This is a genomic window from Lysinibacillus telephonicus (assembly GCF_039654155.1).
GTDB lineage: Bacteria > Bacillota > Bacilli > Bacillales_A > Planococcaceae > Ureibacillus > Ureibacillus telephonicus.
This window is the reverse complement of record NZ_CP155468.1, coordinates 4,115,001-4,230,343: the sequence shown is the minus strand read 5'-3', so window position 1 is coordinate 4,230,343 and position 115,343 is coordinate 4,115,001. Positions and strand designations below refer to the sequence as shown.

The window sequence follows — 115,343 nt, the reverse complement described above, 5'->3', positions numbered from 1 at the left end:
TGATCCCATTGTTCCAGCAAGTTTATTCGTTGCAACTGCTGCAGAAGGACTTAAGCCTGTAAAAAATAATGCCGGTAAAGAAATCAATCCGCCCCCACCGACGACAGAATCAATAAACGCAGCTAAAAATCCAAATAGAAATAATATTAAAATAAGCGACGGATCTAATTCTAAAAACATGAGCATCAACCTTCCAATTAAAGCCTCAACCTTGACCATAAAATAGGTAAGAATATATCAGTCAAAAAAGTGCAAACTTAGTTAATTATTCTTCGACATTATATATCTAATTGTGGCTTGCTAGATTTTCTTCCATGAATTAGATAATATACGACAATCATACAAAGAATAACAGCAGCACATAAAATATACATTCCTCTAAAATCAGTGAGTGGTATAATGAGACCGATTAAAAACGGCCCTAATCCCATTCCTCCATCCATACAAATAAAATAGGTAGAAGTTGCAAGACCTACACTCTTTCGTGGAGATACTTTGATGGCGATTGCTTGCATACATGACATAAGAGTACCAAATCCAAGGGCTAAAAAAATCGCAGCGGCTAGTAAAGTAAAGCTGTTTTTTGCTATTCCCATTAAAATTAAGCTAAATGAAAAACAAATAATGGCTGGATAGATAACTATATTATCTCCCTTTGAATCAAGCATTTTCCCCGTAATTGGCCTTGAAATGAATAACACAACCGCATATACAATAAAGAATATTGAAGCTGCTTTCGTTAAATTAATCTCAATTGCGTACGTGTTAATAAAAGAAACTATTCCAGAGTACCCCATGCCAATAATGACCATCATAAGCGAAATTGGCAAGGCAGCCTTTTCAATAAAGTCTCCTAATTTTAAGCCACCTCTCATAGCTTGTCGCTCTTCAGTAGTTAAGTCGGCTTCGCGGACTTTTGTGAAAAGAATCACTACTATTGAGAAAATAGTTAATGCGGTACAAATCATAAAAATGACATTAAAGTCGAAATGTTGGGTGATATAAAGACCTAAAAATGGACCAACAGCAGTAGCGGCAGCGGAGCTTAAAGAAAAATAACTAGTACCCTCTCCACGTCGATTGCTCGGAACTGAATCCATTACTGTAGTTGCAATGGCTGTACTTGAAATGCCAAATGAAATTCCGTGAATGAAACGAACAATAAAAAGTACTAGGAGACTATTGATAGGAAAATAGGCAACCACTGTGATGAAAGCTAAAAATAAGCTAAAGTATAATGTTTTTTTTCGGCCAAACACCTCAACATATTTGCCAGCAAATAATCTTGCGACGAGTGCACCGATAACATAAATACTTGCAGCTAATCCTGCTTCACTCTGAGAAGCGTCAAACTCATCAATTGCATATACGGCTAAAGTTGTCATTAATAAATAAAACGTTAATGCAATGAAGAAATTTGCACATAAAAAAAGGACGAAATCTTTTGTCCAAAGTTTTGTTTGTTGCAATTGTAAAACATCTCTTTTCTAAATAAAGTATAAACCTATATTAGCTCTTCAAATTTATGTATTCAAGCCTAATAAAAAATATATAAATCGGAGGAACACGTCTTTCTTTTATAACTTATTAGATTTGTGAAGAAATAATTAAAAGCACATCATTTAAATCATATTATGGCATATCATTAAGTTCTATTTTAGATATACCCATCATAAATATAAACTGAATATTATGAAAAAAGAAAGATTGCAACTGTGTGTGTGTATAAAAATAAACTATATTACCTTCAATTTCAATCTATCACTTTAACGTATTAAATTTTTAAAAAGTCATTATTACTAGAAATATAAATTAATAAAAAACTTTCCTAATAAAATATTTAAAAAAATCTTTAACTTTTAATGATTATGTTGATTCTATTTTCAGAAAACAAAGAAAAAAGAAGGGGGATTTTTATGATGAAAAGAAGTTTCTTTTTGCTACTGATGTTACTTGGCTTAACTCTCTTATTAGCAGCGTGTAATTTTGGAGGGGAGGAAGAACCAGCTACTTCAGAAGAGCCATCAACAGATGATGCTCCAGAAGAAGCTTCGGAAGGTCCAAAGGAAATAAATTTAGTCATTCCATCTGAACCACCATCTTTACATCCGCAATTAGCTACAGATACTACATCGGATGTAATTATAAGAAGTTTATTTGAAGGGTTAACAACTTTAAAGGATGGAGAGGTCATTAATGCTGCCGCTGAAAATGTCGAGGTGAGCGAGGATTTATTAACTTATACCTTCACATTAAGGGACGCACAATGGTCGAACGGTGACCCTGTAACAGCAGAGGATTTTGCTTATGCTTGGGAATTTGCATTAAACCCCGAAAATGCCTCTGAATATGCATCAATTTTATATCCTATCAAAGGAGCGCAAAGTTATAACCTTGGGGAAGGTACTGTAGAAGATTTAGGGATTGAAGTAGTTGATGAAAAAACGCTTAAGGTTACATTAGAAAACCCAACGCCATACTTCTTAGAATTAACAGCATTTAAAACATATTTCCCAATTCATAAAGCTACAGCTGAAGCAAACAAAAATTGGTATTCTGAAGCAGGCTTTATCTCAAACGGACCATTCGTTCTTTCTGATTGGCAACATGGAGGTTCGATTACATTAGATAAGAGTGAAAGTTATTGGGATAAAGATAATGTTGCTCTAGACAAGGTAAACATTTCGATGGTTGAATCCGAAACAACTGCAGCAACAATGTTCGATGCTGGGGAAATTGATTTTATAGGTAATCCATTCCAAACTGTAGGGTTAGATGTAATTAATAAATATAAACAAGAAGGCATTTTAAAGATTCAAGACCATACAGCTTTATATATGTACAAATTCAATACAACTGGTGAATTTACATCAAATGTAAATATCCGTAAAGCCTTGACGCTTGCTATTGACCGACAAACGTTAATTGACAACATTACAAAAGGTGAGCAAACTCCTGCCCTTGGTATGGTTCCACCATCAGTTGAAGGCTTTGAAGAAGACCGTGGTTACTTTAAAGATAATGATATTGAAGAAGCAAAAAAAGCTTTAGAATTAGGGATGAAAGAACTTGGTATTTCTGACCCTAGTGAAATCAAAATTAATATATCATTTAATACAAGCGAAGCACATGCAGCTATTGCTCAATTTATTCAAGAGGGATGGCGTACAAATCTTGGTATCGATGTTTCACTTGATAATTCAGAATGGCAAGTATACCTAGATAAATTAACTAATTTAGATTACGATGTTGGACGTCTTGGTTGGATAGCAGATTATAACGATGCTTATACATTCTTAGAGCAATATGACTCAGCTGAAAATGGCAACAACGACACTGGTTGGGAAAATCCGCAATATGCAGAGTTGTTAACACAATCCAATAGTGAAACAGATCCAGCTAAACGACTTGAATTACTAAAACAGGCAGAAGCTATCATAATGGCAGAATATCCTGTTGCACCAATTTACTACTATACAAATCTATCTGTTAAGAAAGATTATGTAGAAAATATTGAACCAGATGTACTTGGTAACATATATTTAAAATATACAGATATTAATAAATAAACAAATTAAGAAGAGGTTACTATTCTTAAGGCTGCTAATATCGAGTAATCGATTCTAGCAGCCTTCTATGCTTTGGAAACTAATGTCTTACTATGTGCTTTCTTAAAAAGGGAGGGATTCAACATGCTTAAATATATTTTGAAGAGAGTTATTTATATACTTATTGCATTATTTATAATCGTTACTGCTACATTCTTCTTAATGAGATTAGCACCTGGCAGCCCTTTTGCTAGCGAACGTGACTTTCCGCAGCAAATAGAAGAGCAATTGAATGCTAAATATGGATTGGATAATCCTTGGTATATTCAGTATAAGGATTATTTAATAGATACAGCGACTTTTGATTTTGGTGAATCTATGAAATATAAAGGCCGTTCAACAAACGATATTATTTCTGAAAGCTTTCCAATTTCCTTTACGTTGGGAATGGAGGCAATGCTTTTATCGATAGGTTTAGGAATATTACTTGGAGTAATATCTGCACTTTACCATAATCGATTTCCTGATTATCTTTCGTCAACTATTGCAGTTCTTGGAATATCAGTTCCTTCCTTTGTACTTGCAGGGCTAATGCAATATTTTCTTGCTTTTAAATTTAATCTATTCCCCGTAAGTGGTTGGAAGGGGTTTATCTATAGTATTCTACCAGCTTTCGCAATCGCTCTTTCACATATGGGCTTTATAGCGAAGCTTACTCGTGCAAGTATGCTTGAACAGAAAAATAGTGATTATGTAAAAATGGCACGTGCAAAAGGGCTCGGTAAGTGGACAATAGTATACAAGCATACATTACGAAATGCATTAATGCCTGTAATAACATATTTAGCTCCACTTACAGCAGGAGTTGTAACAGGCAGCTTTATTGTTGAACAAATTTTTGCAGTACCTGGCTTGGGAAAACATTTCGTAACAAGCATTACAAATCGCGATTATACCGTCATCATGGGTACAACTGTATTCTATTCAATTATTCTTCTGTTTGCAGTGTTAATTGTAGACATTTTATATGGATTGATTGATCCGCGAATTAAATTGAAAGGAGCGAGAAAATGATGATAAAAACTGAAGATAAATTAGAAAAACTACCGCCTGAAATGTTTGAGATCGTCGGTGGTCGTCATGATGAAACCGAAAAGTTAGCTGACAAATCAGTATCATTTTGGAAGGAAGTATTACTTCGTTTTTGTCAAAATAAATTGGCGGTTTTTGGAGTGGTTGCTTTAATCATCATTACATTAATGGCGATTCTCGTTCCTTTTTTATCTCCATACAGCTACCGCGAGCAGCTTGGAATTTATAATGCACCACCATCTGCAGCACATTGGTTTGGTACAGATGATTTAGGTCGTGATGTGTTTGTCCGTGTATGGCAAGGAGCTCGTATCTCTCTTTTTATAGGGATTACGGCTGCTGTTATCGATTTAATAATTGGTGTTTTATGGGGAAGTATCTCGGGTTTATTTGGCGGTCGAGTTGATAATATTATGATGCGCATCGCAGACATACTATCAGCAGTGCCGTATTTACTAGTAGTGATTATCTTGCTAGTTGTATTAGAGCCAGGCTTACTTCCGATGATTATTGCATTATCTATTACTGGTTGGATTAATATGGCGCGCATCGTGAGAGGAGAAGTGTTATCTATTAAAAACCAAGAGTATGTTTTAGCTGCTAGAACTCTTGGGGCGAGTACGTGGCATTTAATTAAAAAACATATAATACCTAATGCTTTAGGGGCTATTTTAGTAACGATGACATTAACAATACCAACTGCTATATTTACTGAGTCATTTTTAAGTTACTTAGGTTTAGGTGTCCCTGCACCAACAGCAAGTTGGGGAACAATGGCCTCAGAAGGGAATAGTGCATTAACTTCTGCACCATGGCGTTTATTCTTCCCAGCATTGTTTATATCATTAACTATCTTCTCATTTAATGCAGTTGGTGATGGCTTAAGAGATGCTCTTGATCCAAAATTACGTAAATAGAGGAAGGTGAAAATGATGAGAAAAAAATTGCTGGAAGTAAAAAATCTGAAAATCAACTTTAAAACATATGCAGGGCTAGTACAAGCAGTTCGAGGTGTTAACTTTGAATTGTTTGAAGGAGAAACATTGGCGATTGTAGGAGAATCAGGATCAGGGAAAAGTGTTACAAGCAATGCGATAATGAAGTTGATTCCTCAACCCCCGGGGATATATGAAGATGGCGAAATCTTTTTTGAAGGGCGAGATTTAATCCCTTTATCGGAGAAAGAAATGTCGTTAATTCGGGGAAATGATATCGCAATGATATTTCAGGATCCAATGACAGCTCTTAACCCAACAATGCGAGTAGGAAGGCAAATTACAGAAGTAATTTTGAAGCATAATAAAATACCTCATTCCGAGGCTAAAGCGCGTGCCATACAGTTGCTGCAACTAGTAGGTATTCCAATGCCTGAAAAACGGTTCAGACAATATCCACACGAATTTAGCGGAGGGATGCGCCAGCGTGTAGTAATTGCAATTGCGTTAGCGGCTGACCCTAAGCTGTTAATTGCCGACGAGCCTACTACAGCACTGGACGTCACAATTCAAGCCCAAATTTTAGAGTTGATGAAAGATATTCAAAAGAAACGAAATACGGCGATTATCTTTATAACACATGATTTAGGAGTAGTTGCCAATGTTGCTGACCGAGTAGCGGTTATGTATGCAGGGCAAATAATTGAGTATGGGACGGTTAATGATATTTTTTATGATCCAAGACATCCATACACGTGGGGTCTTTTAGGTTCAATGCCTGACCTAAAAAACGATGTAAAAGAAGAATTGCGTACAATACCTGGTTCACCGCCGGACCTAATTCATCCACCGATTGGGGATGCATTTGCAGCAAGAAATGAATTTGCTATGGCAATTGACTATGTAAAGGAACCGCCAATGTTTCAGGTATCGGATACACATTATGCCAAAACGTGGTTGTTGCATCCAAATGCCCCTAAAATACCTGTACCGGAATCAATTTCTCGTAGAATGGAAGGCTATTTGAAGGAGGCAAAAGGCAATGGTTAAAAAACTGCTCGAAGTAAAAAACTTAAAACTATATTTCGGTTCTCCAAGTAATCCGATTAAAGCGGTTGACGGCATTAGCTTTGATATATTTGAAGGGGAAACACTTGGTTTAGTGGGAGAGTCTGGCTGCGGTAAATCGACAACAGGGCGCTCAATTATCCGCCTTTATGATATTACTGACGGAGAGATATTATTTAAGGGGAAAAATATTCACGCTGGAAAATCTCGTAAGGAATTAATAGAGTTAAATCGTGAAATGCAAATGATTTTTCAAGACCCATACGCATCATTAAACCCTCGTATGACAGCTGGAGAGATTATAAGCGAAGGATTTAATATACATGGACTTTATAAAGATAAACTACAGAGACGTGAGAAAGTTGCGGAATTATTAGAAGCTGTTGGTTTAAATCGCGAGCATGCATATCGTTATCCACATGAATTTTCTGGTGGCCAACGCCAACGTATAGGTATTGCACGAGCTTTAAGCTTAGATCCAAGCTTTATAATTGCAGATGAACCCATATCCGCTTTAGACGTTTCGATTCAAGCGCAAGTAGTGAATTTATTAAAGAGGCTTCAAAAAGAACGCAAATTAACATATTTATTTATCGCTCATGATTTATCAATGGTAAAATATATTAGTGACCGCATTGCTGTTATGTATCAAGGAAAGATTGTAGAAATTGGAATGGCAGAAGATATCTATCATAATCCGATTCATCCATATACAAAGTCATTATTATCAGCGGTTCCACTGCCGGATCCTATGACAGAAAGAAAGCGTCAAAGAATTCCTTATGAGTATGAAGAAACGGACGAGCATGCAAAATTACAAGAGGTATTACCTAATCATTTTGTTTATGGCTCTAATAGTCAATTGAAAAAATGGATAATATAAATGATTAAGATGATAATTCCTTCAGATGAATTATCATCTTTTCTAGTGGGTATAAAAATAGAATTAGAAAGTGATTAATTTTGGAAGTATAACAGTAATTATTCTTATTAGCTATATTTATATAACTATAATTAGAGTAATAATAGGAGGTAAATAATAAAGGAGATAAAAAAGAATATAAAAATAGTGTAAACGTGTAAAAGAGACAGATAATCAAAGTTTTTATTTATTTAATAAAAGCTATTTGTTACCATAATAAATGTTAGTAAATGTATTTTCAGAAAAGTGAAAATATAAAAAGTTGGGGAGACATAATATGAAGAAAAATAATATACCACTTCTATCCCTGTTACTAGCTCTAGCTGTAATTTTAGCAGCTTGTAACTTCGGAGTATCAAAAAATGAAGCAAGTTTGAAAGAAATTAATCTAGTAATTCCATCAGAACCACCATCGTTACATCCACAATTAGCAACTGATAATGCATCAAATGCAATTCTTCAGAACGTTTTTGAAGGTTTAACAACTATAAAAGATGGCAAAGTGGTATATGCGGCTGCTAAAGATATACAAGTAAGTGAAGACTTACTTACTTATACATTCACATTACGTGATGCACAATGGTCAAATGGTGATCCAGTTACTGCAGAGGATTTTGCATATGCTTGGAAGTTCGCTTTAAACCCGGGAAATGGATCTAAGTATGCTTCAATATTTTATCCAATTAAAGGTGCAGAAAACTATAGCCTTGGAAAAGGAAGAGAAGAAGATTTAGGAATTAAAGTGATTAATGAAAAAACTCTTGAAGTTACACTAGAACACCCGACGCCGTATTTCCTAGAATTAACAGCGTTTAAAACATATTATCCTATCCATAAAGCTTCAGCAGAGAAAAATGACAAATGGTATACTGATGCAGGTGAAACATACATAACAAACGGGCCATTCACATTAGCTGACTGGCGTCATAGTAGTTCAATTACTTTAGAAAAGAATCGGAATTACTGGGATGCAGAAAATGTTGCTTTAAATAAAGTAAACATATCAATAGTTGAAAATGAAGCAACTGCTTCAATGATGTTTGATGCAGGAGAAGTGGATTTTTTAGGGGCTCCGTTCCAAACTATCGGTTTAGACAAAATTAATGAATATAAGGATGAAGGGATTTTAAATATTTCTAATTACGCTGCAATTTATGCTTATACATTCAATACAACTGGTGAATTCACTTCAAATGCTAACATTCGAAAAGCATTAACACTTGCAATTGATCGCCAGGGGTTAATTGATAATATTATAAAAGGTGAACAAACTCCCGCATTAGGGATGGTCCCATCTACGGTTCCTGGTTTTGAAGAAGACAGAGGCTACTTTACTGATAATAATATTAAAGAAGCAAAAACAGCTCTAGAAGCTGGTATGGAGGAACTGGGTATTAATAATCCAAGTGAAATTAAAATAGCCATTTCTATTAATACAAGTGAAGGACACGGAGTGATCGCTCAATATATACAAGAAGGTTGGCATAAGAACCTAGGCATCGACGTATCAATAGATAACTCCGAAGTGCAAGTATTCTTAGATAAACTAACCAATTTAGACTATGATATAGGACGAGTTGGGTGGGTAGCTGACTATAATGATGCTTACACATTTTTAGAGCCCTATGACTCAGCAAACAATGGCAACAATGTTACTGGGTGGGAAAACGCAAGTTATGCAGCCTTATTAAAAAAGTCTATTACAGAGAAGGAAGAAAAAACTCGCATCGGTTTACTAAAACAAGCAGAAGCTATTGCAATGGCTGAATTCCCAATTGCTCCAATTTATAATTACACAAACCTTTATGTAAAAAAGGATTATGTTAAAAATATGGAACCAAATGCTCTAGGCAGTATTTATCTTAAATATGTAGATGTTGATAAATAATGATCCCTTTTATTTTTCGTGAACTAATTGACACTTATAAAATGCTTGAATATACTAGAAATACTAATATGAGGAGAGGTGAAGTAGTATGGCAAACGTATCTGTAATTGTAAACAAGCGATTTGGTTTGTCTTATTTCACTCACCTCAAAGTATATTGTTAAGTACTTACCTTTATTTAAGAAGAATAAGGTGTATTCAATTTATACTCTTTGAACGTGTTGAAACCTATGACTGCCAAATCGCAGCCCATAGGTTTTTTATTTTGCAGCAGAAGAACTGTAGAAGACATATATTTCAGGAGGAAATTTAAATTGAATATAAAATCGTTAGGATTTTCATCATTTTTTGAAGATCAATTATTAGACTTGTTAAAAGATAAAAAATTTGAAAAATGCATTCCTGCTCGTGTAACTAAAGAACATAAGCATTCATACCGAGTTATTTCAGAAAATGGAGAATGGCTGGCAACGGTCGCAGGGCATTATGCGTACGAATCATTTGTCCAAGAGGATTATCCTGCAGTAGGCGACTGGGTGCTTGTCGAAAAAATGGATGGTGAGAAAAGAGCAATCATTCATAAATTATTTAAAAGGAAATCTCAATTTTCCAGGAAAATGGCTGGGCAGGAACTAGATGTACAAATCGTTGCTGCAAATGTAGACTTTGTACTACTAGTTATGAGTTTAAATGAGGATTTTAATATTCGACGATTAGAGCGTTATTTAGTAGCGGCATGGGATTCAGGTGCAACACCAGTAATCGTTTTAACGAAGGCTGATTTATGTGAGGATGTTGAGCGATATTACAATGAAGCACAAGCAATTGCATTTGGTGTAGATATTTTTGTTACGAGCTCTTATACAGGGGAAGGAATTGAAGAAATCAGTTCTTTATTAAAAGAGGGAACAACAGGAGCTTTGCTCGGTTCATCTGGAGCAGGGAAATCAACCTTAACAAATGCTTTATACAGAAATGATAAAATGAAAGTATCCGGCATTAGAGAAGATGATGCAAAAGGAAGACATACTACAACTCACCGAGAACTTGTATTATTGCCAAAAGGTGGTTGTTTAATTGATACACCAGGAATGCGAGAGCTTCAGTTATGGGATCAAAGTGAAAGCCTGAATTCTGGTTTTAAAGATATAGAAGAATTAGCACAAAACTGCCGATATCGGGATTGCAGCCATAGAAGCGAGCCAGGCTGTGCAGTCATTAATGCCGTTGATAACGGTGACCTTGAATATTCAAGATTACAAAGCTACTTTAAATTGCTAAAAGAACTTGCTTTTATTGAAAGAAAAGTGAATACACAAGCAAGGCAAGCAGAACAACGGAAATGGAAGCAGATTTCGAAAGGATTAAAGAAGAAGTATAAATAACAGAGTTTGAACATAACACTAAGTCCTTAGAAAGATAATTTATAATTAGGGGCAGTTCAGAAAGTAAGAATTTCTGGACTGTCCCTCTTTTTAATGTACTTCCCGAGCAGTAGTCGACGTTAAAACTGCATCGACAATTAATCTATTTATATTAAATATAAATCAATCTACTTTTTAATAATTTTATAAAGTTAAAGTAAAGTGGAAACCAAATTATACAAAAAATAGTCAATATTAATGTGTCAATAAGATTTTTCATTGGCATTATTTTTGATAAAGTGTATGAAGAGAAGAAAGTTTGAATACGGTTAAATATAGTAGCATAAAAATTGAAGATGATAAACTTATAAATACATAAGGAGAGAATTAATGGAAACTTGGATTACGACGATTATGGAGGATTACGGGTACCTAGGGGTATTTTTGCTTATAATGTTAGAAAACTTATTTCCCCCTATTCCTTCAGAGGTTATATTAACTTTTGGCGGATTTATGACAACCACTACAGAGTTAACGGTTTTTGGTGTGATCGTTGCATCTACGATTGGGTCGGTTGCAGGTGCTATAATACTTTATGGTATAGGAGCAATAGTAGGTATTAAACGGATTGAGAGATTTGTTGATAAGTGGGGAAGAGTATTGCGACTAACAAGCAGCGATATTTATAAAGCGAATGCTTGGTTTGAAAAGTATGATGTGTGGACTGTTTTCTTCTGTCGCTTTATTCCATTAATCCGTAGTTTAATTTCATTGCCGGCAGGGATGGCAAAAATGAACTTCTGGATTTTCCTACTGCTCACGACTTTAGGAACATTAATTTGGAATATGGTGTTAGTAAACATAGGTAAAGCAGTAGGGGATTCTTGGGAAACAATTGTTCATTATATGGATATCTATTCAAATATCGCATATGCAGCTCTAGCAATTATATTCATTGTTGTCGTTATTCGTTTTTACCGAAAAAAGATGCGAGGCTATAAATAAAAGAAAAAGGAGTAGTCCAAATTATGAACTGCTCCCCGTCAAGTAGACAGTATAAATAATAAAAAGATTTTAAGCGGCTTGAGCTCGGAATTCTAAAGGGCTTAAGCCGTTTAATTTTTTTGTGTAACGATAATGATTATAAAAATGAATATACTCATCAATCGCTTGTTTCAGTGACTCATATGTATGGTATTTCTTTAAATAATATTTCTCGCACTTTAATGTACCCCAGAATGATTCGATTGGGGCGTTATCAATACAACGTCCAACTCGAGACATACTTTGAGTCAGTTTTGCTTCGTCAATGATTTCCTTAAACTTCTTTGAAGTATATTGGAACCCACGATCACTATGTATTAATGGATGTTCACCTTCACGTAAGGTTTTTATCGCTTTTTTAATCGTCTTAAATACTAATGCATTATTGTTTGAGTGGCCAAATTCATAACTCACAATAGAACCATCATGTAAATCAATAATTGCGCTTAAATAGGCTTTTTTTCCATTCCCATATTTAAATTCTGTCACGTCAGTACACCATTTTTTATTAGGTTTATCAGCTGTAAATTCTCGGTTTAACACATTTTCTGCCACATGATGAACAGGGGATTTCTTATACTGCTTTCGTTTTCTACGGATGACAGCTTTAAGCTGATCAATTTCCATTAAACGATAAACACGTTTTTCATTAATTGGCGGTAAATTCGTTATTTTTCTGTAACGATTAATTGTGATTGTTATACGACGGTAACCAAAAGTCCCAGATACTTGTTGGTAAAGTCGTCGAATTCCTTCTAATAGCGACTGATTTAAAGTTTCTCGAGCAGTAGGTGTTCGTTTTAACCACTTATAATAAGCGGCGCGTGAAATACCTGCGATGTCGCATAATAAAATAATCGCTAATTGTTCTTCTTCATGTAGTTCTTGAATTGCTTCATAACGCTGTTGTAAACGAACTTGTGTTATCGACGCCTCCTTTCGATCTCCTCTAACTTTTTTAAAAATAAATTTTCTGCGCGTAAACGTTCATTTTCACGTTCAATTCGTTTAATTTCTAGTTTCAATTTTTCTTCTACTGTTAATTCAGCTTCTTCTTTTGTACGACCTCGACGATCATGTAACGCCTCTTCACCATTCGCTTCAAATTTCTTCACCCATTGATACACCTGTTGATAGGAAACATCGAATGTTTCCGCTGCTAATTGATAGTTTTTTTGATGCTTTAAACAGTAGTCGACAATTTGAATTCGCTCTTCAACTGTTGTTTTTCGTCCCTTTGTCATAGTTTGGCTCATTCCTTTACCCGAATCATTTAATTCACTATGACTAGTATACTTTTTTACCCAGTTCATTAAAATGGTTCTACCCGAAATTTGATGTTTTTTCATGAGCTCCAGTAATGAATAATGACCAGATAGATAATCTTCCACCACCTGGTACTTCTGTTCTTTTGTGTACTTCCGTTGCGGAAAACCATGCTCAAAAACCGCTTCACCAAATATTTCATATTTTACATACCATTCTTTCAAGGTACTTTTATGAATTTGAAATTTTTGCCCAAGTTTTTCAAATGAGTAGTCGCCTGATAAATAAAGTTGAATGATTTTTAACATAAATTCTTTTGGATACTTATAAAAGGTCATAAAAAAAGCCCCCTATTAGGTAGATGAATTTTTATTTTTTCATCTGTCTACCTAATAGGGAGCATATCATTATTTTGGGCGGCTCCTTTTTACTTGTTCGTGCTTGTCACAGTATCAAACCGCTAAAAACCATTCCAACATTCATAACAAAGTGAAAAATTATTGCAGGATAAATACTATTTGTTTTTATTACAATAAACCCATAAAACAATCCACCAATAGAAAATAGTAAACTAATTAATAAAGGTATACCGACTACTAGGTGCAGCAAACCAAAACCAATACTTGTAATGATGATTGCATTAGTTGCGGAAATATATTCTATTAAACTAGTTAGCAATAAACCTCTCCAAATAAGCTCTTCAAGTGTGGCGTTGATTATCGAGAACAATAATGCAAAAACTAAAATTGATTTTATATAACCAGGCTCTTGATCAAGCATAATAGGGGTAAAAACTAATCCTGTTATTATGACACCAATTAGCATAAAGTATGATAATTTGATTGAATGGAAAGGTAATGAAATAGAACTGTTCCAATTTGCTTTGTTGCTAAAAAAAGATATTTTCTTTTTGTGTAAAATGATAACTATACTTAATCCAATAATGATAATAATAAGTAATCCTCTATTAACAAGTATTCTTAATTCTCTTGATATTTCAAAATTATCTATGAATATATTTGTTAGTTGGTAAATAAGAAAACTGATAAGAAAGGCAATAAAAATTGAAGTTATAAAACGATAATTTACATTTACGATATAAATAATCAATAAAAAGAGAATGATAATTATTAAACCAAGGAATAGTCGATATGCAGTAAAGATAATACCGAGAAAAAATGGTATAGCAATTAAGTACAAAGATAAACTTTTGCTAGATAACATTGCAACCTCCTATGTTTGATAGGTTATTTTTACTTCCTCCTCTAAGGGAGCTTAACTAGCTCCCCTTTTATTAAGCTGTTTTTTCTACTTTATCCTTCGGCAAAAAGAATGCAACGACTAGCATGATTGGTAATACAGAGACGATTTTAATCGTATTTTCTATTCCGATATAATCAAGTAAAAAGCCTATTACTACAGCTCCTATTGCCCCCATTCCAAAAGCAAAACCTGTCGTTAGACCTGCCATTGTTCCAATTTTAGTCGGGACCAACTCCTGGGCATAAACAACGGTAACAGAGAAACTAATCATGATAAGCGTTCCGATAATGATTAAGAAAATAAGTGCAACCCATACAGACATATAAGGTAAAAGTAAACAGAATGGCAATGGTCCAACAACTGATAAAATTATCACATTTTTACGACCAATTCGGTCTGATAGAGAACCTCCGAAAAATGTTCCAATTACACCAAATGCCATAAAAATAAAAATAAAGACCTGACCCATTCTTATATTCATATCATAATGATCCATTAAGTAGAAGACATAGAAGTTTGTTATGTTTGTTGTGTAGAATGAGCGGGCAAAAATAATAACTAATAAGAGTGTAAGTGCGATTCCAACTTGTTTTTTTGTTAATGGCGGCAGAGAAGAAATAAGGATCTTTTTCTTTTGTTTCGATAATTTCTCTGCCTCTAGCTGCTGCATATACCATCTGGAAATTTTAAGTAAGATTGCAATTCCAATTGCAGTAAGCAATAATACTATAGCTGCACCGTGCTGACCGTAAACATCTAAAATAAACGCACTAATGAGTGGAGCAAGAGCTTGTCCTGAATTTCCTCCCACCTGATAAATAGATTGAGCAAGCCCACGTTTATTCCCTGCTGACATAAATGAAACACGGGATCCTTCAGGATGGAAGATAGCTGACCCAAAACCTAAAAATAAAACAGCTACAAGGATTAGCCAATATTGTTCTGTTAACACAAGCATTAATAATCCAACGAAGGAGCTCATCATTCCAATTGGCAATGCATAAGGCATCGGCTTTTTATCACTAACAAATCCAACTACTGGCTGAAGTGTAGAAGAAAACATATTTAATACAAATGAGATGATTCCAAGTTCCGTAAATGACAATCCTAAATCTCTCTCGAGTAAAGGGAACATGGCAGGAACAACTGATTGCATTGTATCATTGATTAAATGTGCTATCCCAATCGCAATCATAATAGGGTATATGGGATTATTTAGTGTGTTTTTCGTATCACTCATTTTATTTCCCGCCTTTACAATTAAACTAATATTTACCATTATAGACCTTTTAGTATTAAATAAAAATCTTTGTTTGGAGCTAAAAAAATGTTAAAAAATGGGTCGTTATCAATTACCTAACAATTGATTGGATAAATATAATTATGTTATACTAACGCTAACTTATAAGGAATGGAGGTTTTCCTAAATGGCATCAGTTAGACTACGTTTCCAAGCTTCGAACAGTTAGTTAAATACGTTCAAGGCTCTGCTTATGTTCAGAGTAAATGGGATTGGTCTAGCTATCTTTAGGAAACCTTAACTTTACGAATGTGTAAAAAAGAGGGGGGCAAATCTCCTCTCTTTTTTATTGTCTTAATGTTAAGTATGAAAATTTTACTATAAAAACATGTGAAGTTAACGAATCTTCTTTTTTCCTTTTTTGATCAGTCTATCCATTTACTTTTAAAGGTAATAGCCAGGTTTTTAATTAAAAGAATGTATTGTAATAACGGTTCTAAGTTACTTAAGAAAATCCAAATTAAAAGAAAAGGATGTTTTTTTAATGAACCAAACAGAACTTGCAATGCATCATTGGAAAAGGAATATTATCCTGTTTTTAGGCAGTCAGACAATATCGCTTTTTGGCTCCTCACTAGTTCAGTATGCAATTATGTGGTATATCACATTGACTACACAATCTGGAATTATGATGACCATTTCTATAATTTGCGGATTTGTCCCAGCATTTTTTCTATCACCATTTGCAGGGGTATGGGCAGATCGATATAATCGTAAAATGCTAATCATCTTTTCAGATTCTATGATTGCAGTCTCAACACTTATCCTAGCAATCCTATTTTTAAATGGATATAATGCAATGTGGCTTTTATTTGTAATATCTGCCATTCGTGCGGTAGGTACAGGAATTCAAACTCCTGCAGTTGGGGCAATACTACCTCAAATCGTACCAGAACAATATTTAACAAAAATAAATGGTATAAATGGGAGTATCCAAGCACTTATTATGCTTATTTCTCCTATAGCAAGTGCGGGATTGCTTTCAATGACTACTATCGAAATTATTTTCTTTGTAGATGTATTTACTGCAATTATTGGGGTGCTAACATTATTAGTGTTTTTGAAAATCCCATTACATGCTAAAGCGAAAGAACAACAATCAACAAGTTACTTTAATGATTTTAAAGAAGGCCTATTATATATAAAAAATCATAAGTTTCTTAAACAATTCTTTATGTTTTTTGCGATGTTTTTTATATTAGCTGCTCCAGCATCATTTTTAACACCATTACAAGTAACAAGAACGTTTGGTGCTAATGAATGGTATTTATCAGCAATAGAAATTGCCTTCTCAATTGGTATGATGATTGGCGGCATTATTATGGCTTCATGGGGTGGATTTAACAATAAAACACATACGATGACGCTATCGGCGTTTGGTTTTGGTATTTGTACGTTTTTACTAGGATTAGTTCCATTGTTTTGGATGTACTTAGTCTTCATGGGGATAATAGGAATAGTTATGCCAATGTTTAATACACCTGCTACAGTATTGCTGCAAGAAAAAGTAGAAGAAGATTATCTAGGTAGAGTATTTGGTGTTTTAACAATGATTTCAACTTCAATGATGCCATTAGGAATGCTGGTTTTTGGTCCAATTGCAGACATTATTGCAATTGAATGGCTATTAATTGGAACAGGCATCTTAATCTTCGCCCTTGGATTTTTCCTTCTAGGAAGCAAGGTGCTGATTGAGGTAGGAAAATCGAGTAATGAAAAAGTAAAAGAATAATAAAAAAGAAGATTTCGGCTATTACCGAAATCTTCTCAGGTTGTTGACAAAAGACCTTCAGAATGGGCTTATTCTGAAGGTCTTTTGTAATTTTAATAGATTATTGGGTATTTAACCGACTTATTTGGGGTAAAAACACTCTTCGAGTATTATATTTTAGGCCATTTCTGAAGCTTGCCACGTCCAATTAGCAAGCTTTTTTAAATTCATGGCAGCAAAAGTAAGCATCGCCTGCATAGACAATTTTTTAATTCCACGTAGGGTTGTCCATCGCATACCATGCTTTTCTTTTGCATCTGCAAAGACACGTTCAATCGTTTCTTTACGTCTAGCATATATTTGTTTGATATCACTTTGATGACGAAGATGATCCGCTTCCTCTACATGATGTGCCCAAATATGACGTTCAATGATTTTTCTGTGATCCTTACTACTTGTACATTGAGTAAGTAAAGGACAGTTTACACACTGAGTAGGGTTTGATTTATATTGGCGTTTCCCATCTTTAGTCGTTGTCGTATATTTAAGGACTTGCCCTTCCGGGCAAAGATAGCAATCATAATACTCATCATAGACATATTCATGTTTGCGTAAAAATCCATCCTTTGTTTTTGGTCGTGTATAAGGAAGTGCTGGTTGAATATCATGTTCAAATAAGAATTTAGTAATCGCAGGTGTTTTATAAGCAGCATCGGCAGCAACAGCAAGTGGCTTTTTCACTTTTTCCATTACCTTTTCAACAAGTGGTTGAAGCATATGACTATCATGAACATTACCAGGTGTCACAATTGATCCGAGTATAAATCCATAGCGGTCAGCTGCCGCATGAAATGAGTAAGCAAACTGCTTAGTTCGTTCATCTTTTACATAGTAGCCACTTTCAGGGTCTGTCGTACTTTCTTTAATTTCCTTTATCTCTTCTTTTTCAAATTTATCTGGTGGGAATGGTTTCTTCCCATGATCAATCCGATCTTGATTCAATTCTTCTTGAAGTTTAGCTTCATATGCCCGAGTCTCTTTACGTACCATCTTCTTCTCGAATTTACGTTTATTCGCACTCGCTTTAACATGCGTTGAATCGATGAAAACATGGTCAGCACTTAGTAATCCTTTATCAGCAATTTCTTTAAGTATTCGATAGAAAATCTGTTCAAAGATATCTGTGTCTTGAAAACGACGTTCATAGTTTTTACCGAAGGTTGAAAAGTGTGGTACTTCTGAATGGAAGCCAAATCCTAAAAACCATCGATACGCCATATTCGTTTCGATTTCTTTTATTGTTTGACGCATTGAACGGATTCCAAATACATATTGAACAAATGTCATTTTGATTAATACGACTGGGTCAACACTCGGGCGACCTAATTTAGAATACAGCGGTTCTACTAGTGGATAGATGAAAGAATAATCAATGGCTGATTCAAGCTTTCTAACAAGATGGTCTTTTGGTACAAGTTCTTCAATCGTAATCATCTCAATTTGATCGCGTTCATTTATTTGATTTTTCGACATCATTTCCATTCACCTCAACGTATATTTAGAAGTAGTTGATTGTAGTGTAGGCGGCGACTCCTGCGGGAAAAGCGTGACGGCCGATACCCCGCAGGAGCGTAGCGACGAGGAGGATTGGCCCACGCCCGCGGAAAGCGTCCGCCGAAACGGAAATCAACTAACTTATTCAAAAAGGGTTATTAATTTTATTTTAAAAGAAAAAAGACTGTAGGCAAACTCGAATTTTCGAGTTTGTCTACAGTCTGAGAAGATTTCGGCTATTACCGAAATCTTCTTTTTATCTTAATATGCTAATCCAAATAATGCTTTAATATGTGATAAGTAACGAACGTGGCTTGCTTCTTTCATAAGTGATGCTGGTAATCCTTTAAGTGGAATGTTGTTTTCACCAACAGTTGCAACACCATCTTTACGGCCAAGGCTAGCAAGTGTACCAGAGTTGACTGGGCTAAATGTTTCAAGTTTATGACCACGAAGTGTAGCAAATAAATTATATCCAGCAGTTTCTCCCATTTGCCAAGCGATTTGAGCTGTAGGTGCATATAATGGACGTCCGCCATCTGCTGGCAATGCAACAGAAGCATCTCCAATAACGAATACTTCAGGATGTGAAGTTGATTGAAGGAATTCGTTAATTGTTGCTTTACCGCGATCACAAGCAAGTCCTGATTCTTGAACTAAAGGAAGAGCAGCGACTCCACCAGTCCAGATGAATGTGTTTGCTTCAATAACAGTACCATCTTTAAGAGAAATTCTATTTCCTTCAACACCAGTTACAGGAAGACCAGTTAAGAATTCAACCCCACGTTTTGATAGGGACTCAGTAGCACGTTGAATTAAATCATCTGGAAGTACTGGTAAAATTTTTGGACCAGCTTCTACTAATTTAATGTTTAAATCGCGGAAGTCAACTCCATATTTTTTTGCAACTTTAGGGAAGTTGTCAACTATTTCACCAACGAGTTCAACACCAGTTAAACCGCCACCGCCGATAACGATTGTTCCATCAGCAGGGTTTTTTGATTTTGCAAATTCAGCAATTTTCTTTTCAATATGTGCATTGATGCGATTTGCATCATCTACAGATTTTAACACCATACTATTTTCTTCTAGACCAGGGATACCGAAGAAACCAGTTTGGCTTCCTAGGGCAACTACAAGGTAGTCATATTGTAATACCGATCCATCAGCAAGAAATACTTCTTTATTATTTACTGAGAAAGATTTAACTTCATTTACTACAACATTTACATCTTTCCCTTTAAATAACTTTGTTAAAGGGAATGAAATTGCAGGTTCTGAAATTGTTCCACCCGCAAGACGGTGTAATTCTGTAATAAGTTGATGGGTAGGGTATTTATTCACCACTGTAACATTAGCTTCTTCTCTACCTAAATATTCACGAAATTTTAGAGCAGTTAATAAACCGCCGTAACCTCCACCTAAGATGACGATTTCTTTTGCCATGATAATCCTCCGTCCTAACTAAGTTCTTTGAATGAATCTATACTAAGCTTTTCGTTCAGCTTGAATTTGTAAAAATGCGTTTGCGAAACGCAAAACTTTTTGAACTTCTGGGTCTTTTAATAATTTTAATACACCAAATAAACCAACAGCTTCTGTTGTCTCATCTGCACGCTCTTTTGCTTCAATTGCAGCTGAAGCAAGATTTTTTACTGAGCCAATAACAGGTTCTGCTACTTCTTTAACAGCGTTTACTGTATCGCTTTTTAATACTTCATCAGTAGCTACTAATTGTGCCAAGTCGTAAGCCTTTGTTAAAAGAGTTACAGCCTCAGTCAATTTTGGCAATTGCTCTACCAAAGTACTTAATGATTCTTGAACTTCAGGTTTTAATAATTGATCAAGTAGATCTTGTTTTTGTTGGCTTCCAGTTGACTGTGCTTGAATCAATTCTTCTGACATATCCAATTCTCCTTTACATTGCATTTCTGCTTATTATTTAGATAAGTTTGATAATTATTTCACATATAGCCACTCAATCCAATTAAATCCAATTAATCTTTTTGCTAGATGTGAATTATCTATACAAAAAATTGGTACGTAATTCATGATAATATAAATAATCTCTAAAACAAATAGACTTTTTATAAAAAGATTAGTTGGAAATGCAACAAAAATAAATTAGCAAAATTCAGAAATGGTGGTTTTGTATAAAAATGTTGCAAATTATTGAACATTATGTGCTGTATAGTTTGAATTATACGACTTATCTTTTGAAATTTCTAATAAATATTATTTTTTATTTTTAACTTAATAATAAAGTACGAACATTTAAAAATAACTTTCGTTTACTGCAGCATTAAATCCGAGGAGTTGGTGTTCAAAAGTAATTGTCGAGTAGACACGCAATGTGTCGCCCTTGCTGATGAAGGATATACCTTAGTGCTTATATCAAATTAAATCAAGTTTATTGATTATGATTATTATGAAGTGGCGTCGACAATTTCTTTTTAAACTCCTTTGTATAATTTGTTGCTTCCATCAGTGCTTTTTCTTCGAGTGGAATCCTAACAGACAGCATAAGTATATTGAGTATAGTAAAGCAAAAAGCAGTTATATAAGCTTGAAACATTAATGGAATTAGTAAAATTTCAATACTCACAATTGTATAATTAGGATGTCTTATAAAAAGATACGGCCCCTTTTTAACAACATGGCTTCCTGGAAGAATGATAATTTTCGTATTCCAAAAAGAGCCTAAAGAAACTAAACACCATATTCGCAATGCTTGAACAATTAAAAATAGTATAAAGAGCCATAAAAAAAGAGGGGAGATTCCTCGATTAAATAAAACTACCTCAGCAATTAAACAAAGGAAAAAACTTATATGCATCGCAATCATATATGGATAGTGAGATGCTCCAACTTCATATGCTCCTTTTAACAGCATTTTCTTTTCATTACGTTTCGCAATAATTACTTCTATAATTCTTTGCAATATCACAAGTATAACAAATATAAAAAAGTACATTTTAATCCCTCCATTGAAGTAATACAGCTTCTCCACTGAATCCAGGCCCAAGTGCGACCAATAATCCATATGCATCTAGTGGATTTTCTTTCAACATAAATTGTTCAAGTACATAAAGCACAGTAGGTGAAGACATATTGCCATGCTGTTTCAAAACTTTACGAGATAGGGCTGTATGTTGTTCCGTCAGGTTTAATGTATCTTCATACGCTTTCAGGACTTTCTTGCCACCAGGGTGAGCGATTAAATTATGGAGTTGTTCTTTTGAAATGTGTTGTTCGTTTAGAAAATCGTCGATGAACGGACCTAACCACTTAGAAATAATGGAGGGAATGTCTCTTGAAAAAATAACATGAAAACCATCGTCTTTTATATCCCAACCCATTACATCTTCAGAGTTTGGCAACCATTTTGAAGCGGTGCTTATTATACGTGGGACAAGCCTTTTATTATCCAGATGAACATTATCTCCACATATTAAAATACATGCTACACCGTCAGAAAAAAGAGAGGCTCCAACAAGATTGCTTTTTGAATAGTCATTTTGTTGAAAAGTCAGGCTGCAAAGTTCAATACAAACAACAAGTACTTTTTCATTCGGATGAGCTAAGCAATAATCGAAAGCTCTGCTAACACCTGAAGCTCCGCCTGCACATCCGAGACCCCATAGAGGTATTCGTTTAATGCGATCCGAAAAGGTCAGTTTATTCATAACTCTTGCATCAATACTAGGAGTTGAAATGCCTGTACTCGAAACAAAAATAATTGCGTCAATTTCCTCAGTGGATAAGGGATGTAATAAAAAATTTGTATTTTGGAGACAAGATTTAATGACCTTAACGCTATAGCTTACTGCCAGTTCAATATATAAATTATTCCGTTCCTCAAAGGTATGGTTGACCTTATGCCAGTCAAGGGGAACGCAAAACTGGCGCTGCTCAATTTCACCATTTTCAAATACTTTTAACAACCTTTCTAACTGAGGGATTTTGTTTGTAAAAAGTTCTTTTGTCAATTGTTCTATATTGGATTGTTTTAATACGTGAGGAGGATTATATGTACTAACTGAAGCGATTTTAGGCATGTAAAATCTCCTTTTTTAAAGTTAGTTTTTCCAAGTAGTTTCTAAATATGCAAAGTGAGCTAGCTAAACTAAAAGATCACAAAATTTAGATAGAGAAAATTAAAAGGAGCGGTGATAGTTGAATATCAATGCTCCTTTTTAATCCTATCTAATAATTTTTTGTCATCATTTAGTGTAATTGTTTTTAGCATTAACTCTAAGTATAGTAAAAAATAATCGATACAATCTTTTATTAATTCCGTATATACATAAAAATCAGGGGATTTCTGGTAGTGTAAATAGTCGCTTTTTAGGACTTCCAATAATTTTTTAGAGAATAGATGGATGTTTGTTGCATGAAATTGCTCTAAACATGAAGTTAGGCTACAAAAAAGAATTTCATCCTCCGATTCGGGATGCTCTAAAATGGCGATATCTTTCAGTAAGATTTCAAGCGACTTTATTAAACCGAAAAATGCAATATCGTGATATCCTAGTATTTCCGAATTAATTGATTGTGCATAAAGTTTTTGGAACGTATTCGATGCATTTTTTATTAAGGAATTTTCGTTAAAACCATACTTCGGAATGGATATAAGGTATTTATCATTTGAAATTACTGCATCACCAAAGTCATTAAAGATAAAGTAATGCTTTTTACATGAGGGACAAGATAAAGATATTACACCAATTTTAAAGCTGTCGTTTTCTAAATAATGACTGCGCTCAGGATTTGGATGAATATCTAAATTACAATGAGGGACTTATTAATAACTATGTATTCCTGATTATCATATTCATAATGAATTTTTTTTAATTTTGTTTCATGTTTTTGCATCGGTAAATTGTCTCCTTTAATCTTTTATGAGCCTTGATATATCCATTCTTTGATAAAGCATGAAAGGGCAGTATTATTGTTTATATGATTGCCAAAATTACTATGAAAAATTCGATGATATGTAAAAAATAGGATAATAAAGTATTACAAAATTCCAGTATAGTTTTCTTTATATAAACATCCTTTTAGTACCTTCTGCTTCGCTTTCAGAAAAGATAAATTGGATTGTTGGCTTTGCCTTTCGTCGCAGAAAGGGGACGTCTCATAATTTTATGAGACGTCCCCTCAGGTTGTTGACAAAAGACCTTCAGAATGGGCTTATTCTGAAGGTCTTTTGTAATTTTAATAGATTATTGGGTATTTAACCGACTTATTTGGGGTAAAAACACTCTTCGAGTATTATATTTTAGGCCATTTCTGAAGCTTGCCACGTCCAATTAGCAAGCTTTTTTAAATTCATGGCAGCAAAAGTAAGCATCGCCTGCATAGACAATTTTTTAATTCCACGTAGGGTTGTCCATCGCATACCATGCTTTTCTTTTGCATCTGCAAAGACACGTTCAATCGTTTCTTTACGTCTAGCATATATTTGTTTGATATCACTTTGATGACGAAGATGATCCGCTTCCTCTACATGATGTGCCCAAATATGACGTTCAATGATTTTTCTGTGATCCTTACTACTTGTACATTGAGTAAGTAAAGGACAGTTTACACACTGAGTAGGGTTTGATTTATATTGGCGTTTCCCATCTTTAGTCGTTGTCGCATATTTAAGGACTTGCCCTTCCGGGCAAAGATAGCAATCATAATACTCATCATAGACATATTCATGTTTGCGTAAAAATCCATCCTTTGTTTTTGGTCGTGTATAAGGAAGTGCTGGTTGAATATCATGTTCAAATAAGAATTTAGTAATCGCAGGTGTTTTATAAGCAGCATCGGCAGCAACAGCAAGTGGCTTTTTCACTTTTTCCATTACCTTTTCAACAAGTGGTTGAAGCATATGACTATCATGAACATTACCAGGTGTCACAATTGATCCGAGTATAAATCCATAGCGGTCAGCTGCCGCATGAAATGAGTAAGCAAACTGCTTAGTTCGTTCATCTTTTACATAGTAGCCACTTTCAGGGTCTGTCGTACTTTCTTTAATTTCCTTTATCTCTTCTTTTTCAAATTTATCTGGTGGGAATGGTTTCTTCCCATGATCAATCCGATCTTGATTCAATTCTTCTTGAAGTTTAGCTTCATATGCCCGAGTCTCTTTACGTACCATCTTCTTCTCGAATTTACGTTTATTCGCACTCGCTTTAACATGCGTTGAATCGATGAAAACATGGTCAGCACTTAGTAATCCTTTATCAGCAATTTCTTTAAGTATTCGATAGAAAATCTGTTCAAAGATATCTGTGTCTTGAAAACGACGTTCATAGTTTTTACCGAAGGTTGAAAAGTGTGGTACTTCTGAATGGAAGCCAAATCCTAAAAACCATCGATACGCCATATTCGTTTCGATTTCTTTTATTGTTTGACGCATTGAACGGATTCCAAATACATATTGAACAAATGTCATTTTGATTAATACGACTGGGTCAACACTCGGGCGACCTAATTTAGAATACAGCGGTTCTACTAGTGGATAGATGAAAGAAAAATCAATGGCTGATTCAAGCTTTCTAACAAGATGGTCTTTTGGTACAAGTTCTTCAATCGTAATCATCTCAATTTGATCGCGTTCATTTATTTGATTTTTCGACATCATTTCCATTCACCTCAACGTATATTTAGAAGTAGTTGATTGTAGTGTAGGCGGCGACTCCTGCGGGAAAAGCGTGACGGCCGATACCCCGCAGGAGCGTAGCGACGAGGAGGATTGGCCCACGCCCGCGGAAAGCGTCCGCCGAAACGGAAATCAACTAACTTATTCAAAAAGGGTTATTAATTTTATTTTAAAAGAAAAAAGACTGTAGGCAAACTCGAATTTTCGAGTTTGTCTACAGTCTGAGGGGACGTCTCATAATTTTATGAGACGTCCCCTTTTTTGTGAATTGATAAACAGAAGTTAGTTTTCTTTCAAGAAAATTAAAATAGCATCTCTTAAAAACTCAGTTCCACCTTCAACTGCTTTATCGTAATATGCTTTAAAGCGTTCATCTGCAACATACATTTCCGCTAATCCTGCATGTCCTTCTTTTGTATAGGATGGCCAAGAATACATTAGCCACTCTTTATGTTTTTTGGCTAATTCTTGTGCTAAGGGTGAAGCGGGATCACCCGAATCATAGGCTTTTGGCAAGAGATTAAGAATTTCCTCCCCAAGTTTCTCAAGCCCTTCATAATCTTCCTTGGACATCCCCTGTAGTTTAACGTTTGAATCATTTACTGCTTGATTTCCATACTTTTCTCTTATTTCCTTGCCATACTTCTCTTCGTTTTCTGCTATTAATTTATCTTTAAATGCTTCAAATTTTTCATCATTTTGCATAAAGATTTCTCCTTCCTGATGAGCGATTGTTTTTTCAACCGTCTCGATTAATTTATCTAGGCGGGTACGTTTTTGTATAAGCTTTTTGTAGTGTTGTTGCAAAGCTTGTTTTTGGTCGAAGCTTGGATTGTTCATAATCGAGATAATCGTTTCTAAATCGACGTCTAGTTCACGGAAAAATAAAATTTGTTGTAAACGATCGACCTCATTTTGACCATAAATACGATAACCAGAGCTATTAATTCTTGCTGGTTTTAGTAAATTGATTTCATCGTAATAGCGTAATGTTCGCGCGCTAACATTCGCTAATTTTGCCAACTTGCTAATTGTATATTCCAACGTAACCCCTCCTGATTTTTATCATAAAGATTAACGTAGCGTGAATGTCAATAAATTAATTGAAAAAATTTTTTGAGAATGTTAGAATTTGGATTAAGTTAGTTAGTTGAATAACTAAAAGGGGGTAATACTATGGCAAAACCAAATGTTATTAGTAAAAGTACTCTTATTAATAGCGCCAAAGAATGTATAGTTGAGAACGGCATTGAAAATTTCACTCTGCGATCAGTTGCAGATAAAGCCGAAGTAACTCAAGGAACAATCTATTATCATTTTCGAACGAAAGAACAGCTGCTTGTAGAAATTGTTCAAGGTATTTGTGAATCAGCATGGGATGAACTGTCAAAAAAGGATGAAATAATTGTAAAAGAAGCTTTGCAATCTGCTAAAAGCCGTTGCACCTATGACTCATTTTTTCATAAACTGTTTTTTTCCTTAGTTGCTGCAAGTTTTAATAATGTAAAAATTCGTGAACAATTAGGACAGATATTATCATTAGAAAATGAATCATTGGTTAAAAAAATTACTAGTGCTTGGACACAATCCCCAATAAATGGAGTGGATAATGAAGCTTGGGGTATAATCTTCAACGCCATAATTGATGGAATTGCATTACAAGCAATTTTACAAAAGGATTTCCCGATTGATAAAGTATACGATCAATTAGAGAACTTGATTTTAGGATTAAATTCTTTAAGTATGGGGGATTTGAAAAAATGAACAGCTATTTAAAAACTTCATTATTTGGATTTATTGTTTGGCTTTTTGCAACACTATTTTTTGTTCTGTTTGGGGAGTATGTACTTTATGCACCGGGATCAAAGGGCTTTTTAGTTAGCTTAACTTTATTATTGTTAAGTACTGGTGCTTTGCTATACTTCGCTACAAGAATCTACATGCTCTTCGATAAAACAAAACACGCACCATTAAAATTTGGATTAGTAGGTACTATCATTGGACTCACATTAGATATGTTTTCAATTTCGAATTACAAGACTGTTTTTCCCAGCTTAGAACCATCGCAGGTTATTTCTTTCACAGCATGGATGAGTTTTGCGTATGCACTTTACCTTATTATTCCCATAATGATGGAAATGAAGACTTTAAAAACAAATGAAATTAAAATTTAAAAATGTTTATTATAAATTATTAATCGGATAATATTAATCATGACATACATGCATTTGAAAGGTAGCAGCAATGATGGAAAATAAAAACATTCAAGTAAAGCAGCCCAAGTATCAAAAAATAGCTGCTGATATCGCGTCAAAAATTGTAGAAAAAAAGTATTTGGTCGGGGAAAAAATCTACGCAAGATCTTCCTTGGCAAGCCAGTATGGGGTATCCTCTGAAACAGCAAGAAGGGCAATTGCTGTTCTTCAAGACCTAGAAATAGTAGAGGCTACTAAAGGCAGTGGGGTTATGATTAAATCCTATGAAAAGGCTGCCCAATTTGTTCATCAATTTTTAGAAGTGCAATCGATTTATCAAGTACAGTTAGAGATGCTTGAAAGTATAAAGAGACAAAGGGAAGAGTTGAATGTTTTACAGGAAACGACAGAACGTCTTGTAAGCCGTACAGAAAGATTTAAATCAGTGAATCCTTTTGTACCTTTCCAAGTTGAAATTCTTGAAAACTCTCCATTTATTTCACAATCCATTGGAACAATTAATTTTTGGCAAAATACAATGGCGACAATTGTTGGAATTCGGCGAGGGGATGAACTATTAATCTCACCTGGACCTTATGCAACTTTCCAAGAGCATGACATTATTTACTTCATAGGAAACGATGAATGTTTAGAGCGAGTACAAAAATTTTTATATCCAAATTAACGAAGGAATAGCTGAATATTGATTTCTACAAATTTCATTAATCTGCTCAATCTACTTATTAGTATTGAGCAGATTTTTATTTGTTTAGTTTGAATGAAGGCAACTTCTTTAAAATACATTGTATTTTTAGTTGTGGTGAGTTCAAAAAGATTAATTTTAATCTGTAAGAATCGACGTCCTGATGCTTTGCATCTGCCAAAAAACTTGGAACAAAATTTAATATAGAAAAATCGCAATTCACAATTATGTAGAATTGCAATTTTTTCTTTCAAACTCTTTATAGGAATTTATTTTCTAGAAGATACATATATTGGATATTTGACACAAGTAACAACCTTTTGTTACGATTAGGTTGTCACTTTGTTGTAATCTTATTGATATATCTATGAAAATAATTGGAAAGGAGTATGGTATGGAGAAAATTAGAGTAGAACATGTTACGAAAATTTTCGGTAAGCATATTGGCAATGCCTTGAAGCTTGTCGAGCAAAAACAAAGTAAAACTGAAATATTAAAACAAACAGGTGCTACGATAGGCGTTTATGATGCAAGCTTCACAGTTAATGAAGGTGAAATATTTGTTATTATGGGTCTTTCAGGCAGTGGTAAGTCAACATTGGTTAGATTATTAAATCACCTCATCGAACCTACTAGTGGCAGTATCTACATAGATAACGAAAACATCTCCAAAATGAACAAACAACAGCTCAGAAAAATTAGACGTGAAAAAATGAGCATGGTGTTTCAAAACTTCGGTTTATTTCCACAGCGAACAGTATTAGCAAATACCGAATATGGATTAGAGGTACGCGGCATCTCAAAAGAAGAACGACGATTGAAAGCAGAAAAGGCTTTAGAAAATGCGGGATTATTACCATATAAGGATCAATATCCGAACCAGCTTTCAGGTGGTATGCAGCAACGTGTTGGTTTAGCAAGAGCATTAGCAAATGACCCTGATATTTTGTTAATGGATGAAGCTTTTTCTGCGCTCGATCCATTAATACGAAAAGACATGCAAGATGAACTATTAGATTTACAACAAAAACTTAAAAAGACAATTATTTTCATAACGCATGATCTAAATGAAGCTTTACGTATTGGAGACCGCATCGCACTAATGAAAGATGGGAAAATCATCCAAGTTGGAACAGGGGAAGAAATTTTAACTAATCCCGCGAATGATTATGTTAAGACTTTCCTTGAAGATGTTGACCGTTCAAAAGTGCTAACAGTGGAAAATGCAATGATACGCCCAATCTCAGTAAATATTGAGATGGATGGACCGAAAGTGGCTTTGCAACGTATGCGTGAAGAAGAGGTAAGTGTATTGCTTGCCGTTGACAAAAAGAGAGAGTTTAAAGGTTATATTACTGCGGATGATGCACTGGAGGCATCAAAACGCGGTGAAAAAAGCGTGGTCGGTTTCTTAAAAACAGATATGCCAACAGTACCACCAGATATGCTTATTCAAGATGTATTAGGTCTCATTTCCGAATCACCGACACCTATTGCAGTTGTAAATGAAAATAAACTTGCTGGGGTATTAATAAGAGGCGTTGTTATCCAATCACTTGCTTCTAATTCTGAGGGGGTGAATAAGGATGAGTAAGATGCTGGATAGTATTCCTAGCTTACCTGTTGCAGATGCAGTTGAGAGCTTTATGGACTTGTTAACTGGAAATTTTTCATCGCTATTTGAATTTGTTCAAAGTGGCGGCAAAACAGCAATGGAGTTTATTACAGATATACTCATTGCTGTTCCACCGGTTGTATTTATTATTCTTATAGCGCTTATAGCGTTTTTTGCAACGAGAAAGAAATTTGGATTAGCAGTATTCTCAATAATAGGGTTGTTATTTATATATAACCAAGGTTTATGGGAAGAGTTAATGAATACGATAACGCTTGTCATATTTGCAAGTATTATCGCAATTATTATAGGTATTCCTTTTGGTATTTTAATGTCGAAAAGTTCAATTGCAGAAGCAATTGTCAAACCTATATTAGATTTCATGCAAACAATGCCTGGTTTTGTATATTTAATACCGGCTGTTGCTTTTTTTGGTATTGGAGTTGTACCTGGTGTTTTTGCGTCAGTTATTTTCGCTTTGCCACCGACAGTTCGTTTTACTAACTTAGGAATACGACAAGTACCAAGAGAATTAGTAGAAGCTGCTGATTCTTATGGTAGTACTGGATGGCAAAAACTTATAAAAGTTGAATTGCCACTAGCAAAATCTACAATTATGGCAGGTATTAACCAAACCGTACTGTTATCTTTATCGATGGTAGTTATTGCTTCAATGATTGGTGCTCCTGGTTTAGGTCGAGAAGTATTATCTGCTTTGCAACGTGCTCAAGTAGGCAATGGTTTTGTTGCGGGACTTAGTCTAGTAATCTTTGCTATTATTGTTGATCGTTTAACGCAAAGCTTGAATAAAAAGAAATAAAAATAGAAAGGGAGATTGGATGAACTTAAAAAAATTAAAAATGATGGGCTTAGTGCTTGGTATGGGTGCAATATTAGCAGCATGCGGTGGTGCTAATGAAGGTGAAAATGCTTCTGAATCAACAGGTGATTCGAATGGAGCAGCAAAAGAAGAATCTAAGGAAATTAACTTAGCATATGTTGAATGGGATACTGAAGTAGCTTCGACACATGTTGTAGGGAAAGTATTAGAAGATTTAGGCTATGATGTTACATTAACTCCATTAGATAACGCAATTATGTGGGAAGCAGTTGCTAATGGTGAGGCAGATGCAATGGTGGCTGGCTGGCTGCCAAATACACATGCTGCACAATATAAACAATATAAAGACAGTCTAGTTGAGCTAGGCGAAAATTTAACAGGTGCTAAAATTGGCTTAGTAGTGCCTTCTTATATGGATGTCGATTCAATTGAAGATTTAACAGATGAAGCAAACAAGGCAATTACAGGTATTGAACCTGGTGCAGGTGTTATGGCTGCAACAGAACAAGCCTTAGAAGAATATGAAAACTTAGCGGATTGGGAATTGCTACCATCTTCTTCTGGTGCAATGACTGTTGCATTAGGGCAAGCAATTGAAAATGAAGAAGAAGTAATTGTTACAGGCTGGTCTCCACACTGGAAATTCTCATCTTATGATTTGAAATATTTAGAAGATCCTAAAGGTGTATTTGGTGGAGAAGAAACAATTAATACATTTGCTCGCCAAGGATTAGAGGAAGAAATGCCTGAAGCTTATAAAGTATTAGATGCATTCCACTGGACAACAGAAGATATTGAAGCTGTAATGCTTGAAATAAACGGCGGCACTGACCCAGAAGAAGCAGCTGCAAAATGGGTACAAGAAAACCCAGATAAAGTAGCTGAATGGACAGAAAGTGTAGAATAAGCTAGGTTTGAATCATTAATTTCTAATAAGAATTCTATATTAATGGATGTTAAGAATATTAACATTGCTAAAAAATAAAAGGAGTTATCTAAATTTTAGATAACTCCTTAAATTTTAAGGAGATAGAAAATTGAGGAAATTAAAATTACTGAAAACAATGCTTGGTTTATCTGTCGCTTTACTATTAACTGGCTGTGGTAGCGAAGCAGGATCGAAAAATGTACAGGGTAGTGGGAATGCCGAAGGGGATCCTGCGAATTTAGGTGAACAATTAAATTATACGATTACAGGAATAGAACCTGGAGCAGGAACGACGGAGCTTGCTAGAAACACTTTAGAGGAATATGAAAATCTAAAGGGCTGGGAACTTATAGAAAGCTCCACTGCAGGAATGTTATCTTCTCTGGATAAAGCGATAAATAATGAGGAACCAATTATTATAACAGGTTGGACTCCACACTGGATGTTTGTTAATTATGATTTAAAATATTTAGAAGATCCAAAAGGTACATTTGGAGGAATTGAAAATATCAACACAATTGTAAGAAAAGGTTTCGAAGAGGACATGCCAGATGCATATAAAATTGTTGATCGATTTTATTGGGAACCGAAAGATATGGAAGAAGTGATGTTTGCCGCACAAGATATTTCTTTTGAAGAGGCAGCAAAAAATTGGGTAGAAAAAAATCAAGATAAAGTTGCTGAATGGACAGAAGGCACGGAAAAGGTAGATGGAAAAGAGATTGAATTAGTATCAACACCTTGGGATACTGAACGTGCTTCCGGTAATGTGATGAAAACAATATTAGAGCAACAAGGCTATAAGGTAACATTAACACCAGTCGATCCAGTGATTATGTTCCAGGCAATTGCTTCGGGTGAAGGTGATGTATCGGTTGCTCCATGGTTGCCTGCAACACATGCTTCTTTCTATGAACAATATAAGGATGACATTATCGATTTAGGTGAAAACTTAATAGGTGCCAAGATTGGCATGGTAGTTCCAAAATATATGGATATCGATTCAATCGAGGATATACCTCCTATAGAGTAACTTGTGTTAATTAGTATTTTAAAAGGAGAATTCCGTAGTGGAGTTCTCCTTTTAAAATTTTAATAATAGGCTATTTATCTAATTGATCGTAACCAATTACTGTCCAAATCCCTGTTGGATCCTGTCTGATTAAACGTTTCAAATAGACAATGTTGATTGGTGTATCCTCATCATTCACTTCTACGACAGCAATTTCATCTGTACTATACAGTAATTTTAAATTGCCAATCTCGATAGGATAGTCTCCTTCTATACCACCAGGCGAAACCTGCAAACTAACAAATACTTGAGTTGTCATAAGAGGATCTAATCTCCAAGGAGAATGTCCTTCATCTACACTTTTTTGTGCATTCTTTTCTTTTGTTATGTCATACGGTACCTCTACTTGTGGATCGATATCGTATTCCTTTGCTTGAACAGGAAAGATGATATTGTTATAAACATCAAGGCTTTCTAGTTCATAAATCAGCTCATTCGATTCAAGAAATGCAGGAATTGCTTTTTCTTCAATGATATCCACAGTAAAAACCTCCGTCTTCTATAGGTGTGTGAAAGACTATCGTTATTATTTACATTATATCTATTTTTATGAATTATATTTGTTAAGAACTTTATTAATGGTACGATTTAATTCCTCAATATTAATTTTATTTACTTTTGAGTTATCGATTTTATATTTTTCTTTTAATTGAAGAATTCGTGTTACACTTTCATCAATTCTTTCTTCTGATATTTCTCCGCTTTCTACAGCTTTTTTTAATGCTTGAAAACTAGAAATGACATTATGATAATCGTGAGCGATTAAGATAATATCACTGCCCGCTTTTACAGAGTTAACAGCAGCTGCTGTAATATCATAGTTATTTGTAATTGCCTTCATTGTTAAATCATCTGTAATGACTACTCCATCAAAATTAAGTTGTTCTCTTAAAATTCCCGTAATTATCTCTTTAGACATAGATGATGGGAATGTTGAATCAATTTTTGGAAGAAGAATATGGGCAACCATTACAACATCGGTTCCTTCGGCAAAAGCCTTTTTAAAAGGAATAAGCTCAAGTTTCTTAAGTTGGTCTAATGATTTATTTACTACAGGCAAGTCTAAATGTGAATCTACGGCAGTATCTCCGTGTCCAGGGAAATGTTTTACAACAGAAATAATATTCTGTGACTGCAATCCTTTCATAACCTCTATACCAAAGGAACTAACTATATCAGGGTTGTCTCCAAATGACCGATCACCAATTACAGGATTTTTCGGATTACTATTTACATCTAATACTGGTGCAAAGTTTAAATTAAAACCAAAAGCAGATAATTCTTTTCCAAGTATTTTGCCAATATCATGGGCAAAAAATACGTCATTCGACTCACTTATTTTTTTACTTGAAGGGATGCCAATCAATTCTTTAGGCAGTCTTGAAATGCGCCCACCTTCTTCATCAATGCCTAAAAATAAAGGGAAATCATTTTTTTCATTAACTGATTTAATTTCATTTAGTAAATTAAGTGTTTGATTTGTTGATACTAAATTCCCTTTAAAAAAAATAATGCCTCCAACTTTATATTCATTAATTAACGACAAATCATTTTCATTGAGGGTCTTTCCTGAGATGCCTGTAAAAATCATTTGACCTATTTTTTCTTCTAAAGTCATCTTTGAAATTTTATTTTGTATTTGTTGTATCATTAAATTATTTTGGGATAAAACAGAAATATGATGTACTTTTGGATTTGGTTCACTTTCTGTTGGACGCGGCAATATCCATTTTAATTGGTATGTTAAACTAACATTGTAAATTAGTATGATTTGATCATTATTTTTATCTTGGTAATATGTTATTTTATCCGGCTTGCCGGCAAAAGCTTCGATATCCTTTAAACGAATTGTATTTAAATCAGATTTATAAGAACGAACATCAACTACAACTGAATTGACCGAACCGATTGTTGCTTCGTATGAAATATAATCTGAATAATCCCCAACTGAAGTATTGTCAATCACATTTGGATTACCCCACAATTCAATTACTTCCTCTAAATTCGTTTTTCCTGCGATAAATGGTGCGTTCAGGATTTTTCCCTGTTTCGATTGAGTAAAGATATCTTCAAGAAGGACAGGTGAATAGTCCTCAACTTTAGTTTCAGACTCATTAGCTATTTGTGAATCACTCTTTTCAGCATTTTTATATAAAAACATAGAACAGCCTAAAATGATAACGATAGTAAGAAGGACAAAAAACATTTTCTTATTCATTTAAATACACCTCAATTGTAAATAAACTGTATTCTTATTAGCTAATTAACAGTTTGTAAAGAACATAATCAGCGTTGAATCAAGGTGATTTCCCAGGAAATGACCTATATATCAATCATTCGTTTTTATTCGACTGAATACCTTCTTAAAATAGGTAGAGACCAAAATAATATGTCTAATACTGAATAGTTTTGCTACAATTAAAAATAATGGAAAATGAATGAGGGTGAGACAGATGGCAATTTCAATTTTATTTATTGCAATTATTATTGGAATCTTATTTTTGTTTGCATTATATATGTATGAGAATAGCCCGTTTAGCAAAACGACAGGGTATACGTTTATTGATCTGTGGACGGATAAAAAAATAAAATCCTTATATAAAATTGTCCGGGCTTTGCCAAAAGAAAGTGACAATTATAAGATTTTATTTAACTTAGTTCTCCCTAATAACAGAAATGTTGATATGGTAATACTCCACGAAGCCGGTATATTCGTAACAGATATAAAGAATCTTGGAGGCTGGATTTTTGGAAGGGAACAAGATTCCTTATGGGCACAAGCTTTACATAAAGATAAATTAATTAAGTTTAATAATCCAATTATTGATACTAAACTTGCAATTTTGGATTTAAAGGAAGTACTTCCAAACTTAGCAAGGGGTCATTTCCAGTCCTTAATTGTTTTTAACGACAACTGTTCCTTTAATAAGATCGAAATCCATTCACAAAATGTTGATGTTGTTAAAGTAAAAGAATTAAAAAATTATTGGAAAAATGATTTGGATAAAAAAATAACAACGGAAGAAATTAATAAAATTTATAATGCATTAGAAAAATACGTGAGTTTTAAAGAAAATAAAAAGCAGCCTTCTATTAACAATATAACTGCTAATTAAATAAAGTATAACTAGTTTAATTTCGTGTAGGAGATTGAGACTGTTGGATTTACATCTAAAGGCATAATTTTTGTTTACTATAAAAACTTAAAATCTTTCTTCCTAATTATACCGGGCCTTATAGACTCGGTTTTTTATGTGTGCCAGGCATGGCAACTATCTAGGTGGTGAAAGTCCACTGTGGAGGTACACATCGACCAACCACTAAGGAAGCGCAAGGTACTTATCGCGAGATAAGGGCTGGAGGAAGCGTGGAATAAAATCTTGGCTCGACGAACAGAAATCTGATACCAAGGCTCTACAAAGGGATAAGACTCCATAACAAGTTAAAGTCCAAAAGATGTGCGTAACTTTGCAGAGTAAATCAGGCGAGTAAAAGAGGAAAGATAGTTGTCTTACCCTGGGAGGTCTTGCGGATGTACATAGTTACAGTCGAAAACGGTTAGTCGCAAGAAGTCAGCAGAAGCCATAGTAATGACCTTTGGTCATGAAGGGCTGAACAATTTATAGTGTTTCAACGCCACAAATGCGTAAGTAACGGACTCCGAATGTGTTAATGGTGAAAGTATGAGCGTATCTCAAATGATAACCAAAATGGAGATATTACTTACTACGTAAGAGGAAAGGAGAAACGAGTGTGCAACTATTAGAAAAGATTCTAAGCAATCAAAATATGAATGAAGCCTACTTACGTGTCTATAAAAATAAAGGTGCAGGTGGAGTCGACGGAATAACGGTTGATGAACTTAAAAAGTATCTGAAAGAGAACAAGGATGAGCTACGTCAGCGCATCAGAACCAAAAAATACCAACCACAAGCTGCCTTACGAGTGGAAATCCCAAAAGAAAATGGAAAGATGCGCAAACTGGGAATACCAACAGTAGTGGATAGGGTAGTTCAACAGGCAATTCATCAAGTACTCAGTCCGATATTTGAAAAAGAGTTCAGTGAATACAGTTACGGTTTTAGACCAAATAGAAGTTGTGAGATGGCAATCATAAAAAGCCTCGAATTTCTGAACGATGGATATGATTGGATAGTGGACATTGACCTTGAAAGATTTTTCGACACAGTCAACCATGATAAACTCATGCGAATTATATCCAAAACAATCGATGATGGAGATGTCATTTCTTTAATAAGAAAATACTTGGTCAGTGGGGTCATGGTAAAGGGGAAATATGAAGAAACACCGATTGGAACCCCACAAGGAGGAAACCTTAGCCCACTGCTAAGTAACATAATGTTGAATGAACTGGACAAGGAACTAGAAAATAGAGGACTCCAATTCGTGAGATATGCGGATGACGTTCTTATCTTTGTGAAGAGTGAGAAAGCTGCAAACAGAGTAATGGAATCAGTCGTGAAATTTATAGAAAAGAAATTAGGGTTGATTGTCAATACAGAAAAGAGTAAAATCGCTCGTCCAAAAGACTTGAAATTTTTGGGGTTTGGATATTACTACGATTCAAAAGATAAGAAATATCAAGTCCGACCACATCCAATTTCAGTACAGAAATTTAAAAGGAAACTTCGACAACTAACAAAACGAAACTGGAGCATTCCGTTAGACTACCGAATACTGAAACTAAAACAAGTAATATTTGGTTGGGTAAATTATTTTAGAACTGCAAACATGAAAACGGCTATGCGTAAAATTGATAAGAAACTACGCTCAAGAATAAGGGTAATCATTTGGAAACAATGGAAGGTACCAAGAAGACAGATAAGGTCGCTAATCCAATTAGGTATACCCGAAGAAGAAGCCAAAGGCTTAACATTCTGTAGGAAAGGTTATCGATTTATCGGATTATCGAAAGTTGTTCATAGAGCAATCTCTAATAAAAGACTAAAGCAGAGGGGAATACCCTCTGCTTTAGAACGTTACTTAGAAGTTCACACTGTGATATAAATTGAAACGCCGTATACGAGACCCGTACGTACGGTGTTGTGAGAGGGGCGAAAATAAGTCAACTTATTTTTCCTCTACTCGATTATTAATAAGGATAAATTTGTTGAAAATTGTTTAGCTCCAACACCCAACTTTTTAAGTCGAGTGCTACCCTCCTATTGATAATTAATTGTGCTTACAAAAAACGGGTCATGGATGCAAGTGTTTAAACTGATGCAGGGAATCTTTAAGCTATGTGCCTTTCTTCTGAAATTTCAATGAATTAATAAATATAGTTCATGTACAATAGAGAAAAACAAATTTTAAGGTGGATAAATGAGAAAAATACATTTTAGCTGGGTAATTTTATCAATTACTTTTATTACTATTATCGTTGCAGGGATTATTCGTTCTTCCTCGGGAATTTTTATTGATCCTTTTGAAACAGAGTTTGGTTGGGATCGCCCAACGATTTCTTTCTCTTTCGCTTTATGTTTATTTTTATATGGGTTTTCGGGGCCGTTTATGGCGGCATTTGTTGATGTATTTGGTTTGAAAAGAATGATGCTTTATTCAATGTCCATCTTATCAATTGGACTTGGGTTTACCTTTATTATGAAAAGTGAATGGCAGCTGATTTTAATTTGGGGTGTCATGCTTGGTGTTGGTTCTGGTTTGTTTTTAACTGTATTAAGTACACAAGTTGCAAATCGGTGGTTTGTTAAAAGAAGAGGGTTGGCTGTTGGTATTTTAACAGCGGCAACAGCAACTGGACAATTAATTCTACTTCCTGTACTAGCAAGCTTTGTCGAAAATTATTCTTGGCGTACGGCAATTGCATTAATTTTTGTTTTGAGTATTGCCATGCTTATACTTATTGCAATGTTTATGAAAAGTTGGCCAAAAGATATCGGCATTATGCCATATGGCCAAGAAGAGATTGCTGTAGAAGAACCAAAGATAGTTAAGCAACAAAACCCTTTTAAAATGGCAATTGCCTCTTTATTTGAAGGACTAAAGGTGAAGGAGTTTTGGCTGCTTGCAGGAAGTTTTTTTATTTGTGGATTATCGACGAGCGGTCTAATAGGAACACATTTTATTTCATATTGTATAAGCTTTGGAATACCGTTAGTAACCGCAGCATCTATGTTATCTTTTATGGGCGTATTTGACTTAATTGGGACAACGATTTCGGGTTGGTTATCAGATCGTTTTGATAATCGTTGGCTGTTATTTTGGTATTATTCCTTAAGAGGTGTATCTCTATTATTTTTGCCATTTGCATTGGCGCAAGGCTCCTATACTTGGCTTGTCATCTTCTCAATATTTTACGGTCTAGATTGGATTGCTACAGTACCGCCAACAATTGGATTGACAAGACAAAAATTTGGTATTGAAAAAAGTGCTATGATGTATGGTTGGATAACTGCAGCCCACCAGGTTGGAGCAGGGGTAGCTGCGTTTTCAGGGGGTATTATTTATAAAGTTTTTAATTCTTACATGTGGGCTTTTTTATTAGCTGGCGGATTTTGTTTAATAGCAAGTCTATTTGTCATTTTAATTAAAAAACAACCATCTAAAGAATTTGTTTAGTTTTTCATTATTTGTTAATGAATGATATGATACTAACAGAAAATAAAAAGGAGTATTCTTCGTGGGGAAAGTTTCAAAAAGAACTGCAAGCATTTTATATATGAAAGAGCAACAATCACTTTTCTCCTGTCCAATCTGTAAAAGCAGCATGAATGTCGGAGATGATGGCCACATTGTTTGTGCCAAAAAACATTCGTTTGATATTGCGAAACAAGGCTATGTGAATTTTATGATTAAGCCTTCACCTTCAATGTATAGTAAAAGTTTATTTCAATCGCGTCAGGAAATTATAACAAGTGGATTATATGAACCAATACAAAAAGCAATCGCAAACCTTATTGGGAAACAAGCTGATGCAATACTAGATACTGGCTGCGGAGAGGGCTCACATTTAGAAAAAATATGCAGCTTATTAAATCGTCAAATACTTGCTGTGGGTATTGATATATCAAAAGAAGGAATACAAGCTGCAGCAAAATATTATGAAGATAAAATATGGTGTGTAGGAGATTTAGCAAACAGCCCTTATCAAGAACAATCATTTGATATTATACTAAACATATTATCTCCAGCTAATTATGATGAATTTAGCCGATTATTAAAGCCGAATGGGAAAGTAATTAAGGTTGTGCCCCAATCCGGCTACTTAAAAGAATTAAGAAAAGAAGCCTTTGCAAGCTCTGAAAAGGAAAATTATTCAAATGAGCAAACGGTTGAAAGATTTAAAGAGCATTTTGCAAATGTTGAGCAAGAGCGGATAACGTACACAATGGAGCTGGAGCCGCATCTAGTTCCAAAGCTTCTTGAAATGACTCCATTAGGATGGCATTTGCAAAAGGAAGTTTCTCTGAATGACATTACCATTGATCTTGAAATTTTAGTTGGCAAGCTTTCTAATTAAATTGATGGGCTAAGCATTTTGAAATAGAATAAACATATCGACTAAAAAAGATGAAAAATGACGTATTAATAGTAAAATAAAAGGTAGGAATGTAGCAGTGTTATATAATTTTGGAGCAAGACTGATCGGTATTCTTTTATGGTTGAACGGTGCAAAAGCAAAGGTTTATGGAAAACAAAATTTGCCTAAAGAAGGCGGCTATATTATTGCTTGTACACATAATGGCTATGTCGATATTTTTAATTTAGGTGTATCGTTAATGCCGCGGCAAATTCATTTTATGGCTAAGAAGCAATTATTTGATATAACAGTGTTGGGTCCATTGATTAAAAGGTTAAATGCTTTCCCTGTTGACCGTGATAATCCAGGTCCGAGTGTAATAAAAATACCACGTCAATTGATTAAAGAGGGGAAAGTGGTTGGTATTTTTCCTAGTGGTACTCGTTCAACGGAAAATGTAGAGTTAAAACAAGGTGCCATCACAATTGCACAGCTTTCAAAAGCACAAATAGTTCCAGCAGCATATGTTGGGCCTCGAAATTTAGGAGAGGTATTTAAGCGTCAAAAGGGCTATTTAATTTATGGCAAACCTTTTACGGTTGCTGGTGGTAAAGAAGCACGTGATGAGTCTACTGATTATCTAGAACAAGAGCTATCACGTTTAACAGAAGAGTTGAAATTAAAAATTACAAAATAATGTAAAGCACTTTCCGATTATGGAGAGTGCTTTAATTCTGGAGGATTAATATATGATTCGTGTGCTTTTTGTTTGCTTAGGGAATATTTGTCGTTCTCCGATGGCAGAAGCAGTTATGCGGGACTTAATCGAGAAAAGAGGGCTTGCTGATGCAATCAAAGTTGATTCAGCAGGGACAAGCTCCTGGCATGTTGGAGAACCTCCACATAGAAAAACACAGTTAAAGTTAAAGGAATACGGTATTTCAACAAGTGGCATGAAGAGCCGCCAACTAAAGAATGATGATTTTGAAGCCTTTGATTACATCGTGGGGATGGATAGCAGCAATGTAAATAATATTCGAGAAATGCTTGGTCAGCCTGAACATCCAAAAATTTTTCGCCTATTAGATTTAACATCCCACAAAAAAGATATTCCAGATCCATATTATACTGGGGATTTCCAAGAAACCTATGATTTAGTTTCAGAAGGATGCGAAGCTTTGCTGAAGAAAATTATAGAAGCAATGTAGCGTTACGTTTAAATACAATCCATTTTTAAGTAATTCCAAAAATAGGATAAGGAATATCCGACCTTTTTCTTTCTGTTCATATTGGTGTATAATATTACAGTCTCATTTACTTTATTTAACTAAGTTAATACGATGCCTCAATTAATATATTAAAAAATTGAAAGAGAGTGAATCCAATGGGTCGTAAATGGAATAACATTAAAGATAAAAAGGCAGAGAAGGATAAAAATACTAGTCGCATTTATGCTAAGTTTGGTACTGAAATTTATGTAGCTGCCAAAAAAGGTGAACCAGATCCAGAGTCAAATGCAGCATTAAAAGCAGTTTTAGAACGTGCTAAAACATACAATGTTCCAAAACATATTATTGATAAAGCTATAGATAAAGCAAAAGGTGCTGGCGGCGAAGACTATGATGAGCTACGCTATGAAGGCTTTGGTGTAGGCGGCACGATGGTTATTGTTGATGCACTTACTAATAACGTAAATCGTACAGCCTCTGACGTTCGTGCTGCTTTCGGTAAAAACGGCGGCAACATGGGTGTAAGTGGTTCTGTAACATACATGTTTGATTCAACTGCAGTGTTTGGTATTGAAGGGAAATCTGCTGATGAAATTTTAGAAATCTTATTAGAAGCAGATGTTGATGCAAGAGATGTATTTGAAGAAGATGATGTAACAATTGTTTATGCTGAGCCGGATCAATTCCATACTGCTCAGGAAGCATTTAAAGCAGCAGGAATTGAGGAATTTACAGTTGCTGAACTGACAATGCTGCCACAAACAGAAGTAGCATTATCTGGTGAAGATAAAGCGAAGTTCGAAAAAATGATCGATGCATTAGAAGATTTAGATGACGTTCAACGTGTATATCATAACGCGGATTTAGGAGAGTAAATCTTATATTGAAATTGTAAATAACACCCAGTAGTCGTTGGACTACTGGGTGTTTTTATATTTAAAATACCCTTGGAGAAGTCGTTAAATGCTACAATTTTCACCTAAGTTGTCCTTCACAAATTAATTATTAAAAAGTTACTTTTTGAGAAAAACGTTTTCAAACAGAAATTTAGTATAAAAATCTACTAATACAGCATTGTTAAAAATGAAAAATATGTATAATATTAGTAGAAAATAATATAAATAAATTGGTCTCTTAGGGGTGGAGAAATGAAGCAATCAATTAAGGGGAAATTACTAGTTTTTTCGTTTTTACTTTTTTTAGTACCTAGCTTAACCATTGGAATCATTAGCTATTTTCAGGCAAAAAATAGTATGGATGAATTAGGGGAAACGATTATTAAAAATAGTGTGGAGTCCTCGTTGCAGCTGATAGAGTCAGTAAATCAGGAAGTTGAAAATGGTACTCTTACACTAGAAGAAGCACAAGAACAAGTGAAAACGACTCTTATAGGAGAAATGGAGAAGGATGGGACTCGCAAAATTGCCTACCCAGGTGATTTAGGAGAGAATGGCTATATTTATATTTTAGGACATGATGGCACATTGCTTGGACATCCAACGAGAGAAGGAGATAATCTTTGGAATGACCAAGACACCTCAGGTCAGTATTTCATTCGCGAAGTAAAGGACCGTGCAATTGAGGGTGGGGGTTTTACCTATTATGAATTTGAACTTCCAGGACAAGACACTGTTGCGCCAAAATTAATATATTCAAAATTAGATCCAAATTGGAACTGGATCATCGCTTCAGGTACATATAATCAAGACTTTAATGCAGCAGCCAATCAACTATTAACAGTTATATTAATAACAATCGGTGTATCAATTATTATAGGCGGTCTTGCTACGATTCTGTTCTCACGTCATTTAGCACGTCCATTAATGAAGCTATCAAAAAGAGTAAGAGAAGTGGCGAAAGGAAATTTAACAGTTGAGCTGCAGGATCTAAATCGAAAAGATGAAATTGGAGCATTAAACAATGGCTTTAACAATATGGTACAGCAGCTAAAAAATTTAATTTCAGGTGTAGAGTCTACAATTGTTGAAATTCAAACGACATCAGCTAATCTTTCCTCTGTAGCAGAAGAAACAATTGTTCATGGAGAGGATATTGTAAAAGCAGTAACTGAAGTGGCAGATGGAGCAACACAACAAGCTTCGGACACGGAGGAAACAAACCGAACTTCAATTGAATTCGCAAAACAAATAGAGGTGCTTCATGAGAAAAATGAATCCATGTTAGAATCATCGAAAATTATGAGAAGCTCGAATGAACAAGGATTGAAAAATTTAATTATCTTAAAAGAACGTTCTCATGAATCATATGAGTTAATTATAAAGGTGCAAAATGTAATTGATAGTTTAATCTTAAAAGTAAAAGAAATTGAAGGAATTGTAGGTACAATAACTGAAATTTCAAATCAAACAAACTTACTCGCATTAAATGCTTCCATAGAGGCTGCTCGTGCTGGGGAAAATGGAAAAGGTTTTGCCGTTGTTGCTGAAGAAGTACGGAAATTAGCTGACCAAACAAGTGAAGCAACCGAGTTGGTACGCAATACGCTGCGCGGTATTGTTAGTGAGACAGATGTAGTAACAAAGGAAATGTCTAAAACGAACTCCATTGTACAAGATCAAAATAAATCAGTAACTGAAACAGAAAACTCATTTACTTACATTGAAGCTGCAGTTAAAAATATTATACTTACAATTGAAGATGTATCATCAAGTGTAAATCAATTAAATGAATCTAAAAATATTATGACTCGTGCAATTGAAAACATCGCTGTAATTAGTGAAAAGAATGCTGCGACAGCTGAGGAGGTTACTGCATCAGTGGAAGAACAGCAAAAAGCAATTCAACTTGTAACAGAATCCTCTAAAGACTTATCGCTGGAATTATCTGCCTTACAAGAATCCATACAACAATTTACTGTACGCTAAGTAAGCTCAAGCAGTTCTAAGGGAAACTGCTTGAGCTCTTTATATTAAACTACAAGCGGATTATCAGAATAATTGCGCTTTAAAATAATATCATGAATAATAATTATTAAAGTTTCGGATTCGAAAAATGAAAGAGGTGTCATGGATGGTTGTTTTTAAAGATTATGAGTACAGACGTCCAAATTTGGAGGAGATGAAGAAGAAGGCAGGAGTATTATTAGAGCAATTTAAACAAGCTGATACTGTTGATTCTCAAAGTAAAGTAATTGAACAAATTAATGCATTACGCAATGATTTCTCCACCCAGGCAAATTTAGTTTATATCCGCGCTTCTATTGATACGAACGATGAATTCTACCAAGTTGAACGTGATTATTTAGACGACATTACGCCGCAAGTAGAAGAAATAGTTTTTAATTATTACAAAGAGCTCGTTAAATCTCCATTTAGAAAGCAATTAGAGGAGAAATGGGGGACACAGCTTTTTGCATTAGCTGAAAATCAGATAAAAGGCTTTTCACCAAAAGTAATTGAACTAATGCAAAAAGAAAACAAACTTATTTCCGAATATAGCAAATTAGTTGCATCGGCACAAATTGAATTTGACGGGAAGATACTAACTCTTGCTCAACTTACACCATATACAGAATCAACTGATAGGGAAGTTCGTAAGCAAGCGATGGAGGCTCGTTTTAATTTCTTTAGCGAAAATACTGAAAAATTCGATGAAATCTTTGATCAGCTTGTTCAATTGCGCCATAAAATTGCGGTAACATTAGGTTACAAAGATTACGTAGAACTCGGTTATATAAACATGAACCGTATTGATTACGATGCAGAAATGGTAGCAAATTACCGTGATCAAGTTCACAAATTGATCGTTCCAATCGCAACAAAACTATATGAGCGGCAAGCGAAAAGAATTGGTATAAGCGACTTTAAGTTTTATGATGAAGGCTTAAATTTCTTATCCGGAAACGCAAAGCCTCAAGGTGAGCCATCGTGGATTGTTGAAAACGGCAAAAAAATGTACGAGGAGCTATCCACTGAAACAGGTGAGTTCTTCAACTATATGATTGATCATGAATTGATGGATTTAGAGGCGAAGAAAGGGAAAGAAAGTGGAGGATACTGCACATTTATTGAAAACTATGAATCACCTTTCATTTTCTCGAATTTTAATGGAACTTCAGGAGATATTGATGTGCTGACACATGAAGCAGGGCATGCTTTTCAGGTGTACTCCAGTCGACATATTGGGATTCCGGAATATTTATGGCCTACTTATGAATCAGCAGAAATTCATTCAATGAGTATGGAGTTTTTCACATGGCCGTGGATGGAGCTATTTTTTAAGGAAGAAACGGAAAAATATAAATTTGCCCATCTAAGTGGAGCATTATTATTTTTACCATATGGTGTTGCAGTTGATGAATTCCAACATATTGTTTACCAAAATCCAGCTATGTCACCAGCACAGCGTAAAAAAGCCTGGAAGGAAATTGAAGAAAAATATTTGCCTCATCGTGATTATGATGGCTATGAATATTTAGAAGCTGGTGGTTTTTGGCAGCGTCAAGCACATATTTATGCGAATCCATTCTATTATATAGATTACACACTTGCACAGGTTTGTGCATTGCAATTTTGGAAACGGTCTAGAGAAGACTTTGAGTCGGCATGGAAAGACTATATTCATCTTTGCAAATTAGGTGGTTCTTTGCCATTTACAAAGCTAGTGAAAGAAGCAGGCTTAATCTCTCCGTTTGACAATGGATGTATACAATCTGTTATCGAAGCAATTGAAAACTACTTAAATTCTATTGATGATACAAGTTTATAAAATATTAGAGAGTAATCTAAAAGTAGCAGTGTCATAATTATTTAAAAAGAATTTGCCCATTTATTGGAAATGGGCATTTTTTAGTTTAGAAAATACACGATAACTGCAGTAGAGTGCTTCGAATGCAACGGCTCGAGCAGCTTCGCTTTCGTCTCTAAAAAATGTGACCAGAATCGACTTATCTCGAAATGAAAATTAATATAAAACGTAAATAGTTATATAATGGGTGAATAGGAAAGTTGCATATATGGTACAATGTGGAAAGGAGTGAATATATTATATGACAAAAAAAGTATGGTTCCAGGTAGGAATGGGTGTATTAATTGCCCTTTTAATTATTAAATATGTTATTGAAGTTCGATGGATTTTGAATCCAATTTTTATCATTATTAAAACGATATTTATTCCAATGTTATTAGGCGGCGTTCTTTATTATATATCAGAACCGTTACAGCGATTTATGGAGAAAAAAGGAGCTCCTAGGTGGGCAAGTATTTCAACGATTTTGCTGTTATTGGCAGGCATCGTAACAGGGCTGCTTTTAATGATTGGTAATCCTATTACAGAACAAGTTAATAATTTAGTAAAAAATGCACCATATATTGAGGATAAGATTATGGATGTAGCAGACATCGTTTTAGAAAATAAGGATAATCTTCCACCGCAAGTAGAAAAGTTTATTGATTCGATATCAAGTTCGATTCAGGATATTGCAATGGCAGGAAGTAAGTATGTTGTGACCATTGTGAGTGGTACTGTTTCTGCGACTTTTACATTAATTTTAGTACCATTTTTCTTTATATACATGTTAAAGGATCATGAAAAATTTGCACCAAATATATATAAAATTTTTTCAGGCGAAAGACGAACATGGGTAAAAGAAACATTAGCTGATATTGATCATGTATTAAGAAACTATGTACAAGGACAAGTACTAATCAGTCTTATCCTTGCATTAATGACTTTTATAGGGTACTTATTGATTGGTCTTGAGTATTCATTATTACTTGCGATATTCGCCTTTTTTATGAATATGATTCCTTTTATAGGGCCGTGGATTGCTCTTGCGCCAGCAATTGTTGTCGCGCTTATACAAGACCCTATTTTGGTTATTTGGGTTTGTGTAGTTACACTCGTTGCACAGCAATTAGAAAGCAACTTAATTACACCAAATATTATGGGTAAATCATTAGATGTGCATCCATTAACGGTTATTACGATTGTGCTTGCAGCAGGCAATATTGGAGGATTTATTGCGATTATTATTGCGATCCCAACTTATGCTGTGTTAAAAGCTATTGTTAAAAACATTTATGAAGAAAGAAAAAAAATCAAAGAAGCTGCAACAAAGTCAGTTTGATAAGTGCATAACGCAGTATACCAAAAAAGGGTGTACTGTGTTTCTTTTTAGTGTAAAGTGTATTTGTATATTGAATTGAAAAGGAGTTCATCCATGCTATCATTTGAACAAAAGCAAGATATTATTGAATCGTTTCCAGAGCTAACTAAAAAAGAGATTTCGTTAAACCGATTAAACTATCATTTCGAGAATAGTTTACATGAAAAAACAATTGTTATTGAAAAATTACATCCAAACGGCAATGGGTTTGTGTATGTAGGAGATTTATTGAAATATGAGAAGGAAGCAAATGAAAAAGGGCTAGTGAATATTCGTGAATACGATGAGCAAGCGTTAAGAGAAATTATTCGAGATGCGATAGACTATATGTCTGAAGATATGGAAACACCGATTGTAGAAAATTGGACTTCTAGAGAAGGTGTATTATTAGAGCTAGTTCATGAAAAGCGAAATTGGAATATTTATTTCCGAAATAATTTAGAAGAATCCTTTGGTACTCGTGAAGCAGCGGTAGAATATTTATTTGAAGAAGGCTTTAAGCCCAAAAAATAAAGGGGAAGAGTTAAAATGAATGGGAAAAAGGCTGCAATTACATTAATAGGAATTATACTTTTAGTCAGTTTATTAGTTGTAATAGCCATTAAAGTATTTTTTGCAACATATGAACCAAAACAGGTAGAAGATACGGTTACATTTGCGCAGATTTCATCACAATTTTTAACTTCATATAAAAGTTGAAATTTAAAAAGGGGTCTGACCAGAAAGGGATATTTCTGGTTAGACCCATTTAATTAAATCTTAAGATCCCTATTTACCATGCAAAATCTAGAAGAATAAGTTTAGTATAGAGTAAATAATAGCGGCCATTAGAGCTGAAATAGGCATTGTAATAATCCATGTCAGTACAATTTTACGAGCAACGCCCCATTTTACTCCTTTAACACGCTGTGCTGAACCTACACCCATAATAGCTGAGGAAATAACATGAGTTGTTGAAACCGGTAAATGGATTAATGTAGCCCCAAAAATTACGGAAGCGGACGCTAAATCTGCTGCTGCTCCGTTTACTGGACGGATTTTCATAATTTTACCGCCCACAGTTTTAATAATTTTGTAACCACCGACTGATGTACCAAGTCCCATCGCAATTGCACAGGCAATTCGAACCCATTCTTGAACTTCATCGCCTGTTTGTAATCCCGCAGCGATTAACGCCATTGTTATAATTCCCATTGCTTTTTGAGCATCGTTAGTACCATGTGTAAAGGATTGCAATGCTGCAGTGAAAACTTGTAGTGTTCGAAAGCCCTTATTTGTTCGATAAAGGTTTAAATTTTTAAATAAGCCTTTAAATATGGACATGTATAAAAATCCTATTGCCAAAGCAATAAATGGCGATGCAATTAAACCTATTAAAATACTGGAAAATCCACCATAATTTAAAATACCAAAGCCAGCAGCGGCAATTGCAGCACCTGCAATTGAACCAATTAATGTATGAGATGAACTTGACGGAATACCGAAGTACCATGTAAGCAAGTTCCAAGTAATTGCGGAAATTAAAGCTGCTAGAATAACGATAGTACCAGTAGTATCATCTGGACCAGCATTTAAAGCAAATGGGTCAACGATATCCTTTGCAATTGCTTTCGCCACTCCTACAAATGTGATTGCTCCAAGGAAGTTCATTATAGCAGCCATTAATACAGCAACTCGCGGAGGTAATGCACGTGTAGATACGGAAGTAGCGATAGCGTTGGCAGTATCATGGAAACCGTTAATAAAGTCGAAAGCTAAAGCAAAGATTACGACTAATATTGTGATAAATAAAATAGTGTCCATTTAAAAATCTCCTGATCTTATGCGTTGCGCATAATAATTGTTTCTAATGTATTTGCTACATCTTGGCATGAGTCGGCAATTTCCTCTAGTTGATCATAAATGTCTCTCATTTTAATTAAACGAATTGGATCTTTTTCTTTTAAGAATAACTGTTTAATAGAAGAACGGGAAATTTCATCGCATTCGCGTTCATAATCTTTAATTAGAATGATGTGTTTACGCATTTCCAGTAGATGTTTTTTATTTAACAGGTCTGTTGCTGCGACTATTTCATCTGCACTTTTCGAAATGAAGTCTAAAAACTTTTCCATTGACTCATCTATGTCTATAAAAGAGAACATTTCAAAGTGTGCGATACAATGTTCTGCACCGTCTAGTACATCGTCCATTTTGTTTGCTAACGCTAAAATATCCTCACGTTCAATTGGTGTCATAAAAGATTTATTAAGCATGACGATTAGTTCATGAATTAATTTATCTCCATCAGTTTCATATTTTTTCATTTTTACGCTAAGTTCTTTTAAGTCTGCTATTGATTCTATTCGGAAATCTCTAGCATAATGAATACCTTCTCTCATATTTTCAGCTATCTTATGTAAAGATAGGAAAAATGGATCTGATTTTTTTGAACTAAACATGGAATTGCCCCCTGGTATACGTGTAATTTTAACTAAAATTTAAAACTGAAACATAGAATATCATAACAAAATAATTAAAAAATCTACATAAAATATCTATTGAAATATACAAAATTTACATTGCTGTAATATACATAATGTTCAAAAAATAATATCTGAATATAAAAAAGACAAATATATAAAAGGTATATTGCTCCTATACTTATATATTTGCCTAATAAAATTTATTTATTACGGTTTTTGTTTAGAGATATTCACGAAGTTCATTTTGCAAAAATGGCTTCGCAGATAAAAATTCTATGAATGAATTATAGCGTGTACGCTGCTCGCTTGTTGGCTTTTTACCTGTGAAGTATGCTCGTATTAAAATATTTTTTGGAGTATGCTCAACGTCAATAAACTCTAACAATTGTGCATCATATCCAACAAGCGACAGAATTTCAGCGCGAATAGAATCTGTAGCTAGCGAAGCAAATCGCTCTTTTATTAAGCCGTGCTGAGTCATTATTTCAAGAGCAGGTGATTGCAGTTGTCGATTTAATTCATGTTGACAGCATGGAACGCTTAGTATAACTTTAGCACCCCATTTTACTGCACGGGCAAGCGCCATATCTGTTGCAACATCACAAGCATGTAAAGTTACTACCATATCCACAGAGGTTTCATCATTATAATCATTTATATCTCCAACTAAAAACTCAAGCTGCTCATAATGTAAATCCTGTGCAATGCGATTACATTCATCTATTACTTCTTTTTTTAAGTCAAGTCCAGTAACTCGTATATCTAGACCCTTTTCCACTTTTAAATAATGATAAAGTGCAAAGGTTAAATATGATTTGCCTGATCCAAAATCTAATATTCGGATTTGGCGATTTTTTGGTAAATGTGCTAATGAATCGTCGATAAATTCAATAAAACGATTGATTTGACGGAACTTATCATATTTTTGTTTTTTGATTTTTCCATCTTCCGTTTGTACACCTAGGCGGATAAGGAAGGGGTAGGGGGTAGACTCGTCTAATAAATATTGCTTTTTGCGATTATGAGATAGGTCGACTTGCTTAGATGATTTTGATTTTTCTTCTTTCCAAAGTACTTTATTTTTTTTAGATAATTGTATTTGGATGTTCTCATCTATAAATTGAGCATGAATTTGACGAAACTGTTGTAATAACAATTCAAATGCTTCAGAAAACTTTTCTAATAAAACATTTTCGTGTTTTAAAACTCGTTCAAATTGGTACTCAATTTGAATATGATATTTCCCTTTCAATTCAATAGGTTTAATTTTAACACGTTTAATTTCATTTGATTTTTGACGTGGTTGACTAATTGTAGCATTTATAAGTTCTTTGTTATCAATACGTTTTATAAATTCTGTTTTCATTTGCTCAAAGTCCATATTAATCAGCCTTCTTCTAATTTTGATGGAAATAGTTTAACATAGGAGCCCTAGAAAGTGTTAATAGTAGCAATAACAGATAGAGGTAATATTTTTAGTATAAAAAAGTATACTAAAATTGAATTTTTAAAAAATTCTTGAACACAAAATCATTATTGTATGGTAAATTATCTGTATGGCATAGTGTACTGGAATATGATATTATTCTACTGTTTTTAACACTATTTTTAACAAAAAAAATTAATTTACATCAGGGGGAGAGACAATGTCAGATCATGGGTTTCAATTGTTAGCTATTGTTCTTTATATGCTCGCGATGGTTATCATTGGTTGGTACGCATATAAAAGAACAAGCAACTTAAATGATTATATGTTAGGTGGACGTGACTTAGGACCTGCTGTTACAGCATTAAGTGCTGGTGCTGCAGATATGTCGGGATGGCTGCTAATGGGCTTGCCTGGTGCAATTTATGCTGCGGGTATGGTCGAAGCTTGGATTGCAATTGGTTTAACTATAGGTGCTTGGTTAAACTGGCTTTTTGTTGCACCGCGTTTACGTGTATACACACAAGTTTCGAAGGATTCTATTACGATTCCGAGCTTTTTGGATAACCGTCTTCGTGATAATACGAAGTTAATCCGTATAGTTTCAGGAATCGTTATTTTAGTGTTCTTTACGTTCTATGTATCTTCAGGTATGGTATCAGGCGGTAAATTTTTCGAAAGTTCATTTGGCTTTGATTATCATACTGGTCTGTTAATTGTAGCGGTTGTTACTGTAGGGTACACGTTATTTGGTGGATTCCTGGCCGTTAGTTATACAGACTTTATCCAAGGTTTAATTATGTTCTTGGCGTTAATTTTAGTACCAGTAATTGGTGTGTTCTTTACTGGCGGTTTAGGTGACACAATTAGCTCAATTAAAGCGGTAAATCCAGAACAATTTAGTTTATTTGCATCAACGGCAACAGTTGCGGGGGTTATCTCATCAGTGGCTTGGGGTCTAGGTTATTTTGGTCAGCCTCATATTATTGTTCGATTTATGGCAATTAAATCTGTTGCTGAAACAAAACAAGCACGTCGTATTGGTATCGGTTGGATGATCTTAAGTTTATTCGGAGCTATTGGTACTGCATTAGTAGGTTTAGCATACTTCCAACAAAATGGAATGGAAATAGATGACCCAGAAACTATATTTATCGTAATGGGACAAATCTTATTCCATCCGTTTATTGCTGGGATTATGTTAGCTGCCATTTTAGCAGCAGTAATGAGTACAATTTCTTCACAATTAATTGTAACATCTTCTGCATTAATTGAAGATATGTATAAAGCATTGTTTAAAAAAGATGCTTCAGATAAACATTATGTAACAGCTGGACGTTTAGCAGTTCTTGTTGTGTCAATTGTAGCTGCAATCTTAGGGTGGAATCCAGATAGTTCTATTTTGGACCTAGTTGGATTTGCTTGGGCTGGATTTGGTGCCGCATTTGGTCCAACGATTTTACTGGCATTATATTGGAGAAAGCTAACTAATGTTGGTGCATTAACTGGTATGGTTGTCGGTGCAGTTGTTGCATTTATTTGGGGACAAAATGAAGCGTTATCAGGTATGCTATATGAAATCGTTCCTGGTTTCTTAATCAACCTTATTTTGGCTGTAATTGTAAGTTTAGTGACTTATAAACCAAATAAAGAAATTGAAACAGAATTTGATGAAACATTAGAGCTGCTAAAATCTGAAAAGAAATAATCCGTATATATTTAAGACCTACACGAATCCTCGTGTGGGTCTTTATTTATATAAAAAGGGATATAATATATGATACGATTGGGAAAAAACCTCTATAGGGGGAACATGAATGAGAAATATGAAGGAAGTTGAAGTAATAATCGAAAGAGGAATACTGGTCGGTGTTAATTTGCAAAATGACCAGAATTTCCAGTACTCAATGGAAGAGTTAGCGAATTTATCTCAAGCACTTGAGGTAGAAATAGTAGGTGAGGTGACACAAAATTTAGAACGCATCAACCCCTCACACTATGTTGGAACAGGGAAAATCGAGGAAATAAAACGTTTCATTGATGAAACAGATGCAAATCTAATTATTTTTAATGATGAGCTTTCTCCTTCTCAAATTCGTAATCTTGAGCATGATTTAGAATGTAAAGTTATTGACCGTACGATGTTAATACTTGATATTTTTGATCGCCGTGCAAAAACACGAGAAGCAAAAATGCAAGTAGAATTAGCTCAGCTCCAATATATGCTGCCAAGGTTAGTAGGACTCCATGCCTCTCTTTCAAGACAAGGCGGTGGTACTGGAGGGGGCTTTAGAAACCGTGGTGCTGGTGAAACGAAGTTGGAGCTAGACAGACGAAAAATTGAGGACCAAATTGCTAAACTTCGAAAAGATTTGATAAATGTGCAGGAACAGCGTGAAACACAAAGAAAAAAACGTCGTAAAAATGAAATTCCTGTTGTTTCACTTGTTGGATATACAAATGCAGGGAAATCATCTATCATGAATCAATTACTTCGAAAATTAGGACAGGAAGAAAATAAGCAAGTATTTGAAAAAGATATGCTTTTTGCAACTCTTGATACCTCAGTACGAAATATAGAGCTGCCAGATAAAAAGTCTTTTCTTTTAACGGATACAGTCGGATTTGTTAGCAAATTGCCTCATCACTTAGTAAAGGCCTTTCGTTCTACATTAGAAGAGGCTAGGGAAGCTGATTTGTTATTACATGTTGTCGATGTTTCAAACGAAGAGTATCGTTTTATGATGGATGTTACAAATAAAACATTGAAAGATGTTGGTGTAGAAGATATTCCAACAGTTTATGTATATAATAAGTCGGATGTTGCAGATGTTAACTATCCTTTGGTTAGTGGCGATAATATTTGGATTTCCGCCAGAGAAGGGATGGGGCTGGATGAGTTAATTCAAAAGATTCGCCAGCATATATTTTCGAATTACTTAACTTGTGAAATGTTAATCCCCTATGATAAAGGTGATATCGCTGCATACTTGAGTGCTAATGCTCTAATAAAAGAAATGGAATATGGTGAACGTGGAACAATAATTAAGGTTGAATTAAAAGAGTCGGTAATGAAAAAATATGAACAATACGTAATAAAATAGTAAAAATAGGTAACGATAAAAAGGTCGTTACCTATTTTTTTATTGAGGAAAAAGAGCTAATATTATTTTGAAATAATAGAGCTAAGCCATTATTGATGCTAAATGAAGAAAAATAGAAAGAATTTATAGAAGATAAAGAAATTTCGAACTTTTTTATAATATATTGAAAAAACTTTCAAAATGCTTTATTGTAAAAAAACAGTTGTCAGACAATTGATTACTTCGAACTAAATTGTCAGAAAAAACTAACATTTAATAAAACGGAAGAGGGTATTTTGATGTACAGCAAAGAAGAAATAGTCAAATCCGTTCCTCAAAAGGGCTTCTTTGGACATCCAAAAGGATTATTTACATTATTCTTTACTGAGTTCTGGGAACGATTTTCTTACTATGGAATGCGCGCCATTCTTATTTTCTATATGTATTATGAGCTACATGAAGGCGGTTTAGGATTAGATCGCGGAACTGCCAACTCTATTATGGCGATGTATGGTTCATTAGTATATATGTCTGGTGTTATTGGCGGATGGTTTGCGGACAGAGTATGGGGAACGCGTAAGACCGTATTTTACGGTGGAATATTAATCATGATTGGTCACATAATATTAGCATTACCACTAGGCTTTACAGGGCTGTTAATATCAATGCTATTTATTATTATTGGGACAGGCTTATTAAAGTCGAATGTTTCAACAATCGTCGGAGATATGTATGACGAAAAAGATAACCGTCGTGATTCAGGCTTTAGCATTTTCTATATGGGTATTAACATGGGTGCATTCATTGCTCCGTTTATTGTTGGAACAATTGGTGAAACAGTTAACTTCCATTTAGGATTTGGTATCGCAGCAATCGGTATGTTTATTGGTTTAATTGTGTTCTATATAACACAAAAGAAAAATCTGGGATTAGCAGGTCAAGAGATTCCAAATCCAATGAACGAACTTGAGAAAAAGAAAGCGCTTCGAAATTTCGCAATTGGAATTATCGCAATATTGGTAATTGGTGGTATTCTTTATGCTACTGGAAATTTAACAATGGCAGTGTTTAGTTTAATTATTACAACACTTGGTATATTAATTCCTACAATATTCTTTTTTGTTATGTATCGCAGTCCTAAAACAAATAAAGATGAAAAATCTCGTTTGTTAGCTTATATCCCTTTATTTATTGCAGCGGTAATGTTCTGGGCGATCCAAGAACAAGGTGCAACAATTTTAGCTACGTATGCTGATACTCGAACGGATTTATCGGTTGGAGGCTTTGAACTTCAAGCATCTTGGTTCCAATCTCTAAATCCATTGTTCATCATTATTTTTGCACCAGTCTTTGCGTGGTTATGGTTGCGTCTAGGCAATAAACAACCATCAACACCTAAGAAGTTTGCCATTTCATTATTCTTTGCTGGTCTATCATTCTTAGTCATGATTATCCCAGCTAAAATGTCAGGAGGAACAGAACTTGTAAGTCCTTGGTGGTTAGTTCTATCATTCTTCCTAGTTGTAGTAGGGGAGTTATTATTATCTCCGGTTGGATTGTCAGCAACTACAAAACTTGCTCCAGCTGCGTTTGCAGCTCAAACAATGTCACTATGGTTCTTAACTAGTGCTGCTGCCCAAGCTATAAATGCACAACTTGTACTTGTTTATGAAGCAGTATCAGAAATTACGTACTTTGGTGCACTTGGAGCTATGTCAATTATTCTAGGAGTTATTTTGCTAGTTTTAACTCCGATTATTTCAAAGGCAATGCGTGGAATTAATTAATATAAAATATCGGTCCTTTTGTTGCAGAAGTGGGTATCTCATATGTGTATGAGTACCCACTTTTTCTAGTATGTATGTATTATTTGGGGATAAATAGAAAAAAATACAAATTACTCATTATCCTTTCGCAAAAAAATGTTAACCTAAATTGGTACCAACAATTTGAAAGGATGGAATAATAATGAAAAAAGTAGTCATGCTATGTTTGGTAAGTTTATTAGTGCTAGCTTTATCGGCATGTAATAGTACTGCTGAGCCAACATCAGGAGAAGAGGGAAAAGAAGTTAGTAACAAAAGTGAGCTAACTTTACAAGAAGTTTATGAAAAGGCAATAGAACGACAAAACACATTGGAAAGTGTTAGTGCAGATATTAATATGAACCAAAAAATGGAGTTAAATGATGGTACTGAAGCTTATGAAATGGGCTCATCTGCTGATATGACAATGGATATGGTTAGCGAACCGCTATCTATGCATATAGATGGAGCAATGACAATGGCAGATCCTGCGACGGGAGAAAATATGAACGTTGATATGGAAATGTACATGTCTGAGGAAGGGTTTTTCATGGAAAACCCTGAAACGAAGCAGTGGATGAAGCTTCCATCTGAACAATTTGAAGCAATCGCCGGACAAACTGTAAATCAAGTGAATGCGTCCGAACAGTTAAAACAGTTTGAATCATTTATTGAAGATTTTACTTTTGAACAAACTGAAACAGAATATGTATTGAAATTAAATGCAGCTAGTGAAAAGTTTAGTGAATTTATTTTAGAACAAATGCGAGTAACGGAAATGATGGGTGTGACTGAAGAAGAACAAAAAATCATTGAGAATATGAAGTTCGATAATATTAATTATGTAATTAAAATTGATAAAGAAACATTCGATATTCATGCGATGGATACAATTTTTGATATCACAATTGACATTGATGGGAAATCAATGAAGATTTCAACGGATGCAAAAATAGCGTTCAACAACTTCAATGAAGTCGAAGCCATCACAATACCACTAGAAGTAATTGATCAAGCTGTAGAAGTTCAATACTAAACTTTTTAGAACTTAATTCAAGAAATTTGAATTAAGTTCTTTTTACTTGGAAATAAAGACTAAAATTTAATGATCTCTTCGAAATCAAGGTGCTAAGAATATATCGAAAGGAAAGACAGTTATTTTGCCTTTACGCTTTTTCTCGAAAAACATCTTATATGAAGATTTTAATAGCTTAAACCGTATAATGTTATAATAATATATATACCATACAATTTTTTTTTAGTTTATCTTATGACATTTATCCTTCCTTCTAATATATTTCCTGCACTTTACAAACCCTTTTTTTAATATTTAAATGATTGTTATTTAGTCTGAAATGGTGATAAAAGTTCTCAATTAGTATTGGAGTAGAAAAAATTATATGCTATAATAAAATATAATGAATAATGATAATCATTTTCACTATAAAATAAAATTATCGGGGATTATAATGAGACTTTGGATTTTAGTACTAGCCGCAATTGTATTATCGAGTATATCGTTATTTCTTGGTGCTACAGACATTACACCAATGGATTTACTAGATTTCGGTTCTGATGAAGCAGAAATCTTCTATATTAGCCGTATTCCTCGCCTAGCTTCTATTATATTAGCTGGTATTGGAATGAGTGTTGCTGGTTTAATAATGCAAAGTTTAAGTAGAAATAAATTTGTATCGCCAACAACTGCAGGTACATTAGACGCTGCTAAGCTCGGGATTCTAATTTGTATGCTTTTATTTACAAGTGCGAGCTATACACAGCAAATAATATTTTGCTTCGCCTTTGCGTTAATAGGGACACTTGTATTTATGCAAATTTTAAACCGTATTAAATTTAAAGATGCAATTTTCATTCCATTAATCGGGATTATGTACGGTAACATATTATCTGCTATCACTGTATTTTTTGCGTATGAGGCAGATTTACTTCAAAATATCGATGCATGGTTAATTGGAGATTTCTCATTAATCATTAAAGGTCGATATGAACTTCTATATTTAAGTATTCCAGTATTGATTATTGCGTACATATATGCGAATCGTTTTACTGTAGCGGGGATGGGAGAAGATTTTGCAAAAAATCTTGGAGTTCATTATAAGTTTGTGCTGAACTTAGGATTAGTGCTGGTAGCCCTAATTTCTACTACAGTAGTTTTAACGGTAGGGATTATACCATTTTTAGGGTTAATCGTTCCTAACCTTGTATCTATATTTAAGGGAGATAATTTAGCAAAGACGCTGCCACATACTGCTCTATTAGGTGTTGTATTTTTATTAGCATGTGATATTGTTGGACGAATTATTATTTATCCGTATGAGATACCAATTAGTTTAACAGTCGGTGTAATCGGCAGTGCTATCTTCTTAATCATGTTGTTTAGGGGGAGAGCATATGCGAAATAGTGTGAAATTAATATTACTAGCTGTTATTGCAATTGTGTGTATTTTACTTTATGCATTCTATGACATAAAAGGCGGCTTTAGCTACGCATTTCCAAGAAGGCTTATAAAAATTTTTGCAATGTCAATCACGGGTATTGCTATTGCTTATTCAACTGTTGTCTTCCAAACAATTACCCATAACAGAATTTTAACGCCTTCTGTTATGGGTCTTGACTCAATGTATCAAGTTGTACAAACGTGTATATATTTCTTTCTAGGGTCGACTTCAATTTTAGTTATTAATAAGTATTTAAACTTTACAATTTCTATTGTTCTAATGGTGTTGTTTGCTCTTATTTTATATCGCTTCCTATTTAGGGCAGATAAGTTCCCAATTTATTTCTTATTGTTAGTAGGGATGGTTCTTGGAACACTGCTGGGAAGTGCAACGACATTTTTACAAGTATTGATAGATCCTAATGAATATTTGAATTTACAGAGTAAGTTGTTTGCAAGTTTTTCAAAGGTAAATGCCGATTTAGTGTGGGTAGCATTTGCAATTCTAATAGTGGCGTTTATTTATGGCTTTAAAATCATGCGACAGCTAGATGTTATGTCTTTAGGACGAGAGAACGCAATTAATCTTGGTGTGAATTATGACAGACTTGTTATGAATGTCCTTGTACTATCTGCAATTTTAATTGCAACATCGACAGCTCTTGTTGGTCCAATAACATTTTTAGGTTTGATTGTGGCAAATCTCTCATATCAATATTTACCGACATACAAACACTCTGTATTGATAGCTGGTGCAAGCTTAATTAGTATTATTGCGTTGGTTGGAGGACAGTTTATTGTAGAACATATTTTTGAACTATCTACAACTTTAAGTGTCATTATTAACTTTATAGGTGGAATATACTTTATTTACTTACTATTAAGGGAAAGTAGGGCTGCAGGATGATTCAAGTTAAAGAATTAAGTAAATTCTTTGGAAAGAAAGCAGTAGTTGATAACGTTTCCGTAACTATTGAAACTGGTAAAATAACATCTTTTATTGGTCCAAATGGTGCGGGGAAATCAACACTACTTTCAATGGTTAGTCGTTTACTTAACGCTGATACAGGTGAAGTGCTATTAGATACTAATGATGTTCGCCGTATCAAATCTGATGAATTCGCTAAACGCGTATCTATATTAAAACAATCTAATTTCATGAATGTGCGATTGACGATTCGTGAGCTCGTTTCTTTCGGTCGATACCCATACTCAAAAGGTCGTTTAACGAATGAGGATATAAAATATGTTGACCAAGCACTTGAATATATGAACTTAATTGATATTCAACATAGTTATTTAGATGAATTATCTGGCGGTCAACGTCAGCGTGCGTTTATCGCAATGGTAATTGCACAGGACACTGATTATGTATTGCTTGATGAACCACTAAATAACTTGGATATGAAGCATTCAGTTCAAATCATGAAAATTTTGCGCAAGCTTGTAGATGAACTTGGCAAAACTGTAGTTATCGTTCTTCATGATATTAACTTTGCTTCTGTTTATTCAGATCGTATTGTTGCATTAAAGGATGGTCGAGTGGTTAAAGAAGGACCAACAGATGAAATTATTAATTCAGATGCACTAAAGCAAATTTATGATATGGATATCCCTGTACAAGAGCAAAATGGATGCCGTATTTGTGTATATTTTAATTCTCATTCTTAAGAAGTAAAATGATTTAGGGAAGCATTTCTGTTTTTCTAAATCATTTTTTATGCTTAATAAGCAGTTATAAAGTTTTTAGAAAACAATAGTTTTTACCTAATTTGGGGGAATAGTGTGTGTATTCTTTAAAATCGAATAGGTGTCTAAAATGATGGATGGCTATAAAAAGTCGATCAAAAATGTAGTATAGTCCAACCCCTTTCTTAACATATTTAACAAAATTAACAAATTATAAAAAAAGACATTGACGAATACGATAAGAATGATATAATTTCAATTAGTTGATAATGATTATCAGTATCGATAAATGATAGGAGAGAATAAAATATGAAGAATTGGAAGTTATTAACGGTTGTTATGGCTATGCTACTTTTAGTTTTAACAGCTTGTGGTTCTAAAGAGGAAGAAGTAAGTGAGGAAACAAACAATGCAGCTGAAACGGAGACAGAAACTGCAACAGAAGAAGCTTCAGCTTTTCCACTAACAATTAAATCTACAGTTGAAGGCTATGAAGATGTAACTTTTGATAAAGCTCCAGAAAAAATCGTTGTATTCGATTATGGATTCTTAGATACATTAGACGCTTTAGGTGTTGATGTAATGGCTGTTGCTAAAGGGAATTTCCCAGAACATTTAGCTAAATATGCTGATGATAAATATTTAAATGCTGGTGGTTTAAAAGAACCGTTACTTGAAGACATTGCTGCAATGGAACCAGATGCAATTTTCATTTCTGGTCGTCAAGGCGACTTCTATGAACAGTTAAGCGATATTGCACCAACAGTATTTGTTGGAACTGATACTTCAAATTACTATGATTCATTCAAAGCATCAGTTAATATTGCAGGTCAATTGTTCGATAAACAAGAAGAAGCAGATGCTAAACTTGCTGAAATTGATAAAGCTTTAGAAGAAGTAAAAGCAATCGCTGCTGATAGCGGTAAAGCTTTAGTAACTCTTTACAATGAAACATTATCTGCATATGGCCCTGGAGATGGTTCACGTTATGGACATGTACACAGTGTATATGGGTTTACACCTGCTGATGAATCACTTGAAAATTCAACTCACGGTGCTAAATTAAGCTATGAACAAGTATTAGAAATTAACCCAGATGTTTTATTCGTAGTTGACCGTGTAGCTGCTACAGGTGGAGAATCAAACATTAAAGAAGCAATCGAAAATGATATTATTAACAAAACAACAGCTGCTCAGAATGGTAAAATTATTTACTTAGATGGTGCTCTATGGTACTTAGCTGGAGGCGGTTTACAATCTGAGCTATTAAAAATTCAAGAGATTATTGAGAAATTAAGTTAATAATTACTTTTCTCGAGGAGGAAAAAAATGTTTGTTCAAATTAAGCGAATAATTGTAACTGAAGGAAATTCAGATAAGGTTGTAGAACGTTTTTCAGCGAAGAAAAGTAGTCCATCTTTGTTAGAGCAACAACCTGGTTTTATTGATAAACAAGTATTAGTGAAAAAAGTAAGACGAGGCGATGAAGAGGTTGTTATAATGATACGTTGGGAGTCAGAGGAAGCATGGAAAGGCTGGGAGAAGCATCCTGATCATATAGCTGGACATAGGGCGAATGCTGGAAAACCGAAACCAGATTATATAGTTGAGTCAAGCCAAGATGTATATAATGTTGCTAATTAATCCCGAATATCGGGATTTTTTTTGTTCTTGGGCATATTTTAAATACAAATGGTAAAATGCAATTAGATTATCCTTTCTCTAGGGGTGGAATTGCAGTGAAAAATTGGAGATTTACGATTGCCATTATTACTCTGTTTATTTTTATTGGATTACTCTTAAGTTACGAGAAGTCTCCGATAATATGGCTAGATAATACAATGTCTGAACTTTTGGGTGGCAATTCTTTTATTGTTGCATTTCACTATATTGGTAATACAAGTACTATTATTATCGTTGCGATCTTTATGTTAATTTTTCTTTGGCTGAGACAACGAAATTATTTAGGAATGGCATTTGTTTTATTAACTGTTGCAGCTGGAAAGGTTTTAAATCAAATAATAAAAAATTGGATAGACCGTCCTAGACCTGAGATTTTGGATCAGTTAACTACGTTTAGTTTTCCATCGGGTCACGCGATGCTCTCATTGTTGTACTTATTTACAATAGCCTATTTATTTTCAGAAATTTTATCAAATAAAAAGAAAGTTATTATAATATGGATTTTGGCTATTGTCCTTTCATTCTTTATAGGACTATCAAGAATTGCTGAAAGCCGTCATTATGCTTCAGATGTAATCGCTGGGTGGTGCTTAGGGTATAGCTGGTTTGTTTTTTGTGCTGCTTGGTATGAGTGGAAAAAAAGAAAGTACCTTAATAGTAAATTAAATAATTGAGCAAAATTTTTTGAAATCAAAAATATGCTGTTCAAAAATAAAGAGCCTTATTACATAAATAATGTAATAAGGCTCTTTAAATTTTTGAAAGATGAAGAACAAATGCATTATTTATAACAAAACAACCAAATTATACAAAGAACATATTATAAAACGTTATGACTATATTTAAAAGTTTTCCTTGTGCATAAGATATAACTTGAGTAAAAAAAGTTGCACAAAGGAAACTTTTGAATATATAATACTATTATAAAAATAAAGAGAGGATAAGGATACTAAATGGAAGGTAATGTCATTTTGGCACTAGGTTTAACTTTATTTGCGGGCTTAGCAACAGGGGTAGGATCATTAATTGCTTTCTTTACATCTAGAACAAATAAAAAATTCCTTTCCATTGCATTAGGCTTTTCGGCGGGAGTTATGATTTATGTATCGTTGGTGGAGATCTTTGTAAAAGCAAAAGATTCATTAACAGCCGCGTTAGGTGAGACACAGGGCTATTGGATGACAGTTGTCGGATTTTTTGCAGGGATAATATTTATAGCGCTTATTGATCGCTTTATTCCAAAGAAAAATAATCCACATGAAGTAAAAACTGTTGAGGACGTACATGCAGCAGAACTAAATGCAAAAGCAATTAATGAAGAACAACTAATGAAAATGGGGTTATTTACTGCTTTAGCAATTGGTATTCATAACTTTCCAGAAGGAATTGCAACGTTTATGTCAGCAATTCAAGATCCAAATGTCGGAATTGCTATTGCGATTGCGGTTGCCATTCATAATATCCCAGAAGGAATTGCAGTGGCTGTTCCGATTTATTTTGCAACAGGCAATCGTAAAAAGGCATTTAAATTATCATTCATTTCTGGTCTAGCTGAGCCGGTTGGGGCTATTGTTGCATTTTTAATTTTAATGCCATTTTTAAATGACATTATGTTCGGAGTAATATTTGCTGCTGTTGCAGGAATTATGGTATTTATTTCACTAGATGAACTATTGCCTGCTGCAAAAAAATATGATGAAACGCATTTATCAATTTATGGTCTCGTAGCAGGGATGGCAGTTATGGCTATTAGTTTACTGCTATTAGCATAAAAGAGGACGTCTCACATAAGACGTCCTCTTGTATAAGGCGTATGGCGAAGCCGACAGTCGCAACCTTTTATACGGTGAAATGCGAAGTCCAAAAGTCGGAAAAATTTTTGTGCGATCTAAGGCAAAACCGAAAACTCTTTTTACTTTGTTTTATTATGACGCAGTAGTAGCATTTTCTGAGGCTACTGTAAAATGTTTATTCTCATACCGTGGATTTTCAATTTCATCTAGCACTGCGACGGCATAATCTGCATAGCTTACATAGCTAAGATGCTGTGAATTTAAAAGCAGTCGATCTTTCCCCAATATATAATGACCAGTTCTAGGGCCATCAGAATCAAATAATGGGGAAGGGCTTAAGAACGTCCACCGGATAGAAGAGTTTTGTAAATCGATTAAGTTTTGTAATTGCTGATTGGCGATTGATTTATATTCTTTAGGGAATTCTGGGAGATCTATTAATCGTATTTTATATCCATTATCTTTAAATAGAATTCCGGCGCCGCCAACGACAAATAGCTTCGTTTGACTATTCTTTAATAAAGAAATTAAATAGCGCCCAGCTTTAACATGCAGGCTTTCTTCTCCTGGAAATGTACCGAATGCATTTACAAGTACATCAAACTGTGTTGCATCTTCTTTCGTTAAATCAAAGATTTCCTTTTCCAAAATTGTAATATTCATGTTTGGTAATGCTTTTTTGTTTCGAGCAATAGCCGTTATATCATGATTCCTCATTTTAGCTTCAATTAATATATTGCTGCCAACTTTCCCAGTCGCTCCAATTATGCCGATTTTCATTTTGAGCTACTCCTTTCTAATGATTTTTAATAAACCATTAAATAAAACTGTTTCTCACACTAAAAGGACTAGTAATCCTGAAAATCATGGTATGTTGACATCTTATGAAAACCGTTGGCCAGCTATATTTAAAGGTTCTATGTCAAATGTTGGGGTGAAGTGATATTACACGGCACCCCGATTATCCTAAATGAACCCCAATTTTCTTATATAAATTATTTAATAAAATTTTCGCTTTAAAGTGTTCATAGCTTCTAAAACCATAAGCATTGCGCTTCAAAACTTTTGATTTATTATTAATTCCTTCTAAAAAACCATTTGAATATCCAAAACTTAAACTATTTAAAATTTCAACTTGCCAATTTTTTAGCGTTTGAATAGCCTTTAAAAATGCCGGAATATTTGCTTCTTCTACCTTTCGGTAAAAGGCTTCTAATCTTTTTTTTATTTCTATCAAATCATTTGAAGTTTTTGCCCAATCAAACCATTCGCAGTAAGCTTCTTTTAATTCATAGGCTTGCTTTAGTTCCTTCGACATTCCTATGTAACGATTTAAGTACCAACGATTCGTTTCTGTTAACTTATCAAATCGTTTATATAGTACGTGACGCATTTTCTTACATTTCTTTCGATCATATGCATGCCATTCTTTTTGAACATTTCGACGTACTTCATCTAGTGCCCAGTAAATATAACGACAATAATGAAAGCGATCCGCAATAATAATCGGGCGATTTAACGCCTTCCTAACTGCTGCTTTAAAGCTTGGATTCATGTCCATAACCACAATTTCTACATCTGCACCGTATTTCATCAAGTAATCCTTAATGGTTTCTTTTCTACGATTTGGTAAAATATCAATTGGTTCATGTGTTTCCGCATTGGCAATAATTAATTGATAAGTTCCCGCATCGGTATCTGCTTTATATTCATCAATCGCGATACATTTTGGTAAATGAACCCCTTCATTTAATTGTTCCTTTACTACTTCTTTAAAGCGACGAATCACTGTTGAGCTTGATGTACCAAGTACTTCAGCTGCTTCTTTAAATGTTTTTGCCTTTATTGAACGGATTCGTACAACTTGATTCCATTCTTTCGAGAAACGTTGATATTTATCCACGAAAGGGGATTTTTCTGAAAAACGTTTCCCACATTGGCATACATAACGACGACGTTTATAAAAAAGGACGGTTAATCGTTCAAACCATTTTAAATGATTAATTTTTTGAATTCGATAATCATGGACTTTTGATGTTATATTCTTGCATGCTGGACATTGATGTTCTTTTTTTGGTATGGAAACGTGTAGAACAATACGTTCCCCCATCTCCTCCACCTTATGAACAGTTACACCTTTTAATCCTGGAATATTCATGTTAAAATTCATTTGCACGTATCACCTTTCATTGCTTGTTTCTCGACAATTCAAGTATATAGAAATCGGTGATTACGTGCTTTTTTATTTATGAAATTTTTTCAAACCCCAACAAATATTATAGAGCCTATTTAAATAACTAACCCAAAAAAGATGCCCAATGATTCAATATATGATTCATTGGGCATTTGTATTAGTTTTTTAGTCAAATTCCTTAGGCTAGTACGTCATTTTTTACTTCAACTACACATACACCTTGTTGATCAGCTTTTGTTAATAATATTTCATGTGTAGGAAACTGTTTTTCTAATTTATTGATGAACTGCTCTTCTATTTCAGTCGGAATAATAGATATAACAGTAGGACCAGCTCCACTAAGTGCTGTACCATATGCGCCAGCCTCTCGAGCAGCATAATGAATTTCATTAAAGTAAGGAATCAGTTTTGCACGGAATGGCTCATGGAATAAATCAGATTCCATATAGCGGCCTATCCGTTCATAATCTTTTAAGATTAAAGAAGCTGCTAACATATTAGCATTTGCACTTGCACTAACAGCATAGCTTCGGTCATACTGATCCGGTAATACTCTACGAGCTTCCGTAGTCTTTAATTCAACAGTCGGGATGAACACTACGAAGGAAGCATCTAAATCTTGTATATGGATCGTATCGACATTTCCGTTTTCATCCATTGTGGAAATTGTTAAACCGCCAAGAACGGAAGCTGATGAATTATCAGGATGTCCTTCAATTTGCGAAGAGATATCTAATTTTTCTTGTGTAGATAAATTTAAGTCGCAGACGATATTGGCTAATTCAATCGCAGCAACAATAGCTGCTGCACTACTTCCTAATCCTCGTGCAAAAGGTAATTCACTCGTCATTTCGATTCGGCAAGCAGGTAGTTCTTTGTTAAATCGCGCTGCTGTTTCTTTTGCAATTTTGTAGATTAAATGATCTTTTATTTCGAATTCTTTTGGTAGATGGTCAGATAAATGAATAATTTCCCATTTGTCTGATAGAGACACTGTTAGATTTAAGTATAAGGACAAGCTAAGCCCAATGGAATCAAACCCAGGTCCTAAGTTAGCAGTGCTCCCAGGGACAGTGATTTGCCATTTTTTACTCATAAAATTCCCTCGATATATTGACGAATTTCTTCTTCATCATTTTTAAGTGATACTAAATCGACTTTAGATACACTCATTGCTGTATCAGGGTCTTTTAATCCATTGCCAGTAAATACAGTAACAACGCGACTACCTTTAGTGATTTTGCCGTTGTTAACGGATTTAATAACACCAGCAAGTGATGCTGCAGAACCAGGCTCAACAAAAATACCTTCAGAACGAGCAATTAATTGATAAGCTGCTAAAATTTCATCATCCGTAACAGAATCAATAATACCTTCTGATTCATCACGCGCAGCCTCAGCTAATTTCCAGCTTGCTGGGTTCCCGATTCGAATTGCTGTTGCGACTGTTTCAGGATTTGTAATAGGTTCACCTTTAACAATTGCAGCAGCACCTTCTGCTTCAAAGCCATACATTTTTGGTAAACCAGTATTTTTTGCTTCATTATATTCTTTGAAGCCTTTCCAGTAGGCACTAATGTTTCCTGCGTTGCCCACAGGAATGCATAGGTATTCAGGCGCTTGTCCTAAACTATCTACAATTTCAAATGCAGCAGTTTTTTGCCCTTCAATACGGTATGGGTTTACTGAGTTGACTAGTTTAACAGGTGTTGTTTCACTAACTTGGCGAACAATTGCAAGTGCATCGTCAAAGTTGCCATCAATTTCGATGATTTTTGCTCCATACATACATGCTTGAGCTAATTTACCAAGTGCAACTTTTCCTTTAGGTATTACAACAATAGATTGAATACCAGCACGTGCTGCATATGCAGATGCAGCAGCTGATGTATTGCCGGTAGATGCACAGATAACACATTTTGCACCATCTTCAATTGCTTTTGCTACAGCAAAGACCATACCACGGTCTTTAAATGATCCTGTTGGATTTGCGCCTTCGATTTTACCGTATAATTCAATGCCTAATTCCTTGGACAGATTTACTAAGTGAATAAGAGGAGTATTACCTTCATTTAAAGTTAATGCAGGTGTGTTTTCAGTAACAGGTAAAAATTCTTTATATTCTTCTATAAGACCTTTCCACATAGCGAACATTCTCCTTTTGTTCTCACTGGATGAACAGTTGTTTGTATATAAAAGACATTTTAACGCAAGTTAGAGGTAGATTTCAATAGAAAATGATAATTTAACAAAATTATAAAAAGGCCAAAATCTCCTTGTCACTTTATTAAAACAGGTGTATTGTTATAAGTGTAAATTCAAATGTAAAGACAGGTGAATATAAGTGGATGTAAAAAAGAGTACAGCACCAATTTCACGCAATAAATTATTAGGAGTTGCTGGAGTTGGCTGGATGTTTGATGCAATGGATGTTGGAATATTGTCTTTCGTCATCGCCGCATTAGCCGCTGATTGGGGACTAAATTCTACACAAATGGGTTGGATAGGAAGTACTAACTCTATTGGTATGGCAGTTGGTGCCTTGGTATTTGGTATTTTTGCAGATAAAATAGGGCGCAAACAGATTTTTATGTGGACCTTAATCATTTTTTCTGTTGCTAGTGGTCTCTCTGCATTAACGACGACATTTGTTGCATTTATGATTTTACGATTCTTTGTTGGTATGGGGTTAGGAGGGGAGCTGCCAGTTGCTTCAACCCTAGTATCGGAAAGTGTAGAAGCAAAAGAACGCGGTCGAGTAGTAGTGTTGCTAGAAAGCTTTTGGGCTGCAGGGTGGCTTATAGCTGCGGTTATTTCTTATTTTGTAATACCAGCTGAATTCTGGCCAATTGAAGGATGGCGGGTTGCTTTAATCCTAACAGCAATTCCAGCATTTTATGCGGTTTATATCAGAATGCATTTACCTGACTCACCTCAGTTTGCAGCCAAACCAGAAGCAAAAAATCGTTCCATTATGCAAAATATGGCGGGGGTTTGGAAGAAAAAATATGTCCGTTCAACTTTGATGCTTTGGATTCTATGGTTTACGGTAGTTTTTTCTTACTATGGAATGTTTCTATGGTTGCCTAGTGTAATGGTTGGAAAAGGGTTTGACTTAATATCAAGCTTTAAGTACGTTCTAATAATGACTATCGCACAGCTTCCCGGCTATTTTACAGCAGCGTGGTTTATAGAGAAGTTTGGACGGAAATTCGTCCTTGTGACGTATTTAATCGGTACTGCTGCAAGTGCATATGTATTTGGTAATGCTGAAACCGTAACGGCATTACTTATATCAGGTATTTTATTATCATTCTTTAATTTAGGAGCATGGGGAGCATTATATGCTTATACTCCAGAACAATATCCGATGGTTATTCGTGGAACCGGTGCGGGGATGGCCGCCGCAGTAGGCCGTATAGGAGGAATTTTTGGTCCTCTACTTGTTGGCTATTTATTAAAGCTTGAATATAGTATTGGGTCTATTTTTGCAATATTTTGCGTATCGATACTTATTGGGGCTGCAGCAGTATTATTTTTAGGAAAAGAAACAAAACAAACAGAATTAGAATTATAAGCTTTAAAAAGAACGTGTGTTGCCAAATTACCTTTACAGTAATAAGGATTATGAGAATTGGGTTAAATAGTTCATTTGCAAGTAGAATGCTAAGTACTGATGGAGTATTTTTAAACTTATATTTAGAGGGACTGCCTAAAAAAATGGGCAGTCTTTTCATTTCTTCAATTTTATCTGAGGGAATCGTACTAAGATTTGACAAATTTTTGACTTTCTAATTTAGCATAATAAAGTTTTTTCTGAAAACTCATTGTATTCAATCAATAATAGTGTTAACCTATCTCTTATTAAATTGTACAATTTACAAAATAAGGAGGTAGTCGAAGTTAAAATGGGCATATGTGATGATATAAAGAAGCGTTTTATCCGTTTATCTCGAGGACAACGCAAGGTTGCTCAATTTGTCATTGATAACCCAAATATCATAGCGACTCATATAGCTTCCGATGTTGGGAAGTTGATAGGTGTTAGTGAATCGACTGTTATTCGGTTCTGTTATGCGATGGAATTATCTGGTTTTTGTGAATTGCAAGAGAAGGTTAAAGAAGATCTAATGGAAAAGAAAGAATCTCCTATTTATGATCATCCGCTTTTAACAAAAAAACATGAGCATCTTGTCAGTGAGGTGATGAATCGTGATATCACGAGTATTTTAAGTACGATTCAACAAGTTGATGAGGACAAGTTCGAACAAGCTATAAAGTGGATGCATGAAATGAAATTCTTATATGTATTAGGCTTTAGACAATCTTCACCTTCTGCAAATTTCTTAACAAGCACTTTAAGCAGTTATCGCAAGCATGTAAAACAAATCCAGCACGATGTGGAGAATATTGTACAGCAGATTAGCGGAATGGATGATCAATCGCTGCTCATCGTAATCGCTCTAGATACTGTACTTGAAGATGTATTGACGATTACAAAACTATCGAAAAATAAGAATGCCAAAGTAATCGCAATTACAAGCTCAAATTTATCACCAATTCGTGATTATGCAGATGTCATCTTTACGGTAGGTAGGCATAAGCATTCTTCAACAGAAGTAATTACAGCATCACATTCACTAATTCATGCACTTATTGAAGGAATGGTTGCACAAAATAAAAAACAATATACATCATTCCAAAAATCTAATGCACAAATAGAGAGTAACTTTTTATTTTTAGATAAAGCACAAAATATCTAATCATACTTTCGAGAGCGTATTCGTAAATTGCGGGGGCATTTACGAATGCGCTTTTTATAAGAAAAGCGGAAGGCGCTCGTTCAGCTCCGACAACAACTGGAGGGGCAGACGAAAGGGCGCTTTTTGCCCTTGAAGGAAGCACCGAAGTTGTCGAGGAGCAAGCGCCTGAAGCTGGACAATAAGAAAAGCGGAAGGCGCTCGTTCACTCTAAAAACACATCAAGTTCTATTTTTCTATTCAGTAACAGGTATGATAAAATATACTCGGAATTAAGAACATTCATAAATAGGAGGAACTCATTGAATGAGCAAAGTATTAGTTTTCGGACATAAAAATCCAGATACAGACACAATCACTTCTGCACTCGTTTATGCATATTTAAAACAACAACTTGGCGTAGATGCAGAGGCAGTACGTCTAGGAGAAGTGAACAACGAGACAAAATATGCATTAGAAAAGTTTGGTTTCGAAGCACCACGATTAATTGAAAATGTTGCAAATGAAGCAAGCGAAGTAATTTTAGTGGACCACAATGAGCGTCAGCAATCTGCAGATGGAATTGAAGAAGTTAAAGTAACAGAAGTAATCGATCATCACCGTATTGCAAATTTTGAAACTTCTGATCCGCTTTACTACCGAGCAGAACCTGTTGGCTGTACAGCAACAATTTTGAATAAAATTTTTAAAGAAAATAATGTTGAGATTCCTTCAAATATAGCAGGATTAATGCTTTCTGCAATTGTTTCTGACACATTATTATTTAAATCGCCAACTTGTACAGAACAAGATGTAAAGGCTGGGCAAGAGTTAGCTGAAAAAGCTGGTGTAGATGCTAATGAGTATGGTTTAGCGATGTTAAAAGCGGGTGCAGACCTTTCTGATAAATCACTGGAAGACTTGCTATCATTAGATGCGAAAGAATTTACATTTGGTGAAGTAAAGTCAATAGTTGCTCAAGTAAATGCAGTTGACGTAAATGATGTATTAAATCGCAAGGATGAATTAGTAAGTTTATTGAATAAAAACATTGAAGAAAATGGCTTACAATTATTCTTCTTCGTTGTAACTGATATTTTAAATAACGATTCTACAGCTGTAGTTGTAGGAAGCGCAGCTGAAGCAGCAGCAAAAGCATTTGGTAAACAATTAGACAACGACTTAGTTGACTTACCTGGTGTTGTATCACGTAAAAAACAAATCGTGCCAGTATTAACAGAAGCACTTTAATTAAAAAAGGAGGGGCGTTACAGTAAAGTTTTCTTTTCTGTAACGCCCCCCTTTTTATTAATTAAACATTGCTCCTTGTGACAATAACTATCCTTATCGCAGTAAAGTTAATTAAACGTAGTTTTTTTGGATGGATCCTTTTTACATTTATTTCTTTAATTTTAAAGGGTAGACAGCTGGTCCTTCTATTATATCTCCATTTTTATCAAAGCGGGATCCATGGCATGGACAGTCCCATGTTTCATCGGCCTCATTCCATCTTGTTTTACATCCTAGATGTGTACATTTAGGTGCTTCAATTCTTGTAATATAACCACCAACTAGACTTGTTGCAACAAAACCAATATTTTTTAAGGAATATAAAAGATTTTTGCCAAATTGTCCTCTTGAAGGGCTATACAAGGATGCTGCCATATGGGCTTCTTTAGTAATTGAGCTTGAAATAATTTCTCCTGCTACTAGCGAATTAGAAAGCCCCCATTTACGGTAACCCGTTGCAATATAGATATTAGGCTCGCTATCAGTAAGCTGCCCAATATAAGGAATGTAATCAGGTGTATCTGGATCCTGTGCACTCCAAAAGTACGTTGGCTTAGGTAGGTCGAAATTGGAAACTAATTCGGTTTCAAGGTCTTTGTAATAGCTTTTTGTATGTTTAATAGCACCTGCCTTATGACTGCTTCCTCCATAAATAAAATATGGTGTGTTTGAAATCAATGCAGTCCTTATGGTCCTTGAAGGATTTTCAACGGATAAATACTGCCCCTGTAACAGCTCGCTAGCTTTTGAAGCCATTAAATATGAGCGTTCAATGGAAAGCTTTGTTGTATATAAATTTCTAATGGATTCTATTGGATAATGCGTACATAGTACTAAGTTTTTATAGGATATACGACTGTCGCTATTGGTTTCAACTATTTTTTCATCGATAATCACTCTAGTTACACGGCAATTTGTAAATATAGTTGCCCCTTCCTTCAAGGCGAGCTTGGCAAAATGGAGTGTGAAATTTGTAGGATGTATTTGTGCTGTATCCTCCATTTTTAATGCAGATGTAATAGGAATCGGCAGCTCAGTATCTGTTGTTTCATAGCCTGGTAAATTAAGTTTTTTATAGGCATTCAATTCATCCTGAATTGTCCGGCTGCCATAATTGCTTTGTGCATATATAAAAGAATCTATTTTTTGATATGTTTCAATTGGTGCAAACTGTAAAGCCGAATCTATTGCATTTTTATTTGCTTGATAATAGGTACGAACATCACCTTCAGAAAAATTCTTTAAAAGTTTTGAAAAAATAATACCGTGTTGAGGAGTTAATTTTCCTGTTGAATGACTAGTTGTACCAAGTGCAACGGAAGGCTTTGCCTCAAGCAGTATAACATTAATGCCTTTTTTTGCGAGTAAATATGCTGTATATATTCCTGTTAAACCACCGCCAACTATACAAACATCACAGTCTAAAGATTTTGATAATGTAGGTAATGATAATGACTCAACGTCTTTTAGCCAAAGAGAGTTTTGCATAAGCGCCCCCAATTATACTCATTTTTTAAAAGTATTGGATAAATGTGAAAACAATATTCATATGAGCACATTTATTGTAGGAAAATTAATTCATACGTAAACTGATGAAAAAGGAGGAATGAAACATGAAAGTAGAAGTATGGTCAGATTATGTTTGTCCATTTTGTTATATAGGTAAACGTCAACTAGAAAAGGCTATTAAAGACTCTGGGTATGAAGGTCAAGTGGAGGTAGAGTTAAAAAGCTTTTTACTAGACCCAAATACTCCACTGGATGCCGAAGAATCAGTTTATACTTCATTAGCAAATAAATATAATACTACAGAAGCGGAAGCTAAAAAAATGACTAATAATGTTGCTGAGCGTGCTAAAGAAGTAGGTCTTCAATATAATTTTGATATTATGAAAAATGCAAATACTAATGCTGCACACCGACTAGCCAAATGGGCTGCCAAAAAAGGAAGGGGTCCGGAACTTAGTGAAAGAATATTGAAGGCATATTTTTTAGAAGGGGCAGCGATAGGTCGATACGAAGTCCTATTAAATTTAGTTGAAGAAGTAGGTCTTGACCGGAAGGATGCACAAGATGTTTTGAATAGTGATCAATTTGCAGATGAAGTTGAGCAAGACATTTTAGAGGCACAAAGCTTAGGAGTAAGAGGAGTTCCATTTTTTGTGATTGACAATAAGTATGGTATCTCTGGTGCACAACCACAACCATTATTTAACCAAACGATAGCAAAAGCTGCAAGTGAAGCAGGACTTAAGCCGAAATTGAAAATAGTTGGAGATAACGGTAGCATTTGTTCAGATGGACAATGTGATCTATAGTAGCTTATCTAATTGTTGAAAAGTACTAAAAATCAGCTAAAAGTCTGAGGGAAGTTTTGTTGAAATAATTCTCATCTTCCTTTAAGATTAACCATATGTCTTGAATTCAAGATTTATATTTTAATAGATAAAGGAGTAATAAAACGATATGACAAATGTATTAGTAGTTAAAGCAAATAACCGTCCTGACGGTGTTTCAACTAAAATGTATGAAACTTTTGTAGAAGAAGCAAAAAATGTAGCTGGTTTAAATCTTACTACATATGATGTATATGCAGAAGATATGCCGTATTTTGGACAAGATCTTTTCAACGCTTTCGGGAAAGTTCAAAATGGTGAAGAATTAACTGATTTAGAGTCTAGATTATTAGCTGCAAAACAAAAAGCAATGGATGCATTAACTGCTGCTGATGTAGTAGTATTTGCTTTCCCTCTTTGGAACTTAACAATCCCTGCAGTTCTACAAACGTTTGTTGATTATGTATATTCAGCAGGCTATATGTTCAAATATAATTCTGAAGGTCAAATGGTTCAATTGATGACAGATAAAAAATATGTTGTATTAAATGCTCGTGGCGGGTACTACTCATCTCCAGAAGCACAACCAATGGAAATGTCAGCTAACTACATTAAAAATGTATTTAGTGGTATTGCAGGTATGGAGCTTCTTGAAGAAGTAATTATTGAAGGTCATAATGCAGAACCAAATAAAGCTCAAGAAATTATCGCAGAAGGTTTAGAACGTGTTAAAGCTGCTGCACAAAAATTAGCAACAGTAACTGCGTAAAAATAAATGTAAAGGAGCCATCCAAAAATCACTTTTGGATGGCTTTTTTGCGAGGATGGATAACCACTGAAACAAGAGTAGTGAGCATATATTTTTAAAAGAAGTAGGGGCAGTCTAGAAAGTAATTATTTTCTGGATAGCCCTTTAGAATTTTTGTTATTAACGGTTTCGCTCGAAGCCTTTTAATCGTGTTCCTTGGAAAGTAAGGAGTCCTAAATCTCCTTCTGCTAGCAGCCCATATTCTTTACCAGAAATTTCAAATTCTATACGATCCCCACTTTCAACTTCAAATGTTGAGTAATACCAAGTATGGGAATGTTCGCCGCGTACCTCCGTGCGTTTTGCAATAACCTGGGCAGGTACTGTCAAAACAGGAGAAGCATTATTTTTAACATTTTGCTTAATACCAGCAGTAAATTTCAACAATATACTTCCAAACACAATAATGGCAATAATTATTATAAATATTGGCACAAGGTTAAACATAATATCTTCGAAAAAAAACATTCTACATTCCCCCAGTTAACTATAAAAATTGTCGAAATGAATAAAAATGTATGGTAATTCATAAAATCTTTGAAGTAATGAATTTGTAATGGTGTACTGAAATTGTTCTTCTTTAGGTGCGAAATTCGACAATACTATTTTAAAAGATAAACTTTTATCTTCAAATACGTTTATTTCTATTTTTAGTTTCAACTTTTTCCCAATTTTTATATTAACATAAATTTATAATCATTTAACCTGCTGCTTTTTTTGTTTGGTAATGGAACATAAACGTTTAAAGAAGTCGAAAAATAGTCACAGGCTTGGTAAATAAAAAGATATGTATTACTTGTCAAAAAGCTTTGGATTATCCATACTAAGAAAGAGTATGAAGTAAGAAAGGAAATTTGCTTTTATGACAATTAAGCAATGGGCACAAGACTTAGCCAACATAGTTAATCCAAGTAATATTAAAATAAATGAATCTTTAAAAACATATACAATGACGAAACTTGGTGGTAAAGCCGATGTGTTTGTCTTACCAGAAACAGAAGAAGAAGCAACTGCAATTGTAAAGTATGCGCATGATCATAATGTTCCAATATTAATGTTAGGGAACGGCTCTAATATGGTGGTTCGTGACGGTGGGGTTCGTGGAATTGTAATCTGTTTTCAAAAGCTAGACCAGATTCACCTTGAAGGAACTCAAATTTATGCACAAGGTGGGGCATTAATTAAAGATGTTTCGAAGCTAGCAGCAGAAAATAGCTTAACAGGATTCGAATTTGCTTGTGGAATCCCGGGATCTGTTGGGGGAGCAATGGCAATGAATGCTGGCGCATATGGCGGTGAGATTAAGGATATTATTATAGATTCTACAGTTTTAACACAAGAAGGAGAAAAAATCGTATTAACTAAAGATGAGCTTGAGTTATCATACCGTCAAAGTATTATCGCAAAAAAAGGTTACTTTGTTCTTTCTTCTAGATTTGAACTTGAAAAGGGAAACCAACAAGATATTGATGAAAAAATTGCTGATTTAACATTTAAACGTGAATCAAAACAGCCTTTAGAATACCCTTCGGCAGGCAGTGTATTTAAACGTCCGCCAGGATACTTTGCAGGGAAGCTTATTCAAGATAGTGGATTGCAAGGAAAAGGTGTTGGAGATGCAGAAGTATCAACCAAGCATGCCGGTTTTATCATTAATAAGGGGAATGCCACAGCAACAGATTACATTGAGACCATTAATATGGTTAAGAGGGTTGTTAAAGAAAAATTTGATGTAGATCTTGAGCTTGAAGTAAAGATTGTTGGTGAAGATTTAACAAAATAAGTTTTTAAGGCGCCTTTTTATTTATGAAGGGCGCTTTGTATACATAGAGAGGGTCAAGTATGAAATTTGTATCGTGGAATGTAAACGGAATTAGGGCATGCGTGAACAAAGGATTTATTGATTACTTTAATGAAGTAGATGCCGATTTTTTCAGTATTCAAGAAACTAAATGTCAACAAGGTCAAATTGATTTGCCTTTTGAAGGTTATTATCAATATTGGAATTACGCGGAGAAAAAAGGCTATTCAGGTACGGCAATTTTTACAAAGCATAAGCCCTTATCTGTAAAATATGGGGTTGGCGATGATGAAAACGAAAAAGAAGGCCGTATTATTACTTTAGAATACGATAAGTTTTACTTAGTTAATGTTTATACACCAAACTCACAGCGAGATTTAGCACGACTTCCAATACGTTTACAATGGGAAGTAAACCTAATTGAGTATTTAAAACAGCTTGATAAAAAGAAGCCTGTTATTTATTGCGGGGACTTAAATGTTGCGCATGAGGATATCGATTTGAAAAATTTTAAATCTAATATTGGCAATTCTGGGTTTACCTTTGAAGAGCGAGGGAAAATGACAGAGCTGCTTCAATCTGGTTTTACCGATACATTTCGCCATCTCAATCCGGACACAACTGACGCTTATACATGGTGGTCTTACATGAATAAAGTTCGGGAGAGAAATATCGGTTGGAGAATTGACTATTTTATTGTTTCTAATCGACTAGTTGACTATATTCAGGCTGCTGACATCCACTCGCAAGTTTTAGGTAGCGATCATTGTCCAATCGTATTAGAATTAAAAGATGTGAAATGATAAAATCATCTAATGATGATACTTTATTTTATTTGAAAAATAAATGTATTATAGTAGGGAAATTGATCCTTGCTAACTTAAGAAATTATAAAATTTTTTGAAGAGTTCTAGTGCAAGCTACAGTCCCTTGTGGTCGAGGTGCTTCTTCGATGCTTAAGTGTCATACGAAATTAGTCATTCCGACCTGATATAGATATGGATTTTGTGCTTTCTCCAATTTGGGGCTAAGCAGGGCGCTTGCGCTTTTCTTAATGAGAGGGTGGAATAAAAGATGTCTACTGAAGCAGTAAAGAGAAAAAGTAGAAAAATAGTAGATTTGCTTATATGGATAATAGGCTTGGTTATTGTAGTAGGCGGACTAATAGTGGTTGGAATCCACTTTTACGTATCAAATTCTAAGCCAACAATAGAAGGAGAAGTAATTGTTTCTATATTAGATGATGATGTAATGGTAACTCGTGATGGGACAGGTGTTCCGCATATTGAAGCGAATTCTGATGCGGATTTATATCGCGCTCAAGGGTATGTACAAGCCCAGGACCGTCTTTTCCAAATGGATTTAGCTCGCCGGCAAGCCAGCGGTACTTTAGCAGAGGTTGTAGGTGAATCAGCTGTTGAATCTGATAAATTTTTCCGTACGTTTAGTTTAAGAAATGCAGCAGAAAAATCTTGGGAAGGATACAATGAGAATTCTAAACAAATTTTACAATGGTATGCTGAAGGCGTTAACGCATTTATTAACGAAGTAAAAGGCACTAGTAAACTTTCTTACGAGTTCAAACTATTAGGATATGAACCTGAAGAATGGACGCCAATTGATTCATTAACTATCGGAAAATATATGGCATATGATTTAGGCGGCAACTGGAGTCTTCAAGCCTTTAACCATTGGGCATTACAAAACTTTACAGAAGAACAAGTTAAAGAGCTAATTATTAATTATCCAGAAGATGCAAAAACAATTATTGAAGCAAACTTGGAAAATCCGATAGAAGTTGCTGGAGCTTTTAATACTGATTTGTTGCCAAATGAATTTAATGGCAGCAATAACTGGGTAGTCTCTGGTGAGAGAACAGAAAGTGGAAAGCCGTTGCTTGCAGATGATCCGCATTTAGGATTAGGTACTCCTTCTATCTGGTATCAAATGCATTTACAATCGCCAGAGCAAAATGTAAGTGGAGTAATATTCCCTGGAGTTCCTGGTATTATATTGGGGCATAATGAAAAAATCGCTTGGGGTGTAACAAATGTTGGACCAGACGTTCAAGACTTGTATATTGAAACACCGAACCCAGATAATCCAACTCAATTTAAGTATGATGGTAAATGGGAGCAAGCCGAAGTTCGTAAAGAACCGATAAAAATAAAAGGCAGTAAAACAATTGATTATGAAGTGGTTGTAACCCGCCATGGCCCTGTAATCTCAGATTTTGTATTTGAAGAAGAACAACCAACTGCTGTATTTTCAATGCAATGGACAGCTCTAGAGTCAACACAAGAGTTGCAAGCAGTTATTGGATATAACAAGGCAAGTAATTGGGAAGAGTTTGAAAAGGCATTAGAGGATTTTAAAGCACCTGCTCAAAACTTCGTATTTGCTTCAACTGATGGTACAATTGCCTACAAAGCAAACGGTAATATCCCGATTCGCAAGGCTGGCGACGGGCAGTTCCCTGTACCAGGAGATTCTTCTGAGTATGGTTGGGAAGGTTATATACCATATGAAGAACTTCCAACAGTCATTAATCCAGAAGAAGGATATATTGTAACAGCAAATAACAAAATTATAGGTGACGAATACCCTTATCATATTACAAATTACTGGGCGCCGCCTTATCGTTATGAACGGATTGTTGAGATGATTGAATCTGTTAAAAAAGGCCAAACAGATGAAGATGGTGAAGTAATTGAAGGCTTAACTGTTGGTGACATGCAAGGAATGCAATCAGATAAGAAAAACTTACAGGCAGAAGAGTTTTTACCACATATTTTAACATCTATTAAGAAGATGGATAGTGAAGGGAAATATGAGGATATTGTGAAACTTCTTGAAGAGTGGGAGTTATTTGATAACAAGGATGAAGGTGCTCCTTTAGTTTTCAATTTACTAATGACGGAAATTCAAGATACACTATTTGAAGATGCGATGCCTGAAGATGTATATGAAATGATGCCTGGAAAATTCCAAATTACAGATCAGTTATTACGTGATGCATATGCAGGAAATGAAGGGGTTTGGGTATCCGAAGCAGGCGGTGTAGACGAGCTAGTCTATCATTCATTTGAAACAACAATTGCAGAAATCACTAAAAAGTATGGTGCGAAAGTTTCAAAATGGACTTGGGGCAGCTACAACAAACTAACTTTTGACCATCCATTATCAGGAGTTTCAGAATACTTAGCAACTTATTTAAACCCAGAAAAGCTGTCTGTAGGTGGTTCTAAGGTGACTGTTCAAGCTGCATCAGAAGATGGTGAAGGAAATGTTAATCATGGTGCTTCATGGAGATTTGTAGCGGATTTAAGTGATTTATCTAGTGCCTACCATATGGTTGCACCTGGCCAAAGTGGACATGTTAAATCGAAATGGTACGATAACCAAATTTCTAATTGGGTATATGGTCGATATCATGAAACAAATATTGATGGCGACCTTAATACGAAGTACGAACTTCAATTAAAAGCTGAATAAGTTTTAAAGGTAAAGCAACTGAATATAAAGTAAAAGGAGCCGTCCCCAAAGACATTTAGGGGCGGCTCTTTTGTGATGAGTATGACTCTTCTGAGAGGAGGATGCATCAAATAAATAATAATTTCTATTTATATCTACTAAAAAATTGTAGGTGTGTTTAAGAATTATTACTTGCTGGGCGGCTTCTTTTTTTATTAAGTTTTAAAACTAAACTCCTTTCACCTCAGTTAAAAGTTACTAATTGTATGAAAATATACTTATTTAAAATATCCCATCACTACTTATTGGGTATACTGTTAATTTATGGTGTGATACTTTTTGTGCATATAAACTTAATTTCAATTCATAGGTAAAATGTATGTTTTATGACCTCTATACCTATTGATAACCTAGATAATATAAGTTACGATTAGCAAGTAATTAATTTAGCAATAATAAAGATTAGGTAGGCGAAATCATATATGTCAAAACCATTTTTAGTAAATGTAACAGAAGAAATTGTTAATGGCCTTGTAAAGTTTCTATTATATGGAACAGAGTATCAAACTTTTTGTCATTGTGATTATTGTGAAAAGGAAATTGCCGCCGACGTCTTAAATCAATTACCGTCTTATTATGTATCAACAGCTGAAGCGAGAGATCAAGCGTTCAGAAAACTTAAATCACCTGAAAATATTGAAATGATAAATAAACAAATTATTTTATCGATTCATGCAGTAGGCAAAAAACCAGATCATAAAAAGATGTCCAACTTGTCTAATTGACTTGTTGGGCATTTTGACTTTAATACATACCTATTTGTTTATTGTTTTAAGTTACCTTTTCATAGAGGATGTAGTAAAATTAAACTGATATTTTAAATGTGAGGAGACTTGTTATGCCAACACCTAGTATGGAGGATCATATCGAGCAAATTTATTTGTTAATTGAAAATAAAGGATATGCGAGGGTGTCTGACATAGCTGAAGCATTATCTGTTCTTCCTTCCTCCGTAACAAAAATGGTTCAAAAATTAGATAAAGACGGATATTTAGTATATGAAAAATATAGAGGGCTAACACTAACATCAAAAGGTGAAAAGCTAGGAAAACGTCTGGTGAAAAGACATGAATTGCTAGAACAATTTTTACGTCTAATCGGCGTAGATGAAGGACGAATTTACGAGGATGTTGAAGGTATTGAGCACCACTTAAGCTGGAATTCAATTGATCGAATTGCAGATTTAGTGCAACTTTTAGAAGAAAATGAGCACTTAGTAAAAAAACTCGAAGAAATGAAAGAACAATAACACAATGAAAAATTAGTAAGCTGAAAGGAAAGACGAAATTGAGCGAATTAAAATCAGGTGAAGTTCATGAGTTAACAGTACTTGAAGAGCAAGTTTCAAAATGGATATTGACAAACGGTGTATTGGAAATTCCTTTGAATAGCTCTGAGGTACAACAACCTCTTACTATCGGTGATCGTATAAAAGTTTTCCTTTATGCAGATCGACGTGGAAATTTGCAGGCGACAACAGCAATACCACAAATATTACAAGGTGAATATGGCTGGGCGCGGGTTATAAAGGTGACAAAAGAGGGCACATTCGTTGATATTGGTTCTTCAAGAGAGGTATTGGTAAAAGAAGAAGATTTACCACCTTTAAGGGAATTATGGCCCCAAGTAGGAGACCACTTATATATGACGCTTCGTACTGACCGTAATGGAGATTTATTTGGCCGTTTAGTAACAGAAGAAAAGGTAAATGAACTTTACGAGGGTGCTCTTGAAGATATGCATAATAAAAACATAAAAGCGCGACCTTACCGTTTATTGCCAGTAGGCTCTTTCTTGCTAGGTACAGAAACTCCTTATCGAATTTTTGTCCATAATACTGAAATGGAGCAAGAGCCTAGACTTGGTCAAGAAGTAGACGTTCGAGTTATTGCAGTGAAGGAAGATGGATCTTTAAATGGCTCGATGCTTCCCCGTAAGCACGAACGTTTAGGGAAAGATGCTGAACAAATATACGACTATTTACAAAGCGTTGGGGGAAAAATGCCATTCGGTGATAAATCAACGCCTGAAGAAATTTCAGAAATGTTCCATATGAGTAAAGGTGCATTTAAACGTGCCCTAGGTACATTGATGAGAAATGGTAAAGTAAAGCAACAAGATGGATGGACTGAAATTTTATAGTACTTAGGTTGAGTAAAGCTGTGACTATTTTGATTGTCACAGCTTAATTTTTCGCTATATTATTTTCTTGGGGCTCAATCTTTGTGCAACTTGTTTTGGAACCTTTTGCTTTTTTTTACGTATTAATTGAATGAACAAATCATAAAATTTGAGGATTTGTTTTGAAAGGAGAGATAACAATGAAACGTAAAGGGTTTTCAATGTTTATATCTTTATTAAGTGTAGTTTTTTTATTGCTTCTTCCAATGAATGCTTTAGCAGCAGAAGGCAGTGTTAAAGCAATAAACGAAAAATTAGGAGTGCCGATTGTTGTTTATGGTGGAAATCTTTCTGAAGAAGAAAAAGAGACTGTTAAAGATGCCTTGCAATTAGAAAAAGAACCTGAAGTTGATGAAATTACAGTAACTGGTGAAGATTTAGTTAAGTATATAAAAAATAGTAATTCTAGTTCACGTATGTACTCTTCAGCAAAAATTACTCGTGAAGAAGAGGGATCGGGACTAGTTATTAGCATTGTAACACCTGAAAATATTACAGAGGTTACATCAGAGATGTATGCAAATGCAATGCTTACGGCAGGTATTGAAGATGCAAGCGTTGAAATCGCGGCTCCAAAGCCTGTAACTGGCCATTCAGCGCTTGTAGGGATTTATAAAGCATATGAAGTGAAAACTGGGGAAACATTAGATATTGAGAGAACAGATGTAGCGAATGATGAATTATCTGTAGCTACACAAATTGCTGAAAATGCAAATGTTACTGATGAACAAATTGCTGAATTATTAACAGGTATTAAGCAGCAAATTGCAGAACTAAATCCTGCTACAAAAGAAGAAGTAGAACAGATTGTACAAGATCAATTATCAAAGTTAAACATTGAGTTAAGTGAACAAGACCGTCAATTACTTGTTGATTTAATGAATCGTATAAGCCAGTTGGATATCGACTTTTCGAAGCTATCCGATCAGTTATCCGATTTAACAACTAAATTTGAAGAGAAATTTGGCGACATTCTTCAAGATGAAGGATTTTGGAGTAGTGTGAAAGATTTCTTCAATAAATTAATTGATACCATTTCATCTTGGTTCAAATAATGCTGCATATGGCGATGTAGAAAAAAGCAAATGAATTAAAATAAAAATTAAGATATGTTATATTAGTAGGAAATGGGAGGGATGAAAATGGAGTTTAAATTATCGGAGAGAAGTCCAAATCATTTTGCTTTCGAATATGAGAAAGACGGGGAAAAATTAGCGGAAATTGAGTGGACTCAGCATGATCGTGTTATGGACATGACTCATACTTACGTTTCTGATGCATTGCGCGGACAAGGGGTAGCAAAAAAGCTGTTAGATAGAGCTGCTGACTATGCTAGAGAAAATCAATATAAAATGAATGGAATATGTTCTTACGTTGTATCAGCGTTTGAAAAAAGCGATGCGTACGATGATGTAAAAGCATAAAAAATAGGCAATCAAATTGTTATCTAGAACAATTTGATTGCCTTTTGTATTAAGTAAAAAATTATAATTTGCTTATGTTGAGTAATCAATATGGTGGCATTTTACCAGAATCTACTGCTGAGGGTGTCTTTAATAAAGATTAGAAAAAACATAAATAAGTGTAGTTAGAACGATTGATGCGACGGCTATTGAGGTAACTTCTTTCCAATCATAAGTGAAATCATAATTATTCATACAATTCTTCCTCTCCTTTTATCGCTATAATGTTTAACTCTTACTTCTGTTAATGCAGGTACATAGATTTATTTAATTGTTGCCATTCATAGAGTGTAAAATAGAACAGTAATATAAGGTTATTCATCTATTAACTAAAGTATTCATAATATAATAATAATTTTTTGATAAAAAATTAGACAATAAAGAACAAAAAGCAATATTATGTAAAAATTTTTGATTTTGTGTCTAAATTCATTATAGTTGCCATATTTTAAAAGGTTCATTCTTTCATGAAATAAGTTTGAAAATCATTATTAAGGGCAAAATAATGCATACAAACATTTTGGAGGGATTATGTATGGCCAAATTGAAAGGGAAAGGTGTAGTGGCAACAGCATTAGTTGCAGGAGCTGCTTCATTTTTAAGTAAGAAAAGGAACCGTGATCAAGTGATGAAGCTATTTAAAAATATGCAGATGAAAGCAAGTTCGTTTTTAGGATCTCAGCAGCAACAAAATTCCGGAATGAAATACAATTCTTTGAAGGAAATCGCCGAAACAGGCGCAGGGTCAACAAGTACTAAAATTCGTGAAAATAACTTCATCGGAGAAGGTGGAGGACAAACGGCATTAGCTTATTATAATGAAAGCAACCAACACCAAGTACATTAGAGTTTAAAATGTCCAAAAAGGTAACGTAATGGACATCGATAATATGGTAGTTCGACCAATAAATAATAAAAGAGGAGCTGTTCAGAATATTTCTGAACAGCTCCTTATTTTTATTAAACGTTTGAAGTTTCTTTTTTCATTGTTTTATTTTTAGCAAGGTTTACATGCCAAGAAAGTGCTTCCTCTAAGATATGAGGAGTTTGTGCATTACCAGTAGCTTCTACAGCACGGTTGTAGTAATCCCATAATTGTTCTTTGAAATCAGGGTGTGCACAGTTTTCAATAATTAATGCTGCACGTTCTTTTGGAGCTAGTCCACGTAAGTCAGCAATACCTTGTTCAGTTACGATTACGTCAACGTCATGCTCTGTATGGTCTACGTGAGATACCATTGGAACGATAGATGAAATTGCTCCACCTTTTGCATAAGATTTTGTTACGAAAATTCCTAGACGAGCGTTACGAGCAAAGTCTCCAGAACCACCGATACCGTTCATCATTTTTGTACCGCTAACATGTGTAGAGTTTACGTTTCCGTAAATATCTAACTCTAGTGCAGTGTTGATAGAAATTAAACCGAGACGACGGATTACTTCTGGGTGGTTTGAAATCTCTTGTGGACGTAAAACTAATTTATCAGCATATTTTTCAAGGTTGCCGTAGACTTTTTTCTGTAATTCTTCAGAAATTGTAATAGATGTTGCAGCTGCAAAGCTTACTTTACCAGCATCGATTAAGTTAAATACTGCATCTTGAAGCACTTCAGATGCTACTACTAAATCTTCGAATTCAGAGTCTGCAAAGCCATCTAATACTGCGTTTGCTACAGAACCAACACCAGATTGTAATGGCATTAATTTATTTGTTAAACGACCAGCTTTAATTTCAGAACGGAAGAAATCAAGTAAAATGTTAGCCATTGTTTGAGTCTCTTCGTCTGGTGGTACGATTAATGAAGGAGCATCTGGCTCTTCAGAAATAACAATTGCTTTAATTTTCGCAGGATCTACTTTAATACCAATTTCACCAATGCGTTTTTTAGCATCTGTCATTGGAATTGGTTCACGTTGTCCTTGTGGTGCAGGAACATAAATATCGTGAATTCCGATAAGGCTCTCTGGGTGAGAGATATTTAATTCAACAATAATATTTTCCGCGTACTCAGCAAAAACTGGTGAGTTACCTACAGAAGTTGTAGGAATAATTAATCCATCTTCAGTAATCGCAGCAGCTTCCACAATTAAATATTTAATAGGGCCAATAATACCTTGGCGAACTAATTCAGCATTATGAGATAGGTGAGCATCTACATATAAAACATCACCAGAGTTAATTTTGTTACGAATGCCTGGGTCTGCAATGAAAGGTCCTCGTTTACGAATAACCCCTTCTTCAGCTAAATACTTATCTACTTCTGGACCTAGTGATGCACCAGTGTAAATGTCAATTTTGAATTTTTCGTTTTTAGCACGTTCTACTAATGCCATTGGTACAACTTTTGCATCTCCAGCACGTGTAAAACCACTCATTGCAACTACATCGCCATCAGTAATAAGTTTTGCAGCTTCTTCAGCAGATACAACTTTATTTGTTAATTGTTTTAATCCTAAACGTTTCTCAACTCTTGGATCCATTAAAAATCCTCCCCCTAAATTTGGATGGTCAAAATAAATAAAGAGAAAATTATGTAGAATTTTCTGTACATTCATGTGAGCTAATACTCAATGTGCATAAATAATAATAACACCAAATTGTCACAAAATCTTCATGAAATGCATGAAAGTGCTTAAAAAAGTACTTTTCGAGAAAAAAATGTAATATTCGATAAAATGCGATTGATAACAAAGATAAAACCACAAGATTTCCATGCATAAAAATACAAGACGACCTTTGCAAATAGTACAAAGGTCGTCTTATAATGAAAAGTTAAATTGAATTTAAAATCCTAGCGAACGTCGGAAATAGCTTGCATATCTTTGGCTGACAGGGATCCTTGTTCCATCTTTCATAATTAAAAGGAATGTCGAATGTGAATCAGGTTGAATTTCATCGATAAAGTCAATGTTCACAATATATGAGCGATGACAACGGATAAATGAATCTGATGCTAAGAATAGTTCTAAATCGCTAAGATTTAAACGGTGATAGCCTTCTCGGTGCATGGTTTTAACAAATGTTTTACGAAGCTGTGTTTCAAGATAAATAACTTGATTATGTTTAATTGGATACCAGCAATCATCAATTTTAATTGTGATGTAATTAGTTAAAAATGGTGATGGTTTTTGAGGGAAGATAGCTGTGATTGCTCCCTTAGTTTCGCCTTCTTCGATTAAGGGAATACTCATTCCATAATAAGGGACACCGAATACATCAGGCTCTATATATGAACTAATTTTTTGGCCGTATGTAAGGGCTTTATAAGCTGCAGATCCTTCTTTTACTGGGTCTCCAGGTTTAATTTTTAAATCTACTTTTTTGCTTGGTTGATAATACAAATATTCTTCTTTATCGGAAATAGCAATAGATGTATTTTCTGGGAAGAAATCTTTTATTATATCCATAATTTCTTCAATTTGTTTTGGATCCACTTTAATTCACCTCATTTTGTATACATTTTTATATTATATATATCATATATTTTACTACATATTAAAACAAATAAAATAGAGAAGATTATTGAATAAATAAGGAATTTTCAGCTAGTAAGAAAAAAATCTCCTTAATTTTGTCACTTTTTCAGATGAACGCTAATCATAGTATACCTTATATTACCGAAATAATTTGTGTACTAATATAATAATTATATTTTTCATAGTGTTTATGTTGCTTATTATCCCTTGTATTTTCAACATAAAATCAAGTTGAAAAAAAATGAAATTATGGTAATATTCACATTAGTTAACAATGATTAATGCTTTATTCTCATTTATTTATAAATTTTAAATTAATTTTTTAGCATAATATATTCAATATGACATGTATTTCATCTCTAAAATATAAATAAAAGCTATATTCGAATTTTATTTTAGGTTATATTAGTGTAGTAGATGTTAATTATTGTAATTGAAATTAATTATGCGAATTGCATTCTGAAGAAAGATGGGGTAATCTATGCAGCTACATCAACATTCAATATCTGAAACAATTTCTAAAAGATACTTTCAAGAAATTGATAATATAAATCAATATAACGGGGTCGAGGATTTTTTTAATATTGAATCAAAGCTGTTATTTGAGATATTCCACTTAGAGGCAGCAAAAGCGAAAAAATCCCTGCACGAGATTATTGATATTCTTTCGATACGTTTCGGTAAACAAGTGATAAAGGTTGTACGAAATTACTTTGTTATTTTATCCTCAATTGTCGCGCGAAAATTATTGGATAATCAAGTACCCTCTAAGAAAGCGTTTGCTTTCAATTTAGCTTGTGCAGATATGATTGAAAACAAAATGAAGGATGCAGAGTTTCTCCAATTTGCGGATGATTTAATTGACTTTTATGTGTATTTTATTGCTGACCGAAAGCAGCCGACATTTAGACATCAAACAGTAAATAAAGTGATAATGTACATAAACGATGAACTAGAAAATGATTTAACTGTAGAGAGCATTGCTCAAAAATTCCACATAAGCACTAGCCATTTATCACGTATATTTAGAGAGCATGTAGGAATAACTTTAGTTGAATATTTAAATGTGAGAAGAGTGGAAGAATCACAATATTATTTAAGACATACGAATAAAAGCATTACATCTATCTCAGAACAATTCCATTTCTGCAACCAAAGTTACTTTACTAGAATTTTTAAGAAGTATACTGGTGTTACGCCAAAGCATTTTAGAGATGAATTACATCACGAATTTTACCGATTTGAAATTTCTGAAGATGAGTATGAAAAAGTATAATATTAATTAGATACAGTTGGCATTCTATGTGCCAACTGTATTTCGCTTCAAATGGCTTTAAACTGTAATCAAAATGGTCGCTGCAATTTGATATTAACAAACTTATTAAGGTATACTTCAACTTAGTTAAATAATATAGTAGGTGGAAAAATGAAAAAACTGAAGCTATTTTCGATGCTTGGCTTGTTGTTGCTTGTTCTAACTGGATGTCAAGCGGTTGAAAATCAAGAAGGATTCTTTTATAGTACATTTGTTAAACCGATGAATTGGTTACTAGACTTTTTAGGAAATGACTTATTTAACGGCAGCTATGGATTAGCAATTATCGCAATCACAGTAGTAATTCGATTAATTTTAATGCCATTTATGTTGAAGAATTATCGTCAACAGTCGTTAATGAAATCAAAAATGGATGTCGTTAAACCGAAAATGGACGAGATTCAACAAAGATTAAAAGCAGCTAGTACGAAAGAAGAGCAAATGGCAATTCAGCAGGAAATGATGACATTGTACCGTGAAAATGGCATTAATCCTTTAAATATGGGCTGTTTACCAATTATTATTCAAATGCCAATCATCATGGGTCTATACTTTGCAATTTTATATTCTGGGGATGTTAAGACACATGAATTTTTATGGTTCAATTTAGGTACACCTGATATTTTAATGACGATTATAGCTGGTATTGTGTATTTCATCCAAGCGAAAGTATCTTTATGGACTGTTCCAGAATCACAAAAAGCTCAAATGAAGTTAATGATTTATATTTCTCCAATTATGATTGTATTTATTTCATTTTCATCGATGGCAGCCCTGCCACTTTATTGGTCAGTCAGCGGTCTGTTATTGATCATCCAAACGTATATTGGAAGAAAGTATTATTCAGAGCATCCTGCACAACCTTCAAAATAATAGTTGAATTTAGGGGGGGCTGTCCAGAAAGTAAAATTTCTGAACAGCCTCTCAAATTTATTTAATTAGATTGACCTGCCATAGTATCCGTATACTTGCTGTAAAAGGACCGTCCCAAAAATGGTTTTCGGACGGTCTCTTTATTTGCTAATTGCTAAATTATTAAACTAGTAAAGTTCCAAAATTTTATGATAAATAAGAGGTAAAACTTAGAAAACAATGCTAAAATAATATCATTGCTAAGGAAAGAGGCTAGGCTTATGACAGGACCTATATTAAACAACAAGAAAAAAAACAAAAGTAAATATATAATAATCGCGATAGTTTCAATTGTTTTATTAATTGCAATTATTGTAATAGCCACTATAGTGAATGATCCAAAAAAAGAAACAGAAGAACAATCAAAACCCAATGAAGCAATTGAGCAAAATATAGACAAAGAAAAACAAGAAACTGAAGAAGAAGTTTCTATAGACAATAAACAGGAGCAACAGGATGAGCCTACTACACCTGTTGAAGAGGATCCTGTACAAGAAACAGAGCAGCCTAAAACGAATGAAGGAAATACAACAGTTGGTGGATATATCGAAGGGCAACCAGAACCAACAGAACCAACGTATATAGACGGAGTGCTAATTGCAAACAAAAAGCACCCACTTCCGAGTAATTTTGCTCCAGGGGAAAATAAGGAAGCAAGAGCTGCATTTGAAGACATGGCGCAAGATGCAAAAGCTGCTGGATTTGAATTAGTGGCTTTCAGTACATACCGCTCTTACGAATATCAAGAAACACTTTATAATAACTATGTTAGTCGTGATGGGAAAGAAAATGCAGACCGCTACAGTGCAAGACCAGGTTATTCTGAGCATCAGACAGGTTTAGCATTTGATATTGGAGAAAAAGGCAAGGAAGATTTATGGCTCACAAGTGAATTTGGCGAAACAGCTGCAGGCAAGTGGCTAGTCGAAAATGCACATAAATATGGATTCATACTACGCTATCCAGAAGGGAAAGAAAACATTACCGGTTATATGTATGAATCATGGCATTTCCGATACTTGGGTGTTGAATTAGCAACAAAAGTGAAGGCATCAAATTTAACGTTAGAAGAATATTTGGGAATTTAATAAAAAAGAAGCCGTCTCACAACTGAGGCGGCTTCTTTTTTGGAATAAATAACAATTTATAATATCGGTGAAAGCAATCTCGAAATAGATTCTTTAAATTTTATTACATTGGAACGATTTTCATAATTTTCAAGGGTTAATTCAGTACAATCAAACATATCCTTTTCGAAAATCTCGGCTAGTTCATGTGAAATTGTTTCATCATAAATAAAAGCATTTACTTCAAAATTTAAACTGAAGCTGCGGACGTCAATATTAGCTGTTCCAACCGTTGAAGCTTCGTCATCAATAACGATTGTTTTCGCATGTATAAATCCTTTTTCGTAAATATAGACTTTAGCTCCTGCTTTTAATAATTGCCCTACATAGGAATATGTGGCCCAATAAACAAACATATGGTCAGGTTTATTAGGAATCATGATTCGAACATCAATTCCAGATAATGCAGCAATTTCTATCGCATTTAAAAAACTATAATCCGGAATGAAATAAGGCGTTTGAATGTAAATATAACGTTTGGCGCTCATTAATAATTTCAAATAACCATTTTTTATTGTAGGCCAGTCTGTATCTGGTCCGCTTGAAACAATTTGCATAGCGACATCCCCTTTTTTAGGGATTGCAGGGAAATAGCGATCCGAATAATCGATATTGTTATCGCTGGCTTGATTCCAATCGAGTAAGAATCTAGTTTGCAAAGGGTGTACAGAACTACCTTCAATTCTTATATGAGTATCCCGCCAATATCCAAATTTTTTGTTTAACCCTAAATACTCATCTCCGACATTAAATCCACCTATATATCCAATGCGTCCATCAATAATTACAATTTTGCGATGGTTTCTAAAGTTTAGTCGAGGATTAAAGAGTGGTAGAATGGATGGGAAAAATACTTCGACTTCTCCTCCTAATTCTAGAAGCTCTTTAAAGTTTCTTTTTTTAAGGCTGCGTGACCCCATTTCATCATATAAAACTCTTACTTTGACTCCTTGTTTGGCTTTTTTCTTAAGAGCTGTATAGATACGTCCCCCGAGGTTATCAAGTTTAAAAATATAGTACTGAATGTGTATATGATCTTTTGCGTTTAAAATGTCCTCGATTAATGTTTCAAATTTCTTTGATCCCTCATCGAATATTCGAATTTGATTATCCTGAGTTAAAACTGAATCACCTGTTTTTAAATTCATGTGGATTAGGTTTTTATATTTTTCAACATCATCTGTGTTAAACTCGAGCACATTGCTTTCGAGGGCTTCAATTTGATAAGAAATTAATTTATCAATCCCAATATCTTTTTGTCCTTCCCATCTAAATAAGTGCTTTTTTCGTATCGGTCGACCGAGCAATAAATACAAAATAAATCCAGCTAGAGGAAGGAAAAATAATACAAGAATCCAAGCCCAAGTTGAGGAAGGGTCCTTTCTTTCTAAAAAGATGATTGTAATAGCCAATATAATATTTAAAACTAAAAAATAAGGAAAGGGTGATTCAGTGATATTTAGGAGACTCAAATCAGTAATAAATAGGAGACTCAATTTAATATCACCTACTTTGTTTTTGTTATGTTATTTATTATAGCTTATTTAAACGAAGGAAAGGAGTTTTAAAAAATGTTAATATTGTTCCCCGTGGAAATATATGTTTGAAAAATTAAGATTAATTAAATCTTCCTTACTAATGAAAAACTTCAATATACCTGTATCTCCGTACATTATTCCTTGCTCGTCGTTAGAAACAATTTGTAATAATAATGTGTCGTACTTTCTTAAAAATGAAGAGTCCTTTCTTTTGTCGCTGTTAATAAAATAAGGATATCCTCCAATCTTATGTTCCGCTGCCAAATACTTTTCAAAATAAATATCTTCCAATGTTCTTTCATCTTCACTAATAACTCCAAAACTTGAAAGAGGTAAATATTTTTCAACTCGATAATCAGTCGCTGATACTGGTTCAACTCGATTAGTAAATGTCAAAGCCATCTCGTTTTGAATAATTGGAAAAACTTCATTCGAACTGGACTTTAAAAAAGTAAAGTCGGTTGTTAATTGATCTTCTGGTAACACTGTTGCATAGTAACGGATTTTAAAATATTGTTGAAATAAAAATTCTTGAACTTGATTTTCAAAATAGCATACACTTTTTGATACAAATATTTGCATTATTCCTTGTGAAGGAAATGGAAACATCAATGGTGCTTCGGCAAAATTGATTTGGGCTAACAAATACATATAATCTCCGTCGGGGTCCTTTGGGTAATTTTGCATTTTAGGCAAATAGGGGTTTCCAGCAAATTTGCTTTCTGAAAGAGAAGTTATACGATGGTATGGAATAATTAATGAAGTATTCAATAAAGAGGGCTCTAATTTATTTCGAAAGCATTCTAATTGATGTGGCAATTCAAAAAATCTTTCAAATTCCAACGTAATTCCTCCAACTAATTTTACGTATTGTCCAAAAGGAAACATCTCTTCATGTAACTTAGTTTCTACGTATTTTTAATTATTAAACATTTCCCCTAAGAGTTGCTGCGTAAATTAATATACGCGGTGCAGTTTACTTTCATGTTCAGTATTTAAAAGATATTTTGAATTTAAGAAAGGTTAAAAAATAATACAAAAAATGGATAATTGGTCAGTCGAAGTCATATAATAACTTGGTGAGAAATTTTTTTGATTAAACTTTAAAAATATTGACCATTCTTATTTTAGAGTTATCAATGAACTGAAAATCAAATAATTGGATAAAATTTATAATGCAATTTAGTTGACATTTGCAAAGTTGTAACATAATTGAAAAATTTATTTACTTTAAAACATGATATGATATAGTTAGATAACTTGTCAGACCTCTTATCGGTTGAAACTTTATTACTGTTTAAACGTTATAAATAATATATATATCGGAAGGTTAGGTGGAAGCATGACGAAGGAAGTAGACTTAAAGAAAATCGTTTCGAATTTATCTAAGTTAGGTGTTACTGCAACAGTTACAAAGTCACGTCTGGAATTACTCAAAGTATTAACACCACCAACTCAAACTCCACAAGTATAAAATTTTATTTTTAGTATAAACAAAATAAAAGCTCTCGACTCATATAAAGTCGAGAGCTTTTATTTCACCGTTTTAATCCTCATCATCATTTGCTGAGAACATGTATGTTCTATAATGATATTTCATACTAAATACTAAGCCTATTGCAAGTGCATTCCCCATTAGCGAACTACCACCGTAGCTTATAAATGGAAGTGGAATCCCTGTAATCGGTAAAAGTTGTATCGTCATTCCGATATTTTCGAATACATGGAAGGTGATCATCGCTATAATCCCTGCGCAAACATATGTGCAGAATGGATCTTTTAACGTTAAAGTAATTTTTGTTAAGTGATAAATTAGTAAGAAAAACATGCAAATTACAAAACTTGCGCCGATAAATCCCCATTCTTCCCCTATTACTGTAAAGATAAAATCGGTATGGTTCTCAGCGACATACACTTCACGATCCATATATCCTTTGCCAAAAATTTCTCCTGAACCAATCGCATTTAGTGAAGTAATTAAGTGATAGCCAGAGCCCGATGAATATGAGTATGGATCTAGCCATGAATAAATACGGGCAAATTGATATGGGCTGAAACCAAACTTTTCCTCAAGGAAATCTTGCATATAAAGAGCCATCCAAAGTAAGGCGCCGCCTATAGCAACACCACCTGCAAATACAGGAGCAATAATTCTCCATGAAATACCAGCTACAATAATTAAGGCGGCAGTAATAGCAAAAAACACAAGTGCAGAACCTAAATCGGGCTGGGTTAAAATAAATGCTAAAGGTATGATTAAAGTTATAGCGATTTTCCCCAATAAAATAAAGTCGCTTTTAATGCTTTTTATAGCATGCTTTTCATGGTGTTTACTGATTAATAATGCCATGGCTAATATATAGAAGGTCTTCATAAATTCAGAAGGCTGTATATTTCCTATAGGGGTTGCAAACCAACTTTTTGCTCCGTTTCTCTCAATTGCGAAATCACCTACTGGGATAATAAATAAAAGAAACAGTAGCAGAATGCCAAAACCATATAAATACCAAGCCATCTTTTTATATTGTTCTGGTTCAAAATACATTACAAATGCAATAATTATAGCGACAATTACATAGTTAATTAATTGCCTAATAACAAAGTTGGTGCCAGCGTACTGCCCGGTCGTTTGGGCAGATGAAATGGCCAACAAACTTACTATAAGAAATAATAAAAGTATAACCGCTAGCTTCCAATCAAAGCGGTCTACGAAATTACGATTGTTTTCCATTTTTTCCACCTATTTAAATGAATAATTTATTTAATATTCCTATTTGTACTCGCACATCTTACTTTAACATATGTAAATGCAAAAGGACATTTCATTATGTCTAAAAGTTGTAACGAAAAGTTGATGAAAATGTTTCAAAAATTAGAATTACATCATATAATAACAATTGTATTGAAGTATTGGAGAGTGATCGTATGGCAAAAAAACAAAAAACTGCTGAAGACTTTATTCATCACTTGTTTATACATATGAATGATGTCGATCATTTTGTTATCTTTAGTGGTCTATCCTTAAAGCAGTTTATAAGTGCGGTCGACCCAATCAAAAATTTATTGTTGCTAAAACATCACTACGAAGATGGCTCATTCAATATGCATACACATTTTGACTTTGTGCCCAATGAAAATATAAATCAATTTGTAAAGAAAATGGATGATAGTAATGGGGATTTATGCTGGGTTGATTTTGGGAATGAAAAAGACTTAAATCAACTATCTCCTATTGAACAAGCTGAATTACTATATATAAGCCATAAAAAAGAGCCCATTCATTCTCCGTTTTTCTCAAAACTACAAAATCGGTACATTTATTATTCATCTGAAAATGAAAAAGCGACAAAAATTTATTTTCGTTATTTACATGATTCAGAACAACTTGTTTCCAATTTATTCAACCAATTAATAAAAGAAAAAGAAGGTAACGGAAGTTTTTGGCGTAAAAAAACAAAGGGTACTATTCCTAATTTAGATCCGCTTATTTTAAAAGCATATCGTCCTTTTGCAAAAGAAGGCGCATTATTATCATTATATAAAATGGAAAAACCAAATAATTGCTATGGGGTAGAAATTCGGACTCTTTCTGACTATGATTATCCCGACGAAGTTTGGGATGATTTAGATGTGATACTAAAACAAAACATGGATGAACTCATTAAAATTACTTAAAACTCACTGTCACTGTTTCTTTTGCGACAGGGAGTTTTTTCTCTTTAATTACGTACAACAGTCAATTTTATATTCTTCATTCAGCAATGATTTTAGGTAGGCAACGAAGCGGCAGTCCATAGTGGTTTCTTTCTCCTTAGATGAATAGAATAAATGCAAAATTTTAATACCTAACAATTACTAAATTAGGAGGAACTCAGACTAAAATCACCTCGTCCTATAGTAACTAAGTGATATACATTTTGAGTTTTTGCTACAATTCAAGTTTTAAAAGCAAATAGCTGCACATAAGACGAAAGTGGTATGGTGCGAATACCCAGGGGAATAATTATTTATCGGAAAATTTATTTTCATGATAAACTAGAAATACTCAATATTTGGAGGTCGAATTATGAAAAAGCGAATTGGTTTATTATATGGAGGGAAATCTGCAGAGCATGAGGTATCATTATCAACGGCTACAGCGGTTTCAAAAGCTATTGATTATGATAAATATGAAGTGCATCCTATCTACATTACGTTGGATGGACAATGGCTAAGAGGACCTCAATTAACGAAACCAGTTGAATCTATAGAACAATTACAATTTACTAGTGAAAGTAAATTGCCTAATAATATAACTGAATTTATTTTAGATAAAAATATACAAGTCCAATTTGATGTCGTTTTTCCTTTACTACATGGTACAAATGGTGAGGATGGAACTGTTCAAGGCTTATTAGAAGTTTTGGATTATCCGTATGTGGGAAATGGTGTATTAGCATCATCTGCCGGCATGGATAAAGTTATTATGAAGCAATTATTCGAAATAGCTGGTTTAAAACAAGTTCCGTATGTATATTTCATACGACAAGAATGGAATCAACAACAAATGCAGATTCTTGAAAAGTGCCAACAAAAACTCAACTGGCCAATGTTTGTAAAACCTGCGAATTTAGGATCAAGTGTAGGAATTAGTAAAGCATCTAATGAAAAAGAATTAATCGATGCAATTCAGTTTGCTTTCCAATACGACCGTAAAGTAATTGTAGAGCAAGGTGTTAAAGCCCGTGAGATTGAAATGGGTGTACTAGGGAATAATAATCCGAAAGTTTCTGTTGCAGGTGAAATTAAACCGATGACAGAGTTTTATGATTATGATTCTAAATATAAAGATGGCTCAACGGTTCTTATTATCCCAGCTGAAATTTCATCAAGTGTAGAAGCAACGATGAAAGATATGGCGATTCGGGCGTTTAAAATTTTAGATTGCTCAGGCCTTGTACGGTCAGATTTCTTTGTTACAGAGCATGATGAAGTTTACATTAATGAAGTGAACACTATGCCAGGATTTACTCCTGTCAGCATGTATCCGCTACTATGGCAGCATACAGGTGTGAGCTACCCTGAATTAATTGATACTTTAATAGAATTAGCAATAGAACGTCATACAGAAAAACAACAACTACAATATAATCGAGATTAGAGTGAGCTAAAATGAAAAAAACAATTAAAGAAATTGCGGATTGGTTAAATATAAAAGTTTTAGAGAATTTTAGCGAGGTAATCGTAACGGGGGTTTCTATTGATACTCGCACTATTTCAAGTGGCGATTTATTTATTCCATTCCGCGGCGAATCAGTAAACGGTCATAAATTTGTAGAACAGGCTTTTGAAAAAGGAGCAGCTGCTTCTTTATGGCTTGAAGATGAACCAAACCCTCCAAAGGATAGACCAATTTTATTTGTTAAAGATGCCGAAGAAGCGCTGCAACAAATGGCTAGAGCCTATCGTACTGAACATAAAGCGAAGTTTATTGGGGTCACAGGCTCAAATGGGAAAACTTCGTCGAAGGATATTTTAGCAAGTATGCTTTCTCCATTTTATAAGGTTCAAAAAACAATTGGTAATTTTAATAACCAGTTAGGTTTGCCAATTACAATTTTATCCTTAGATGAAGATACGGATATTGCAGTGTTAGAAATGGGTATGAGTGGTTTTGGTGAAATAGAATTTTTATCAAAACTAGCCCGACCTCATTTTGCTGTTATTACAAATATCGGAGAAGCACATATGCAAGACCTTGGATCTCGTGAAGGGATTGCAAAGGCGAAATTTGAAATTGTTCAAGGATTAGAGGAACGCGGGGCCCTATTTTATGATGGGGATGAACCTTTGCTGCAAAATTTAGTTGCGGGCAATACAAAACTCCTTTCAAAGGCATTTGGTTTCCAGGAGACGAATGATTTAATTGGCTCGAATATCGAAACAACTGAAAAAGGAAGCTGTTTTACAGTAAGTGGAGAATTGAACGGGGAATTTTTCATCCCGGTTTTAGGAAAACATCAAGTTAAGAATGCATTAAATGCAATGCTGGTCGGTAAAGAAATTGGATTGTCAGCTGAACAAATACGTGATGGCCTAGCTCAAGTTACACTAACAGATATGCGTATGCAATTAGTGCCAACTGAAAAGGGAATTCTATTTATTAATGATGCGTACAATGCTGCACCTACTTCAATGACAGCAGCAATTCAATTTGTTCAATCTACGCCTTTAAGAGAGGATAGATGGCTTGTACTTGGCGATATGCTTGAGTTGGGAGAAAATGAAAAGCAGTTTCATGAGCAGATAGCAAATGATATTAATGAAACAGAAATTTCAAAAGTTTGTTTATATGGTCCAAGAATGAAGTGGCTTTATGAAAAATTGAAAAATAAATTTTCACTTGAAAATATTTTCTATACAGAGAATGATTATGATGCTATTGTCCAATATATAAATGAACACGCTAGCGAGCGATCTTTAATATTATTAAAGGGATCACGCGGAATGAAATTAGAAACTATTTTAAAATCATTTAAATAAACTAAGAAAGGTGTCTTTTAAGTCGAATTATTGGCTTAAAGGCACCTTGTTTTAGTATTGTCAAATTAACTGGATTATTAAAACGTATATGTTATTGCCTAGGAGGAAGTTTATGAGTATTGGTGTTTTAATGCTTCATGGTTTTTCTGGTGGACCATACGAAATCATGCCGTTAGCAAATTTCATAAAAGAAAATACCGATTGGATTATTGAAACACCTACCTTTACTGGCCATGGTGATATGGATATTCTTTCATTAAAAGGCTATAAAGCAGAGCACTGGTTAATGGATGCTGAAATTGCCTATCGAAACTTAGCCAAAAAAGTGGACAAAATTTTCGTAATTGGTTTTTCGATGGGTGGTATAATTGCACTTTATTTAGCGAAAAGATACCCAGTAAGTAAGCTTATACTATTAAGTGCCGCAGTAAAGTACATTGCTCCAGCGCAACTTTTAAAGGATTTAAGGGCGATGGCAGAAGATGCAATAAATGGTCGATTAAAAGACAACGAATTATTTAAGCGTTACGAGAACAAAATAAAAAATGTACCAGCGAGTAGTACGGTTCAGTTTATGAAAATTGTAAGTCAGGTGGAACCTTATATCCATACAATTGATGTACCAGTATTTATTGTTCAAGGCCAATGCGACGGTATCGTTCCTAGTGCAACTGCACAATTACTGTATGACCAACTTCCTTCTAACGAAAAACAAATTTTTTTCTCAGTAAATGGAAAGCATCATATTTGCTATAGTGATGATTGTGACACTTGGTTCCCTCAAGTATTAAAATTTTTGCTTGGAAAAAATAAATCAGATTAATACAACTAAAGCAATATCGTTGCAATACGAATACGAGCCATGATAGACTATGTAAAGCAATGGATACATTTTGTGCGAAGGCTCTTCACAAATTGATGAAGAGTGCTTTTTTTTGAAATTAACGGTTTTATTCTATTGTTTTAAAGCACTCAAATAAAAGTGTAGAATTGAACCGCTCGGCAAAGACCGGGCTTTCCTTTTCATATAAAATCACTCTCTGCAAAAGGCACAGAGAATTATTTAAGTAACGGAAACGTTCCAAACTAGGCCCTTAGTTTGCCGACACTTCATCTGAAAATGTAACCATTTGTCAACTTAAAGAAAAAAGGAGATTGAAGAGTTTGACAAATTTTTCAGAATTAAATATTAGCGAATCGACATTACGTTCATTAAAGCGAATGGGATTTGAAGAAGCCACACCAATACAAGAAGGCACAGTAAAGTTTGCAATGGAAGGTCGCGACATCATCGGCCAAGCACAAACTGGTACAGGTAAAACTGCAGCATTCGGTATTCCACTAATTGAAAAAATTGATCCTAAAAACACTAACATTCAAGCGTTGATAATCGCACCTACTCGTGAATTAGCAATCCAAGTTTCTGAAGAACTTTATAAAATTGGTTACGATAAGCGCGTAAAAATTTTATCAGTTTACGGAGGCCAAGATATAGGGCGTCAAATTCGTGCCTTAAAAAATAAACCTCAAATAATTGTTGGTACACCTGGTCGTATTATTGACCATATTAATCGTCGTACATTAAAGCTTGAAAATGTACAAACTCTTGTATTAGACGAAGCAGATGAAATGTTAAATATGGGATTCATCGATGATATTAATGCTATATTGGAATATGTTCCAACAGAAAGACAAACATTATTATTCTCGGCTACAATGCCACCTGCAATTCGTAAAATCGCAACAAACTTCATGAAAGAGCCGGAAGAAGTCAAAATTAAATCAAAAGAAATGACAGTTGAGAATATTGATCAATATTTTGTTAAATCACAAGAACGTGAAAAATTTGATATTTTAACTCGTTTAATCAATGTTCATCAACCTGAATTAGCTATTGTCTTCGGAAGAACAAAACGCCGTGTTGATGAATTAGCACAAGCGTTAAGTATTCGTGGCTACTTAGCTGAAGGAATTCATGGCGATTTAAGCCAAGCAAAACGTATGTCTGTATTGCGTCAATTTAAAGAGAATAAAATTGACATACTAGTTGCAACAGACGTAGCTGCGCGCGGTCTTGATATTTCAGGAGTAACCCATGTGTACAACTTCGATATTCCACAAGATCCGGAAAGCTATGTTCACCGAATTGGGCGTACTGGCCGTGCAGGAAAATCAGGCCTTGCTGTTACTTTTGTAACACCACGTGAAATGGGTTACTTACGTATTGTAGAAGAAACTACGAAAAAACGTATGACGCCACTTCGTCCGCCTAGTGAATCTGAAGCTTTAGTTGGTCAACAACAAGTTGCAATGGAAACTTTAGTGGAAATTGTCCAAGCGAATGATTTAGGGGATTACAGAATTTTAGCAAATGAATTATTAGAGCAGCATAACGCTGTTGATCTAGTAGCTGCAGCTCTTAAATCGATGACAAAAGAGCCAGATGATACACCTGTTACAATTACAGAAGAGCGTCCACTACCAATGCGCAAAACTTCTTCAGGTAGTCGTGGTCGCAGCGGTGACTCCCGTGGTCGTCGCGATAGCAGCCGCGGCAGTCGTGGCGGTAGCCGTCGTGATGGAGGTCGCAGAGAAGGTCGACGTGACGGTGGCCGTCGAGAAGGCGATCGTCGTCGTGGAAGCCGAACTCGTCGTGAAGATTAATTAAATATTTAAATTTAGGCTGTCCAGAAATTTGGACAGCCTTTTATTTTAGGTTCCTATGGATTTATGACGTTCTATTTGAAACAATTTCTCTATATAAACGTATAAAGGGAAGAGAGAAGGGGTGGAACTTTGAGAAAACAACTAATGTACCAAATTCCTAGGAAAGGTTTAACTGTTTGGCGTTTATATGGCGTTTTTAAAACATTATTCGTTGTACTGCTAGTAGCAGTTTGTATTTTTTTAACTGTTTTCTTTGATTGGCCGGTATTAATAGAATTTATAGCAGTGGTCATAGGGATTATCGCTGGAGTTACTTCTATATGGTTATTTCCTAAAATTCGTTGGGAACACTGGCGTTACGAAGTTCGAGAACATGAAATTGAAATACAAAGTGGGCTATTTATTGTAACAACAACGTTAATTCCAATGGTCCGTGTACAACATGTTGATACATCGCAGGGACCGATACTAAAGAAATATGATTTAGCAAATATATCGATTTCAACCGCGGCGACAACACATATTATTCCAATGCTTATAACTAGTGATGCGGATAATTTACGCGCACGTATTTCTGAGCTAGCAAGGGTGGCAGAAGATGATGTCTGAAAATAGATATAGACTTCACCCGGTCTCGGCAATTATTAACTTTGTTAAAGGGTTAAGGGAATTAATTATCCCGTTTGTAATCATTTTTGTCGCGAATGGTTTTAATCTTTCATTTAATCCTAAGGAAGAAGGATTTTGGGCAGATATTGTGCCGCTTTTAATATTCAGTGGGGTTTCAGTTATTTATTTGTTTTCGGGAATTATTAAATGGTGGACGTTTGTGTATTGGTTTGAGGACAATGAATTGAGAGTAACATACGGTCTTTTTGTAAAAAAGAAGCGTTTTATTCCATTTGACCGTATTCAAAGCTTAAATTATAAAGAAGGTATATTTCATCGATTATTTAGTCTTGTTCAAGTAACAGTGGAAACGGCCGGGAGTACAGATGGAAAGCCTGAAGCAATATTAACTGCAATAACTAAAGAAGCTGCAAATACAATTGAATACGAGACTCGTAAAGTAAAGCAAACGGTTGATCAGAACAGTGGGAAATTGACTGAAGAAGGAAATGAAAAACCTCATAACAACTTAATTCATAAAATGTCAGCCAAAGATTTAGTCTTGTTGGCAACAACTTCAAATAGTGTTGGGGTTGTATTAGCGGGTGTAGCAGCTGTTCTTACACAACTGTCCGAGTTAATTCCATATGAATGGGTTTTTGAGGAAGTATCTTCATTTTTTAAATATGGAGTAGCTATTGTAGCAGTCACTATTTTCGCAGCTTTCTTTTTAGCATGGCTCGTTTCTGTATTAATTACTTTTATTAATTATTATGATTTTACAGTAGTAGAGGAAGAGGAACGGTTAATTGTAACACGGGGATTACTAGAGAAAAAAAGAATTACAATACCGTTGAATCGAATTCAGGCAATTAAATTTGTAGAAAATCCGCTTAGACAGTTGTTTGGATATACAACAGTTGTGGTTGAAAGTGCAAGTGGCGGCTTTGGGAAGAACGACAAGCAAATTACACTATTTCCATTAATTTCAAAAAAAGAGGTATATAAACCCCTTCAACAATTATTGCCTCAGTTTGAATGGGATGTAACATTAATAAGACCCCCGAAAAAGGCAAAACCATTTTTTTATCGAGTAGATTTTTTATGGTTAATGCCAATAATTATTATTTGTTCTTATTTCTTTTTCCCACTTGGCATATTATCATTTTTACTCGTAGTACCAGTTATCTTAATAAGGTTTTGGCAATATAAATCAACGGGATTTGCAATTCGTGGGCATCAGTTGACACTCGTATACCGAGTTATTAGCAGAATAACTTTTATTGTTGAAAAAAATCGTATACAAGCAATGGAAAGTAAACAGAGTGTTTTTCAAAAAAGAAGAAATATCGCCTCCATTCAAGTTACCGTAATGTCTGGTATGGCAGGTACATCAGCAAGGGCATCTAATTTAAATGAGCATGATACTGAAACAATCATGCGTTGGCTAGAAAAATCGTCTTTGGAATAGTAATGGAAAATAAAAAACGAGTGTGACAAATTAATGATGTCACACTCGTATTTTATCTTTTTCTCCAGCGTATAATATTCTTTGGAGAAAAATAAGATAGCCCAAGCAAGAAGCCTGTTACTAATCCACCTAAATGGCTAGCCATATTTACATTAGGGGATAAAAACGTAATAATCACACTTATAATGACTAAAGGCATAATGATTTGTTTGAGCTGCGGCATTGTTTTTCGTGTATAGTAGACAAGCCCGACGAATGCACCGAAAATGCCAAAAATCGCACCACTTGCACCAACACTAGCATATCCACCGTCCTGTACTACATATGTAGCAACGTTTCCAAAAATTCCGGCTAATAGGTAAATTGTTAAGAATCGGGCTTTGCCAGCAATCTTCTCAAGTTCTGGGCCGAATAAAAATAATGAAAACATATTAAATAAAACATGAAGAAAGCCGCTGTGAATAAAAATAGAAGTAACAACACGCCACCATTGTCCTTCACCGATTAAGTAGTTAACACTCATCCCTGAGTAAAAGAAAAAGTCACCAAGGACAGGCAGTATCGTTAAAATATAAACAATCAAATTGAGCCCAATTATAAAAGATACAACTGGATAGAACTTTATAAATTGTTTAAAACTTTCTTTACGAATAAACATATATCCACCTCTTATATAAATCATTATACATTGTATTTAAATAATAAAGAAAGGAGAACGTATAAAATGATAAAAGGAATCGGTTTAGATATTGTTGAGATAGACCGGATAGAAAAAGCGATAAAACGCTCAGAAAAATTTCAACAACGAATATTATCTGAGCGTGAATTGAATATATTTTATCAACTATCAGAAAAAAGGAAAGTTGAATTTCTAGCGGGGAGGTTTGCTGCGAAAGAGGCGTATTCTAAAGCAAATGGTACTGGAATTGGTAAAGGCTGTGAGTTTTATCAAATTGAAGTATTAAAAGATGATTTAGGGAAACCAACTCTGTATTTTGACGGGGAATTAGTGAGTGGACATGTTAGCATTACACATACTAAAGAATATGCAGCAGCTCAAGTTATCTTAGTTCAATGATACATATAACAGATAATAATTTGTAATGTTGTCCAAAAGAGATAGCATAAAGTTGTCCAACCACTCATATATTTGACGTATCGGAGCTGAAAGTAGAAGAAAGGATGGAGTTTTGAGACACAAATTAATCGCTTTTATTGTCATGTTGTTAAGTGTGCTAATGCTTGCGGCTTGTGGGGAGGATTCACCGGAGGAAGTTTTAAAAGATCTAAATAACAAATGGAATGACGTAAAAGGATATGAACTAGATGCCACAATGGAAATCAAAACAGGCACTGAACCAAGAGTTTATGATGTAAACGTGTGGTATACTGAACCAGACTTTTATCGAGTAAAAGTTTCACAACAAGGCGAAGATGTAACTCAAATGATTATACGAAATAAAGAAGGAGTATTTGTAGTTACACCTTCTCTAAGAAAAACGTATAAGTTCCAGAGTGAATGGCCAAAACAAAATAGCCAAGCCTACCTAATAGGTGCATTAGCTGAAGATTTGCTTGCTGATAACAATGTGCAAATGGAAGAAGATGAGGAGAATTATATCTTTACAGCAGCAACTAGAAACAATCATAAGAGTATTATGCCTAAGCAAAAAATTACAGTAAATAAGAAAACAATGTTGCCAACAACAGTATCAGTATTAAATGAAACAGAAGAAGAACAAATGTTAATTGAATTTAAAAATATAGATTTAGGTATGAAACATAAAGAAAGTGAATATGCTGTTGAAAAATTCAATGATGAAGAAGAAAAAAGTACAGCTAGTGCCGATATAGAAAGTAAAGATTTCCAAACATACTATCCTGTGCTAAATTGGGATACTACAAAATTAAAAGATGAAAAAACAATTAGTGAAGATGGGGTAGAACGAGTTATATTAACTTTTGAAGGTGAAAAAGCGTTTACACTTGTTCAACAGCCAGTTGTCTATGAGGAAAACTCAACAGTCCCTGTATTTGCACCAGGAGATCCAGCAGATTTAGGCTTTACAATTGGAGCAATTACAGATAATTCAATTAGCTGGGAACGTGATGGAGTATCATTCTTTATCGCATCAAATGATTTAACAAAAGATGAGATGATGGAAGTTGCGGCTTCTGTTACAGCAAGTAGTTTAAAATAAAAAAGTGTTGGATGGAAGGTGATTAGAAGTTAAAATATATAAAAAATCCCAAAATTAGTAGTTTATAAATTGTAAAAGAGGGTATATATACTATGCAAAACATACAACACTTCCGTCCAACAAAAGCAATTATTGATTTACAAGCAATTCAAAATAATGTACGCCATTTAAAGGAATATCTTAAACCTAATGTTCAAATAATGGCAGTGGTTAAAGCAAATGCTTACGGTCATGGAGATATAGAGGTGGCGCACGCAGCAATTGAAGCAGGTGCATCGATGTTGGCTGTCGCAACACCCGATGAAGCGCTCCATGTCCGCAAGCATTTCCCTAATATTGATATTTTAATTTTAGGATATGCCCCAGTTTCATTTGCTCCATATGCAGCAAATGAAAATATAACATTGACGGTCTTTTCTACCGAATGGGTTCAGAATGTTCAGTCATTAAAAACTTTAACTAAACCATTAAAACTACATATTAAAATTGATACTGGCATGGGTAGAATTGGTGTAACTAAAATAGAAGACTTATTGCATCTATATAATACGATTAATTCATCTTCTAATTTGATAGTTGATGGTGTATTTACTCATTTTGCAACTGCAGATGAAGAAGATGAATCGTACTTTAATAAGCAAGCGAATATGTTTGAACAGTTTATTAGCGCTTTACCAGCAAAACCAAGAATAGTTCATGCTGCTAATACTGCTACAATGCTAATGAAAGATAAACATCTTCAATTTGATGCAGTACGTTTCGGTATTTCAATGTATGGTCTTGCACCTTCTGCCTATGTTAAAACAAAATTACCGTTTCCATTGCAAACAGCTTTCTCATTAGAAACAGAATTGATCGAAGTTAAGCAAATTCAGGCTGGTCAGTCTATTGGTTATGGTGCAACATTTACAGCAACAGAACCGTCATATATAGGGACGATTCCAATCGGCTACGCTGACGGCCTAATACGAAAATATAGTGGACAACATGTACTGTTAGATGGCATTCGTGTCCCTATTGTTGGTCGAATTTGTATGGATCAATGTATGATATTGTTGCCAACAGCATATAATATAGGTGAAAAAGTAACTTTAATTGGTAAACAAAAAGAGGAAGAAATAACAATCGACGAATGGGCATCAAAAGTAGATACGATAAACTATGAAGTTCCTTGTATTATTACCTCAAGGGTGCCTAGAATCTACAACACAAAACAATAAAATACGACAAAATCTCCAACAAAAACCGATATAACTACAAGGATTGATAGATTTTTTAATTCTTTTCTTTTCAACTCATCTTTTCGATGATAGAATGAGAACAGAAATGAGAATGGTACGGTTTTTGTGGAGGTGCTTGTTTTGTACGCGAAAAAAGTTGAAGAAGAAAAGGAAGTAAATCTTACTTTTCCTCAAGAAATGTTAAATGAATTTAATCTTACACTTGAGCAAAAATCTGGAGACAAAGAGAGTTTTGTTTATATTTCGTCTCGAAGATTGTCAACGCACAAGCAACCAAATCAAATACGGGAAGCTTTAATGAAAGGCTATGTAGAAATGTCGCAAATAAATCTGTCAATTAGTAGCGAATGTCTGCATGCAGAATATGAAGCGGAGCATACGGTAGAGCGTCTCGTAAGCGGGGGATGACATTTTTGATTGTGAAACGAGGGGACGTTTTTTTTGCAGATCTTTCACCAGTTGTTGGATCTGAGCAAGGCGGTACTAGGCCCGTATTAATCATTCAAAATGATATAGGAAATCGCTTTAGTCCGACTGTAATCATCGCTGCAATTACAGCGCAAATTCAAAAAGCAAAATTACCGACTCATGTCGAAATTGATGCTAAAAAATATGGCTTTGAACGGAATTCGGTAATTTTGCTTGAACAATTGCGTACAATAGATAAATCTAGATTAACAGACCGCATTACGCAGTTAGATGAAGAGCTTATGGAGAAAGTTGACGTTGCGCTTGAAATAAGCTTGGGGTTAATGAAATTTTAAATACATAAAAGTAAAAGCACCTTCTTAAAAGTATTTATGACTTTTAAGAAGGTGCTTTTTTCTATTTCTCTAAAATATTATTGGTCACTATTATAAAAATATTATCTTTATTATCAACTATGTAATTGATGTAATTGTAAACAATAATATATATTAGAAATAACAAATTTCATTACATAATTTACTAGTATAATAAAAAATAAGAAATAGTTTTCCAATATTTTCGTTATTTTGACGGGGGTGCAGTCATGTTAGACGAGACGACGGTTCAAATTGTTACAGAATTAGATATTGTAGCTGCACGTCAACTTGGTCGTAATGAAGCGAAAGCTATCGGGTTTAATAAAGTTGATCAAGCAAGAATTGCAACCGCAATTAGTGAACTAGCAAAAAATATATTTTTATATGCAAGTGTTGGGAAAATCATTATTAAAAGGATAACAAAAAATGGAAACAGCGAAAAAGGAATCGCTATTATCGCTATTGATAAAGGACCTGGAATTAAAGATGTAGGTAAAGTGTTGGATTATTCACCTGCTGCTAATAATGGAGCTGGATTACATGCTGTAAAAAGACTTGTGGATTTAATCGAAATTCAATCTGAGATAGGGATGGGGACAATTGTTCGAATTGAAAAATGGCTAAGGTAGGGTGTGAACATTTTGAAACAGCTAAAAGCTCAGTATAAAAAGATTTTACTGGATTACATATTAAATCAAAATGAAAGTAATTTATATATCGGCCAAAATTTAATTAAACAGTTAATACAAAAAAATGTAACGCCAGAAGATGTAATCGGTATTCACAAACAGGCTATTGAAGAGATTTATGAAGATTTACCAGAATCTATTTCTCATGCTTATGATTTTTTAATTGAATTAATGGTACACTTTGGTTTAAAAGTTAAGGAACATCAGTTCTTGCTTCTGAAACAAGAAGAAATGCGCATTGAAATGGACATAGCAGCAAAAATTCAGAATTTATTATTAGAGACGACAATTCCTACTCCAGAGCTTCTTGACATAGGAATGGTATCTATCCCTAAAAGGAAAATGAATGGTGACTATGTTCATTTTTTGCATGATGATGAAAATTATTTAGGTGTAGCGGTTACAGATGTTGTAGGAAAAGGTGTACCCGCTGCACTTTGCATGTCTATGGTGAAGTACGGGTTAGACACACTAGGGTATGCAAATAGCAATCCTTCCTATGTTTTAGAAGTATTAAATAAAATTATTGAAAAAAGTGTAGATGACAGTATGTTTGTGTCGCTTTTTTATGGGCGTTACAACTTAAATAACGATATATTTACATGGGCTTCAGCAGGGCATGAACCTGCACTTTACTATAGAGCAAAAGAAAATATCTTTTACGATTTAGAATCTAAAGGTCTGTTGCTGGGGATTTTACCGGAATTTAAGTATATTCAACATGACGTTAAATTAGAAAAAGATGATTTTCTTGTTCTGATGACAGATGGAGTTACGGATTTTCGAAAACTAGAGGAATTTGACTCAAGAGGCTATATTAAGCAGCTTGCCGTTTCATATAGTCGATTAAGTGCCCAACAGATGTGCGAAGAAATATATAAAGACTTAGAAAGATTACAAGACTTCAATTTAGATGATGATTTTACTATTGTAATTATAAAAAAATAAAAAATAAATAGGTTTAAATATTTTAAGTTAAGGGAAGGGAAAAGTAGGTATAAATGGAGGTGTCCTGAATGAATGTAAACGTGCAATTTCGGGAAGAAGGAGATTTGCTGCTGGGGTTTATTGAAGGAGAGATTGACACTTTCACTGCACCCACATTGCGTGATGAGTTAAACTCAATTTGCATTTCAGAAGGATTGTTTATTGAATTGGATTTATTGAATGTAAGTTTTATGGATAGTACAGGGCTTGGAGTATTTGTCGCCTTTTATAAAAAAGTGATGAGAGAAAATGCCAATTTAAAGTTAGTGAACTTATCAGGAAGATTAACGAGATTATTTGAAATTACAGGTCTTAGTGAACTAATGGATATTGAAACGATCAAGAAGGGAGACTAGGCAATGAAAGCATTTGACTACATTGAAATTAGAATTCCTTCAAAACCACAATATGTTAGTGTTATAAGACTAACAATCTCAGGGATAGCAACTAGAATTGGATTTTCGTATGATCAAATAGAAGATTTGAAAATTGCTGTTAGTGAAGCCGTTACAAATGTTGTCCAACACGCATATAGCGACAATGAAGAGGGTGAAATTGTTATCAGCAGCGCCCTATATAATCATAAAATTGAAATAATGGTTTCCGACTATGGTAATAGCTTTACCTTTGAAGAGATTAAATCAAATATTGGACCGTACCGTGAAGATGAGAACATAGCACTGCTGCGTGAAGGTGGACTAGGGTTATACCTAATGGAATCTTTGATGGATGAGGTGAGAGTTAATAACGAGGGTGGAGTAACTGTTTTCATGACAAAATATGTCACGAGAGAGCAGGTGAATGAGAATGTCGAAAGAATCACCACATAAAGATGCATCCACAGAAAAAGTTTTAATGTGGCTTGAGCAATATCAACAATATGAAGATGATGTTGCTCTAACAAATCTCGTTTTGCATTATACAAATTTAGTTGAATCAATTGCAAAAAAGTATTCTTATGGTAAATCCCATTATGAAGATATTGTACAAGTAGGTATGCTTGGGTTATTAGGGGCGATTCGACGTTTTGATGCGTCATTTGGAAGAAATTTTGAAGCATTCGCTGTTCCAACAATTGTTGGTGAAATCAAACGTTTCTTACGTGACAAAACGTGGGATGTTCACGTCCCTCGTCGGATAAAAGAACTTGGTCCAAGAATAAAAGCTGCCGTAGAGGATTTAACAGTCAAACTACAACGCTCCCCATCTATTCCGGAAATTGCTAGTTACTTGGAGGTAGGGGAAGAGGATATATTAGAAGCAATGGAGATAGGCAGAAGTTATCAAGCGCTTTCAATGGATCACTCTATTAAAGGTGATTTAGATGGTGGAAAAGTAAAGTTAATTGAAATAATCGGCAAAGAAGATGAAGGATTTGAAAAAACAAATCTAAAAATAGTTGTTTCAGAAGCAATGGGTATTTTATCTGAACGGGAAAAAGAAATAATTAAAATGACCTTCTTAGAGCAATTAAGTCAAAAAGAAGTAGGGGATATTCTCGGTATATCTCAAATGCATGTCTCTCGATTACAACGAAAGGCAATTAAAAAACTGCAAGAGGTCATTATGGCAAGTGGTGGAGTGTAGCGGCAAATTCCCTTGATGAAAAATATAAAAGTAAATTTGAAATTAATCGATTAAACAAGCCTACTCTAGAAATTTTTTAGGGTAGGCTTATTTTTTGGTTTATGATGCAGCAACAAGGAAGCTGGAGAACAACAAAAAATGAGTTGTATTGGCTGGACAGGAAATTCGAAATTTCTTAATGCAAGTATGAAAGCAGCTTTTACGTTTTGTATTTTATAATGAACAACAATAGGAGAAACTAGTAAGCAAATGTTAAAATAACCTTATGTTCATTCATCTCCCACCTAAAGAGGCAGGAGATGAATGAACATAAGGTCTCCGATGAGTCATAAGATTTCCTAGAGAAGTTGGAAAAGGAACCTAACTGAAGTTCATCGCATTCATGCGACAACAGTTAACTGACCAGTATCATTCTGAGTCCGAAATCCGGATGCTGGTTAGCTAATGCGTAATATTGATATAAATGTGAAAGGCAGTGGAATGATGGACGCTAAGAAAATGTTACAAATTATTGCCACAGATACTAAAGTAAAACCGTCTCAAGCAGAAGCGGTAATAAAATTATTGGAAGATGGCAATACAGTGCCCTTTATAGCCCGTTATCGAAAAGAAGCAACAGGCTCATTAGATGAAGTCCAAATTAAATCAATTGAAGATCGCTATCATTACATACAGCAACTGGAACAGCGAAAAGAAGAAGTTATTAGATTAATTGAAGAACAAGGTAAGTTAACAGAAGAATTATCTGAAGCAATTCAAAGTGCAACAGTTTTACAACGTGTAGAAGATTTATATCGCCCGTATAAACAAAAGCGTCGTACGAAAGCTACAATAGCTAAAGAACGAGGACTTGAACCATTAGCGGATGAGTTAATGAAGTTTAGTAAAGAGGATATTGCTGAGATTGCTGTTCGTTTTATTAATGAGGAACAAGGTGTAACTACTGCTGAAGAAGCAATGGCAGGGGCAAAAGATATTATAGCTGAGCGATTTGCAGATGATGCGGCAGTACGAGATAAATTGAGAAGGCTTTCACGGAAAGAAGGGCGTATCGTAACGGCCGTAAAAGATGCAGATAAAGATGAAAAGAAAGTATTTGAAATGTATTATGAATATGAAGAACCTGTAAAATATATTGTTCCTCATAGAACACTTGCCATTAATCGTGGCGAAAAGGAAGAAATATTAAAGGTATCTATACTTGTTCCAATAGATCAAGTACTGCAATTGATGGAAAAAGAGTGGTTGCCGTTAAATTCATTTTCACCTTCAGTATCACATGTAAAAGAAGCGATTGAAGATGCCTATAAACGCTTAATACAGCCATCAATTGAACGGGAACTTCGCAATGAATTAACTGAAAAGGCTGAAGCTCAAGCGATTCATATCTTCTCAGAAAACTTGCGAAGTCTTTTATTACAACCTCCGATGCGCGGTAAAATGGTATTAGGGGTAGACCCAGCATATCGGACAGGCTGTAAGTTGGCAGTAGTTGATGAAACGGGAAAAATGTTAGAAGTAACAGCAATTTATCCACATCCACCAAAACCAGATGTAGAAAAATCAAAAGCGGTTGTAAAATCATTATTAAATAAATATCCAATTAGTATTATTGCAATTGGAAATGGTACTGCATCCCGCGAAACGGAGCAATTTATCGCAGATGTATTAAAAGAAGTAGAGCAAGATATTGCCTATGTTATTGTAAATGAAGCAGGCGCTTCAGTTTATTCTGCATCTGAAATAGCTCGCAATGAATTTCCTGACTTGCAAGTTGAACAACGAAGTGCAGTTTCAATTGCAAGACGTTTGCAGGATCCATTATCTGAGCTAGTGAAGATTGAGCCAAAAGCAGTTGGAGTAGGGCAATATCAACACGACGTTTCACAAAAGAAACTAGCTGAATCATTGACGTTTATTGTCGAAACAGCTGTTAACCAAGTAGGAGTTGATGTCAATACAGCTTCTGCTTCCTTGCTGCAATACGTTTCTGGCTTATCGAAAACAGTTGCTGAAAATATTGTGAATGTTCGTAGTGAAGCAGGGAAATTTACATCTCGATCACAACTAAAGAAAATTCCACGATTAGGTGCGAAAACATACGAGCAAGCAATTGGATTTTTGCGTATTCCAGAGGCTAAAAACCCACTTGATGCTACAGGAATACATCCTGAAAGTTATAAATTAGCAGAAGATATTTTAGCTGCTGTTGGTCTTACTAAAAAAGATGTTGGATCAAAAAAATGTGAAGAGGCTTTAGCAGATGTGGATATAGTGGAGTTGAGCAGAAGATTAGAGGTTGGAGAGGTAACGGTTAAAGATATAGTCGATACGTTAATGAAGCCTACTCGAGATCCACGTGATGCATTTCCGCAGCCATTGTTAAAAACAGATGTTTTAAAAATGGAAGATTTAAAAGTGGGGATGGAGTTGCAAGGAACAGTTCGAAATGTTGTAGACTTTGGCGCCTTTGTTGATATTGGAGTTAAGCAGGATGGCTTAGTGCACATTTCAAAATTGCAAAAGCGACGTGTTAAGCATCCTTTAGAAGTTGTTTCTTTGGGCGATATTGTTACTATTTGGGTCGATAAAGTTGAAGTTGAAAAAGGTCGAATATCTTTAACGATGATTCCGCCTGAAAATCAAGTTGACTAGCAAAGAATAACATTAGACGATTTAACTTCCCCGTAATTGTTGGCTTATTTAACAATTGCGGGGTTTTTATGATACATTTGTTGTTGTATTGGAGAGAGGAGGGAGTAGAATGACGGATAATGAACTTCAAGTCCTAGTAGAAGAAATTTCATTAAATTATTTCAATCAACCATTTTTACATAAGGCATATTTTAATAATAGACTGCGAACTACTGGGGGGCGTTATTTACTGCGCAGTCATAATATCGAGTTTAACAAAAAGTCTTATGAACTATTTGGTTTGGAAGAGCTGCGCGGGATAATTTTACATGAATTATGCCACTATCACCTGCATATTCGAGGTATGGGCTATAAACATAGAGATGCTGATTTCCGTGCACTATTAAAAAAAGTAGGTGCACCACGATTTTGTTCTACTATTGAAGAGAATAAAAAGAAAAATACAAAATTCCACATTTATGAGTGTGTTCAATGTCACCAACAATACCCAAGAAAAAGAATCATGAACGTAGCAAAGTATCGATGTGGTAAATGCCATGGCGGTTTAAAGAAAATAAAATAAATACATAAATATAAAAACTAATGACTTAGTTTGATATAGATCAATAAGAACCATGAATGTGTGAGAATTATAAAAAAGAGGTAAGTTAATGGAGGATGTTCAAGTAATAGTAGAAGATAGATTACCGTAGTGTTAAAATTTCTCTTGATAAAAAACATTCCGTGTATTATAAATAACAAGGTTCACATAATAAAATTTGAGATTAAACATAGAAATGCATTGATATTAATAAAATACTTACTAAAAAATAGTTGGATGAATTATATTAATACTGCACATTCTATAAAAGCTGTTAACTAATAAAGTTTTGAAAAGCCCATAAATAAAGGGTTTAATAAAGGTCTAAATAATTTATTAAAAAATATTGAGTAAAGTGTTGACATTAATGAAATGTGTCTCTATAATAGTAAAAGTCGACAAGATGAG

The 115,343-nt window shown here is 34.4% G+C and carries 105 protein-coding genes (1 of these 105 only partly in view); 76 read left to right on the top strand and 29 right to left on the bottom strand.

What is annotated here, in order from left to right; genetic code table 11:
- Both MKY04_RS20355 and MKY04_RS20350 read right to left on the bottom strand, forming a co-directional pair.
- Positions 1-180, bottom strand: the 5' end (the start) of a protein-coding gene (locus MKY04_RS20355) for a TSUP family transporter (protein ID WP_346235056.1). It extends 591 nt beyond the left edge of the window; the window shows 180 of its 771 coding nt (coding positions 1-180); its start codon is at positions 178-180; its stop codon lies beyond the left edge, outside the window.
- 98 nt (positions 181-278) lie between these two features.
- Entirely contained in the window at positions 279-1,469 is a 1,191-nt protein-coding gene (locus MKY04_RS20350) for an MFS transporter (RefSeq protein WP_126294527.1), read from the bottom strand.
- 447 nt (positions 1,470-1,916) lie between these two features.
- On the opposite strand from MKY04_RS20350, the gene MKY04_RS20345 reads away from it, so the two are divergent.
- The 8 genes from MKY04_RS20345 to MKY04_RS20310 all read left to right on the top strand — a co-directional run bounded on the left by MKY04_RS20345 (position 1,917) and on the right by MKY04_RS20310 (position 11,821).
- The gene (locus MKY04_RS20345; RefSeq protein ID WP_126294526.1) at positions 1,917-3,569 is read left to right on the top strand and encodes a peptide ABC transporter substrate-binding protein; all 1,653 of its coding nucleotides are present in this window, start codon (positions 1,917-1,919) and stop codon (positions 3,567-3,569) included.
- A gap of 123 nt (positions 3,570-3,692) precedes the next feature.
- On the top strand, positions 3,693-4,622 hold the full coding sequence (locus tag MKY04_RS20340; protein WP_126294525.1) for an ABC transporter permease: 930 nt from the start codon (positions 3,693-3,695) through the stop codon (positions 4,620-4,622).
- Positions 4,622-5,557 carry an ABC transporter permease gene (locus MKY04_RS20335; RefSeq protein ID WP_126294524.1) on the top strand — a complete coding sequence of 312 codons (936 nt, stop codon included), beginning with the start codon at positions 4,622-4,624 and terminating at the stop codon, positions 5,555-5,557. The genes MKY04_RS20340 and MKY04_RS20335 overlap by 1 nt, the downstream gene beginning before the upstream one ends.
- Positions 5,558-5,572: 15 nt before the next feature.
- A complete protein-coding gene (locus MKY04_RS20330; RefSeq protein WP_346235894.1) occupies positions 5,573-6,625 on the top strand; it encodes an ABC transporter ATP-binding protein in 1,053 nt (350 codons plus the stop codon).
- Positions 6,618-7,526 carry an ABC transporter ATP-binding protein gene (locus MKY04_RS20325; RefSeq protein ID WP_126294522.1) on the top strand — a complete coding sequence of 303 codons (909 nt, stop codon included), beginning with the start codon at positions 6,618-6,620 and terminating at the stop codon, positions 7,524-7,526. The genes MKY04_RS20330 and MKY04_RS20325 overlap by 8 nt, the downstream gene beginning before the upstream one ends.
- Before the next feature lie 316 nt (positions 7,527-7,842).
- On the top strand, positions 7,843-9,453 hold the full coding sequence (locus tag MKY04_RS20320; RefSeq protein ID WP_346235055.1) for a peptide ABC transporter substrate-binding protein: 1,611 nt from the start codon (positions 7,843-7,845) through the stop codon (positions 9,451-9,453).
- A gap of 313 nt (positions 9,454-9,766) precedes the next feature.
- Positions 9,767-10,837: a ribosome small subunit-dependent GTPase A gene (rsgA, locus tag MKY04_RS20315; protein WP_126294520.1), complete on the top strand. Its 1,071-nt coding sequence runs from the start codon at positions 9,767-9,769 to the stop codon at positions 10,835-10,837.
- Positions 10,838-11,206: 369 nt separating this feature from the next.
- On the top strand, positions 11,207-11,821 hold the full coding sequence (locus MKY04_RS20310) for a DedA family protein (protein ID WP_126294519.1): 615 nt from the start codon (positions 11,207-11,209) through the stop codon (positions 11,819-11,821).
- Positions 11,822-11,890: 69 nt separating this feature from the next.
- Here MKY04_RS20310 and MKY04_RS20305 read toward each other — a convergent pair.
- The 3 genes from MKY04_RS20305 to MKY04_RS20295 form a co-directional block, all read right to left on the bottom strand.
- Positions 11,891-13,464, bottom strand: a protein-coding gene (locus tag MKY04_RS20305) for an IS3 family transposase (protein ID WP_421663058.1) whose coding sequence is annotated in 2 segments (ribosomal slippage) — positions 11,891-12,822 and positions 12,822-13,464 — 1,575 coding nt in all. Because the reading frame shifts where the segments join, the coding sequence is not laid out codon by codon here.
- Positions 13,465-13,570: 106 nt separating this feature from the next.
- Positions 13,571-14,350: a CPBP family intramembrane glutamic endopeptidase gene (locus MKY04_RS20300; RefSeq protein WP_346235054.1), complete on the bottom strand. Its 780-nt coding sequence runs from the start codon at positions 14,348-14,350 to the stop codon at positions 13,571-13,573.
- 70 nt (positions 14,351-14,420) lie between these two features.
- A complete protein-coding gene (locus MKY04_RS20295) occupies positions 14,421-15,629 on the bottom strand; it encodes an MFS transporter (protein ID WP_346235053.1) in 1,209 nt (402 codons plus the stop codon).
- Positions 15,630-16,173: 544 nt separating this feature from the next.
- On the opposite strand from MKY04_RS20295, the gene MKY04_RS20290 reads away from it, so the two are divergent.
- A complete protein-coding gene (locus MKY04_RS20290) occupies positions 16,174-17,421 on the top strand; it encodes an MFS transporter (protein WP_346235052.1) in 1,248 nt (415 codons plus the stop codon).
- 156 nt (positions 17,422-17,577) lie between these two features.
- On the opposite strand, the gene MKY04_RS20285 is transcribed toward MKY04_RS20290, so the two are convergent.
- From MKY04_RS20285 to MKY04_RS20255, 7 genes are all read right to left on the bottom strand, one after another.
- Positions 17,578-18,936 carry an IS1182 family transposase gene (locus MKY04_RS20285; RefSeq protein WP_346235867.1) on the bottom strand — a complete coding sequence of 453 codons (1,359 nt, stop codon included), beginning with the start codon at positions 18,934-18,936 and terminating at the stop codon, positions 17,578-17,580.
- A 279-nt stretch (positions 18,937-19,215) separates the two neighbouring features.
- Positions 19,216-20,400, bottom strand: coding sequence for an NAD(P)/FAD-dependent oxidoreductase (locus MKY04_RS20280; RefSeq protein ID WP_346235051.1), 1,185 nt, complete (start codon positions 20,398-20,400; stop codon positions 19,216-19,218).
- A 42-nt stretch (positions 20,401-20,442) separates the two neighbouring features.
- A complete protein-coding gene (locus MKY04_RS20275; RefSeq protein WP_346235050.1) occupies positions 20,443-20,859 on the bottom strand; it encodes a DUF1641 domain-containing protein in 417 nt (138 codons plus the stop codon).
- Positions 20,860-21,364: 505 nt separating this feature from the next.
- On the bottom strand, positions 21,365-21,928 hold the full coding sequence (locus MKY04_RS20270; RefSeq protein WP_346235049.1) for an isoprenylcysteine carboxyl methyltransferase family protein: 564 nt from the start codon (positions 21,926-21,928) through the stop codon (positions 21,365-21,367).
- 1 nt (position 21,929) lies between these two features.
- Positions 21,930-23,012, bottom strand: a complete 1,083-nt coding sequence (locus MKY04_RS20265) for a type III polyketide synthase (RefSeq protein ID WP_346235048.1) — start codon at positions 23,010-23,012, stop codon at positions 21,930-21,932.
- 1,223 nt (positions 23,013-24,235) lie between these two features.
- Positions 24,236-25,594: an IS1182 family transposase gene (locus MKY04_RS20260; RefSeq protein ID WP_346235861.1), complete on the bottom strand. Its 1,359-nt coding sequence runs from the start codon at positions 25,592-25,594 to the stop codon at positions 24,236-24,238.
- Positions 25,595-25,894: 300 nt separating this feature from the next.
- Complete coding sequence (locus MKY04_RS20255; RefSeq protein ID WP_346235047.1) at positions 25,895-26,656, bottom strand: MerR family transcriptional regulator; 762 nt, start codon at positions 26,654-26,656, stop codon at positions 25,895-25,897.
- 132 nt (positions 26,657-26,788) lie between these two features.
- On the opposite strand from MKY04_RS20255, the gene MKY04_RS20250 reads away from it, so the two are divergent.
- The 7 genes from MKY04_RS20250 to MKY04_RS20220 all read left to right on the top strand — a co-directional run bounded on the left by MKY04_RS20250 (position 26,789) and on the right by MKY04_RS20220 (position 32,927).
- Positions 26,789-27,376 carry a TetR/AcrR family transcriptional regulator gene (locus tag MKY04_RS20250; RefSeq protein ID WP_346235046.1) on the top strand — a complete coding sequence of 196 codons (588 nt, stop codon included), beginning with the start codon at positions 26,789-26,791 and terminating at the stop codon, positions 27,374-27,376.
- Positions 27,373-27,786: a DUF5367 family protein gene (locus MKY04_RS20245; RefSeq protein WP_346235045.1), complete on the top strand. Its 414-nt coding sequence runs from the start codon at positions 27,373-27,375 to the stop codon at positions 27,784-27,786. Before MKY04_RS20250 ends, MKY04_RS20245 begins: the two co-directional genes overlap by 4 nt.
- A gap of 73 nt (positions 27,787-27,859) precedes the next feature.
- Positions 27,860-28,492, top strand: coding sequence for a TrkA C-terminal domain-containing protein (locus MKY04_RS20240; RefSeq protein ID WP_346235044.1), 633 nt, complete (start codon positions 27,860-27,862; stop codon positions 28,490-28,492).
- A 412-nt stretch (positions 28,493-28,904) separates the two neighbouring features.
- On the top strand, positions 28,905-30,104 hold the full coding sequence (locus MKY04_RS20235) for a quaternary amine ABC transporter ATP-binding protein (RefSeq protein WP_126293396.1): 1,200 nt from the start codon (positions 28,905-28,907) through the stop codon (positions 30,102-30,104).
- The gene (locus MKY04_RS20230; protein ID WP_126293395.1) at positions 30,097-30,945 is read left to right on the top strand and encodes an ABC transporter permease; all 849 of its coding nucleotides are present in this window, start codon (positions 30,097-30,099) and stop codon (positions 30,943-30,945) included. The genes MKY04_RS20235 and MKY04_RS20230 overlap by 8 nt, the downstream gene beginning before the upstream one ends.
- 19 nt (positions 30,946-30,964) lie before the next feature.
- Positions 30,965-31,873, top strand: coding sequence for a glycine betaine ABC transporter substrate-binding protein (locus MKY04_RS20225; protein WP_346235043.1), 909 nt, complete (start codon positions 30,965-30,967; stop codon positions 31,871-31,873).
- 130 nt (positions 31,874-32,003) lie between these two features.
- Entirely contained in the window at positions 32,004-32,927 is a 924-nt protein-coding gene (locus tag MKY04_RS20220; RefSeq protein ID WP_346235042.1) for a glycine betaine ABC transporter substrate-binding protein, read from the top strand.
- Between the two features lie 70 nt (positions 32,928-32,997).
- Here MKY04_RS20220 and MKY04_RS20215 read toward each other — a convergent pair whose 3' ends face one another.
- Together MKY04_RS20215 and nagZ are read right to left on the bottom strand one after the other, a co-directional pair.
- Positions 32,998-33,447 (bottom strand): hypothetical protein, encoded by a 450-nt coding sequence (locus MKY04_RS20215; protein WP_126293393.1) that lies wholly within the window; start codon positions 33,445-33,447, stop codon positions 32,998-33,000.
- A gap of 66 nt (positions 33,448-33,513) precedes the next feature.
- On the bottom strand, positions 33,514-35,184 hold the full coding sequence (gene nagZ / locus MKY04_RS20210) for a beta-N-acetylhexosaminidase (protein ID WP_346235041.1): 1,671 nt from the start codon (positions 35,182-35,184) through the stop codon (positions 33,514-33,516).
- A 235-nt stretch (positions 35,185-35,419) separates the two neighbouring features.
- On the opposite strand from nagZ, the gene MKY04_RS20205 reads away from it, so the two are divergent.
- The 12 genes from MKY04_RS20205 to MKY04_RS20150 all read left to right on the top strand — a co-directional run bounded on the left by MKY04_RS20205 (position 35,420) and on the right by MKY04_RS20150 (position 48,522).
- Complete coding sequence (locus MKY04_RS20205) at positions 35,420-36,082, top strand: nuclease-related domain-containing protein (protein ID WP_185807649.1); 663 nt, start codon at positions 35,420-35,422, stop codon at positions 36,080-36,082.
- 637 nt (positions 36,083-36,719) lie between these two features.
- Positions 36,720-37,994, top strand: coding sequence for a group II intron reverse transcriptase/maturase (ltrA, locus tag MKY04_RS20200; RefSeq protein ID WP_346235040.1), 1,275 nt, complete (start codon positions 36,720-36,722; stop codon positions 37,992-37,994).
- A 315-nt stretch (positions 37,995-38,309) separates the two neighbouring features.
- On the top strand, positions 38,310-39,566 hold the full coding sequence (locus tag MKY04_RS20195) for an MFS transporter (protein WP_346235039.1): 1,257 nt from the start codon (positions 38,310-38,312) through the stop codon (positions 39,564-39,566).
- Between the two features lie 61 nt (positions 39,567-39,627).
- A complete protein-coding gene (locus MKY04_RS20190) occupies positions 39,628-40,467 on the top strand; it encodes a methyltransferase domain-containing protein (RefSeq protein ID WP_246020192.1) in 840 nt (279 codons plus the stop codon).
- A gap of 97 nt (positions 40,468-40,564) precedes the next feature.
- Positions 40,565-41,164 (top strand): lysophospholipid acyltransferase family protein, encoded by a 600-nt coding sequence (locus MKY04_RS20185; RefSeq protein WP_246020190.1) that lies wholly within the window; start codon positions 40,565-40,567, stop codon positions 41,162-41,164.
- 52 nt (positions 41,165-41,216) lie between these two features.
- Positions 41,217-41,675, top strand: a complete 459-nt coding sequence (locus tag MKY04_RS20180; RefSeq protein WP_126293389.1) for a low molecular weight protein-tyrosine-phosphatase — start codon at positions 41,217-41,219, stop codon at positions 41,673-41,675.
- 176 nt (positions 41,676-41,851) lie between these two features.
- Positions 41,852-42,571, top strand: a complete 720-nt coding sequence (locus MKY04_RS20175) for a YebC/PmpR family DNA-binding transcriptional regulator (protein WP_346235038.1) — start codon at positions 41,852-41,854, stop codon at positions 42,569-42,571.
- 273 nt (positions 42,572-42,844) lie between these two features.
- Positions 42,845-44,581: a methyl-accepting chemotaxis protein gene (locus MKY04_RS20170; protein ID WP_346235037.1), complete on the top strand. Its 1,737-nt coding sequence runs from the start codon at positions 42,845-42,847 to the stop codon at positions 44,579-44,581.
- Positions 44,582-44,726: 145 nt separating this feature from the next.
- Complete coding sequence (locus MKY04_RS20165; RefSeq protein WP_346235036.1) at positions 44,727-46,424, top strand: M3 family oligoendopeptidase; 1,698 nt, start codon at positions 44,727-44,729, stop codon at positions 46,422-46,424.
- Positions 46,425-46,704: 280 nt separating this feature from the next.
- Complete coding sequence (locus MKY04_RS20160) at positions 46,705-47,784, top strand: AI-2E family transporter (protein ID WP_126293385.1); 1,080 nt, start codon at positions 46,705-46,707, stop codon at positions 47,782-47,784.
- Positions 47,785-47,877: 93 nt separating this feature from the next.
- Entirely contained in the window at positions 47,878-48,336 is a 459-nt protein-coding gene (locus tag MKY04_RS20155) for a hypothetical protein (RefSeq protein WP_126293383.1), read from the top strand.
- Between the two features lie 15 nt (positions 48,337-48,351).
- Positions 48,352-48,522, top strand: a complete 171-nt coding sequence (locus MKY04_RS20150; protein ID WP_185807648.1) for a hypothetical protein — start codon at positions 48,352-48,354, stop codon at positions 48,520-48,522.
- A gap of 87 nt (positions 48,523-48,609) precedes the next feature.
- Here MKY04_RS20150 and MKY04_RS20145 read toward each other — a convergent pair whose 3' ends face one another.
- From MKY04_RS20145 to MKY04_RS20135, 3 genes are all read right to left on the bottom strand, one after another.
- Positions 48,610-49,626 (bottom strand): inorganic phosphate transporter, encoded by a 1,017-nt coding sequence (locus tag MKY04_RS20145; protein ID WP_126293382.1) that lies wholly within the window; start codon positions 49,624-49,626, stop codon positions 48,610-48,612.
- Between the two features lie 17 nt (positions 49,627-49,643).
- A complete protein-coding gene (locus MKY04_RS20140) occupies positions 49,644-50,264 on the bottom strand; it encodes a DUF47 domain-containing protein (protein WP_126293380.1) in 621 nt (206 codons plus the stop codon).
- A gap of 244 nt (positions 50,265-50,508) precedes the next feature.
- Entirely contained in the window at positions 50,509-51,669 is a 1,161-nt protein-coding gene (locus tag MKY04_RS20135) for an SAM-dependent methyltransferase (protein WP_346235035.1), read from the bottom strand.
- Positions 51,670-51,934: 265 nt separating this feature from the next.
- On the opposite strand from MKY04_RS20135, the gene putP reads away from it, so the two are divergent.
- The 11 genes from putP (at position 51,935) to zupT (ending at position 64,205) form a co-directional block, all read left to right on the top strand.
- A complete protein-coding gene (gene putP / locus MKY04_RS20130; protein ID WP_126293376.1) occupies positions 51,935-53,422 on the top strand; it encodes a sodium/proline symporter PutP in 1,488 nt (495 codons plus the stop codon).
- Positions 53,423-53,531: 109 nt separating this feature from the next.
- Positions 53,532-54,818 (top strand): GTPase HflX, encoded by a 1,287-nt coding sequence (gene hflX, locus MKY04_RS20125; protein ID WP_185807647.1) that lies wholly within the window; start codon positions 53,532-53,534, stop codon positions 54,816-54,818.
- 278 nt (positions 54,819-55,096) lie between these two features.
- Entirely contained in the window at positions 55,097-56,584 is a 1,488-nt protein-coding gene (locus MKY04_RS20120; RefSeq protein WP_126293375.1) for a peptide MFS transporter, read from the top strand.
- Between the two features lie 181 nt (positions 56,585-56,765).
- The gene (locus MKY04_RS20115) at positions 56,766-57,638 is read left to right on the top strand and encodes a DUF6612 family protein (RefSeq protein WP_346235034.1); all 873 of its coding nucleotides are present in this window, start codon (positions 56,766-56,768) and stop codon (positions 57,636-57,638) included.
- Between the two features lie 433 nt (positions 57,639-58,071).
- Positions 58,072-59,025, top strand: coding sequence for an ABC transporter permease (locus MKY04_RS20110; RefSeq protein ID WP_126293371.1), 954 nt, complete (start codon positions 58,072-58,074; stop codon positions 59,023-59,025).
- On the top strand, positions 59,015-59,968 hold the full coding sequence (locus tag MKY04_RS20105) for an iron chelate uptake ABC transporter family permease subunit (RefSeq protein WP_126293369.1): 954 nt from the start codon (positions 59,015-59,017) through the stop codon (positions 59,966-59,968). Before MKY04_RS20110 ends, MKY04_RS20105 begins: the two co-directional genes overlap by 11 nt.
- Positions 59,965-60,732: an ABC transporter ATP-binding protein gene (locus MKY04_RS20100; protein ID WP_126293367.1), complete on the top strand. Its 768-nt coding sequence runs from the start codon at positions 59,965-59,967 to the stop codon at positions 60,730-60,732. Before MKY04_RS20105 ends, MKY04_RS20100 begins: the two co-directional genes overlap by 4 nt.
- A 327-nt stretch (positions 60,733-61,059) precedes the next feature.
- Positions 61,060-62,052 carry a siderophore ABC transporter substrate-binding protein gene (locus MKY04_RS20095; protein ID WP_346235033.1) on the top strand — a complete coding sequence of 331 codons (993 nt, stop codon included), beginning with the start codon at positions 61,060-61,062 and terminating at the stop codon, positions 62,050-62,052.
- A 27-nt stretch (positions 62,053-62,079) separates the two neighbouring features.
- Complete coding sequence (locus tag MKY04_RS20090) at positions 62,080-62,394, top strand: antibiotic biosynthesis monooxygenase (RefSeq protein ID WP_346235032.1); 315 nt, start codon at positions 62,080-62,082, stop codon at positions 62,392-62,394.
- Between the two features lie 95 nt (positions 62,395-62,489).
- Positions 62,490-63,107, top strand: a complete 618-nt coding sequence (locus tag MKY04_RS20085) for a phosphatase PAP2 family protein (RefSeq protein WP_346235031.1) — start codon at positions 62,490-62,492, stop codon at positions 63,105-63,107.
- A gap of 279 nt (positions 63,108-63,386) precedes the next feature.
- Positions 63,387-64,205 carry a zinc transporter ZupT gene (gene zupT / locus MKY04_RS20080; protein ID WP_346235030.1) on the top strand — a complete coding sequence of 273 codons (819 nt, stop codon included), beginning with the start codon at positions 63,387-63,389 and terminating at the stop codon, positions 64,203-64,205.
- Between the two features lie 153 nt (positions 64,206-64,358).
- Here the strand turns inward: zupT and MKY04_RS20075 are convergent, their stop codons facing one another.
- The 4 genes from MKY04_RS20075 to thrC all read right to left on the bottom strand — a co-directional run bounded on the left by MKY04_RS20075 (position 64,359) and on the right by thrC (position 68,565).
- A complete protein-coding gene (locus tag MKY04_RS20075; protein ID WP_346235029.1) occupies positions 64,359-65,006 on the bottom strand; it encodes an NAD(P)-dependent oxidoreductase in 648 nt (215 codons plus the stop codon).
- Between the two features lie 181 nt (positions 65,007-65,187).
- Complete coding sequence (locus MKY04_RS20070) at positions 65,188-66,402, bottom strand: ISL3 family transposase (RefSeq protein WP_346234469.1); 1,215 nt, start codon at positions 66,400-66,402, stop codon at positions 65,188-65,190.
- Positions 66,403-66,598: 196 nt separating this feature from the next.
- The gene (gene thrB, locus MKY04_RS20065) at positions 66,599-67,516 is read right to left on the bottom strand and encodes a homoserine kinase (RefSeq protein WP_346235028.1); all 918 of its coding nucleotides are present in this window, start codon (positions 67,514-67,516) and stop codon (positions 66,599-66,601) included.
- Positions 67,513-68,565 (bottom strand): threonine synthase, encoded by a 1,053-nt coding sequence (gene thrC / locus MKY04_RS20060; protein ID WP_346235027.1) that lies wholly within the window; start codon positions 68,563-68,565, stop codon positions 67,513-67,515. The genes thrB and thrC overlap by 4 nt, the downstream gene beginning before the upstream one ends.
- Positions 68,566-68,833: 268 nt before the next feature.
- Between thrC and MKY04_RS20055 the strand changes: the two genes are divergently transcribed.
- From MKY04_RS20055 to MKY04_RS20045, 3 genes are all read left to right on the top strand, one after another.
- Complete coding sequence (locus MKY04_RS20055; protein ID WP_346235893.1) at positions 68,834-69,997, top strand: MFS transporter; 1,164 nt, start codon at positions 68,834-68,836, stop codon at positions 69,995-69,997.
- Between the two features lie 331 nt (positions 69,998-70,328).
- Positions 70,329-71,183 carry a MurR/RpiR family transcriptional regulator gene (locus MKY04_RS20050; protein ID WP_346235026.1) on the top strand — a complete coding sequence of 285 codons (855 nt, stop codon included), beginning with the start codon at positions 70,329-70,331 and terminating at the stop codon, positions 71,181-71,183.
- Between the two features lie 303 nt (positions 71,184-71,486).
- Positions 71,487-72,410 (top strand): manganese-dependent inorganic pyrophosphatase, encoded by a 924-nt coding sequence (locus MKY04_RS20045; RefSeq protein WP_346235025.1) that lies wholly within the window; start codon positions 71,487-71,489, stop codon positions 72,408-72,410.
- 147 nt (positions 72,411-72,557) lie between these two features.
- Here the strand turns inward: MKY04_RS20045 and MKY04_RS20040 are convergent, their stop codons facing one another.
- Positions 72,558-73,937, bottom strand: coding sequence for an FAD-dependent oxidoreductase (locus MKY04_RS20040; protein WP_346235024.1), 1,380 nt, complete (start codon positions 73,935-73,937; stop codon positions 72,558-72,560).
- Between the two features lie 125 nt (positions 73,938-74,062).
- Between MKY04_RS20040 and MKY04_RS20035 the strand changes: the two genes are divergently transcribed.
- Both MKY04_RS20035 and MKY04_RS20030 read left to right on the top strand, forming a co-directional pair.
- Complete coding sequence (locus tag MKY04_RS20035) at positions 74,063-74,767, top strand: DsbA family oxidoreductase (protein WP_126293347.1); 705 nt, start codon at positions 74,063-74,065, stop codon at positions 74,765-74,767.
- Between the two features lie 148 nt (positions 74,768-74,915).
- The gene (locus MKY04_RS20030; protein ID WP_126293345.1) at positions 74,916-75,554 is read left to right on the top strand and encodes an FMN-dependent NADH-azoreductase; all 639 of its coding nucleotides are present in this window, start codon (positions 74,916-74,918) and stop codon (positions 75,552-75,554) included.
- 159 nt (positions 75,555-75,713) lie between these two features.
- Here MKY04_RS20030 and MKY04_RS20025 read toward each other — a convergent pair whose 3' ends face one another.
- Positions 75,714-76,061 carry a DUF2500 domain-containing protein gene (locus tag MKY04_RS20025; RefSeq protein ID WP_126293343.1) on the bottom strand — a complete coding sequence of 116 codons (348 nt, stop codon included), beginning with the start codon at positions 76,059-76,061 and terminating at the stop codon, positions 75,714-75,716.
- Between the two features lie 394 nt (positions 76,062-76,455).
- Between MKY04_RS20025 and murB the strand changes: the two genes are divergently transcribed.
- The 9 genes from murB to MKY04_RS19980 all read left to right on the top strand — a co-directional run bounded on the left by murB (position 76,456) and on the right by MKY04_RS19980 (position 85,419).
- Positions 76,456-77,376, top strand: a complete 921-nt coding sequence (gene murB, locus MKY04_RS20020) for a UDP-N-acetylmuramate dehydrogenase (RefSeq protein ID WP_346235023.1) — start codon at positions 76,456-76,458, stop codon at positions 77,374-77,376.
- A 59-nt stretch (positions 77,377-77,435) separates the two neighbouring features.
- A complete protein-coding gene (locus MKY04_RS20015; protein ID WP_346235022.1) occupies positions 77,436-78,197 on the top strand; it encodes an exodeoxyribonuclease III in 762 nt (253 codons plus the stop codon).
- A 271-nt stretch (positions 78,198-78,468) separates the two neighbouring features.
- Positions 78,469-80,889, top strand: coding sequence for a penicillin acylase family protein (locus MKY04_RS20010; protein ID WP_346235021.1), 2,421 nt, complete (start codon positions 78,469-78,471; stop codon positions 80,887-80,889).
- A 461-nt stretch (positions 80,890-81,350) separates the two neighbouring features.
- Entirely contained in the window at positions 81,351-81,653 is a 303-nt protein-coding gene (locus MKY04_RS20005) for a late competence development ComFB family protein (protein WP_126293336.1), read from the top strand.
- A 113-nt stretch (positions 81,654-81,766) separates the two neighbouring features.
- Positions 81,767-82,177 (top strand): transcriptional regulator MntR, encoded by a 411-nt coding sequence (gene mntR / locus MKY04_RS20000; RefSeq protein ID WP_126293334.1) that lies wholly within the window; start codon positions 81,767-81,769, stop codon positions 82,175-82,177.
- Between the two features lie 38 nt (positions 82,178-82,215).
- The gene (locus MKY04_RS19995; protein ID WP_126293333.1) at positions 82,216-83,070 is read left to right on the top strand and encodes a CvfB family protein; all 855 of its coding nucleotides are present in this window, start codon (positions 82,216-82,218) and stop codon (positions 83,068-83,070) included.
- Positions 83,071-83,315: 245 nt separating this feature from the next.
- Complete coding sequence (locus tag MKY04_RS19990; protein WP_400195268.1) at positions 83,316-84,164, top strand: DUF1002 domain-containing protein; 849 nt, start codon at positions 83,316-83,318, stop codon at positions 84,162-84,164.
- Positions 84,165-84,251: 87 nt separating this feature from the next.
- Complete coding sequence (locus MKY04_RS19985) at positions 84,252-84,533, top strand: GNAT family N-acetyltransferase (protein ID WP_126293329.1); 282 nt, start codon at positions 84,252-84,254, stop codon at positions 84,531-84,533.
- Positions 84,534-85,107: 574 nt separating this feature from the next.
- Complete coding sequence (locus tag MKY04_RS19980; protein ID WP_246020186.1) at positions 85,108-85,419, top strand: hypothetical protein; 312 nt, start codon at positions 85,108-85,110, stop codon at positions 85,417-85,419.
- Positions 85,420-85,532: 113 nt separating this feature from the next.
- Here the strand turns inward: MKY04_RS19980 and MKY04_RS19975 are convergent, their stop codons facing one another.
- Both MKY04_RS19975 and MKY04_RS19970 read right to left on the bottom strand, forming a co-directional pair.
- The gene (locus MKY04_RS19975; protein WP_126293327.1) at positions 85,533-87,053 is read right to left on the bottom strand and encodes a succinate CoA transferase; all 1,521 of its coding nucleotides are present in this window, start codon (positions 87,051-87,053) and stop codon (positions 85,533-85,535) included.
- Positions 87,054-87,356: 303 nt separating this feature from the next.
- Positions 87,357-88,007 carry a LytTR family DNA-binding domain-containing protein gene (locus MKY04_RS19970; RefSeq protein WP_126293325.1) on the bottom strand — a complete coding sequence of 217 codons (651 nt, stop codon included), beginning with the start codon at positions 88,005-88,007 and terminating at the stop codon, positions 87,357-87,359.
- A 523-nt stretch (positions 88,008-88,530) separates the two neighbouring features.
- On the opposite strand from MKY04_RS19970, the gene MKY04_RS19965 reads away from it, so the two are divergent.
- The 3 genes from MKY04_RS19965 (at position 88,531) to MKY04_RS19955 (ending at position 91,364) form a co-directional block, all read left to right on the top strand.
- Complete coding sequence (locus tag MKY04_RS19965; RefSeq protein ID WP_126293323.1) at positions 88,531-89,325, top strand: helix-turn-helix transcriptional regulator; 795 nt, start codon at positions 88,531-88,533, stop codon at positions 89,323-89,325.
- Between the two features lie 150 nt (positions 89,326-89,475).
- Positions 89,476-90,237, top strand: a complete 762-nt coding sequence (gene yidC / locus MKY04_RS19960) for a membrane protein insertase YidC (protein ID WP_126293321.1) — start codon at positions 89,476-89,478, stop codon at positions 90,235-90,237.
- 260 nt (positions 90,238-90,497) lie between these two features.
- The gene (locus MKY04_RS19955) at positions 90,498-91,364 is read left to right on the top strand and encodes a M15 family metallopeptidase (RefSeq protein WP_126293320.1); all 867 of its coding nucleotides are present in this window, start codon (positions 90,498-90,500) and stop codon (positions 91,362-91,364) included.
- 56 nt (positions 91,365-91,420) lie between these two features.
- Here MKY04_RS19955 and cls read toward each other — a convergent pair whose 3' ends face one another.
- Positions 91,421-92,875 (bottom strand): cardiolipin synthase, encoded by a 1,455-nt coding sequence (gene cls, locus MKY04_RS19950; RefSeq protein WP_126293408.1) that lies wholly within the window; start codon positions 92,873-92,875, stop codon positions 91,421-91,423.
- A gap of 102 nt (positions 92,876-92,977) precedes the next feature.
- Entirely contained in the window at positions 92,978-93,784 is an 807-nt protein-coding gene (locus MKY04_RS19945) for a YwqG family protein (RefSeq protein WP_346235020.1), read from the bottom strand.
- 499 nt (positions 93,785-94,283) lie between these two features.
- Between MKY04_RS19945 and MKY04_RS19940 the strand changes: the two genes are divergently transcribed.
- Positions 94,284-94,415 carry an Lmo0850 family protein gene (locus tag MKY04_RS19940; RefSeq protein ID WP_255502424.1) on the top strand — a complete coding sequence of 44 codons (132 nt, stop codon included), beginning with the start codon at positions 94,284-94,286 and terminating at the stop codon, positions 94,413-94,415.
- Positions 94,416-94,487: 72 nt separating this feature from the next.
- Here the strand turns inward: MKY04_RS19940 and MKY04_RS19935 are convergent, their stop codons facing one another.
- Complete coding sequence (locus tag MKY04_RS19935; protein ID WP_126293316.1) at positions 94,488-95,672, bottom strand: FtsW/RodA/SpoVE family cell cycle protein; 1,185 nt, start codon at positions 95,670-95,672, stop codon at positions 94,488-94,490.
- Between the two features lie 194 nt (positions 95,673-95,866).
- Between MKY04_RS19935 and MKY04_RS19930 the strand changes: the two genes are divergently transcribed.
- The 7 genes from MKY04_RS19930 to MKY04_RS19900 all read left to right on the top strand — a co-directional run bounded on the left by MKY04_RS19930 (position 95,867) and on the right by MKY04_RS19900 (position 104,210).
- The gene (locus MKY04_RS19930) at positions 95,867-96,616 is read left to right on the top strand and encodes a hypothetical protein (RefSeq protein WP_126293314.1); all 750 of its coding nucleotides are present in this window, start codon (positions 95,867-95,869) and stop codon (positions 96,614-96,616) included.
- Positions 96,617-97,007: 391 nt separating this feature from the next.
- Positions 97,008-98,081: a D-alanine--D-alanine ligase gene (locus MKY04_RS19925; protein WP_126293312.1), complete on the top strand. Its 1,074-nt coding sequence runs from the start codon at positions 97,008-97,010 to the stop codon at positions 98,079-98,081.
- An 11-nt stretch (positions 98,082-98,092) separates the two neighbouring features.
- On the top strand, positions 98,093-99,463 hold the full coding sequence (locus MKY04_RS19920; RefSeq protein ID WP_126293310.1) for a UDP-N-acetylmuramoyl-tripeptide--D-alanyl-D-alanine ligase: 1,371 nt from the start codon (positions 98,093-98,095) through the stop codon (positions 99,461-99,463).
- Between the two features lie 112 nt (positions 99,464-99,575).
- Complete coding sequence (locus MKY04_RS19915; protein ID WP_126293309.1) at positions 99,576-100,286, top strand: alpha/beta hydrolase; 711 nt, start codon at positions 99,576-99,578, stop codon at positions 100,284-100,286.
- 341 nt (positions 100,287-100,627) lie between these two features.
- Positions 100,628-102,127 carry a DEAD/DEAH box helicase gene (locus tag MKY04_RS19910; protein WP_126293307.1) on the top strand — a complete coding sequence of 500 codons (1,500 nt, stop codon included), beginning with the start codon at positions 100,628-100,630 and terminating at the stop codon, positions 102,125-102,127.
- Between the two features lie 132 nt (positions 102,128-102,259).
- Entirely contained in the window at positions 102,260-102,739 is a 480-nt protein-coding gene (locus MKY04_RS19905; RefSeq protein ID WP_185807645.1) for a PH domain-containing protein, read from the top strand.
- On the top strand, positions 102,732-104,210 hold the full coding sequence (locus tag MKY04_RS19900; RefSeq protein WP_126293305.1) for a PH domain-containing protein: 1,479 nt from the start codon (positions 102,732-102,734) through the stop codon (positions 104,208-104,210). Before MKY04_RS19905 ends, MKY04_RS19900 begins: the two co-directional genes overlap by 8 nt.
- A gap of 52 nt (positions 104,211-104,262) precedes the next feature.
- Here the strand turns inward: MKY04_RS19900 and MKY04_RS19895 are convergent, their stop codons facing one another.
- Positions 104,263-104,868 carry a rhomboid family intramembrane serine protease gene (locus tag MKY04_RS19895; protein ID WP_126293303.1) on the bottom strand — a complete coding sequence of 202 codons (606 nt, stop codon included), beginning with the start codon at positions 104,866-104,868 and terminating at the stop codon, positions 104,263-104,265.
- A 66-nt stretch (positions 104,869-104,934) separates the two neighbouring features.
- On the opposite strand from MKY04_RS19895, the gene acpS reads away from it, so the two are divergent.
- From acpS to MKY04_RS19835, 12 genes are all read left to right on the top strand, one after another.
- A complete protein-coding gene (gene acpS / locus MKY04_RS19890; RefSeq protein WP_126293302.1) occupies positions 104,935-105,288 on the top strand; it encodes a holo-ACP synthase in 354 nt (117 codons plus the stop codon).
- Between the two features lie 112 nt (positions 105,289-105,400).
- Complete coding sequence (locus MKY04_RS19885) at positions 105,401-106,411, top strand: LolA family protein (RefSeq protein ID WP_126293300.1); 1,011 nt, start codon at positions 105,401-105,403, stop codon at positions 106,409-106,411.
- A 92-nt stretch (positions 106,412-106,503) separates the two neighbouring features.
- Complete coding sequence (alr, locus tag MKY04_RS19880; RefSeq protein ID WP_346235019.1) at positions 106,504-107,631, top strand: alanine racemase; 1,128 nt, start codon at positions 106,504-106,506, stop codon at positions 107,629-107,631.
- Between the two features lie 198 nt (positions 107,632-107,829).
- Positions 107,830-108,060 (top strand): transcriptional regulator, encoded by a 231-nt coding sequence (locus tag MKY04_RS19875; RefSeq protein ID WP_246020198.1) that lies wholly within the window; start codon positions 107,830-107,832, stop codon positions 108,058-108,060.
- 5 nt (positions 108,061-108,065) lie between these two features.
- Entirely contained in the window at positions 108,066-108,416 is a 351-nt protein-coding gene (locus MKY04_RS19870; protein ID WP_126293295.1) for a type II toxin-antitoxin system PemK/MazF family toxin, read from the top strand.
- Positions 108,417-108,664: 248 nt separating this feature from the next.
- Positions 108,665-109,066, top strand: coding sequence for an ATP-binding protein (locus tag MKY04_RS19865; RefSeq protein WP_126293294.1), 402 nt, complete (start codon positions 108,665-108,667; stop codon positions 109,064-109,066).
- Between the two features lie 12 nt (positions 109,067-109,078).
- Positions 109,079-110,074, top strand: a complete 996-nt coding sequence (locus MKY04_RS19860) for a PP2C family protein-serine/threonine phosphatase (RefSeq protein ID WP_126293292.1) — start codon at positions 109,079-109,081, stop codon at positions 110,072-110,074.
- A gap of 68 nt (positions 110,075-110,142) precedes the next feature.
- On the top strand, positions 110,143-110,469 hold the full coding sequence (locus tag MKY04_RS19855; RefSeq protein WP_126293291.1) for an STAS domain-containing protein: 327 nt from the start codon (positions 110,143-110,145) through the stop codon (positions 110,467-110,469).
- A gap of 3 nt (positions 110,470-110,472) precedes the next feature.
- Positions 110,473-110,943 (top strand): anti-sigma B factor RsbW, encoded by a 471-nt coding sequence (gene rsbW / locus MKY04_RS19850; protein ID WP_126293289.1) that lies wholly within the window; start codon positions 110,473-110,475, stop codon positions 110,941-110,943.
- Positions 110,921-111,700, top strand: coding sequence for an RNA polymerase sigma factor SigB (gene sigB, locus MKY04_RS19845; protein WP_126293287.1), 780 nt, complete (start codon positions 110,921-110,923; stop codon positions 111,698-111,700). Before rsbW ends, sigB begins: the two co-directional genes overlap by 23 nt.
- A gap of 483 nt (positions 111,701-112,183) precedes the next feature.
- Entirely contained in the window at positions 112,184-114,355 is a 2,172-nt protein-coding gene (locus MKY04_RS19840) for a Tex family protein (protein WP_126293406.1), read from the top strand.
- Between the two features lie 109 nt (positions 114,356-114,464).
- Positions 114,465-114,917, top strand: coding sequence for a SprT family protein (locus MKY04_RS19835; RefSeq protein ID WP_126293285.1), 453 nt, complete (start codon positions 114,465-114,467; stop codon positions 114,915-114,917).
- Positions 114,918-115,343: the final 426 nt, after the last annotated feature.

What these genes read in the sequence shown, in the direction of transcription:
- MKY04_RS20345 (WP_126294526.1), top strand. Translation starts at nt 1,917, where the DNA reads ATGATGAAAAGAAGTTTCTTTTTGCTACTGATGTTACTTGGCTTAACT.
- MKY04_RS20340 (WP_126294525.1), top strand. Translation starts at nt 3,693, where the DNA reads ATGCTTAAATATATTTTGAAGAGAGTTATTTATATACTTATTGCATTA.
- MKY04_RS20335 (WP_126294524.1), top strand. Translation starts at nt 4,622, where the DNA reads ATGATAAAAACTGAAGATAAATTAGAAAAACTACCGCCTGAAATGTTT.
- MKY04_RS20330 (WP_346235894.1), top strand. Translation starts at nt 5,573, where the DNA reads ATGAGAAAAAAATTGCTGGAAGTAAAAAATCTGAAAATCAACTTTAAA.
- MKY04_RS20325 (WP_126294522.1), top strand. Translation starts at nt 6,618, where the DNA reads ATGGTTAAAAAACTGCTCGAAGTAAAAAACTTAAAACTATATTTCGGT.
- MKY04_RS20320 (WP_346235055.1), top strand. Translation starts at nt 7,843, where the DNA reads ATGAAGAAAAATAATATACCACTTCTATCCCTGTTACTAGCTCTAGCT.
- MKY04_RS20310 (WP_126294519.1), top strand. Translation starts at nt 11,207, where the DNA reads ATGGAAACTTGGATTACGACGATTATGGAGGATTACGGGTACCTAGGG.
- MKY04_RS20300 (WP_346235054.1), bottom strand. Translation starts at nt 14,350, where the DNA reads ATGTTATCTAGCAAAAGTTTATCTTTGTACTTAATTGCTATACCATTT.
- MKY04_RS20295 (WP_346235053.1), bottom strand. Translation starts at nt 15,629, where the DNA reads ATGAGTGATACGAAAAACACACTAAATAATCCCATATACCCTATTATG.
- MKY04_RS20290 (WP_346235052.1), top strand. Translation starts at nt 16,174, where the DNA reads ATGAACCAAACAGAACTTGCAATGCATCATTGGAAAAGGAATATTATC.
- MKY04_RS20285 (WP_346235867.1), bottom strand. Translation starts at nt 18,936, where the DNA reads ATGATGTCGAAAAATCAAATAAATGAACGCGATCAAATTGAGATGATT.
- MKY04_RS20280 (WP_346235051.1), bottom strand. Translation starts at nt 20,400, where the DNA reads ATGGCAAAAGAAATCGTCATCTTAGGTGGAGGTTACGGCGGTTTATTA.
- MKY04_RS20275 (WP_346235050.1), bottom strand. Translation starts at nt 20,859, where the DNA reads ATGTCAGAAGAATTGATTCAAGCACAGTCAACTGGAAGCCAACAAAAA.
- MKY04_RS20270 (WP_346235049.1), bottom strand. Translation starts at nt 21,928, where the DNA reads ATGTACTTTTTTATATTTGTTATACTTGTGATATTGCAAAGAATTATA.
- MKY04_RS20265 (WP_346235048.1), bottom strand. Translation starts at nt 23,012, where the DNA reads ATGCCTAAAATCGCTTCAGTTAGTACATATAATCCTCCTCACGTATTA.
- MKY04_RS20260 (WP_346235861.1), bottom strand. Translation starts at nt 25,594, where the DNA reads ATGATGTCGAAAAATCAAATAAATGAACGCGATCAAATTGAGATGATT.
- MKY04_RS20250 (WP_346235046.1), top strand. Translation starts at nt 26,789, where the DNA reads ATGGCAAAACCAAATGTTATTAGTAAAAGTACTCTTATTAATAGCGCC.
- MKY04_RS20245 (WP_346235045.1), top strand. Translation starts at nt 27,373, where the DNA reads ATGAACAGCTATTTAAAAACTTCATTATTTGGATTTATTGTTTGGCTT.
- MKY04_RS20240 (WP_346235044.1), top strand. Translation starts at nt 27,860, where the DNA reads ATGGAAAATAAAAACATTCAAGTAAAGCAGCCCAAGTATCAAAAAATA.
- MKY04_RS20235 (WP_126293396.1), top strand. Translation starts at nt 28,905, where the DNA reads ATGGAGAAAATTAGAGTAGAACATGTTACGAAAATTTTCGGTAAGCAT.
- MKY04_RS20230 (WP_126293395.1), top strand. Translation starts at nt 30,097, where the DNA reads ATGAGTAAGATGCTGGATAGTATTCCTAGCTTACCTGTTGCAGATGCA.
- MKY04_RS20225 (WP_346235043.1), top strand. Translation starts at nt 30,965, where the DNA reads ATGAACTTAAAAAAATTAAAAATGATGGGCTTAGTGCTTGGTATGGGT.
- nagZ (WP_346235041.1), bottom strand. Translation starts at nt 35,184, where the DNA reads ATGAATAAGAAAATGTTTTTTGTCCTTCTTACTATCGTTATCATTTTA.
- MKY04_RS20205 (WP_185807649.1), top strand. Translation starts at nt 35,420, where the DNA reads ATGGCAATTTCAATTTTATTTATTGCAATTATTATTGGAATCTTATTT.
- MKY04_RS20195 (WP_346235039.1), top strand. Translation starts at nt 38,310, where the DNA reads ATGAGAAAAATACATTTTAGCTGGGTAATTTTATCAATTACTTTTATT.
- MKY04_RS20180 (WP_126293389.1), top strand. Translation starts at nt 41,217, where the DNA reads ATGATTCGTGTGCTTTTTGTTTGCTTAGGGAATATTTGTCGTTCTCCG.
- MKY04_RS20175 (WP_346235038.1), top strand. Translation starts at nt 41,852, where the DNA reads ATGGGTCGTAAATGGAATAACATTAAAGATAAAAAGGCAGAGAAGGAT.
- MKY04_RS20170 (WP_346235037.1), top strand. Translation starts at nt 42,845, where the DNA reads ATGAAGCAATCAATTAAGGGGAAATTACTAGTTTTTTCGTTTTTACTT.
- MKY04_RS20165 (WP_346235036.1), top strand. Translation starts at nt 44,727, where the DNA reads ATGGTTGTTTTTAAAGATTATGAGTACAGACGTCCAAATTTGGAGGAG.
- MKY04_RS20160 (WP_126293385.1), top strand. Translation starts at nt 46,705, where the DNA reads ATGACAAAAAAAGTATGGTTCCAGGTAGGAATGGGTGTATTAATTGCC.
- MKY04_RS20155 (WP_126293383.1), top strand. Translation starts at nt 47,878, where the DNA reads ATGCTATCATTTGAACAAAAGCAAGATATTATTGAATCGTTTCCAGAG.
- MKY04_RS20150 (WP_185807648.1), top strand. Translation starts at nt 48,352, where the DNA reads ATGAATGGGAAAAAGGCTGCAATTACATTAATAGGAATTATACTTTTA.
- MKY04_RS20145 (WP_126293382.1), bottom strand. Translation starts at nt 49,626, where the DNA reads ATGGACACTATTTTATTTATCACAATATTAGTCGTAATCTTTGCTTTA.
- MKY04_RS20140 (WP_126293380.1), bottom strand. Translation starts at nt 50,264, where the DNA reads ATGTTTAGTTCAAAAAAATCAGATCCATTTTTCCTATCTTTACATAAG.
- MKY04_RS20135 (WP_346235035.1), bottom strand. Translation starts at nt 51,669, where the DNA reads ATGGACTTTGAGCAAATGAAAACAGAATTTATAAAACGTATTGATAAC.
- putP (WP_126293376.1), top strand. Translation starts at nt 51,935, where the DNA reads ATGTCAGATCATGGGTTTCAATTGTTAGCTATTGTTCTTTATATGCTC.
- hflX (WP_185807647.1), top strand. Translation starts at nt 53,532, where the DNA reads ATGAGAAATATGAAGGAAGTTGAAGTAATAATCGAAAGAGGAATACTG.
- MKY04_RS20120 (WP_126293375.1), top strand. Translation starts at nt 55,097, where the DNA reads ATGTACAGCAAAGAAGAAATAGTCAAATCCGTTCCTCAAAAGGGCTTC.
- MKY04_RS20115 (WP_346235034.1), top strand. Translation starts at nt 56,766, where the DNA reads ATGAAAAAAGTAGTCATGCTATGTTTGGTAAGTTTATTAGTGCTAGCT.
- MKY04_RS20110 (WP_126293371.1), top strand. Translation starts at nt 58,072, where the DNA reads ATGAGACTTTGGATTTTAGTACTAGCCGCAATTGTATTATCGAGTATA.
- MKY04_RS20105 (WP_126293369.1), top strand. Translation starts at nt 59,015, where the DNA reads ATGCGAAATAGTGTGAAATTAATATTACTAGCTGTTATTGCAATTGTG.
- MKY04_RS20100 (WP_126293367.1), top strand. Translation starts at nt 59,965, where the DNA reads ATGATTCAAGTTAAAGAATTAAGTAAATTCTTTGGAAAGAAAGCAGTA.
- MKY04_RS20095 (WP_346235033.1), top strand. Translation starts at nt 61,060, where the DNA reads ATGAAGAATTGGAAGTTATTAACGGTTGTTATGGCTATGCTACTTTTA.
- MKY04_RS20090 (WP_346235032.1), top strand. Translation starts at nt 62,080, where the DNA reads ATGTTTGTTCAAATTAAGCGAATAATTGTAACTGAAGGAAATTCAGAT.
- zupT (WP_346235030.1), top strand. Translation starts at nt 63,387, where the DNA reads ATGGAAGGTAATGTCATTTTGGCACTAGGTTTAACTTTATTTGCGGGC.
- MKY04_RS20075 (WP_346235029.1), bottom strand. Translation starts at nt 65,006, where the DNA reads ATGAAAATCGGCATAATTGGAGCGACTGGGAAAGTTGGCAGCAATATA.
- thrB (WP_346235028.1), bottom strand. Translation starts at nt 67,516, where the DNA reads ATGAGTAAAAAATGGCAAATCACTGTCCCTGGGAGCACTGCTAACTTA.
- thrC (WP_346235027.1), bottom strand. Translation starts at nt 68,565, where the DNA reads ATGTGGAAAGGTCTTATAGAAGAATATAAAGAATTTTTACCTGTTACT.
- MKY04_RS20055 (WP_346235893.1), top strand. Translation starts at nt 68,834, where the DNA reads ATGTTTGATGCAATGGATGTTGGAATATTGTCTTTCGTCATCGCCGCA.
- MKY04_RS20050 (WP_346235026.1), top strand. Translation starts at nt 70,329, where the DNA reads ATGGGCATATGTGATGATATAAAGAAGCGTTTTATCCGTTTATCTCGA.
- MKY04_RS20045 (WP_346235025.1), top strand. Translation starts at nt 71,487, where the DNA reads ATGAGCAAAGTATTAGTTTTCGGACATAAAAATCCAGATACAGACACA.
- MKY04_RS20040 (WP_346235024.1), bottom strand. Translation starts at nt 73,937, where the DNA reads ATGCAAAACTCTCTTTGGCTAAAAGACGTTGAGTCATTATCATTACCT.
- MKY04_RS20035 (WP_126293347.1), top strand. Translation starts at nt 74,063, where the DNA reads ATGAAAGTAGAAGTATGGTCAGATTATGTTTGTCCATTTTGTTATATA.
- MKY04_RS20030 (WP_126293345.1), top strand. Translation starts at nt 74,916, where the DNA reads ATGACAAATGTATTAGTAGTTAAAGCAAATAACCGTCCTGACGGTGTT.
- MKY04_RS20025 (WP_126293343.1), bottom strand. Translation starts at nt 76,061, where the DNA reads ATGTTTTTTTTCGAAGATATTATGTTTAACCTTGTGCCAATATTTATA.
- murB (WP_346235023.1), top strand. Translation starts at nt 76,456, where the DNA reads ATGACAATTAAGCAATGGGCACAAGACTTAGCCAACATAGTTAATCCA.
- MKY04_RS20015 (WP_346235022.1), top strand. Translation starts at nt 77,436, where the DNA reads ATGAAATTTGTATCGTGGAATGTAAACGGAATTAGGGCATGCGTGAAC.
- MKY04_RS20010 (WP_346235021.1), top strand. Translation starts at nt 78,469, where the DNA reads ATGTCTACTGAAGCAGTAAAGAGAAAAAGTAGAAAAATAGTAGATTTG.
- MKY04_RS20005 (WP_126293336.1), top strand. Translation starts at nt 81,351, where the DNA reads ATGTCAAAACCATTTTTAGTAAATGTAACAGAAGAAATTGTTAATGGC.
- mntR (WP_126293334.1), top strand. Translation starts at nt 81,767, where the DNA reads ATGCCAACACCTAGTATGGAGGATCATATCGAGCAAATTTATTTGTTA.
- MKY04_RS19990 (WP_400195268.1), top strand. Translation starts at nt 83,316, where the DNA reads ATGAATGCTTTAGCAGCAGAAGGCAGTGTTAAAGCAATAAACGAAAAA.
- MKY04_RS19985 (WP_126293329.1), top strand. Translation starts at nt 84,252, where the DNA reads ATGGAGTTTAAATTATCGGAGAGAAGTCCAAATCATTTTGCTTTCGAA.
- MKY04_RS19980 (WP_246020186.1), top strand. Translation starts at nt 85,108, where the DNA reads ATGGCCAAATTGAAAGGGAAAGGTGTAGTGGCAACAGCATTAGTTGCA.
- MKY04_RS19975 (WP_126293327.1), bottom strand. Translation starts at nt 87,053, where the DNA reads ATGGATCCAAGAGTTGAGAAACGTTTAGGATTAAAACAATTAACAAAT.
- MKY04_RS19965 (WP_126293323.1), top strand. Translation starts at nt 88,531, where the DNA reads ATGCAGCTACATCAACATTCAATATCTGAAACAATTTCTAAAAGATAC.
- yidC (WP_126293321.1), top strand. Translation starts at nt 89,476, where the DNA reads ATGAAAAAACTGAAGCTATTTTCGATGCTTGGCTTGTTGTTGCTTGTT.
- MKY04_RS19955 (WP_126293320.1), top strand. Translation starts at nt 90,498, where the DNA reads ATGACAGGACCTATATTAAACAACAAGAAAAAAAACAAAAGTAAATAT.
- MKY04_RS19940 (WP_255502424.1), top strand. Translation starts at nt 94,284, where the DNA reads ATGACGAAGGAAGTAGACTTAAAGAAAATCGTTTCGAATTTATCTAAG.
- MKY04_RS19935 (WP_126293316.1), bottom strand. Translation starts at nt 95,672, where the DNA reads ATGGAAAACAATCGTAATTTCGTAGACCGCTTTGATTGGAAGCTAGCG.
- MKY04_RS19930 (WP_126293314.1), top strand. Translation starts at nt 95,867, where the DNA reads ATGGCAAAAAAACAAAAAACTGCTGAAGACTTTATTCATCACTTGTTT.
- MKY04_RS19925 (WP_126293312.1), top strand. Translation starts at nt 97,008, where the DNA reads ATGAAAAAGCGAATTGGTTTATTATATGGAGGGAAATCTGCAGAGCAT.
- MKY04_RS19920 (WP_126293310.1), top strand. Translation starts at nt 98,093, where the DNA reads ATGAAAAAAACAATTAAAGAAATTGCGGATTGGTTAAATATAAAAGTT.
- MKY04_RS19915 (WP_126293309.1), top strand. Translation starts at nt 99,576, where the DNA reads ATGAGTATTGGTGTTTTAATGCTTCATGGTTTTTCTGGTGGACCATAC.
- MKY04_RS19900 (WP_126293305.1), top strand. Translation starts at nt 102,732, where the DNA reads ATGTCTGAAAATAGATATAGACTTCACCCGGTCTCGGCAATTATTAAC.
- MKY04_RS19895 (WP_126293303.1), bottom strand. Translation starts at nt 104,868, where the DNA reads ATGTTTATTCGTAAAGAAAGTTTTAAACAATTTATAAAGTTCTATCCA.
- acpS (WP_126293302.1), top strand. Translation starts at nt 104,935, where the DNA reads ATGATAAAAGGAATCGGTTTAGATATTGTTGAGATAGACCGGATAGAA.
- alr (WP_346235019.1), top strand. Translation starts at nt 106,504, where the DNA reads ATGCAAAACATACAACACTTCCGTCCAACAAAAGCAATTATTGATTTA.
- MKY04_RS19875 (WP_246020198.1), top strand. Translation starts at nt 107,830, where the DNA reads ATGTTAAATGAATTTAATCTTACACTTGAGCAAAAATCTGGAGACAAA.
- MKY04_RS19865 (WP_126293294.1), top strand. Translation starts at nt 108,665, where the DNA reads ATGTTAGACGAGACGACGGTTCAAATTGTTACAGAATTAGATATTGTA.
- MKY04_RS19855 (WP_126293291.1), top strand. Translation starts at nt 110,143, where the DNA reads ATGAATGTAAACGTGCAATTTCGGGAAGAAGGAGATTTGCTGCTGGGG.
- rsbW (WP_126293289.1), top strand. Translation starts at nt 110,473, where the DNA reads ATGAAAGCATTTGACTACATTGAAATTAGAATTCCTTCAAAACCACAA.
- sigB (WP_126293287.1), top strand. Translation starts at nt 110,921, where the DNA reads ATGTCGAAAGAATCACCACATAAAGATGCATCCACAGAAAAAGTTTTA.
- MKY04_RS19840 (WP_126293406.1), top strand. Translation starts at nt 112,184, where the DNA reads ATGGACGCTAAGAAAATGTTACAAATTATTGCCACAGATACTAAAGTA.
- MKY04_RS19835 (WP_126293285.1), top strand. Translation starts at nt 114,465, where the DNA reads ATGACGGATAATGAACTTCAAGTCCTAGTAGAAGAAATTTCATTAAAT.